Consider the following 115,343-nt stretch of genomic DNA (forward strand, 5'->3'; position numbering starts at 1 on the left):
AGGTCTATTGGCCATTCCATAAGCGGTTAGGTAATACGTACCTAAACTTATAGGAATGGGGCGGTTAAACTCTCTGCTCAGTGGCGTACTTTGCCAAGGAATAAGTGGCGTACTTTCAAGAGGAATCCATGCTTTTACGGGATCTCCAACCTGGAATCCAATACAGAAGGCCTCTCAAAAACCGCAACTTTCATCAGATCGGTGGCGTACTTTGCGCAGGAATAATTGGCGTCATTTCAGAGGAATCGTGGAGTACTTTGGAGAGGAATATCCACTTGGCGACTGAGAACGGCATTGCCACCTCTAAACCAATTGCATCAATAATTGGTTTAAGCGACTCGAGCTGGTTATTGATTTTACCGGATGTAATTTTTTCCGCGGTAGTTCCATTGTCCTTTGTATTAAGCACAAGTCTAACACGGTGCAACTTTGAAGTATCAATAAGATAAGGAGAGTGAGTAGAATATATTATCTGATTCTTATGTGAAAGCTCTTCAAACACTTTAATCATATCTGATTGAGCTTTGGAATGCAAATACATTCCCGGTTCATCAAAAAGTATTATTAGTTTTCTTTCACCTTTATTCTCAGCCTTTAACTGTAAATAAAAGGACAAGAACCACTTAAAACCCTGAGACCTTTTTTCAACTGGCAAATATTCACCCTTTTTCGTTTCTACATAGAATTTCAAATAAGAGGCACCGGATTCGTCTCGGTAGTATTTTACGTGAACCTTTGCACCGGCACCTTCGCCGATTCGTTGTTTCCACTTTTCGTTAAACTCAGCAGTCAACGTTTCATGATAGCTGGTTTGAGTAGTTTCTCTTCGACCATCGGACAGGCTGTCCAACTTAATAAAATCAGCACCCAGGATCGTTTCTACATTTTTAACAGCTTGATAACCCTTTGTTGAAGAACCCCCAGATTTAAATTCGGATAGGAGAATTTTATTTGGTAAAATATCGCAAAAATCATCAAAAAATAAATTGTAAGGTGTCAGGGAGACAAGCACTTTGATGATCTCTTGCAAAGTGTCGTCAACATCAAAAATCTCAATTTCATCTTTGTCAATTTCTCCCTTTTTGACCTTCTCATTCCAAATTTTACTTTCCCCATTAACGTTTTGGATAATTTCCATGATCTTGTCTGCGGCCATAATTTCAATGGACGAGACTAATTTTGTCTTTTCTCCAAGTTTTTTGGTCAGGCGTAACTCACCGAGGTTTAGATAGTAATTCCATATATTAGAGGTTAGATCATCGTTATCCATCGCTCTGAATCTCTTTGTGTCCTCAACTATGTCACAATAAACACAAGTAATGGTTGGTGTGGAGTCGTCTTCACGAACACTATCCAAATCGATTGTTTCATTTTCGAAGTCTCTAATCGCTTGTAAAATTGAGCTTTTACCGGATTCATTCTGCCCAGCCAAAACTGTAATCCCATCGTTCTCTGAAAGGCGGCATTCACCGCTATCTATTATAGATTTGTAATTTTGGATTCGGAAAGATTTTAGTCTCATGTTGATTTCTTTAAATTTATCCCGACTAAGCTTTAATATCGAATTTAGAATACTAAAAAACAATTTTAGCTTTCAAATAACTGATAAAAGCCGAACATGAAACTAACATGAACCTGGCGTCTTCCAAATCCACAGTCTTATCACTTTCCAATAGGGAATGCCTAATTCCTGCCGCATCGCTTGTATACCCATAAATTGCTGAAAATGCCACTTTTAAAGCTTTATGAATGTCATGCTTTTTTTCGATCTCGGCTAATGCTTTGCCTAGTGTAGCCGTATTATCGCCAGTTAAAATAATACAAAATGCCTCAACCGATGATATGGATTCTTTGATTGAATTTCTATAATCTGGCTGTTTGCGATCTGACAATTTAGATAATGCGCTTTTCAAATGAAGGTTTACAGAACTCCATTTATCTGTAATATTTAGTGCGCTTTCTATAGCCTGAATTTCTTCATCCGATGTAATCTGGATAATTTCGGCCTCAATCAATCGATAACCCGCCAATTCGCGTTTAAAGGCTTGATTAGTGCTTTCAGAAAATTTACCCCTTTTGATCCTCAAATCAATAAACGCTAAAAATTCTATCAGATCATAAAGTTCATACCATTCCGCTTCAAAAAACCAATCCCTCAGGAAATGCATAAAACCTTCTGTGGAAACTCTCGTAGAATTATAATAAGTAGCAATTGTATCGACAGGAAATTTGTAGAACTCCTTCCATAAATGCTTACATACATTTCCTAGTTCTGTTTCATCATCTGTGTAAGCAGAATTATTGAATTGCTCCACAAAAACTTCAAGAATAACATTCCATAATCTGTTTCTCAGCGAATCATCTATCGACTCTATTTGCAGAGAATCTCTCACAGATGTTTTGCCAATTTTTTGTGAAAATCGCATACCCTATTTGTTTGAAGCAAAGAAATGTTATCAAGTCTAATCACGATCCTGATTACAAAAATATTGAACACTACTAGCCTATTTAGATGATTTGTTAAGTTCACCATATAGTTCTAATAATTTGATAGCAATGTTAGCTTTTGTTTGATCTTGTAATTGCGCTTCCTCTGGCCTGATGCTGTCAAGAATTTGCACGGACATACCGACAGCATTTATTCTCTCAAGCACAGTCACATAATCTTTTGCCTGCTGCATGGAAGATTTGAAGATTATTAAAAAAGAGCCTCCTAAAAATTCTATGAGCAAACCTGAAATTGCAGCCAATATTGCTGCATTCAGCTGAATATCTCCTAGAAATAATTTAAATATTCCATACCCCACTATCAAAAACCCTACGATCATTACCAAGACCGTCCATATGAAAATCCAACGAACTTGTATCAAATTGCGATTTAGATAGCTTTCCACTTTTATTCTACCCAACTCCCATGCGGCAGTTGTCTCACTATTCTTATCTATGATTCGAGCTTCGACTTCTTTTATTTCGGCCTTTGCAACCGATTCTTCAACGCTGAGTTGGTATCCGTAGATAATCATCACGGCTAATGCTGCGATTGCTCCAATTGTCACTGCTACCGATCGATATATTTCGGCAATGAATGCAGCTTCCACAAGCCCAAAAAGAATAATAGAAATTATTATCAATACTAATGCGAAGTAGGAAAGTTTCCGAACTTCTTTGCTTCCGCTGATAACAGCCTTTGCAACCGCTGAAATAATCCCTGTTGTTGTGAGGTCAATAAAATTCATCATCATAGGAGAGTTCATTTTAAAAGATAAGAATCAATTGAATAATTCCACTGTCTTAAATATGACAATGAATGTCCATTTCGGAAAGAATATGATGTTAATAAACTTGGTCTCTTAAAATTACTTCCTTCTAATAACTGTTCAGACTAAAATGACGCGCAATACTAAGTTCAGCATCCAGCGGCACGAATTCACTTAAAACCATAATTGCACTATTCCGCCAAACACCTTCCCTATCAGAAGAACTTCGCCCATCCTCCCAATTCAAGTAAACTATTGACAACCAATACACGTTAACCAAATTGAAGGCAATAAAACACATTTACAAAACAGTAAATATTCCCCTCATTTCATAACTATTTTAATACCACAGAAAAGCCCCTCACAGAAACACGGGGCATTGAAAACAGAAAGTACCATGATACAAATACAAAAACACACAAAACAGGACAAGTCGAAAAGCCAGTCTCAGGAGTTTACAAAAAACCGTTACTCCGTACTATATACGCTGAAAGGTCAGTACCACCACGTAGGCTGCTCGTCGCAGGAAGAGGCGCAATATGTGCTGGGAACCCAGATGACAGACGGCAACCGCATTCCAATTGGCATCTACGATTCGAAAAACGATACTTTTGAATTCGAAATGATCGGAGAATACTTCCACAGCCAAGACCCAACAAGCGCCCAGCAGGAACGGTTGCATGAGGTTCTGACAGTTTCGCGTTCGCTGAGAAGAAGAGACGGAAGCTGGCACCCTGAGGTGCTGGGAAGAGCGAGTTTTTTTGCTTGAAGTGACCGAGGCCGGATTTCAAACCGTCCTGTAATTTTCCCAATATTCCATTGGGCTGACAATACTGGTGCTCTGATAGGCTGGAAAGGTAAAATCCGTGCTATTTCCGGTAATGATAAAGTTGGCAGAGCATTCTTCTGCCAACTCTAAAACCATATTGTCATCCTTGTCGGAAATGAGCGATTTTGGTGCTTGGAATATACATTTTTCCCTGGGAAGCAATATTCGCAAGCAGCGATTCAGCGCGGACGAAGAAATCAGGAAACCTCGAAAATTTTTGGCGGGCGAGAACTTCGAAATACTCCGCCAACAAGTCATCCGATAGACAAAGCTGGAATTGACCCTCAACGAAAAGATCGTAGATAATTAGGTGAGGATAGCTGCGCTGTATTAGTGCCGAGACAATTACATTGGTATCAATGACGATTTTTTGCATTCCTAACCGCTTTAACCTCGTCTGTTATTTCTTCCATAGACATCGCGGAAATCCCGTATTTCTCTGCCAATGCTACTGATTTATTGAGATTTTGTCGAGTTAGTTCTTTGCTTACTAATTCAAGGAAGTCTGCAAAAGACAAGGATTCTTCTTTGAGCCCAAACTTGCTGTACTCGTTGTCGGATATGGAAATGCTTAATGTGCGCATACTAAGATATTTTGGCTGGTTCTTCTGCTGATAAGGCTCCAAATGTTTTAAAAGACCTATCGTCATGCTCTGCTTTTTCAGCTTTCAACGACTTCGATAGTATTAATCAGTGCCTCGTTACTAGGCAAGCTAGGCACCCTGAAAAAGATCAAAGTTGGTCGCGGTAATATGTTTGTCGACGATGCTCATTCGGTGAATGATTAGATGCAAGTTAGAAAATTCGCTGAAAAAATACCATTAGTAATCCCTTCGCTCGCTTCGGTTAAAACATAGCTCCGGTGTAAAGGCTGGACTGAATCACTTCAATTTTATAACTATATCGCAAGATCATTTGCTCAACCAAATCGCGAAACCAGCCGGGCGCATTGGGTGCTACATAGACGGTGTTGATCAATTCTTGGAGATCAGTCTGTATCTGCAAGCCATGTTTTATTGCTTCGATTGGTTTCTTCCCTCCTTTTTCCATTAGTGCATCAAAATCAACTTCTCCGGGTTCCCATATTACCGCTCTTATTTCTCGCTCGTGCTCAAAGCTCTTCCTCTTATATACAATTGGATGCTGATCAGTGTAGTGACCTTCCGTGATATCATCAGTCTTAAAATCTATGTACTTGACTCGACCCAAATTGATATTCCTGCCGCAATAGTTGAAGCTTTGTTTTAGCTTGGAGAAAGTAGAGCAAATTGCGACCCCTTCTGAGCTTTGCAGATACAACTTCCACATTGCAGCCGATTCGTGTTCATTTTCATGCCAGCAGTTGATAGCATATTGCAGCCGCAAATTCCGATACATATTTGACTCAGCGAGAATCTTTTCACGAGCCTCATCTACATCGAAAAAATTAGTATATAGAGAATTTCTCTTTTGCAGAATGGCATCGGTTGTTGCGCCTTCAAAAGGATCTTCAAAATGATCCGCTCTGGTAAAATATAGTGAGCTTGAATCAAGCATTGATATGAATTTGGTGAAATCCATATATCTCCAAACTTTCACATTTGGATTTTCTGGTTCTGTGAAGGCGGAATGTGCTTGATACATCGCGTGTTGTGTATTCTAAAAATGCAACACCACCAAAGCCACAATCGCCGGCAGCGCCTGCACAAAAAATATCTTCCTACTGGCCGTAGCGGCGCCGTAGAGCCCGGCTACGATCACGCAGGTAAGGAAGAAAATGGCGACGTGAAATGCCCATTGACCTTCGAGAAAGAAGTACCAGATCAGCCCGGCAGCCAGAAAACCGTTGTATAATCCCTGATTGGCAGCAAGCGTTTTGGTGGGTTTAAACATTTCCGGGGCGAGGGAGCCTTTGAAAGTCTTTTTACCAAGGGTTTCCCAGGCAAACATTTCGATATACATAATATAAAGATGCTCAATAGCAACAAGGCCGACCAGAATCTTACCGAGGAGTTCCATAGCAATGATTGAATGACTGAATGATTGAATGATTGAATGTTAAAAGTAAGAAGGGAGAAAGGAGGAATGGAGGAAGGAAAATAGTGTAAACTTCCTCCATCCTCCCTTTCCTCTCTCCTCCAAAAGCTAAAAGCCAAAAGCTAATAGCTAAAACCTACTTAATACCCTTCCCAGTCGCCGCCCAATAAATGCCGCCGTACAAATGATCCAGGAAAGATTGATCTGAATAAACCAGCCCGATGTGACCTAAACCTGTGTAAAATGCCCGGCCGCCGTCGTAGTTATGGTACCACGCCATCGGGTGTTCTGCGCCCATTCCGGTTCCCTGGTTTGTCTTGGGATCGTACGTTTTTTCGTCTATTGTAATCAGGATTTTCAGGTCGTCGGCATTGTAGGGCTTTTTATATTCATACCATTCATCTGTCCAGAGCATGCGTTTCGGGAAACGTTCGAGGCCGGGGAAGTTGCTGTCTTTTACGTCCAGAAAGGCAGTTTGCTGCGCCGGGTGCGTTTTGAAATACATTCCAACCATTTTCCCATACCACGGCCAGTCATATTCCGTATCCGCCGCCGAGTGGATCCCAACCCAGCCTTTTCCACTTTTAATATACTTCTCCAGAGCAGCCTGCTGCGTCTCGTTCAATACATCTCCGGTGGTATTCAGGAAAATGACGACGGCATAGTTAGCCAGATTTTTATCAGTAAAAACATCCGCATTCTCCTGCCAGTCAACCGAAAAGTTGTGCCGCGACGCCAGATTTCTGATCCCAGAAACACCTTCATGAATAGAAACATGATGAAATCCAGCCGTTTTTGTAAACAACAAAGCCTTAAACTGCTGCGCATAAGAAGTACCCGCCGCCAGCACAACAAAAAGCAGGGTTAGTAATTTTTTTGACATCATAAATTGAATTGAAGTTACTATTTCTGAAAAGTGAATTTCTGACTAGTATTAAAACAAAAACGAGGGTTAATATACTTTTGGGTGATGCTTCTGACTATGCTTCCTCACTCCAAAACCTTCCACAAAATACTCGTATCAAAATCCGTATAATGCACGTACTTCTTGTTCTGCATCCAAAGCAGCACGTTTTTGTCGCTTTTCTTTTTGTAGCGAGGGATTACCGGGCGGACGTTATCGAGTGTTGAGTTGCGGGTAACCGGCGTAATTTTCCAGGTTTTCCCAAAATCTTTTGTTTCGCCTTTCGAGATTTCAAAAACGTTGTCGATCTCGTGTGAAAAATAAATAATGGATGGATTCAGCGGGTCAATGGTCAGGCCGCCGGAATAGTTTTCCTCACGCTCTTTTTTATCTTCGGGAGTCTGCGGAAACCATTTTCCAGAGTCGATAATGTGGTGGTCGTTCCATTTTTTGCCGTCAAAAACTGCGTAATAGTATTGGTGTTTTTCGTTCGTAGGGTAGCGGGTATAAGCTACTACTGGCTGACCCTTTTTATTGATCACAATATCAAAAATCCAGGCTTTCCCGGTTTCAGGAGTTGCCTTATAAATAACGCTGGCGTCGGAGGGGTGAAAAGGTAGCTGACTCATTTCGGCTATTTTAGAATCGTCTGCCCGCCAGAATGCACCTTTTTCATAATAGCAATAATAAACCGAATTGAGCGGCTCCGCATTAGGGTGACCGTCGGTGAAAATGAGGTGGATTTTGGATTTTCCATCAGAAAAATACTTCACATAAGGCCGGTTGTTCGTATTCAGTTCTTTTGAAGTAATCACCACCTTCGGATCCGACCATGTTTTTCCATTATCAATAGAAGTAATCACATTTGGCTTAAAACCAACCCAGCGGCCAAAACTGTAAATCTTGTTGCTTTCAGAACTGAGAATGAACGGATTCGCATAAGTATAAGTCTCCCTTTTGAATTTTTCCAGCAGCTCGGGCGTCTGGGGTTTGAACACCAGCGGCTCAGAAAATGAGCTGATATCTCCCGGTGTCGACTTAGTGTGCTGGATCACGCCCATTCCGTTCTTACTGCCGCCGTGCCAGGTATATTGGGTTAAGATCTGCTGATCGGGCAATTCGAGAAAAGCGGGATTGTCGTGGTCGTCTATTTCCAGTTTGCTATACAGCGTTTTTTGCTGGATATCAGCAGTTTTCACATTCAGCGAAGCCGCTACTATATCCCCCGATTTGGTCACCCAGCCGGTCACGATATTTCCGTTTTTGGTATAAATCGCCCGCGGATCGCTGAACCAGCACCACGCTCCGTCGGTCGTTAACGCGGCCGGCTCCTGTGCAAATGCAGGAAAAGAGGTATTAAGAAGAGTTAAAAAGACAAAAAGAATGCGCATAATCGGAGGCTTAGATATTGCGCAAATATACTAGCAGACCGGCTCTTCAACCCTATTCCGCTTCATATCCTTAAAAGCCCACATCGACATCGCCTTAATCACACTATCCAGCTCTTTGCCCGATTCCGTCAGGGTATAGGTAACGTAAGGCGGCACGACTGGCTTGGCTTCGCGCGTGAGCAGGTTATCATTTTCCAATTGTTTCAAATGCTGAATCAGCATTTTTTCGGAGATATGCGGCATGGCCCGTTTGATCTCGGAATACCGCTTGCTGCCCGAAAGGAGGTGATATAAAATGATCGGTTTCCAATGTCCGCCAATCTTATTCATCACATAAGTAACCGGACATTCCTGCAATACGATCTCGCGATTTGCATTATAAGTCGAGCTTTCTTTGATCTTTGTCATGATACATACTTTGGGGTAAGTACTTGTCTAAAAGTAAGTACAAATATAGCTTTGTGCCAACAAAAAACAACTTACAACTATGAAATATATCATCACAGGATCACTTGGACACGTTAGTTTGCCCGTAACAAGGAATTTGGTAAAAGCCGGTAAGGAAGTCACCGTTATCAGCAGCAGCTCAGACAAAAAACATGAAATTGAATCACTCGGCGCACAAGCAGCGATCGGATCCGTCACAGAATCCGACTTCATAAAAAGCACATTCAAAAACGCGGACGCAGCCTATTTGATGATCCCCAGCAGTTTTTCGCTTACAGACTATGAAAAATTTCAGCTTGAAGTGGCAGATATTTATCTGGAAGCATTGAGAGGCAGCAATATCAAACACGTAGTTGTGTTGAGCAGTCTGGGCGCGCAAATGCGTGAAGGTGCGGGACCGATTGACGCGCTGGGTTATTTGGAAGAAAAACTCCTTCAAATCCCCAACCTCAATACTGTTTTCCTCCGCCCGTCGTACTTCTTCTCAAACCTGTTCTCGCTAGGCGGCCTGATCCAAAACGCCGGGATTGCAGGCAATAACTTTGGTGACACGAACGAAAAACTGGTGTTAACTGACACAGACCACATTGCAGAAGTTGCAACTGAACAGTTGCTGAATCTTTCAACCGGAAATTCGGTAGTGAATATCGCGAACGACGAGCGCCACCCTACCGAAATCGCAGCGATCCTTGGGAAAGCTATCGGCAAAGAAAACACGCCGTGGGTCACATTCAGCGATGAAGATGCACGTCAGGGAATGCTGGGCGCAGGTTTAAACGAAAGTTTCGCATCGACTTACGTAGAGATGGGCCAGGCACTCCGCAGCGGCAAAATGCAGGAAGAATACTGGAAAAACCGCCCGGCCAAGCTGGGAAGTTACAAATTGGAAGACTTCGCGAAAGAATTTGCGGGTGCTTTTAAGACGGCTTAGTATTGGTTGAATGCGAAAGATCGACCTGACATTAAATCACCACAATTTGATGTCAGGTCATTTTGTTGATCCGAACTGACCAAAAAATTAAGACAATTATGGTTGACAACCTTAATATTTTTTTTACATTTGTCAACCAACATACTATTTAGAATCATGAGAGAGATATTTGCTGCTCGATTTAAATCAGCTCGCTTACGGACTGGTTTATCATTAAAAAACTTGTCGGACAAGCTTGGCAGCAAAATTTCCCGCCAGGCTCTGCACAAATATGAAAAGGGCGAGGTGATACCAAACAGCGATATGCTCGCGCTGCTAAGTGATATTCTACAAGTTCGCCCCGACTATTTTTTCAGCGATACCAAAATCGCGATAGGCGCGATCGAGTATCGAAAAATGCAGCATTTACCTTCGAGGGAAGAACATAAGGTTGTTGAGCAAACTCGGGAATACCTTTCAAGATATTTGGAACTTGAAGAAATCCTGGGGATATCCAGCGAATTTGAAAATCCTCTTAAAAATCTTGCCGTGGTTTCTGATTTTGAACAGGCAAATGCCGCAGCGGAATTGCTTCGAAAATGGTGGAAACTGGAAGAAGATCCGCTCTATAACATCACCCAGATACTGGAAGATAAGCACATTAAAGTAGTTGAAGTCGATGCGGAGCCAATATTTGATGGAATGCAAACCTGGGTGAATGGTCAGGTACCAGTTCTTGCATTTAACAAGAATCTGTCGGGCAAGGCGGACCGGATTCGATTTACCTTACTTCACGAACTAGGGCACTTACTGTTAGATTTTGGAGATTTGGCGGACAAAGAAAAAGAGAAACGCTGCCATCAATTTGCAGGTGCAATGCTTCTGCCTAGAAATACTTTGATAGATAAACTGGGTTCCAAACGATCCAGGATCTCAGTTTTAGAATTGGGCAATATAAAAAAGCAGTTTGGAATCTCTATTCAAGCCATAATTCGACGGGCTGCGGAGTGTGCTATCATTAGTGAAAATTATGCGAGACAATTTCTACAACGAATAAAGGAGGAAGGATGGAGAACTACCGAGCCGGTTGCTTATGAAGGGATCGAGGCTTCGGACCGGTTCGATCAATTGCTTTTTCGTGCCTTGTCTGAGGAACAAATTTCGCTTAGTAAAGCTGCTGCCTTGAAAAATATGAAGCTGGCCGAGTTCCGAACCCTGGCTTCATTCGGGGAATGAGGTTAGCTGTCACTGACGCGTGCATTTTTATCGACTTATTCGACTTACAGCTAACCCGGCACCTTTTCGATCTGGATTTAGAGATCCATACTTCCTCTGATGTTATCGGAGAACTGTACGACGAACAGGCGGAAGCGCTGCATTTACTTGCTGCAAACGGGAGGTTGCAGATCCACAACATCAATGAAGATGCACGCTTTGCGATTTCGGAAATGAATTTTCCGCGAGCTTTATCTCAAAATGATAAAACTGTACTTCATCTGGCAGATCGTTTTCAAGCGATGGTGCTTAGTTCCGATCAGGTAGTTAGAAATTATGCTGTTAAATGCGGCTTGGAATGTCACGGAATGCTTTGGGTCATGGATACATTGATTGAGAAAGGCATTATCAATCCCAAGCTAGCAGCAAAAAAATTGCAGGCACTCTTGGAAACTAACATCATGTATCGAAATAACATGAAACTGTCAGCTGAAATCCAAAAGCGCCTGCAAATATGGCTTTAACCTATTTCCCCATTCTCAACCGTGTCTGTGCGGCGCCGGCAACATCTTTCAATTCCACCTTCAATCCGCCTTTTGCTGCATTGCGGTCGATCGTAAGTGTTACGGGATGAATACCTGGTGCAAGGTCGGCAGTCAGATTTCCGTCAGCGATTTTCAAAGGCTTACTATCGACCGTCGCGGAAATTCCGTCAGCTGCACTTAATCCCAGCGTAACTGGTCCTTTGGTCAATACTTCAATCTCGAACCGAACGATGCTGTAAGGCTTTCCTGATGCGCCAAGTTCCGGAATTTCACTTAGCGGAAGTTCGCCGGATACTTTGCTGTAAACCGGCTGCCACGCCACTTTCGGAGCATTTTTCCCAGCAGCAGCTTTGGTACCTTTCGGCTCGGTCGCAGTCGTTTCCCAGCGTCTTACAAACCTGGTGTTCGACACGCGGAAGTCTCCCGGCTCACCCATTTTGGTCAGAAATCCAACGAGATTGATAAATTCAGCCTGGTCCAAACCGGCAGTAAGGCCCGGAGGCATCAGGGAGCCCGGTACTTTTTCCATCACTTCCAGCTGACTTTTTGGAACGGAAACTTCCTTACCAGTCACATCGCGGATCACAACATCGTTTGCTCCATCAGAAGCCAGGTAACCCAGCAATTCCGATCCGTCCTTTTTCACAACCCGCTTTAAATCATATCCTTCCTTGATAGATTCACTCGGGTACAGCAGCGATTTGATGATTGTCTCGGCTGGTGAACTCGTTCCCAAACTGCTCAAATCAGGCCCGATCAAACCACCCGCGCCACCAATCGCATGGCACGTTGTACAGCTTGACTCAACCCGGCGGAATATCTGCTCTCCTTTCGCAGGATCGCCTTTTTCGCGAACCAGTTTAGCCAGACCTGCGATTTGCTGATCGTTCAGATCCTGCGGCATTTTCTGGGTAGGCAAAGTTCCGCCAGAAGCTTCGAGTGCATTCACCAGAATTTTCATCTCATCAATGCTTTGCCTTGTCCAGCCCGCACGCTGGCGAACCAGTAACCGACCTTTTTTAGCAGCAGTTTCAGGGATCTTTTTAGCGGCGATCGCTTCTCCCAATGCAGCTGCACCAGGATTTGTCGAGATAAATGCAACAAACAAATCCGTCAGATCGACGTCAGCAGGCAATGTCCGGATCAGGTCGGCAGCCACTGTCGCGGCAGCTTTCGGATCTACATTTGCGAGTTGACCTGCCGCGATTACCCTTACTTCCGCTGCATTCTTCGGGCCGGTCAGGTCAGTCATCATTTTCTGCGCTTTCTCTTTATCAATAGCTGCGAGAGCACCTAATGCGGCTTTTTTCGTTTCCGGATTACCTTTTTGTACCAGTTCAGTCAGTTTTGCATTGAGTGAATTCAACTTCCACAGACCAGCCAGGCGCATTGCGCTCAAACTTATCGCGTCTTCGTCACTATCGATCAGGGTAGCAATGCGATCCGCATTCTGATCGGGCTTCACGTTACGCTGGCGGCCGGCTTCTTCCAATGCACCAAGCTGCGCAACAAGGTTTTTATCTTTATTTTGAAGCGCCAGATCAAGTAGCATACTCAGGTCAGCAGGCTGGCCGGTACGCGCGATCGAGCTCAAAACGTCCTTCTGATATTCGTCAGGTACCTGCCCTTTTTGATACAACTTCACCAATAAAGTGGCCGCATCTGCGCCAGTGGCCGATTTCAATGCGTAAGCAGTTTTCTTCGCGTCACCCAGAAACTCCGGCTGTGACTTCACCTTCGCCAGCCAAACCGGTTCCAGTTCACGGATCGTTTGCCACAATGCAAAATCCAGGAATTCGTCCATTTGCGCATCCAATACCACTAATGCATTCTTCGCAGCTTCGGCAGTTTTGGTTTTTCTCAATGCAATCACCCCTTCCAGCCTCACCTGCGCATGTTCGTCTTTTACGGCTTTGGCCAGTAATGCAGGCTCATTCGCGATCTTGCCAGACCATAATTCAAGCGCGCGCAATGCTGCCGCACGTGCATTATGCGTTTTTGCATTCAGCAAACTCACCAGAACCGGCTCATTTACGGTTTCCAAAGTCTGGTACACCCACAAAGCCTCCAACAAATTGTGCTCGTAGTTGGCGTCGTTTTTGTCCAGCGCGGCTACCCATTTTTGCAATTCTGGGACTACTTCCTTAGCTCCTTTTGCCTTCAAAACCTGCTTGGCCTGCAAACGGGTCCACTCTTCGGGCAGTTTTAAAGATTCCAGTAACTCGGTAATAGTCGCTTTCGCCAATTGCGGTTTTGGTACCAGCGGACGGTTTTTGGCAACAATACGCCAGATCCTTCCGTGCTGCTGGTCGCGGCGCGGATCGTGGAAATCTACTTCTCCGTGCTGGATAATAGGGTTATACCAATCGGCTACATAAATAGCGCCGTCGGGACCGACGTTGATATCCACCGGACGGAATGCGACATTATCCGTCCACATCAGGTCATCGGTCTGCTTGGAAGCGTAACCAGCGCCCTGTTCTTCGAGCTTGAAACTGTTGATCCGGTTCGCGCGAAAATCGTTTGTGATCATTCTTCCCTGCCACTCGTCTGGTAAATGTTTTCCAGAAACCACATCCAAACCGCTGTGTTTCGGCTGTCCCGGATTCAAGCCGCGCATAATGCGTGCAGCTCCCGGCGCTGTCACGAAAGTAGCTCCCGGGAAACCGTAGTTAATACCTTCACCACCAGCTCCATCCGTCAGGAAAGACTGTCCCCAGCGGTCAAATTGCAGGCCCCACGGATTTACCAAACCCTTCAAATACACCTCCATATCGAGGTTGCGCGTATTCAAAGCCCAGGTACCACCACCTTCCAGACGTTTGATCCCGAAAGGAGTTTCGACGTGGCTATAAATGTAAATGGATTGGTTGAAATACATTCTTCCCTCCGGTCCCCAGCGAAATGTGTGGATCAAATGGTGGGTATCCCCGGTTCCAAAACCGTTCAATATCCGGCGTTTCTTATCCGCTTTTCCATCTCCGTCCGTATCCGAAAAATGCAGGATCTCGGTTGAATTGGCTACATAGCAGCCACCGTCTCCCGGTAAAATACCAGTTGGCTGGATCAGTCCTTCCGCGAAAACGGTAGACTTGTCAGCCTTACCATCTCCGTCAGTATCTTCGAGAACGAATATCTTGTCATTCGCCGATTCGCCTGTTTTCAAATGCGGATAAACCGTGCTGCTCACCACCCAAAGGCGGCCTTCTGCGTCCCAATTCATCTGAATAGGCTTCGCGACCATCGGATCGGAGGCGAATAATGTTACTTCAAATCCTTCGGCTACCTTGAACGAGGCGAGCTCCTTTTGCGGATCCGGATCGGGATCTTCCTTTACGTTCTGGTACCGGCTGGAAGAGGTAGTGAGGAGGACCGCCGCAATGAGCGTCGCTCCATATAGTACTCTTGTTGCTTTCATGTTTTAGCTGTCGGCGCTCAGCGATCGCTGTCAAATGCATTGCGCCGTTTGGGTTTAAGGATTTTGTTTTATTAGATTACATCTTGCGCAGTTCATACACTACTTCCTTCGGCTCGCTGTTCAGGATAATCTGCCCTTCCAGCCACTTGATCAGGATATTCTGTTCCTCCAAACCCTGCACGTGGCGACCTTGCTCGTACTTCCGGAATCCGATAATATAAGTCTGGTTCAAAGGGCGGTATTGGAAAAAGTGCAGTTCGTTCTTCTTCACGATCATCGTCCTGATCTCCTCAGATTTCTCAAATTGCGGCCCCTGTTTGATATCCACCCCTTTTTCCCATTCCTGCGCCGAAGCCGCAGCGACCAGGCTGTTTTCGGAGGTCAATGCGTAATAGCCCTTTTTCAAACCTGAGATCCGAACTGTTCTTGCATTGTCCGTAATGTTACTGGCTAATTTTGGCGAAGGGAGCGGCAGGTATTTACTTTCCACTGTAAATTTTGCAAGTGATTTTTCATCGTCACCAGCCAGTATCCGCGCATTCGATGCCTCTGGTTTGCCTTTTGAAATCGTAATTGCGGTAGTCGCTTTCGCTGCGTCGAGACCCAATGCTTTTTCAAGGATTACCGCCAGATGGTAGTAACCCAACTCGTTCAGGTGGACCGTATTTTCAACGATATCCTCCTTTTTGGTGATATTTAAAATAGGGTTATAAATGTCGACAAACTGCTTCCCGCGCTGTGTGGCCACTTCGGAAATGACTTTGGAATACAATTCAAGATCCGCATTCCTGCGCCCGATCTGCTGGGTTGTATCACTCGAAACCACCGGAATAGTCGACAACAGTACCGCCCGCGCCCCAAGCTGATCGATCTTGTCGAGTAACTTATTCAGTCCCTCTTTAAACTTTGCTACGCCGGCTTGTCCGTCCTGCGCTTCCACGCCTCCATAACCCAAAAACACGACAGTAGGCGCCGCTTTCGTGAGGTCGTTCATCAAATGCTCGTAAGGTGTAGGCGGGTTGGTGTAGGTACTGCGACCTTCTCCCCAGACATTATCTCCCGTCCATCCCAGGTTGCGGAAAGTAACGCCTTTGTCAGAAAAACGGGTAGTAAGTGCGAATTCCAGGTAACCGTACTGGAAATCATTTTCGAAGATTGAGCTGCCCAGAAATACGACCCGGTCGCCGTCTTTCAACTCAAATTTGGAGGCATTTGCACTTTTAGCGGCTTCCTGGGCATTGGAAGTCCCGCATAGCAAAGTAAAAAACAATAAAACCACGTGTCCGGCAAGAACCGGCACTTTCAAACTTCTCATGCATTTTGGATTTAGGTATGTAAAAATGTAAAAGAAAAGCATTGCCAGGAATTAACTATCCTGCTGTAACAAGGTCGGGCTGAAAATCGGATCAATGATCGAAAGTCCTGATCTCTGCCGGCTTCGCCAATGCACGTACCGGCCCAGGTATCACGATGATCGTGATCACAGTAGCCAGCACAAGCGCCACGGACATTAACGTGTAGGAAGCATTGAAATTCCCTGTTTCTGTATTTAAATATCCGACAAGATAAGATCCTGCAAATGAGCCCAATGCACCCAAACTGTTGATCAAACCGATCGCGCCGCCGGCTACGTTTTTAGGAAGTAATTCGGCGATAGCAGCGAAAAATGGTCCGTATGGTGTATAAAGCGCCGCTCCCGCAGCTACCAGCAATGCATAAGCAAACCAGAACTGGTCGGGCCCGAGCCACACAGCGCCGTACAAACAGATTGCAGCGATCAGCAAAAAAGGCCAGACGAATATCTTGCGGTTACCACTTTTATCCGAAAAATAAGAAGCTGAAAGCATTCCGATCACAGCAAAAAGATAGGGTACCGAGGCCAGCCAGCCCGTATTGACCATATTCATATTCGGCGCAGCCTTGATAATAGAAGGCAGCCACATCACAAAACCATACACACCGACGCTCCAAAGCAGGTATTGCAGACACAGTAAAATGACTTTTTTCGACTTGAATGCTTCTGCATAATTTTTCACCGGTTTAATGCCAGCTTGCTCGGCTTTCAGCCTTTCCTCTACCTCCATTTTTTCCTCATCGGTGAGCCAGGTAGCAGCCATCGGACGCTCGTCGATCATTCTCCACCAGATAAACGCCCAGACAATTCCCGGCGCTCCCTGCAAAATGAACATCCACCGCCAGCCCATCGAATCAATGAGATAACCCGATAAAACAGACATCCAGAGCACTGTGACCGGGTTTCCGAGGATCAGGAAAGTGTTGGCGCGCGAGCGTTCTTCTTTGGTAAACCACTGGCTTAGCAGGATCAGCATCGCTGGCATTACCGCGCTTTCCACCACACCAAGCATAAACCGGATAATGATCAGCGTCGTAGTATCGTTGACCATCCCGGTCGCTGCGGCCAATCCGCCCCAGAGTATTAATGAAATAAAAATCAGCTTCTTGGCAGTCCGGGTCGCGGCATAATGCGCGCCCGGGATCTGGAAGAAAAAGTAGCCCAGAAAGAAGAGCGAGCTGAGTAAAGTAGAAGTATTGGGGGTGATATTAAGATCGTCGGCCATGCCGCCTGCCACAGCAAATCCGAAATTAGCCCGGTCGAGGTAGGCGAGACTATAAGTAATGAAAACGACCGGTATAATACGGAACCATCTCTTTTGGGCCAGCGGCTTCATGGGTAGAATTTTGGTTTATAGAAAAGCGATATCTACCATTAAAACCTGACGCAGTGCATTTCTACCGTAATTCAGTCTATTCTCAAAAGTCAGGACAGCACAGGATAATGTTGCTAATTAGAAGTGGGATTATTGATTCGTGATAAAAATTATTGGTTTATTAATAATTTAAAACTACTCCACCATTCTCATGCTGCTTCCTAAATCCCGCCTGCTGAGTTCGCTGTTTTTATGTGTTTTTATTTTGATACAAAAAACAGTTGCACAAGCCCCCAATCCAGGTTTCAAGTTCCAAAAGGGTGATCGTATCATCCTGCTGGGCAACACATTCGCAGACCGGATGCGGCACTATGGCTACTTTGAAACGATCCTCCAAAAGAGTTTTCCGGGCCAGAACCTGACGCTGCGGAATATGGGTTGGAGTGCGGATGAAGTTGGATTGCAACCACGCCCGCTGAATTTTCCTGGTTTTGGAGAAAAAACTTCGCGGCTCACGGAAGGACAAAAGGAAGTTACTTTTAAAGGTTTTACGCACGAAGGCGAGCCCATTACAATGCCCGTCGGAATGAATTTCACCGGATTAAATCAGGATTTGTTCGATCAGAAAGCTGACGTAATTTTTCTTTGTTTCGGGATGAACGAGGCTTTTAAAGGTCCCGCTGGTATTCCGCAGTTTGAGAAAGATCTGAATGCATTTATCCAGAATTTACAGAACAATAAATACAATGGAAAAGCGGCACCGAAGCTAGTGCTCGTCTCCCCGATCGCGCACGAAAATCTAGGAACACATTTCCCCGATCCGGCCGAGCACAACAAAAATCTGCAACTGTATACCCAGTCAATGAAGAAGGCGGCAGCGGCAAAAAACCTGTCTTTCATCGACCTCTACACACCTTCACTGGCAAGAATGCAGGCAAAGAATCAGCCGAAGATTACGATTAACGGTATTCACCTGACGAATACAGGTTACCGGCTGGCTGGGGAATGGATGGCGCAGTCGCTTGGTTTTGGGAAAAGTCTTGATCTCAATTCCGAGAATAGCAAAAAGCTGGCTGCTGTGATCAAAATGAAGGACGAGCATTTCTTTTACCGCTGGCGGGCTGTAAATGGCGAGTATATCTATGGCCGGAGACGCGAACCTTTCGGTGTGATCGCATTTCCGCCGGAGCTGCGCAAGCTTAACCAAATGGCCGCGTCACTCGATTCGGTGATCTGGGAATTAGCTAAAAGTAAAGGTTCTGAATCCTACCAAAAAGCTGTGGACATTATCGACCGGCGCGGCAAACCTGTTGACCCAATTTTGCAGACGGAAATCCCGATGACCGGTCGCCAGGGAGAAGCGGCCAAGGCAGCAGCGCATGCGCATCACGAGAAAACGTGGCCGGCGACTACTGAAAAATTCAAGTTGCCCGAGGGTTATGAGATCAATCTCTTCGCTTCGGAAAAGGACTTTCCCATTGAAAAGCCGGTAGCAATGAACTTTGACGCAAAAGGCCGCCTCTGGGTCGCGACAATGCCGACTTACCCACAGTATTTTCCGGGTATTCCGGTGCATGATAAGATCGTGATCCTGGAAGATACCGACGGCGATGGAAAGGCAGACAAGCATACCGTTTTTGCTGATGATCTGTACCTGCCGCTTGGTTTTGAATTCGGCGATGGCGGTGTGTATGTTTCGCAAGAGCCTGATATTCTGTTTCTTAAAGACACAAATGGCGATGATAAAGCTGATACCAGAGAAATTGTACTGACTGGCTTCGGTTCGGAAGATAGTCACCACGCCACGCATGCATTTACGTGGGGGCAGGACGGTGCATTGTATTTTAATGAGGGTACTTTCCTGAATTCGCAGGTGGAAACTCCATATGGGCCGATCAGGTCTTATGCCGGGTCGACTTACCGGTTTGAGCCGCGGACGCACAAGTTGCAGCACTACATTTCCTATCCTTATTTTAATCCATGGGGAAGTGTATTTGATAAATGGGGCACGCATTTGATTGGCGACGCTTCCGACGGATCCAACTACTTTGCCCCGCCGATGACGGGAAAAGTGGACTACCCGGACAAGCACCCGCGCCTGAATATGTTTACAGAAACGCGCGTGCGGCCGACTGCGGGTATTGAAATCGTTTCAAGCAAAAACTTCCCGGATGAAGTGCAGGGAGACTTTTTGGTAAATAATAACATTGGATTTCAGGGTACCAAGCAGCACAAGATCGTGCACGAAGGTTCGGCGATTGTGGGAAAAGAAGCGACGGATCTGCTGCAATCTGCCGACCCCAACTACCGACCGATCGACCTGGAATTTGGTCCGGACGGTGCGTTATATATTGTCGACTGGTACAATCCGCTGATTTCTCACGGCGAAAATCCACCCCGCGACCCGGCCCGCGACAAATCGCACGGGCGAGTTTGGCGGATTAGTTACAAAGGCCGGCCGCTGTCAAAAGTGACGGATATTTCTAAACAAAATATTACTCAATTACTCGAAAACCTGAAAGCGGAGGAAGACAGGTTCCGTTACCGGACGAGGCTGGAAATCCGCGAACGGCCTGCGTCAGAGGTATTGCCGGCTCTCAAAAAGTGGCAGCAAGGTCTTGATAAAAATGATCCGAACTACGAATTGTACCTGGCGGAAGCATTGTGGCTCTACCAAGATTTTGACACAATAGAGGAAAATTTACTTAAAACGCTGCTTGCTGCCAAAGACCCGAAAGCACGCACCGCCGCAACGAAAGTGCTGCGGTTCTGGCACGAGCGGATTCCTGCTTCGCTTGAATTATTAAGGAAAAGCGCAAATGATGAATCGCCGAGAGTGCGGCTGGAAGCTACGGTTGCATTGAGCTTTTTCGAATATGAAAAAGGCGTAGAAGCCGCTATGGATGTTTTGAAATACCCAACCGATTACTACCTCGAATATGCTGTTTCGGAAACATTCAGGCACTTGAAACCGATCTGGCTGGCGGGAATGAAAGCGGGCAAAAACTATCCGGAATATGCGACACGCTACTTGCTGGGACAGGTTAGCAGTCGGGAAATGGCGGAATTGCCAAAAAGCAAACTGATACTGGAAACCGTGCTGACACGCCCGGATATAGCCGAAGGAAACAAACTTACCGCTCTAAACGAATTGGCGGCAATGCAAAAAAAGGGTAAAACCGATGTTTTACTAACTTCCCTGCGGGACCTTAGCAAAACCCAAAACGCCAATACCGCGTCGCAACTCGCACTGACCCGCTTACTACTCATTTCCGAACCTTCGGAGCTCAAAAAGCACGCGGGAGATTTAGAGCAAATGCAATCGGATCCGGATAGTGTGATCAGGTCGATCGGTTACGCAGCGGCGCTGACTTCGGGCGATATTACGCCGGAAACTGATATTGAACCTTCCAAAACATCAGACTATCTCGCGGGAATCAGTCTTGTTGCGGATAAAAACAAGCAGACCGATTTTTACCAAAAAGTAAAAACACTCGCGCCGCAGTCTCCTGAAAAAGCGTACGCGCTACTAATGGATATGACCATTTCGGATGAATCGAAAACCCAGTCGGCGAAAGCGCTGGTTGCTTCACTCGCTACGTTGCCCGAATCCGTGCGTGACTCGGAAGCATTTGGCAAAGCGGTTGTTTTGATGAAAACCAAAGTCGGAAGTCTGCCTGAGGGAAGCCGGAAAGAGGTAATGCAAAGTCTGGAAGAACTGGGAACGATCGAGATCAGCCTCACCGCGATCGAAGCAAAAATGGCTTTTGACAAACAAAAATTGACTATCCCGGCCGGCAGAAAAGTGTCACTGGTATTCAATAATCCCGATTTGATGCCGCACAATGTGGTTATCGTGAAGCCAGGGACAGACGAAAAAGTAGGTGAAGCAGCCGACGCAATGGCCGCGCTGAAAGATGGATTTGAGAAGAATTTCATTCCGGATACAAAAGATGTACTTTTCGCGACGCCGCTGGTCAACTCGGGGAAAAGCTTCCGGATGGAATTCAAAGCGCCGACCGAGCCGGGCAGCTATCCATTCATCTGCTCATTTCCGGGACATTGGCGTGTAATGCGAGGTATTCTTGAAGTTACCGGTGCGAATGCGGCTGCAAAGTCTTCACCGAAAGGAAAGTAGCATTCTATTTGACAAAAAATCCCTGCGTATAATAATGTACGCAGGGATTTTTAATAGGTAAGTTTATTTGCATTAGAAGCTTGCCAGAGAATTGACCAGTTTTTGGAATTTCGGTTTATCGCTGATTCCTCTTGCGACTACCGCAGCAGCCAGTCCGCCGATCAGGTACCACGTTACTGTGAGTATTTGGGTTTGAACCGATTTGTTGACAGGTTCGTCATTCAGGCCGAGCGGTTTTGTGAGCGTAAGTGCCCCTACACCTGCCGCGAGCCCGAAACCTGCGCCTCGCCATAAAATGTTTTCTTCTTTTCCGCTCCCTACCATGCTATAAAACGCTGCATTGCTGAGCAGGTCCGTTGCCAGTGTAATGCCGAAGAGCGTTTTACCGGTTGGCGGGTCTATATTAATACTTTTGAGTGATTTGGAAATAGCCTCTTCTCCCACTCTATCGACTCTGGGAGCTTTTGCGTAAAATTTCTTGGCTCCTTCGTGCAGGAGGTTCAGCACAATCGCACCTGCTAATCCTGCTGCCATATTTTTCGTTGCATTCATAACTTCGGAGTTTTAATGTTTTTCCAGGGTTATGGTAAATATTATGCCAAGCAGCAATTTCTACATAAAAGCAAAAGCGACAGCCAGTTGTTGAACCGGCTGCCGCTTTTTTATATTGAAATTATCTTAAACGCCCAGCGTCCAACCTTCGCGGTAGTTCCGTTTTACATACTGGTTCACCTCGTCGAAGTTGGTTACTTTCATGTTTTGAGCGTCCCAAAGCATCTTCATGTTGCTTCCAGGATAGGTAAAGCCTTTTCCATCTTCACGTGCTTTTGGCATATCAGCTCCGCGGATCGCCAGGTTAGCGCCAAGGATCGCTTCCGTCAACGGACCAGCGAGTTCGAACGGCGAGCTCAGTTCCATTTTACCGAAACCGGCAATGCAACCTTCTACCCACTGCGCATAGTGACCGTCTGCGCTTCCAGGCACACGGGCGAATTTCTGTTTCACCTTCACTTCCTCCATCCGGCTCAGCGGCAAAAGGCGCGGGTTGGCCGCATATTCGCTCGCCATCATTTTTCCTTTTGAACCGACAAACAAAATACCGCTGTTACCGTCTCCAAACAATTCGTTCGGGCCTAGTTCTTCCGGCCTTTCAGGTTTGATACCGCCGTCCATCCAGTGCATCGTAACCGGACCTTTTGTTCTCGGTGTTTTCGGGAAAGTCAAAGTTGCGTGGCTCGATGGCGGACAGCTGTCGGGGAAAATACCTCTTTTACCAAAACCGGTAAAAACACTTCCCACACTCGCCTGCATATCTGTGGCGTATTTCAATCCAAGTACCCGGAAAGGCGCTTCCATCAAATGGCAGCCGAGGTCACCCAGCGCCCCGGTACCATAATCCCACCAGCCGCGCCAGCTACCCGGGATCAGGCCTTCAACATAATCTTTTTGAGGCGCGGTACCAAGCCACAGATCCCAGTTCAGTTCTTTCGGAACAGCCGGCTTGTCGGTCGGCCAGGGAATACCTTGCGGCCAGATCGGACGATTTGTCCAGATGTAAACCTTGTCCACGTCACCGATTACACCAGCATCGTACCATTCGTGCAGTTGACGAACGCCGTCTCCCGAAGAACCTTGGTTTCCCATCTGCGTCACAACTTTGTATTTCGCAGCAGCCTCGGTCAACTTTCTTGCTTCCCAGATATCGTGCGTCATCGGTTTTTGCACATACACGTGCTTACCAAGCTGCATAGCCGCCATAGCTACCACCGCGTGCGTGTGATCTGGTGTCGAAACAGAAACCGCGTCGAAATTTTTGGCTTCTTTTTCAAACATTTCCCGCCAATCCTTGTAGTATTTCGCTTTCGGATAAGTCTTCACCGTTTCTTCTGCCCGCCGATCATCCACATCGCACAAGTACCCGATATTGGCCTTACCGCTTTTGAAAAAACTAGCAATATCAGACCTTCCTTTTCCACCCACACCTACTCCGGCCACGGTAAGCATATCACTCGGAGCACGGTAACCTTTGCCCAGTACGTGGCGCGGCACGATCATAAATCCGGCCGCAGTGGCTGCCGAAGCTTTGATAAAGTCCCTTCTGGTCGAAGCAGCCTTATCTTTTTGTGTATTCGATTGGTCCATATTTTTTAGTGACAATTTGATTCTTGTTAGTAAAAGGCGGAACTGCCTTTATTTAATGTAGTAAATGGAGTTATTCCGAAGAAAAGTCCACTTTCGGAGCTGAAAGTCCTGACAATAACAATACTGACATTCCAAAAAATGAGGCTATGATCGAATTACAACGAGGCGATATTACCAAAATGGAAGTTGACGCGATCGTCAATGCCGCCAACTCTTCCCTGCTCGGCGGCGGCGGAGTCGACGGCGCGATCCACCGGGCAGGAGGAAAAGCGATCCTCGACGAATGCATGGCGATCAGGAACCGGCAAGGCGGCTGCCCTACCGGCGAAGCGGTGATCACTACCGGTGGCAACCTGCCCGCCCGCTACGTAATCCACACAGTAGGACCAGTCTGGAACGGGGGAAACAAAAATGAAGAATCACTTTTAGCTTCCGCCTATCAAAACAGCCTGAAACTAGCTACGGCAAATCAGATCAAAACCATCGCATTCCCAAACATTAGCACCGGCATCTACCATTTTCCAAAACAAAAAGCCGCCGAAATAGCCGTCAAAACGGTCAAAGATTTTCTTGCAGCATCGGATGTGGTTGAGAAGGTAATTTTTGTTTGTTATGATGAGGAGAATTTCAAGATTTATGAACGGGTGATTGGGGGGTAGATGACGGCTAGCTATTAAAAATTCTGGCGTACTTTGATCGGCTATTTGTGTAATTAAGAATTGGATTACCGGGAAACAAATCGTGTGACCACTTTTAATCTTTCCAACAACCTTCCCCAACCAACTCGTCCTGATCAACTTCACGGCCTATCAGAGCCGTCAGATCGAATTCCAATGTATACTCTGTGATCGTCAACGCCATTTTGGCGCCAGTAATCGTATTTTTCTTTACGTCAAAAACTTGACCCGTCGCATTGTTTCTATAATAATGTGTTTCAACTTTTGCTCCATTTTTATTCTAAAATTGTTATTTCATTTAAATATAAATCGTTGCTTGATTAAGTTCTATCCTCGAAATACAGTTCTCACTACTCCTTTTGCCACATTTGTCCCAATGAATAAATACCTCCCCAAGCATCAGCGCCGCTGGCATAAATGAAGTTATTACGGACTACAATTTTAAAATACTTCAATTACCTTTCCCTCACCCAGTGGTTCTTTACTTTCATAAAATTTGAATGATAACCCCACTACGAAATCCCCCCCAAGTATTTTGTATTAAGAAAATAAATCTCTACAACTGCTTCATTTCCAGGCAATAGGAATTCTTGATCTAATAACCGGATCTGACCTGATGTCTTCATACCTTCAAGAAATTGAAATAGAGGTCTATAACCAGTAATGAATGGTGTCTTTCTTTTGTTTTTACCCTTATACAATTTTATTTTGGCTTTAATTATTTTCATGATTACCGGATTAATGGGCTATAATTTATCGGAGTTCCTTTTAGCAAATGCAATGATTTGACGGAATTGAAATGGCATTCATACCATCTGCCCCAAAGGTTATAGAATTTTTGAGTACCCTATTGGGAACCCTGGCTCTAATGATAGTATTTGGAATACCATCTAAACCAAAGTTATACTTACCAAATTGAGTGGCCTCTTGAATTGTTGGAGCAAATAGTTTACCTGATTCATACCCTCCTGCCTTCATTCTAAAACCATTCTGTACTATGTCATCTGCTTCGGCTTGCGAAACGGCCCTATAAATTGTGGCCTCCTTCGGCCCAACCCTCCCCAACCACTGCGCCCAAACCAACTCAACAAGCGGCTTAAATAACCATTCGAATGGCTTCGCAATCGGAATGATTGTGAAGTCAATCGTATGATCACTCTCAATCCCATCAACAACCGGCAGCTACTGCCGCGGCTCCCAGCCGGTCGCCTTCATTCGCGCCAGCAGGCCAGAAGGCTTGTCCGTCTCCGCACGTTTCTTCTCCCTATCCTCCTGCTCGCGCTGCTCCTGGCGGAACATTTCTTCGTCGGTCTTGCCTTCGAAGTGCCTTTGCGTCCTATGTTTATTGATTAGAAATAATCCCGTTGTCTAACAATAGTCTTAACTGATGCCACCAATGACAGGATAATTACTTAAAGTGTTCTGTATATCCTTCAATAGTTCATCAATAGAAGCATTATCAGTTAGCATAATGAAGCTCAAACTGATGCCCCCAGGTTCTGTTTTTGCAAGCACATCCCATTTGATATTACCTGTAGCTTCAAGTTGACCTTTTAAGTATAGCCCTTCCTCCATTGTTTGAAATTCAACCTCCCCTATCAAACTGGTAATCAAATTTTTTATGCCTTCGCTAAACTTGAGAAAGTCGTCAGCTCGAAGATTTGTGCTATAAAAACAGTTAAGTCCGGACGTTTTTATTGTAATTTCTGACCTAAGCCAATTACCATCCCAATAATCTAGACTATTTGGATAGCTTCTTCGAAGTATATCAACTTGCAATAATGCTTCTGCTGATTGTAATCTCATCATATATATGTTTAGTTAGGAATAACGGTAATAATATGACCAGCTTTATTCGTAATAACTTTCAAGTTGTCCTTAATAAATACAGTAGTCCCCTGAGTATTACCTGCTGAGATACTTGTTGGTTTTTTGATGACATCTAACACTGCACTTGGAGAAAGAAATCCCCTCGCTTGCATTTGATCAAGGGCATGACCGGTGAATTTCGTTCCGCTTATTGTTGTGGGTGAATTCTTGGTCAAAATTTCTAGAATATTTCCACTCCGTCCTACAGGTGTCTTGCCCAAACGGCTTGCAGCGGTATCACTTACCTTTCCAACCGCCTTCGCCAACCACTGCGCCCGAACCAATCCAACAAGCGGCTTAACAAGCCATTCTAACGGTTTGGTAATAGGTATGATAGTGAAATCAATCGTATGATCCACCTCAATACCATCCACAACCGGCAGCTGCTGCCCCGGCTCCCAGCCAGTAGCTTTCATCCGAGCCAGCAAACCAAACGGTTTGTCCTTCTCAGCCCGTTTCTTCTCGCGGTCTTCTTGCTCCCGCTGCTCCTGCCGGAACATTTCCTCGGCGGCTTTGCCTTCGAAGTGCCAGCTTCAAGCCCAATCAAAATCGCATCGAGATAAGTTGCAATTTCCACTTTGGATCACGTGCCAAAAACTGTCACATCGAAGCATTTGTTAGGCTCCCTATAATTTTGGGTGACTAATCCCATTAAAGTCAAAATTATTGTCTAAACATAAACTTGCCGTTAATATCAGCAATTGTATTAACCTCCATTATATTGGGCTTTGCTCTTTTAATTTTTCTTTTGTCTCGATTATCTTCTGCTTCAATTTATATGCATTGAAAAAACCTAGTGGAAATTTCAGATGATCATCCTCAAACTCAGAAAATCTATCAGAAACTTTACTTAACTCTGCGAATGCCTCTTTCTCGATCTCAACGAGACTTTCAATATCGACTTCTAAATCATATGAATAATAGAATTCGTCACTAAACGTTTTTGCGCTTATCTCATCATACAAATACATATCCATTAGCTGATATAGCCTTCGTTTATCACTTTTTTCGAACATATTGATATTATTTTATAGCTGGCAAAGAACCTAGCGGCTTCTGAGTGTATTTAAAATGCATTATGGTATTAGTCGCTTTATCATGTAATATTTCAACATTATAATTAGTCCCGTTCTTCCACATTTTTGAGTAATACATTAGTGCTCCTGTTCCTTGTGGATCTTTAACTACGGATATAGGAGCTTTTAAGATATCGTCCATCGTTTGTACGGGAATAGCTCTCGACCTATCAGCCATATGACTTGCAGCTTTACCTGTGAATTTAAACAACTCTTCACCCCCCTCAGCAGCCCCCTTCCCAACAACCCTCCCCAACCAACTTGCCCGGATCAATTTCGCAGCCCATTCAACTGGCTTGCCCAGTGGCATTGCAAACGACTCAATCGTATGATCACTCTCAATCCCATCCACCACCGGCAGCTGCTGCCCAAGCTCCCAGCCCGTCGCTTTCATTCGCGCCAGCAGCCCAAAAGGCTTGTCCTTCTCCGCCCGCTTCTTCTCGCGGTCCTCCTGCTCGCGCTGCTCCTGCCGGAACATTTCTTCGGCCGCCTTTCCTTCGAAATGCCAGCTTTGCATGCCGTCCGGGTCGATGAAGATAAGCGGATTATCGTTGCCGTAAGTGTATGGGCTGAAACGCCTTGCTACCTCGCTCATAGGGTCGGTGGTGCCCCAGCGGCCGACTTCCGGCATATACATTCGTGCCCCGTAGTCCAGGTACCCTGTTCCAACTTGCCGCTCTTTGCCATTGTACAGGTACCGGCTGGCCCAATCCTGCACTTTCGGCACCGCCCCGTCCCTATTAATACTCAGCCCGAAAGGATAGTAATCCGTCCGTTGCAGCGTGCTGCCCTTTTCATCAAAAACCAGCCTGGTACTGCCTAAATGGTCTTTCAATGCATAATGAAAAACGGGTTTACCTGCTACTATTGCTGCTTGCCCAGCCGCAAGCTGCACCCGGTATAAGCTGCTTACATTGCCTGCCTTCCGGTACTCGAAGATCCCGGCGTATTGCAGCGTGATCGTGTCTGCGGTGTATTGCAGCTTCCTTCCCGATGCGTCATAATCGTAACTAAATGTCTTTGCCCCGATCTTGACGGTTTTGGCAAGGTCCAGCTGGTTGTAGGTGATGACCGCGTTGCGGCGGCCGTCGGTGGTCATATTGCCGCTTGCATCGTAGGCGTAGCTGCTTAGACCGGCTTTTATTCCGGTGTTACTAGCTGAGTTGTCGGTCACCGATGTGAGCCTATTGCCTGAGTAGACATATACCAGCTGGTCCTGCGCTGAGCCGGCGCGGGTGAGCGTTTTCAGGTTGCCGTTCGGGTCGTAAGTGATCGACTGCTCGGTGTCAGTATATCCATTAACTCCAACCGATCCGGTGAGCCGGCTTGCGCCGTCGTAGGAGAAGCTTAGTCCTTTTGCGGCCTGTGCTTTGTCCTGCCAGTCCATTTGACTGATGTTGCCATTGGTATAGCTGTTCCCTTTCTGGTAAGCCAGCCCGTAGCCAAAGAATGCAAGCTCGGGGCCATCGTTTTGTTTTTTGTAGACAGTTTTTGCTGAGGTTTGCCAGTTGCGAATGTTTTGGGTATAAGTCGTTTTTCTCAGAAAGTAATTGCCGTCTTTCGAATGCAGCCACTTCGTGTACAGCTGCCCTAGCGGATTGTATCGCTGCGCGGTCGTGTAAGCTTCGTGTGAACCAGTTGGCGCGCTTACCGTTTCATGCGTGCTCAAAAGGCGGTCTGCGTGATCGTAGGTGTAGGTAGCAACGTGCGTGTTGGTATTGTTACCACCTAGAATCTGCTCGGTTTTCTGTGCTGCTACTACCGGCGCCAGATCATACAGATATTGGGTCGATACCCTCTCAATCGCAGCTGCTCCCAATCCGTAAAGCTCTCGGGCTGTCTGCAACGGCCGGTATTCTGCATCGTAGTAATTGACCGTGGTCAGCCAGGCGCCAGTGCCTCCTGCTCCGGGAAGTACCCTGGCGCGGGTGCCGGTTGGGTAGCCTTTTACATTGGCGTTATTTGCAGGGTAGTAGACTGAACTGTAAGCCAGATTGGCTGCTTTGGAAAAAGCGTAATCATCGTAAAAAGTGATATTTAGAAGATTGGCTTCTGTAGCTGTTTTCGGCGCTGTTTTGTCCAGGGTATAGCCGACTATTTGTGCATTATTGCGCTCTTCGTGGTGCACTGTATTTACATCCACCTGGGCCGACCAGTCTGCCCGGCTTAGGTTCGAGGCGATTTCGCCAGTGGCAATTGGCCGGTTTCTTCCATCATATTTGGTAAAACCCCAAACGCCGCGCGCGGCCTGGCCCGCATCACGCGAAAGTGCTGGCCGGTTAAAACGGTCGTAAACCAGCTCGGTCGTACCTGCGCCGGGGATGGATTTGGAAATGTTCCTGCCGCGATCATCGTAACCGTAGCTAAATGCCTGCCCAGAAAGCGAAGGGTTATCCTAATAGCCCGGCTGCAAAACCGCCCGCAATAGCCCCAGGTCGTCGTAAACATAGTAAGTCGAAAGAGTCTGCTGGGCTGAGGCGACGATCTGCTTGCAGACGATTTGGCCCAGCTTATCCGTAAAGGTATTGGTCACATTCCCAGCCTCGTCGGTTTCATTGATCCAGGATAAACTCCCTGCTGCGTAGTGGCCGGCCTGCGATAAAGTATTGTTACTTAGGTCAAAATCATAGCGTTTGACCTGATTGGCTGCATTGACCTTGTGTTTGGTGACCGAAGCCGCGCTTTTGTTCCCGGCAGCCTCCTGGCCGGTAACCCTGCCGAGCGGGGATTTTTCGTAGAAGGTCTGCTGGTAAGGTTTGCCCAGGTCAGCGGCATCCAGCCCAGCCGGTGCCAATTGATAAAATCCTGCCGCCGCATTCGCCGCATTTGGCTGGAAAGCGCCGCTGCCAGCTGCCGGGTAAGGCAAATGCTTTTGAGATAGCCGCCCCAAAACGTCGTAGCTGGAAGCGCCGACCAGATCTGCACCTGACGGGCTCTGGCCCACTTCCACAGTCTGAGCCGGCCTGCCCAGCCCGTCGAAGTACTGGATTTGCGTCGATACTTTGCTCACATCGCCCGCCGCCGCGCCGGTTTGCTTGTAGGTGCGCGTCTGGATGTAGTTTTGGCTGCCGGTGGGCTGGGCGTGGGTATTTTTTACAAATAAAAAGCCCAGCAATAGCAGGTATAATTTTGAATAGTTCATTTTGCGGATGGTTTGGATTGTAAGTGATCGTTGTGGAATGCGCAGTCGATTACTGCTTCACAATTCGGTGGTGACTGACACTTCCATCCGCGTAAATGATTTTTACCAAATACAACCCCGCAGCAATATGCGCTACCGGTATCGTACTTTTCCAGGGAGAAATTAGCACCTGTTTACCGCCCGTATCAATGATCTCAACCTGACGAATATTTGAAGGATCGGAGGTTTGTATACGAAGCTCGGAGCCGAGCGTGAGCGGATTTGGGAATAGTACGATCTCGCCATTTGTATCGAAAAAGACACTTCGGATCCGGCTGAATGCGAACGTGCTGTCCAGATCGACCATGCGCAGGCGGTAGAGATTTTCACCCGTTAATGGATAATTGTCCGTAAATAGATACGACCAGCTGCTATCACTTTCCACCTGCGCCGGAACCGTTCCCAGCTCCTGCCACTGTTTTCCATCCGCACTCCGCTCGATCGCGAAATGCGAGCTGTTTGTCTCACTTGTGGTGGTCCAACTGAGTAATACCGAGCGTTCCTCGGTCGCCGCATCGAAGGTGAGCAAGGTAACCGGCAGGGCTTCCTCACCGATCAATGCAAGCGGCGGCGGTGAGGTAACTCCGGTGACTGGAACCGGCGGACATTCCACGACCTGCCCAGCGAAATTATAGCAGTATGAGACTAGAAGCGGGCCTGCTGCATTATTATTACGGCTTCCTTTTAACCTCAGATACCCATCATACTCGTAAAAAATCGCCTTCGAATTTGGATCCTGAATTTGCTCGACGCCAATCGTCGGTTTGTAATTGTATGCAGTAGTTTGCGCAGAAGATGTCCCCTCGGAAGTAGTACTGCTTTTTACCCAATCCATCTTCCCAAAATCGCCTGCGCCGAAGTATTCCAGCTTCGTGAGCGAACCTGCATTGTCCTGAAACGTCAATAAATTCCCCCGATTGTCGTAGGAAAGAAACTGCATATCCGTCACCGGCGAAGGCGCTGTGCCTAATTTGCTTTGAACCAGCTGGGGAAGGTGAAAAATGCCCTGCGTGAGCGCGTAGGTCGTTTTGGTCCAATGCAAGGGTGTGAAAACCTGCGCATTTCCATTTACAACAGCAAGTCTTTTCGAAGTCTCTACCGGAACGGAAATCATGTTTTTCGCCGTCATTTCCGTGGAAATTCCGTCGGCGAGGTCGAAGGGATATTTGTAAAGCGTTTCAACCTGTCTTGGGTAAACCTGCGACTGGCCAACCTGTACCTTCGAAGTCACGCCTTTACTGTCCGTAGTGACCATTTTGGTCGGCTGCAAATACGTATTGTTATAGGTGTATTCAGAAATCGTTTCAGTGAAATGACTGGGATCGCCGTCTTCGTCGTAGGTAAGCTCCTTCTTCTCCCTGAGCCGGTTCCAGACGCTCTCGATCTGATAACTCAAACCGAATGTAAATCCGTCCGTAGTTTTCACTTTGAAACCTTTCACCAGCTTATCCACCGTGGATTCGTAGGCGAAAGCGACTGATCTGACTGGTTTATTCTGGCTGTTATAAAGCAGTTCTGCCAGGATACTCCCATTCAAATAATGCACCATATTGGGCATTCCCGACTCGGTGACTGACTTATTGAGATTCACCGGCCCGCTGTATGCGCTGCAATTGAAACTACCCACCGACCACAAACTGGGCTGCACCGCGCACACCGGCGCCTGACCACCCTGTCCCCAGGTCATACAGAAAGTAGTATTATCCGTCAGTTCGACCTTATTTTCGTAATTGAAAACCGAGTATCCGTCTTCCAGTCTCGTCGCGCCGTCAAAAGTGGTGACCGTATTGTAACCGACCGGATTCCCCTGCGCACTTGCGCCCATCGGGTGGCGGCAGGCCGACGAATAGAGCACGCCGCCATCAACCCACTCCATAAAAGTGAGCGGCGCCATTAACTTGCCGGTCTTCTGAGAAGTACCCGGATCCTGATATTCAAACTGGCTCTGTTTCTGCACATTACCATTTGCTTCCTTATGCTCAATCTTCTTGATCCGCGTCCCGCCGCCAATAATTTCGGGGTTACCAATGAAATTCTGCACCGCCAGCACGGGCGCGATGACGTTTTGAATATGTGCATTGGTAAATGTGTTCGCCTCCCAGGCGTAAGTCGTTTTTCCGCCTGTCGGGTAGGTGACGTCCGTGAGCAAATTGGCCGTCACAACAGCTGCGTTCGCACTTCGGGTGGCGCCGGTGAGCAGTGCAGCCGGCAATTTGAATTGCGCGCCTGCTACCACCTGATCCGAGGGTAGCATCGTATTTCTGGTATCGTTCACCGTCGCCCCATTGAAATAACCCCAGTAATCCTGCTGATACGAATTTTTATCGGGCAGGTTGGTGGTTGTATTGTAGGTAAACTGATAACCGGGCAGCAGATTCGCGCCGCTTTTTTCACGAACATTCAGGAGCTTCAACCTTTTCCTGACAATGTCAGGTGCATTGGAATTACTATTGAAATATTCGTAGGCAAAGGCGAGCGTTTTGATCACCGCGCCGCCCGGAGTCTGGACTTCGATCCTGTCCAGTTTCAGACTTCCTGCGGGCCGATCTTCGCGGGCGCTCCGAAAAAATTTAACCTTACCATTTTTGAAGGTGATCTCGTCTGGCAAAATTTCCTGACTTAACACTTCCGAAACCCGCCAGCGAAAACTTGCATCGCTGTCCGCACCGTTATTAGTGCTGTAAAATGTCTCGGTGCCAGTTGGCAGCTGACCAATATAGCCTCCCGTAAAATAGGAAATGCTGATCACGTCACTTGCTGCCCGATTGGGAGATCTGACTTTTGTGAGGTACCACGCGTTCACATGTTCCACCGCCGCCGATGTGTACAGCAACCCGCCATACTCGACCGCATTCTGATATTTAATGGTTTTCTTGATACCCGGGTCAATGACCTTTTGAATTTCCTTTTGGTCAAAAGTATACTCCGTTCCGTCGGGAAGTGTGAGCAGGAAATTCCATTGCGCGGGCACAGCGCCGGTGATCGCTATTTTCACCGCATCTTTTGTCAAACTTCGTGCTGCAAACTGGCCCGCGGCGATCGGCTCGATCACGAACTTTCCGCTGTATCCAGCCACGTCGTAAGAAAACAGGTCCAGTTCTGTATCAAGAGAAGGTTCAAAATTCGAGATAACCGACATATTGGACAAAATACCGGCCAGCTCAATGCCCGCGGGGGTAGCAGTACCTCCGATACTATTTGCCGTAAAAATCCTGTAATTCCCTTGCGACAGGTTGATACACAGCCCCAAACCCGCGTTGGAAGAAAGTTCAACCAACCGCCGCCAAGCATTTCCGTCGCTTTTCAGATCATCCCGCCCACGGATCTGCCTCCGGATCACGCCGCCTGCCTGCAATGCCCAGCCAAGCCCGACCTGCGATGCTTCTTCCTCTACCCGAAGGCCGGATCCGTGGTAGAAAAGTGAGAGCGGCAGTTCCAGATCCGCATTTTTGACCACGTACAACGGAACCGCAATGGAAGGTGTGCCGGTGTAGTAACTTACGGGAATATCCATGTATTTGCCAAATGAAGCCACATTCGGCGACGACGGGATGACGGCGGAAAAAGCACTTTGCGCCTGGATTACATTCGGAACTTCGGGTTTACTAATGGTCGTGTCCCCGGGCGCGTCAGGATCTTTGGGTATCTGCGCCCAGATCGGAGAAAAGCATATTAAACAGAAAAAAAGAAAAGAAAGTAATGTGTGTTTCATTTGTTAAATGGATTGGTGATTGAATGTCACTCAACCTCTCCGGATTGGCCGAAAGCCGGACAGATTTCCATTTAGACGTAACACTATTCATTAGGTCACATAATTCGGAAGGAATTTTCTTAAATATTTTTTGTTGCCTTAAAAGCAGTTCGGCAAACGCTGAACAAACCGGCTTCCTATTCTTTATATGTCTGCACAAAACGTTACTATTCCTGCCTCGGCGCTGCATTTTTTAAATACATTGAAAGAAAATAATAACCGCGACTGGTTTAATGCAAATAAGGATCTGTACCTCGAACAGCTCTTACATATTGAAGCTTTTGCAGATGCATTGTTGGGTGAAATGAATGCGCACGATGTGATTGAAACCGTTTCGGGGAAGAAAAGTCTGCATCGCATTTACCGGGATACCCGCTTTTCACTGGACAAAACACCTTACAAAACGAATTGGAGCGGCGGCTTTACGCGTGCGACTGCGCTGAGAAGAGGAGGATATTACTTCAACATACAACCCGGCAATAGCTTTATAGCTGGCGGGTTCTGGGCGCCTGAACCGAGGGACATGAAGCTGATCCGCGATGATATCAGCTTCGATCCGGCGCCGCTCAAAAAGATTATTTCAGACAAAACTTTCACTCAAACTTTCGGCTCGCTCCTCGGAGAACAGCTTAAAACGACGCCAAAAGGTTTTGATCCAAACAACGAGGCTATTGATTTGCTGCGTTACAAACAGTTTCTGCTGCAACGAAATTTTACTGATAAAGAAGTGACAGGAGCGGATTTTCTAAAAAATGCCAATCAGACCTTTATCCTGATGCGCCCGTTTTTCGATTATATGAGCGAGGTTTTGACCAGTAATCCGGACGGTGATTCGGTGGTTTAGTTTCAGGACTTCATAGCCCGAACTTTTAGATCATCTTCGCCATTTCGTTCAATATTGCCGCTTTTTGCTTTTCAATACTATTGAGTTGTTTGACCAGCTCAGGCTCGGTATTGTATTGGCCGATCACTTCCTGCAACTGCGCGGAAGCAGCGTGAAGATTTTCAAACTCTGCGCTAAGTTGCTTGTATTCACCGGTATTACAAACCGGAGTTTCTGTTTCACAATAGGCTTTTAACTTTTCGTACTGCACGTCAGTATCGAGTACATCATGTGCCTGCAAACGCTGATCGATCTCGATTTGTGAGTAAAAAACGGCAGGCTGCCTGTTGACACGCCAGATCCAGATCCCAATAAAACCAGCCAGCAAAACGGCCGCGGCGTACGGCCAGTGGAATATCCGCTTCCGGCCCGGCGCTTTCCGCTCGATCAGTTCCCATAGCTTTTCGTCGGGCTCGTGCCCGGGCAGCTGCGTGATTGCGTGCTGCAAAGGAGCTTCTTCGAGCCGCTCGCAAATCGCCAGCCACGCTACCGGCGGCGGCGTATAACCAGGCAGTTTGGCGAGTGCTTTTTTTAAAGTATCGTGATTTGTTTCTTCCATCATAGTCAGGAAAGCATGCCGCGCAGCTTCTTTTTGGCGTAAAACAATTGCGACTTGGAAGTTCCTTCCGAAATATTGAGCATCACCGCTATCTCCCGGTGCGTGTAACCTTCCACTTCCGCCAGTACAAAAATGGTTCGGAAACCGTCTGGCAATGAGAGGATTGCCGTTTCCAAATGGGACGCATTGATTTCATCTTCACCCCAATTTACCCCCATAACCGGCGCGTCATCGATATTATCCCAGATAACGATCCGCTTCTTCTTGGTCGAACGTCGGACCACAATCTTTTTGATCCACGCGCCAAGTGTCGACTCGCCGCGAAACTGGTCGATATGGCGGAACACGTCCAGGAAAGAATCCTGTAAAACGTCGTTTGCATCGTCAAAATCCCCCGTGATGCGGTACGCCAGCGTGTACATGGCATTTTTATAGCGATCGTATAGCTGACGCTGCGCAATCCTGTCATGTAAAAGGCAACCTGAAATCAACTCCGCCTCCGGGTTCATAAAATATCCGATTTACATCAAAGAGGCCGCAGGGTTACCGAATGGTTGTATTGATTAAAAAGTTAATGCATTTTTTTCGGAAAACTATTGCGCGGCTACAAGCACTTTGTGGCGCACCTGGCGCGAACCATAAGTCGCAGTGAGGATGTACAATCCGGGACTAAGCTTGGAGCCTGCCTTGACAGCCAGTCTGTTAGGTGCATTTTTTTCAGTAATTACCCGCACATCCCTGCCACTCAGGTCCGTCAGATTGATCACCGGCTCCTGCCCTGCAAATTGCACGTGAATTACGCCGGCAGTGACTGGATTAGGATAAAGTACCAGCTCTTCTGCACCTTCCATTTTCACCGAAACGATCTTGGAATACGCAAAAGTGCTGTCCGCATCTACCATTTTCAGCCTGTAAAGATTATCGCCCGCGAATGCTTTTTCGTCCGCAAATGTATAATTCTGCGTGATTTTGCTATTGACAGCCGCATTAACCCGACCGATATTCAGCCAGATTTTTCCATCCGGACTGTGCTGAACTGCGAAGTGATCGCTGTTCGATTCTTCGGAAGTCTGCCAGTTGAGCTGAACACTATTTTCGCTCTTTTCAGCGGTGAAATTGACAAGCGTAACCGGTAGCGGCGCGGCTTTGTCGGCCGTGATATAATAGGATGAAAGGTTGTTTGCATTGAAAGTGATTTTCCACAAAGCCAATACGCTATCCCAGCGAATGTTCTGGTCTGCCGGATCGATCGTATTTTCCGCAGTCCTCAGGTTACTGCCTTCCTCCCGCTGCCAGATACGGAGCTTGGATTTGTTGGAAGCATCGCCTGAATTTTGGGGTAAGTTTTGCGAGCTCACTGCATTGAATGCATTGAATTCATCCTGACTCACGTATAAAGTAACGGTTGCATTGACATCGTTTGAACCAGGTGTGAACTTCCAGTGACGCTGAATATAAGGCTGACCATCATGGCTTTTCACCTGATTATCAACGGTCACGGACGCCCTCAAAGGTTCGTTCCCCGAGGATAGGCCGCTACCTTTTACAGTACTGATGACCCGGCAATCGTCGCCGGTAAGGTGGTAATCGACATTGTTGGGAACTACACTAGCCACTTGCTCCCCGTTGCGGGAAAGTTTCAGGTCTTTATAAAAACAACCTTTGGTCGTAACATCATCATTCACGAGTATATTAACCGGCTTGTTTCCCGAGTTCCCGTACGCATTCCGCCAGTTCTTATACGCATCGCAATCGCCTGAATAGTCGTCGCGGTTTGTGTAGCAGCCGTCTCTGCGGATCATATCGGACAAGGTAAAACTATCGGAATTGGAAGGGGAAGGTTTGCTCACCGATTTGCCTTTTACCCAGTTGTTGGTCAGATTTTTGATCGCAGCAACTGCTTCCTCCGACTTCATCGCATTTTCGAGGTAAAACAGGGTTACTACCTGCGCTCCGTGCGTGTAACTTTCTTCCGCCAGTCTCACAATAGACTCTACCCCAGTTACATAAGCTGCCTCATTTACGTAAATCCTGTTCGGTAGATTAGAGCGCAGCAAGTCCAGCGCAAAACGGTGATCATAGTGAATATCATCATTGATCTTAATCCCGTCCAGGTCTTCTCCAATATCTTTAAAGGGTAAAGTACCTCTCGCACGGGAGAGTTTATCGTACACCGAACCGTGGTGCGTAATCACCTTAATATTGGAATTAACCCCCTTAACGGCGTCCTTGAAAATCCGGTTGGTTTCCTTCAATGTATAGGTGCGGAACAAAAACCAGTCAGTCCCGTCGGGTTGTTCGAAAGTACTGTTCGACGGTTTTTTTGGATTTACTTCGTTAAATGAAGAGTGGTTGCTTCCCCACGCAGAGTTCAATGCAGAGATATCGCCATATTTTCCTCTCAACCAAACCCGGTACGCAGCTACCATCGGCTGGGAATAATCTGTCAGTGCATTTGCCAGGTCCATCGGGTTTTCATAATGGTAATTGGTTGATCCCATTTCAAACTCACCTTCTCCCTGACGGGTATATACGAGGTTCACATACAGCAGGTTGTTATTTTCCTGCAAATATTTGTAACGCTCCATCACTTCCCTTGAAAAGTTGGTGATCCGGTCTTTGGTAGACTGCGAGGCAAGCGATGTCATCACAAATTGCAGACTGATATTCGGCCTGATCGGGCCGCCCCATTTCTGGAAAACGGCTTCTTCTCCATGGTAATTGGCCACTACCATCCGCTCTTCCTTCTTCCAACCATCACCGGTATCGACGCCGAAACGGTCTGACGCACTGTTGGTTACGTCATCCCCGGTACTCACGGCGATATTAAGCGCGATCTTCATATTGAGTTGCAGCGCACGTTTGATCTGGTCGTCGTACTGCTTCCAGACGTTGTATCCGTTACCGTTTTCCTGTTTGAGGATCCTGGAAATTTTCCCGTGAACAGCACCCCACTGAACCGTCAGAGCGACGGCATTACAACCGAGGCTTTTGGCATCATCGATCACATCGAGCGCGGGTTTGTCATTCTCGTTCACCAGCGAAACCGCGAAGTAACGTTGCTGGGCCGACACGCTGAAAGCGTAAAAAGTAAGGGATAAAATACAAGAAATCCTTAAAATACTTCTGTTTAAAAGTATTGGTTTTTTCATACTAAACTTTTAATAAATGTAAAGACGCGAATATAAAACGAGGATTCGTTGCGGGGAATAGATATTTCTCTGTCGTAATCAATCTAACACAAACCAATCTTACTTGTAGGAATTTTACACTAAATGTAAATTAAATTCTACCAAAAGATAATTATGACAAGTACAAAAAAGGTAACATTCTTCAAAAGTTTATTTTTGAGAATGGGAAAAGTGCAATTGCACAACCAGAAATTGTAGAGAAAGCGGGCTTAGTTTTGCATTAAACCAAACTCGGTGGCGAGCCGGATCACGGTCGCGGTATTGGGAGCTTCAAACTTTTCCATCAGGTTTTTCCGGTGACTCTCGACCGTGTGCGTGCTGATGAAAAGATCGGCTGCAATTTGCTGGGTAGTATAGCCGCGCCCGATGAGTTCGAGGATCTCTTTTTCGCGGCGGGTAAGTCTCGGTACTTCTTTCAAATCGCTGCCTGTACCGCTGTTGAGCGCTTTTTGCGTACCTGCACACAGGAATGTCTGGCCTTGCATAGCAGCGTGGAGTGCGGAAATAATATCGTCGCCCAATGCATTCTTCAACACATAGGCACTCGCGCCGCTTTGCAGGATCCCCATAATCACGGTCCTCTCATTGTGAACGCTTAATGCAACCACCTTCACCGCAGGATAACGCTGCTTTATCTTTTGGCAAAGGATAATGCCGCTCGTATCGGGCAGGTTTACATCGAGCAGGATCACGTCCGGCAACGACGTGGCGAGCGCCAGCAATGCGGGCTCTCCCTGGTCGAAAATGCCGGTAACTTCTATACCTTCACGCGCTTCCAGCAGGTTTTTCAGTCCCTGCAAAACAATAGGATGGTCGTCGACAATGAATACTTTCATAATTAAATTTCACATTCAACAGTCACCGAAGTACCGTTTCCAGGCTTCGACTGCATTTCGAACTTTGCATTTAAAAAATCTGCCCTGGCCTTCACATTAGATAGCCCGGCGCCTGCCTTTCCATTGATTTTTTCAGGATCAAATCCCTTGCCGTCGTCTTCCACGGTCACAAATAACCGCTCGCCGCTCTGCTGAATGATCACCAGGATCTGCGAAGCGGCCGCGTGTTTCAATGCATTATTTACCAGCTCCTGGATAATCCGGTACAGAACGATCTGCTTTTCCTTCGGCATGGAATCTTTGTAATTAAAAACCTGACAGACGAGATTGATACCCGTTTCATTCAGGTTTTTGCAAAATTCCTTGGTCGCTTCCGCCAGTCCGTAGTTCATCAAAATCTCCGGCATCAAGCTTCGCGCGATCCTCCGCAGTTCATTCACAGCGTCGTCCAGATGCGATAGTGTGCGGCCCAGACTTGTTTTCAACTTTTCATCCTGCCCCACAGGTGCCTGCGAAAGTTCGATCTTGATACTGCTCAGCAAGCCACCCAGCCCGTCGTGCAGGTCACGTGCCAGCCGCGTCCGCTCCTGCTCCTGCCCTTCCAGCATCGCCGACAGCATTGAAATGCGGTAATCCTGTTTGATCTTCTGCATTTCCAGCTCGTGCAGCTGCTTTTCTTGTGTCCACAGTCTCTTATTATTTCGGTAAAAAAGCAGCACAAGCACTGTTACCGCCATCAGGAACAGACAAACTACCGCAAGCAGCCAGTTGAGCAAACGGTTGTTTTTAATGGTCAAAGCGGCCTTTTCATTTTTTGATTGGAGTTGGTAGATCTTTTTCTCTTTCTCAGAAGACTGGTACCTGGCTTCCAGCGCCGCGATTTCGGTTTTGGAATTTTCCATAAAAGAACTGTCGGCGAGCTCGGCATATTGGTTCAGCCACTTGTAAGCATTCGCCATATCTCCCGTTTTGGCCGTGGTTTGCGCCAGCTCGTAGAAGTAGAGTATCCTGTTCTTGTTTCTTGGAAAAATATTCTCCTGAAAAGCGAGCTCTTTGATGATCTTCAATGCCCGCGGATAATCCTCCATAGCTTTGTAGGTAAAATACTTTTGCAGCATAATACCCTGGTACTCATAATTACGATTAAGTTTCGTCGCCTGGGCGAGACCTTTGTCAAAGCTTCGCAACGCAGCCTGAAACTGTCGCAAACGCGAATAATACATACCTTCAACCTGGTAGTAATCGCAGTAGTGCGGCAGGTCCGGATTTCGTGCAATAATAACCTTCGCACTATCAAGCATCGGCCGGATAGGCGGGTATTCTTTGAGGTATATGTAATTTTTTGCCCCGAAAATATAGGCATCGGCCAGCTCCAGTGACCGCGAATCGAGCCTTTGGAGTGTCGCGATCGCCAGATTGATATATTCCTCGGCTTTTTTGTAATCCAGCTGATTTGAAAAAATGATACCCAGATTCCGGTAGTTACTTATCACCCGCGCACTGTCGCCGGCTTGTTTGGCCAGCGGGATGGCGTGCTCGATAAGGATTTCCGCGTACCGCTTCTCATTGTCCAGCCTTTGCTCAATCGCTCCGAAATTATGCCACGCCCGCGACCTGAAAATCAATGCTTCCTTACCTTTGAACTTCCTGAAAAGCTGCTCAGCGCGCATGTAAGCCGCTTTGCTTTTGTCAAAATCTGTGTCGAAATAGGCTCCTGCCCTGTAAAATTCCGTCATTGCTTCTTCGTACGAACCGGGCCTGGCGAGCTGCGCAGCTTGCCGCACATATTGCAGCGAAACCGCCGTATCCTTGTCGCTGAAATGGTCGGAGAGCAATAGTAATGTTCTCACCCTTGCAGCCTCAGGCAGCTTTTGTTTCAGGACATTTTTCAGACTATCAGGATAACTTCCAGCCCCGCCTTGTGACCGGGCAGGGCTGAAAATCAAGACCATAAGCATTAATAAAAGATATTTTCTCATTGAATTTCAAAGTCAGGGCAGGTTGCGCAACATGATTCCGTCGAGTGCGGCCGGGGTATCTTTCAGCGGCGACGGACTTGCGCTCTCCATTCGTTTCACAGCGCCGATCCTTGCATTCGGGCCGGCTGATACACCCATATCCTGTAATGCGGCATTCAGCAAGGTTTCGTTTTCATCACCAAAAGGCAAAAACGGCATGGACGAATCTTCTACTTTCCGAGTAGGCGTAATCCCATCAACCGTCCCGTAATCCGACTCCCCATCTGCATTCGTCGTTTGTCCCAGCATCATATAGATACCATATTTCCAGCGCTTTTTTTCGTCCCCGATCAAACTGCCGAAGAGATTCTTCCCCGCAGTATTCGCACCGATCGTAACTACCTGCATATAAGGCTTCAACCCGTTGATAATTAGCTCGCTTGCAGAGGCGGTGCCCCGGGAAGTAAGTACATACACGCGGTCGAGGCGGTTTCCAATGTTACTACTTTCCTGCGAAAATTTGTAATTCAATGCATCCTGGCCATTTTTTTCTTTCCAGTATTTAATATACTTGTCGTTCCATTGTTCTTTGTAAAAGATATCAGCCGCGCCTGCATTGCTGACGATCAGTGAGCCTAATGTAACCGCAGAAGTCATATATCCGCCCCCGTTCAGCCGCAGATCAAGCACCAGCTCATTCACCCCCGCCGATTTGAACTGACCAAAAATAGAACGAAGTTCATTATCATATTTCTGCTTGTCTGCATCCGTTCCCGGCACGAACTGTGTGTAAACCAGGTAGCCGATCTTTTTGCCACCCTTTGAAATCACACTTGAAAAAGCCACAGGATTGGCCGCAAGTGCCGCTTTGGTAATGCTCACCGTTGATTTATCCAAATGCAAAGTGTTATTTTCAATAGCGCCTAGCGTCATTTTCGCAGATTCTTTGGAGCTCATCAGCGAGTTATAGTTGTCTTTCGTAAGCTGGCTGCCATCGATTTTGGTGATAATATCCCCCCGCGTCAATCCAACCTTGTCCGCCGGACTATCTTTCGCGACGTGGCTTACAAACAAGGCGACATTTTGTTTTCCCTCATCAATAAACGCAGGCACATAGCTCACACCGAATGCTGTAACGAGCCCATTAAATTGCTGCTGCAAAGCGTCAATATCGGCCGTGAGCATTGAGAACCGATCGTAAGTTTGCGGTTGATAAACGAGTTTGCTGAAATATTCCTCCGGACTGGCGGAGCTATCAAGTTGCTTTTGATCAGGCAGTTCGTCGTACCAGAAGTAGGCGTCGGCCATCATACTGTAAACCCATTCGTTGACAGAACCCTTATCTCCCAGCTTCCCGGTGAGTGTGTCAATGCTTTCCGGCTGGCAGGCGCAGCAAAAGCTGACCAGGGCGGTGAATAGTATTGCGCTTCTTTTTCTCAATTTTTTCATGATTACCAGTTTTGATGTGGACGAAATGCAGGTTTATTGAGGGTGGTAAATGCGGCTGATCAGATTATCGATGATGTAGGATTTTGATCTCGAATAAAAAGTATCGAGCTCTTCGAGGTAGCGGTGGTAAAAATAGCTGAGCACCAGCCCGAGAAATAATGCGATAAAAGTGGTGTCAAAAGATACGTTCAGACTCTGGGTAATGAGCGGCATGCCTTCCTCGGTTTTCGCAAGGTGAAAAAGCCCGATGGAGCCCGCCAGGTGGAGAATTGTACCGATAAAACCCAGCGACGCGATTGCATTGATCAGAAACCGCGCCATTTCCAGCCGCCCTTCCATCTCCGTTTTACTATTATCAATCTGCGCCGTAAGTACGTGCAAAGTATCCCCGATAGACTGGTTATTGCGGTACTGCGTGCAGGCCCGCTTCACAAAATCGGTCAGCAGAAAGCTGAAACCGTGTTTTTCCAGGTCAATTACATTAAGCTTAATGCGCGCAACTTCGTCGGGCGACAGGATAAGTTGGTCCTGAACCGGCAACAGGTTAAGTTTAAAACCTTCATTCTGTTTCTTCAAAAACCGCTGGTATTCCAATATTTCCAGCACCCCGAATATGAACGCCATATAAATGATAGCGTGAACAAAACCTCCGAAAGAACCACCGAAAGCCTCAAAAAAGCGTTTTAGCCCCGGCCCCGAAGTAATCGACGCGAGCAATATCAGGGCAAACCAAAGCATGACCGCTGCCACCAGACTGATCCCGAGATGATATAATCTTTTGTTGTTCATAACAAATAAAATGAGCCGCCTAAAAACGGAGTGAGTGGATAATTTTTAATTTTTTGTCAGATTGAATTCGCCGTTTTCCTGCATGGAAACCGTCGCCACGAGCACTCGGGGCGCGCTGAGCTGTAAAGTGGCCGAAAACGGTTCGCCTTTTTCTTCCCCTTCCGGGCTCTTCGAATACACTAGTCCGCGGACGTAAACGGAGGTATTGTTTTTGGTACTCTCCTTAAAAACCGCGTATATCTGGTATTCTCCGGGAAGTATTTTGTCAAATTGCCGCACGGCCTCCTGGGTTGTGCGCAGGTCGCTGCCGAAAAATTTTGTTTTGGACTTCCCACTGTCCCACTGGCCGATATCCTTTATTTCCCGGGCACCGCCAGAGACGCATTTGTTGTTTTTGCAAACGAGCAAATCCACATTATCACCCAGATCTGCCCAGCTGATCTCGAACGAAACCTTGCAAGGCACGCCCGGTGGATCGCCCTGGTATTTGCTTTTTTTGAAATCGTCCGGCTTGGTTTCAGACGCTATTGACGGTTTTGCTACCGAATCTTTGGTTGATTCGGCCTTCGGAACAGGCGCAGGCGATTTGTAAGTGCTTACGTCGGCAACTGTCTTTTGTTCAGGGCAATCGGTGCATTCGGGGCATTCGGTAAATCCAGGCATTGGTTTGTAATCAGTCAAAACCACCAGCAAAGTATCACCCGGCCGTTTTGTCTTTAAACTGTCGCTGATCGTCGCAAAAAATTGGTTGTGCACCGTATCGTACGACATACTTACCTGCTGCTTCTTTCCGGGCGACGAGCCGCCTTTGGGAACGGCAATGAACAGAAAGATCACCGCTCCAAGCGCCCCGCAAATCACATCCAGAAATGATATATTGAAAATCTGAGGTTCCCGGTTTCTTGCCATATTTGAAATCGTTTAGCTTAATATCTCATCCCGCTTTCAGGCTGCCGAGCACATAGGTTTTGTCCATTACAAAGCCTCCTGCCTGCTTTACATTTGCCGCTTCCCGCACCGGAAAGCGGCATTCCGGGCATTTGGGTAAGTGAGCGCCGATCAGCGTTCCGCAATTCTGGCATTGTTTCTCCGGCATCTCGTCCACAGTTGCTTCCGGATCCGGAGCCTGCGAAAACCGGCCGTTGATCCGGCAGTGCGCGCATGTGGTCGCGTCGCTATTGTTGATCGTGCCGCAATTGTTGCAAACCAGCATAATCGAAGTCGTTTAGCGGTTAATACTTGTCTCCGAAATTGAAGTGGTGTGTATAGCTTACGCTCAGGATCGTAGACACATTGCCGACTTTTCCATCGGCACCGATCGCCGTACTGCTCCTGTTGTTGAGCGCATTGAATCCCAGATCCCAGATGATATTCACTGCCAGCTTGCCCTTTTCACCCATTGGCACCAGCATTCCGGGACTCAGGATGAATCCCGGCTGAAAGCGGCGATACGTATCATTGATCCCGCTCCCGAAACGCACTGTCGAAGACTCGCTCCGGGACCCCACGCCCGCTACTTCCAGTTCCAGCCGCTGATTTCCGGCTAGTCCTATATTCAAGGAAGGTCCGGCGGAGGCGGTTAATCCGAATTTTTCACTCAGAAAACGGTACCTGAAAAGAATGGGTACGTGGATGAAAGAAGTGTTCTCTCGCCGCTTCACGAAGCCCACATAGTCGCCCTCAATCCTGTAATTGTCAGTCTCCGACTTGGTACCTTTCTGGATAAAGTTGACACCCGAAACGATCGCCATCTTATTCATTTCCACTCCAAAAACAACGCCGCCGTTCAACCCTGGCTTAGGCTTCGAACTCGTCCAAAGATCTGCGTAATCGGATGTGTATGAATACATTGACAAGTTAGCTCCGCCCGTTCCTCCAATAAAAAAAGAACTGCCTTGCGCATTCGCAGCGAAGTTGGCGGACAATAAAAACGCGATCACTAGCAATAATGGCTTTCTCATGTTTTTGATGTTTTTAGTGTAGCTTAAAACGCACCAGCAATTCCACCGGCAGAGGTGATTTTCTGGTCTTGCAAATTTCAGCCAAACGGAAAAAGCAAACCATCCCTGTTTTCAGCCATTTTTGAGTATCTCCCCCTGGCCCCCTCAAGGAGTTCAGAACAAATAGCCCCCTTGAGGGGGTTGGGGGAATTGAGGGGGCAGGGGGAGAATTTTTACCAACCAACATTAACAAACATCACCGCCGCCCTTTTACAAAAAACGAACTCCTGAACCTCATGAAAACAGCATTACTAGCTCTTACTTTTTCACTAGTTCAACTCTCACTAACCACCTCGGCGCAGGTTGCTGATACCAGTTATCTGGCCGAGGTTAAAAAGGAGCTAAATACAGCGTGGCCGAAGAACCGGCGCGTTAATCTGGTTTTTCACGGGCATTCTGTTCCAGCGGGCTATTGGGAAACCCCCGAAGTGCGAACCCTGGAATCTTACCCAAATCTGATTTTGAAAGCGTTGAAAGCGAAATACCCTTACGCGGTGATCAATGTGATCGTGACTGCGATTGGCGGAGAAAATTCGTTGAAAGGCGCGGCGCGTTTTGAGAATGAAGTGCTGGTGCATCAACCCGACGTACTTTTCATCGATTACGCACTAAATGACCGCTTTTCGCCTCTTGAAAAAACCAAGGAAGCATTGGAAAAGATGATCCGGGCAGCGCAGGAACGGAACATTAAGGTGATACTGGTCACCCCTTCCCCCGACCAGCGAATCGATATTTCGGATCATAAAAATCCACTCGACCCCTATGCAGCGCAGATCAAAGAGCTGGCGGTTCAATACAAAACAGGATTTGCAGACCCATATATTAAATTTCAAAAAATAGTAAAGGATGGTAAATTGAAAGAAGTAATGTCGTCGGTGAACCACCCGAACGAGGCGGGGCATACTGTTATTGCAAATGAGATCCTGCCCTATTTTTGAATGAACAAAGAGGCGCTGCCCTGATCGACAAACTGCGATTTTATTTGGACTTGTTTTAAATAACAGACTATATTTGCAGCTTTCCATGAAGCTCCTTGCGAATGAATCAGGATTTAGCAGATAGTATTCCAATGCGCATCGATGAGGTGACTTTCCGACAGATTTATCTGCTGCATTGGGAGAAAGTTTTTGCTGTTTGCTACAACAACATCCGCGAATCGGAGCCTGCCAAGGGAATGGTCCAGGACATTTTTAAATCCTTGTGGGAACGGAAAGACGAGCTTGAAATCACGGTTTCAGTTGAAAGATACTTGCTCAGGGCTGCCAAATTAAAGGTTTTTGAATATTTAAGAAATACCAGGTCCCGCGCCGAACACATAGAATCTGCTTTTCAGAATTACTGCCACTCTACCAATTGCACCGAAAACGAGGTACTTTATAATAACCTGAAATCGCAGGTGGAATGCCTGGTAGATACACTTCCCTGCCAATGCCGCAATGTATTCAGAATGAGCCGGGAAGAAGGATTGACTAATCGCGAAATTGCCTCGCGCCTGCTTATTTCCGAAAGGGCTGTCGAGTACCACATTACCCGGGCTCTTTCCACACTGAAAGCAAATCTCACAGAATACCTCCCTTAGTTTTCACCGCCTGCCTTACGGTAAAAGTTAAATTGTGCTACTTTTACCAAAAGTAAAATGCGTAATAAAGTCAGCTCCTACATGCGGGTCAGTAAAGAACTTATCGAGCGATATCACGCGGGCCTGTGTACGCAGGAGGAACAATTGGCTGTTGAAGAGTGGCTCCTGAGCGACGATTCCGACGAGGTATTTCTGCTGCCGGAGGGGAAAGAGAAACGGGCACTTCGCGCTGAAATGTGGGAAGAAATAGCAGATGTTTATCCTGAAAAAAAGAGTTATCAGCACATATTCTTTCACAGCTTCTGGCGTCAGGCCGCAGCGGTTGTTTTACTGGGAATAACTGGCGTATTACTTTACAGCATTAATAATAAGCAGGTTACAGCTGAAATTATCGTCATTAACAACGAGTCCACTTCAATCAATAAAGATTTACAAGCGGGCAACTTTCACGTATCCCTCGCACCGAAAAGCAACATTGAAATTGACAGCAATACCGAGCGGATTGATTTTTGCGGTGCCATGATGATCAACCCGAAAATGGATGTTGAATATACCATCCAGGGCACCTGTCCCGACCAAAAGGAACAAAGCGGCAAGATGAAGCTCAAAAAAGGACTGAACTATATTGCCCTCAATTACGCCGGGCCAGGTCAGAATACAGAACTGCTGGTACTCGAAGAAAAATCATTAATGGGGCTGCCGCCGCTCATGAAAAGGCAGCTTATGCACCAGTTTGACATTTGAAATCTACTTCATTAATGATCAAAAATCCCCGGCAAATTTTCTGGTATCTGCTATCAGCGATGATTGCTTTTACAGTTGGATGCGCTGAAAGAGAATCGGGACAAAGCGACACTTTGCAAAAGAAATACAGTATCTACACAATGGCGGAGGATGGTCAGGAATTTTTGATGACTGCCGACTCGCTGTCCGGCGGGCGCCTCGAACCGGAGAAATCAGGTGTAAAGGTAGATCCTCAGCGAATTTTTTACGAACTCATCGTACATAAGGGATACTACTACCGGCTGGATGCAAAAACGCAGGAATTCTTAAAGATTGGTATTGAAAATAAGAAGTTTACTACCAAATCCAGATTAAAACTCGAAGGCTTTTCGGCGATCGATAACTATAACTGGATCACGCCCGATTCGCTCCTGATCATCGGCTACGATGATAAAAGTGCAGAGGTGAAATATGCCAAAATTCATCTCGACAATATGACCGCGGTACAAGGTAAACTTCCCTTGCCCGCTCCTTCGGGAGGTTTTAACTGGACATCGGTCGGCTTTTCGCATTTCATGAATGGGCAACTGCTGGTCGGCTACACCTATCATGCCGCCCACGATCTGTTGGGCTATACCACAAGTGACACGATGTACGTGGCGACGCTGAGCTATCCTGCACTGAAAAATTTAAAGAACTATAAAGACCACCGTACCACGTATCCCGGCGGGGTCAATACGCGGCAATCACATTTTTTTACGGATGAAAATGGCGATTTCTACTTTATCACCTGCCCGGGCATTGCTTTGGGCAATAATCCCGCGAAGCCCACTGCGATCATGCGGATCAGGAAGTCGGACGGCAGCATTGACCCGGATTACTTTTTCAATATTTCTGCTTCTCCTATTCAAAATAACGGATATGGTTTCTGGTATCTTGGGAAAGGAAAAGCAATTGTACGGACAGAGCGGAAAGCACTTTTTACAGGAATGGGTGATCACTACAAAGTGCCCCATTTTGATTTTTACGAAGTTGATCTTGAAACGCAAACCACGACCCGCCTTAATCTTCCGTTGGATAAAGGCACAGCCAGGCAATGTGTGATTGTAGAGAATGGGATCGCCTATATTGCTGTGAATTCAGATTCTGCAGGAAACTATATCTGGATCTATAATCCCGAAAATCACGGCCTCAAAAAAGGATTGCAACTTCTCGGCCAGACGGACTATATTCTGCGAATTGAGCGGCTCAACTAATTAAAGCATCGCAAGTTGGCTTTCGGACAAGCCGGTAACCTCCATGATCAGTTCGTCAGAAAGACCTTTTTCCTTCATTTTTTTGGCGGTTTCCCGCTTGCTAGCCATAACTCCATCGTTCCAGGCAGTTTCTTTCGTTGCGTACAAATCTCTTGCTTGCTTCACACTTGCGTCGTATGCCATTTTATCTTGCTTGTTTAAGTTGCTGACTTCTGCTATATCAAACAGTTTTTTAAAAATAGGTCTTCTCAAAAACAATGGTAATTTATCAATATTATTCATGTGTTTCAATAAAAACAGCCAGTTGTCAAGTTCAGAATTCAGCTCTTCCTCGCGTTTCTTAAACTTTGGGATTTCAACGTAGATAAAAGTGAGCTTGTCGTAAAACGCTTTTCCCTTATCATCTTTTAGCATCACCTTGGAAATAAAATGACGATCTGTTTCATCAAAACAGAAATCCATGATGCCGATCAGATACACAGGTTTCAGGCGGTAATTCCAACTTTTCGTACTAATCGGTACCTGATCCCTGATCAGCGATGCGACATAATACAAGCAGCGGTCCTTGAAAAATTCCTGCCGGATCCGCTGCATTTCAATGATAAACTGCTCTCCGTCGGCGCCTGTACAAAGCAGATCAAAGATTACTTTTCTGTCTGCCGATAGCGGACCGTTCTGTTCAGTCTTGTCGTAAGTCAGGTCAATAATGTACTTCTCGCCTGCGAAAAGCTGATTTAGAAAATCGATGAGCAAATCCTTGTTAGGCTCCGATCCGAAAATCCTTTTGAAACCAAAATCCGTAAAGGGATCGATAAAGCGGCCCGGCTTTGCTAAATGCATGGATAGTATGTGTTTTGATCTCTGCGAAAATCCAAAAAATTTTCATCAAACACCTTCGGGAAACTGCGAATTGCGCTACTGGTTATCAGGCGGTATAAATGGACATTAACCCTCCGCCCGAAAAACCAGCTTTTCTTCTATTTCAAAATGCGTGTCAGCAAATTATTCCGTTGCGGGATTTCGATGATCCTCTGCACTTTGCCGCTCCTGGTAAATGCGCAAACTTCTTCCATTTCAGGCAAAATCACGTCGCAAGACCGTTCGACGCTTCCGGGAGTTTCAGTTTTACTTAAAAAAACATCCCACGGGACTACTACTGACGCCGACGGTTTATACAAACTAACCGACGTCAAACCTGGGAATTATACAATTGAGGTCACCGGCGTTGGATTCAGTACTATTTCCCAAACGGTTTCTGTAAAAAGCGGCAAACATGTCACCCTCGATTTTACAATGCTGGAAAGTCAGACGGATTTGAATGAAGTCCAGGTGGTGGGCAAAACGCAAACCCAGGAGATCAAAGAGCTGGCATTTTCTGTAAATGCGATTGAAACCAAACAATTTGCAAATACCACGGCCGACTTAAACCAGGTATTGAACCGGAGTACCGGCGTGCGGATACGCGAACAAGGCGGGCTGGGTTCCAATTTTGTTTTCTCGATCAACGGACTTTCAGGAAAAGCTGTCAAGTACTTTATTGACGGCGTGCCGATGGAAATTCTCGGTAGCGCCATGTCACTCAACAATATCCCCGTCAACCTTGCTGAGCGCATTGAGGTGTATAAAGGAGTAGTACCGGTTCAGCTGGGTTCCGATGCGATGGGCGGCGCGGTGAATGTGATCACCAGCCAGAAGCAGACCAACTATCTCGATCTCAGCCACAGCTACGGGTCGTTTAACACCCACCGTTCCGCGTTGACCGGCCAATATGTGCACAAGCCGACGGGCATTACGCTGAAAGCAACGGGCTTTTTCAATTATTCCGACAACAATTACAAAATGAAGGGCGTCGAGATTCTCGAAGGCGGCAAGCGAAACGGCGACCAGATCACCGACCTTTCAGGAGCAAACTTTGTAATGACCGACACGCGCCGTTTCCACGATCAGTACCGCTCGTCGATGGGACAGCTGGAAGCGGGTATTACCAATAAAAGTTGGGCGGACGTACTCTATGTAGGTTTTGGTTACACAGCAGGAAAACAGGATCTGCAAACCGGATTTGAGCAAACGATTGTATACGGAAATGTGACCCGGGACAGTAAGGCATTTACCGGAACTTTGCGTTACAAAAAGGCAAATTTGTTTATCAAAGGACTGGATCTGAGCCTGTTCGCTTCGCAGTCGCGCGATGCTTATGTAACTACCGACACCTTGCTCCGGCAATATTACTGGGACGGTTCGTGGACTACGAAAGGCGCTACTGAAATGGGCGGAGTCAAGACAATCGGGCACATAATACGACCGAGAACTTTCGCCCGGGCCAACCTGAGCTATACGCTGAACGAGCGCCATTCTTTCAATATCAACTATACGGCCGATCGCCTCAAAAACGAGAGTTACAACGAACTGATCAGCGATAGTGACGATATGCCCGGGATTATGAACAAGCAGATCATTGGTGTCGCTTATCAACAGGAGCTGCTCGACAAAAAATGGGTGAATACATTTTTTGCCAAATACTATGGACTGGGATTGGAAAGGAAGAAATATATCGATCAGTCGTACCAGGTAGTAGACAGCACTTTCAGGAATTACGGTTACGGGGTTGCGTCGCGCTACAAGATCCTGCCGGACCTGGGTATTAAAATTTCGCTTGAACATGCGTACCGTTTGCAGGAGGTTGAAGAGGTTTTTGGGGATGGTTTGAATGTCCAGCCTAACCCCGATCTGAAACCGGAAAGCAGCGACAACGTCAATCTGGGTGGTTATTACGGAGTTCGATTCAATAAGCACCGGTTCTTTGTGGAGGCTTCTGGATTTTACAGGAATGCAGTCGACTTCATTTATCCGGTGCCCGACCAGCGTTCCAAAGCATTGAAAAACGAGAATAAGGCGAGTGTCCGGGTGACAGGTTTTGAGGGGGAGTTAAGATACGATTACGGCGATCTACTTTCCTTCAATATCAATGCTACTTATCAGAATGCAGTGAATACCACCAAGTTTGGCAATACGTCAAGTAACAATTACGAGGCGACTTATCTGAACAAAATCCCCAACCAGCCCTGGCTTTTCGGGAATGCAAACCTGGCGATCGGAAAGAGTAATGTGTTTGGGAAAGATACCCGGCTGCAATTTTCCTGGTACACCCAGTATGTGCATTGGTTTTACCTTACCTGGGAAGCTTTTGGTAATGTAAATGGCAAATCCACTATTCCTAACCAGCTGATCCACAACGCATCTTTAAATTATTCCCTGCAAAATGGCAGGTATAATATCTCCGCCGAATGCCGAAACCTGACGGACGATCTGGCGTACGACAATTTCAGGTTACAGAAACCGGGACGCGCTTTTTCCCTGAAACTCAGATATTTCATCAAATAACCCGAAACACAATTATCCATTTTTATAACATATACATCAAATGAAAATAATGAATAACCTCCCATTCAAAGTGCTGGCTATCAGTGCGCTGGCATTGGTTTTAAATGGTTGCAGCGACGAACTGAGCGAGTCTTCCAAGCCGGTTGAAGACGGAAAATACTCGGCAGTTGTGTGCGTGGGCAGCTGGCCGAATACGGCGTATTATATTGCTGACGTACCTTCCTTAAAAGAAGGACAAATCAGTTTGAAGGGCAGCGGAGCGGAAATGACGGGCAAAGTGTACGCCCAGGATGTGATCCAGAAAGACGGATTTTACTACCACGCCAACTTCGGCAGCGGACGTTTTGGCAAATACCACGTGCAAAACGGCGCGTTGATCGTCGATAAGGAAGTGCCTTTTACGTTCCTCAATTGGAGCTCGTACGTTTGGGCCGATGACCAGACGCTCGTGATTTTCGGAACGGCCGAAGGTGAAGCGCGTTATGCGATCGTGAAAGTGGCTGATATGACTTTGACCACCGGCAAGCTTAACCTGGAAGCTTATCCGAAAGGATTTGATGAATATGCGATCGGATTTGCAGAATTTCGTGACAGCAAACTTTTCATCGGATTTAGTTTTACAACTTCTACATACAGCGCTAATATGCCTGTTTATCAAAAGTTTGGTGTTGCTGTTGTGAATTACCCGGGCATGAATACGGAAAGCATTATTTCCGATACCCGCACCACTACACCCGGTGGTCCGGTTGTGTACGCACCGGCTTCTTTTCAAGATGAAAACGGAGATATCTACTTTATCAGTGACCCGGTTTACAACTACGATTACAAATCCCCATCCTCCATTTACCGGATAAAAAAGGGCACTACGCAACTGGATAATACCTATTACTTCGATTTCTCTTCCAAAGTAGAGAACGGAATGGGACCTGCGATGTGGTACCTCGGCAACGGAAAGGCGATTGTGCGGACCAGGGTAAAAGGTATCAATATTGATGCCGAGCACTCTTTTTCTGTGATTGACATTAGAAATGGTGCATTTATCAAAAAGCTTGACCTGCCCGCCGACAAAGGCGAGCGGATGGTGAAAGCGGTGATCGTGGAAGATGGTAAAGCCTATATAGCTGTAAATGCAGCAGATAAAGACTATATCTGGGAATACGATCCGGCGACAGAAGCATTAAAACCAGGTGCGGAATTCGTGGGCGGAATCGACTATATCCTTCGTTTGGAAAAAGTTAAATAATGTCACGCTTCGGCTGCGCTCAGCGGGACAGTTTGGTGTGGCGGTCACGCTTCGGCTGCGCTCAGCGTGACAATTCGGTGTGGCGGTCACGCTTCGGCTGCGCTCAGCGTGACAGTTTGTGGTGAGCGCATTCCTATGTCAAGCTGAGCGAAGTCGAAGCCGATACTTGTTCGCGCAATGTGAACACTAATATTAATCAAATGCTTAAAAAAATAAATGCCTGGCTGCACCTGTGGCTGGGGCTGGCTTCCGGGATTGTCGTTTTGATCGTGGCTGTTACGGGCTGCATTCTTGTTTTCGAGCAGGAATTGAAATCACTTACCCAGCCCTGGACGCACGCCGAGCGGCCGGACAATGCAGCTTACCTCCCTCCGTCGGTAATTCACGAACGCGTCTCCAAACGATTCCCGGGTAAAGAAATCCATGGTATATGGTACTATGGACATGGAAAAGCCGCGAAAATGAATATGCATTCGGATTCTGTCATATTCGTTAATCCCTATACTGCGGCAGTGACAGGAATCGCCGACCCCGAAGATTTTTTTCACTTTATCCTCGACGGACACGTGGGTCTGTGGATCGAGGGAGAAGTTGGCCAGGCGATCGTTTCCTATGCGACGCTCGTATTTTTTATTTTGCTGATCACCGGAATGGTATTGTGGTGGCCAAAAAAATGGAACAGATCGGGGCGCGATAAAAGCTTCAAAGTCAAATGGAAAGCGAAGTTCAAGCGGGTGAATTATGATCTGCACAATGTACTCGGCTTCTATTCGCTTAGTATAGCGCTTATTCTCGCGATAACCGGTCTGGTTATGGGTTTCAGGTGGTTTAATGAGGGATTTTACTGGCTAAATTCCGGCGGAAAGACGCAGCCTGCATACGTAACTTCATTCTCGGATACGACCCGCATTTACCAGAATGCCGGTTTTAACAATGTTGATCTAGCCTTTCAGAAAGGTATTACGGAGATCGGTACTTATAATAAAGACGCGATCATCATTTCTTTTCCTGAAAAACCTTCCGACCCGATCGACCTTTGCGTGGATATGTACAACGGATCATGGCGCTACGTGTATTTGGACCAGAATACATTGGCTGAACTACCCTCTACCCAGGTGCATATTGATGACCTGAAATGGGCCGACTGGCTCCGGCGGACAAACTATGCGCTGCATGTGGGGGCGATCGGAGGAATGCCGACCAAGATCCTTTTCTTCCTTGCAAGTCTCATTTGCGCGAGCCTGCCGATCACCGGCTTTTACATTTGGTGGGGGAAACGCAAACCTGCAAAAACCAGGGCAAAACGTTTCGCAAATCTCAAACCCGCCTGAAATAATCTGTATTTTTACCCGCCGCCAATTTTATTTTACATGAAATACCAGTACCCGCGACAGCTGCATAAGCTGCTGTTCTTCATCAACTTGCTCTTCATTTCCAACGTCTCGCTGTCTCAAACTCCTGCCCCATTCCAGGTAAGCGGAATTGTGACTGATTCAACTTCCCGAAAAGCGATAGAGTTTGCCACCATCAGTATTTTGGACAATGAGAAAAAAGTGATCGCACTGACTTACACCGACGAAAGCGGGGTATTTAAATCAAGCGACATTACTACCGGATCTTTTTTCCTCAACTTATCCTTTGTCGGCTACCGCCAGAAAGTGATTCCTTTTACCATTAAACCCAATACACCAGGCTTCGAATTCGGTACAATTTTACTGAGTTCGGAAGTAAATCAGTTGAACGCAGTAACTGTTACTGGCTCACGGCAACTGGTTGAACAGCAACCGGGTATGCTCATTTACAATGCTGAAAAAGATATCAGTAACCAGGGCGGAACGGCTGCGGATGTGCTTCGCAAAGCGCCAATCCTGAATGTGGATGCTTCGGGAAAAGTGACGATGCGCGGGAATTCGAACCTGCGTATTCTTATTAATGGAAAATATTCTGGACAAATGGCGCGGAGCCCGGGAGATGCATTGAATATGATGCCTGCCGGCTCTATTAAATCTGTTGAAGTGATCACCAGTCCGTCTGCCCGCTACGACGCGGAAGGGGCTGCCGGGGTTATTAATATCATTACAAAAAAGGGAAACCAAAGCACCAGCGGCACGATTGAGATCGTGGGTGGGAATCTGGAACAGGCTATCAACCTGCGCATTGCCGTTAACCGCGATAAATGGAATATCACTTCCACACTGCATTTGCACCGTTTCCGCGAACGTGAAATAGCAGATCTCGACCGCGTTACCTATGATAATGGCGCAGCTTCGGGCAGGATTTTGCAAAATGTGGTCAAAGACAATGCGAAGCCGCACAGTTCGGGGGATTTTCAGCTTGAATACACACCGGATTCCGCCAGTATTTTCAATTTTTCTGTAAATGGCTGGCTGGGGAGCTGGCCGCAGAACAGCGAACAATTCAATCAGAGCTTTAATGTAAACGGAACTTTACTCAACAAATATACCCAAAGCGTAACCACGAAAGCGCCGAACCGCGGCATTGATCTCAATCTGGGTTATACCAGAAAATTCCGGAAACCGGGCGAGGAACTGTATATCATGGCGCAGCATAACAGTGCGAGCGAAGATTATAACTACAATGCATTCCGGCGAGACGAAGAATTACTGACCTACCGGGAAAGAAACTACAACCGCACCAAAAACCGCGAATGGACCTTCCAGACGGACTATATTATGCCTTTGTCCTATTCATCCAAACATGCTTTGGAACTGGGTGCAAAGGCTATTCTGCGGAATGTGAGCAGTATTTACGACGTGGCGGCCAGCAGCGGATATCAACCCGAATTACTCGAACCGATCAGTGAACGCTCCGATATTTTCGACTACCGCCAGGACGTGACCGCCGCCTATACCCAGCTCAAATTCAAATGGAGCAGCGGCTGGGCAATACATGTCGGCGCGCGTGTGGAAGGCACTTTTCTGGAAGGAAACCAGATCAGGCTGGGGACGAATTTTACGAATACATTCTGGAATTTCGTGCCGAGCGCGACTATTTTTAAAAGGCTTAATCCAAACAATAACCTGACATTGAGTTACACCAAACGCATTTCGCGCCCGTCGATCTGGGACCTGAACCCGAACCGTGACAGCCAGGACCCACAGAACATTTTCATAGGTAACCCCGACCTCCGCCCCGAAGAAGTGAACCAGGTGGAGTTTACTTATGCATTGCAAACCGACGCCGAGTTCTTTTTCAATACATCGCTATTCGCGCGCCGTACCAACAATTCAATCGAAAGCATTGTGACCATAGATAACGCCGGCGCGGCTACGACCACCAAGCAAAACCTGGCTTCGAATGAACAATACGGCATCAATTTTTCAACCGCAATACCCTTATTACCAGGCTGGAAGATCAATAGCAATGCGAATGTCCGGCACGCGCGGTTTTCGAGCGGCGCATTGAATATTAGCAATAATGGAATGGCATGGGGCGTGAATGTGAACAGCAGCTGGAAGCTCGCCAATAATTATAGTGTGCAGTTTTACGGCGATTACGACGCCAGGGAAGTGACATTGCAAGGTTACCAGAGCGAGTGGTTCTATTATAGTTTTTCGGCAAAAAAAGAGATTCCGTCAAAGAAGCTATCGATCACGTTGACTACTGTAAGCCCTTTCAGCAGCTATATTTCGCAGCAGGAAGTGGTACGTTCAGCTGATTTTACTTCTACATTCAGAAACCAATATCTGCAACGCTCCGTCCGCCTGTCGCTCAACTGGGAGTTTGGCAATATGCTGGGCGGCGGCAAAAGCAGGAAGATCAATAACGACGACCTCAAAAACGCTAAACCGAACGGTTAAATGATATTTTTTGAACATCCTATTCGCTAAGTGACGCAATTTACCCGCACGTTTGTCATGATCAGCACCGGTTTAATTCGTCCACATCTGCCAACTTTGTAACATACTAATTCACCAAAAACAAAGCAGAAAAATGGAAGCGTCAGCTCAAAAAATCACCGTAGCAACAACAGTTAATGCGCCCGTCGCAAAGGTTTGGGAACAATTTAATGCACCCGAACATATTACCCAATGGTGCGCCGCGTCGGAAGATTGGCACGCGCCATTTGCAGAAAACGACCTGCGACCAGGCGGCAAATTCACTACCACGATGGCGGCGAAAGACGGCAGTTTTAGCTTCGATTTCGGAGGTATTTATTCCAATATTGTTGCTGAAAAAGCGATTGCATATGATATGGCCGACGGAAGATCCGTGCAGATAACTTTCGAGGATCACGGCGGAAATACCACAGTAATCGAAGTTTTTGATGCCGAGCAAAGTAATCCGGTGGAAATGCAGCGCGACGGCTGGCAGGCGATTCTGGACAACTTCAAAAAGCACGTCGAGAACAATTGATTATATACAAAAAGCCCTTTTTCGTTGTGAAAAAGGGCTTTTTGATTTAGTAAGGTGACAATTCTTAGTTCGTAACCCTGATCTGCAACTTTTCGTAAAAAGCTTCCGTAACACTTCCTACATAAAAATAAGGTATCGTTAAGCGGTTGAATTTCAGAGTAGTAACATCGTTGTCGACAAAAAAGGAAGTGTAGGAAAAGAGCATTTCAGGCACTACCCCACTCGGTCCTGCATTGACGAGCGTGTAAGGAATTCCAAGCTCCACAATCACATCGCGCGTCTCGCCTACCGCCATATCCAGTGCAACCGGCGCGCCCAGCTTCGTTCTTTCTCCATAAGTATCCCCTGCGAAAGCGGGCGTGTGCAGGATCGCTTTACCCGCAGAATTATGCGTAAACCCGATCAGGTATCCTGCATTCACAGGAAATGAAGGCGTAGCTACGCGTTTCAAAGTGATCCTGAAATCAAATGTCGCGTAGCCGGGAGATCCCACTACGTAACCATTGTTGCTATTAGCTTTCGCAGCAAATCGGGAAACCACGGCCGATTGCATCGAACCTGTTACCGAACCAAGTTCCGTACCGCCGGCACCGAGCAGGGTTATTTTTTCTATTACAAATTCACAGGGATAAAGTCTGTCCGACCCGTCGGTAGCCTTACATTTCGACTCAGGTAAATTCTCGACTGGCACCTCGTGATCGGTACAGGAAAGCGCCATCACGAGCAGACCATAAACAAGTGAAAGGAAAATTGCGGAGCAGTTGAGCTTTTTCATAATAATGGTGTAAAACAGGTGAATGTAAAATACAAATACACTGAAAATCTGATTATTACCTTGAAATTAGCAATTGTCCGGAAACGGTAATTTTAAATTTATTCAACGGATAATCCAGATATAACAGCACGGATTTCGCATGCTTCAAACACAGTAAAATCTTTTTTACAAAAATATCCGGATAGCATTTGTTTATTCCGAAACTATAAATTTACTTTGTCTATCAGTTTAATAGACTATGGCGATTGAACCACCCGAAAGCCATTTAACACAGCCAGAACATTCGCCAATGAAAGCGATTATTTTACTTAATCCGTGCCTGGAAACGCAGGCCCGCAAGGTGGTATACTTAACAGACTGCTTGCTTAACAGCAGTTGTTGTAAGAGCTCCGACTCAATCTCGTCTTAATATCATGTCCGGAAATATCCCGATTGGCGGCTGACCGTCGGGAGAAGGTTTTCGGTGGTTGGGAATTTTCCACCCTACGATCGTGCTGCCGCGGGATATTTCCGGATATCCTTTATAATCCATATTCAAATTTCAGCGTCCATGACACAGGCTGACATATTCCTTTTGGTCAGGAAAATTGCTGTTGGCATACTCCTGACGATCGTGCCTTTCCTGCTCATCGCAGGCGGAATCTGGCTTGCGTATACGCTGCTCAGTTAGCACTACATCCTTTACAATAAATCGTTACGACATGAAAGCAGATAAGGAAATTACGCAAAAAATTGCGCGTGACGCCGGTATCAGTGTGTTGCTCTACCTGGCCCCCATTGTTCTGATGTTCGCCGCCTTCTACTTCACGGGCTACAAGCCGTGGGCAGGCAGCAGCGCATTGCCATTTAAGGTACCCGGTTTTCTGGAAGATGTTTTCAAGAACCTCAGCTCCTGGGGCTTACCTGTAATCGTACTTGTGATCGGCGTGGTTGAATTCCTTGCCGGTATGTATGAAAATAAATGGACTAAAAACGAAAGTACACTGGATATTATCTGCTTTATCGTCCCCAAAATCGTGGTGAGGCCGGTTGTGACCTATTATAGCTTACAACTTTTGCCGCAGATCCTGCCCGAAGGAAAAGGTATATTCACCTGGGTACCGTTCTGGTGGGCGTTTGTAATCATCGCAGTAGCTGACGATCTGACCCAATACTGGTACCACCGTATTCACCACCAGCTACCCTGGTTGTGGCGTTTTCACCGTACCCACCATAGCGCGCCTTACATGGGAATGGCGATGGCGAGCCGCCAGAATATCATTTACACCATATTCTTTTCACAAACATACCTGACTGCCGCACTGACGTTTGTAGGGTTGGGTTATGCGGCCCTTTTTGTAAAAGTGATCAAGTCGCTGATCGTGACGGGCGCGCATTCGAGCATTCCCTGGGACAAACCATTTTATACGATCAAATGGCTTAATCCGATCGGCTGGGTATTGGAAAGGCTGATATCCACCCCTGCCACGCACCAGGCCCACCATGCCGATACGACCGACGATGGCGTCGGTTATTACAAAGGCAATTTCGGTAATATGTTCTTTGTGTGGGATTTGATATTCGGGACGGGCATTATTACCAGGAAGTATCCTGCGTCTTTCGGGATCAAGCACTATAAGGAAGAAGAATGGTACGCACAGTTCCTGTGGCCTATTTTCAAGTCTAAAAAAGAAGGCAGCGAGCTAGCCGCCGACGGCCCGATGGTAGGTGACGAGGTCCGCGAAACGATCATCGAACCTATTCAACTGGAAGCCCGCGCGGCAAGCTGAAAAGCCTCCCTGATGCCGCATTTATTATTAACTAAAATTCTGATGGATAAGAAAAAAATCTACCCTTTATGGTTATTGGGTGCACTCCTGTTAATTTTTTCACAAGCAAAAGCCCAGGACGTCATTACCGGCGTCGTCAAGGATGATTCCGGCCAGGGGCTGCCGGGTGTGACTGTTGTTGAAAAAGGCAGTTCCAAATATGCTTTGACGGATGTGGACGGCAAGTTTAGTATTGCCGCCGCCAAAGAATTCCCGTTCACACTGCAACTCAATATGACCGGTTTCCAGACGCAGGAAATCGAGATCTACGAATTGACCGCTGAGGCTGTGGAAGTGACACTGAAAACGGCCAACCTGCTCGACGAAGTGGTGGTAGTGGGTTATGGTGAACAAAAACGAAAAGACATCACCGGTTCCGTCTCCTCAGTCCCTACTGAGATCAAAAGTCAGCCGGTGGCCTCGGTGGAACGTTTGCTGCAAGGTTCTGTAGCCGGCGCGGTCGTAACGCAAACCTCCGGCCAACCGGGCGGCGGGGTGAGTGTCCAGATCCGAGGTAACAACTCCATCACTGCAGGCAGCGACCCGCTTTACGTGATCGACGGTTTTCCGATCAACAATGATTATTCACTCAACGATGCCGGCGTGACGAACGGGTCGAAGATCAACCCGCTTTCGTCGCTCAATACCGCTGATATCGAGAACATTGATGTTTTGAAAGATGCGTCTGCGACTGCGATTTACGGTTCGCGCGGTGCGAATGGAGTTGTAATTATCACTACAAAAACGGGCTCAAAAAACAAGTCATCGATCAACTATGACGCATTTTACGGTACCCAGGAAGTGATCCGCACGCTGCCGCTTTTGAATGCGGGTGAATGGTGGGCGCTACGTAAAGATGCGGCTGCGAATTCCGGAAAAACAGCTACTATACCCTCAGTACAGGGCTATTCGCTGGATACGACCGGCGCGGGTACTGACTGGCAGGCGGCGGCATTCCGCAAAGCTTCCCAGCAAAGTCACAACCTGTCGATCCTTTCGGGCTCAGACAAAACGCGGCTGGCAGTTTCGGGTAATTATTTCAAACAAAATGGTATTCTACAAAATACGGATTTCAGAAGGTATTCGGCGCGGGTGAATGTGGACCATCAATATAACGACCGGTTCAGGATACTGGCCAATCTGAATGCGAGCAATATCAAATCCAATGTAGCCCCGACAAATATTGTCACCAACCTTTTGCAAACCCCTCCTGCCCTGCCCGTTTATCAAAACGACGGTTCCTTCGTGATCAACAGCCCATTTGAATCTGCATTGCAAAACCCGATCAACTCCCTGTACAACCAGCTGAACGAAACGATTACCAACCGTTTTCTAGGTAATATTTCGGGTGAATGCACGATCATCGACGGATTGAAAGCGAAGATTTTAGTCGGCGCGGATGTGGTGGGCAACAAGCAAAACCGCTACCTCCCAAGCAGTACCGCAGAAGGCCAGGCTCTAAGCGGCAATGCGATTGTGGGTACCGTTTCTACTACCAGCTGGCTGAATGAGAACACTTTAAGCTACGATAAGGATATTGACGATAAAAACCGCGTGAATGCAGTAGTAGGTTTTACCGCGCAAACTTCCGAGTCCAAAGCCACGATTGCAGAGGCGGCGGGATTCGCTACGGATGCATTTAGTTACAACAACCTGGCAACCGGGATCACCAGCATTGCGCCCCGCTCAGCGGCAAACGACTGGTCACTTGCCTCCTACCTCGGCCGGATCAACTACGCATTCGACGACCGCTACCTGGTCACTTTTACACTTCGCGCCGACGGTTCTTCCCGTTTTGGAGAGGGTAACAAATGGGGCTATTTCCCTTCTGCGGCTTTTGGCTGGAACCTGAACAATGAAAAGTTTTTTCAGCAGTTCAAAAAGATCAGTCTGCTTAAACTGCGTGTGAGTGCGGGTACTACCGGAAACCAGAGCATTCCGCCTTACCAGTCTTTGTCGCAACTTGCCTATTTCCGATACAATTTTTCCAACACAACTGTATCCGGTTACGCTCCGAACACCGTACCAAACCCCGATCTTGGCTGGGAGAAAACTTTCCAGGTGGATGCAGGATTTGATCTCGGACTTTTCAAGAACAGGCTTAATATCATTTTTGACTACTACTACAAAAGAACCTCCGACCTGCTGCTAACCAGAACCGTCGCGGGCTCATCAGGACTTTCTGACTTTTACAACGGCCAGGCTTCCACGATTTACCAGAATATTGGCGAGGTAAGTAACCAGGGTATTGAGTTGTATGTAAATTCTCAGAACACAACCGGCGCTCTGAAATGGAATACGGTCTTCATTTTTGCGCGCAATACGAATAAGATCCTGAGTCTCGGCGGCGGCGTGAACCAGATTATCCCAAACATCAATATGCCGTCGATCGCGAAAGTAGGTTACCCGCTCGGGTCGTTCATTACCTACCAGGCCGACGGTGTTATTCAGCAAGGCGAAACGCCGCTGACTCCCCAGCAAAACAAGAGTCCGGGCGGACAGAAATACAAGGACGTGAACGGTGACGGGATCATTACCCAAACAGGCGACCGCGTGATCGTTTCCAACCAGCCAGGTTTTACAACCGGTTTAACCAACTCTTTCAGCTACAAAGGGTTTGACCTGATGATCTTTTTCCAGGCTTCGATCGGCGGGAAGTTGTATAACCAAAACCGCGCAAACCTGGAACTGGGAACGGGTTACGTAAACGGATCAGACGTACTGCTCAACCGCTGGACACCGACGAATACGAATACAGACGTGAAAGCCGCATTCCAGGATCCGGCGATCACCATTTCTGACCGGTTTATCGAAGACGCTACTTATTACAGACTTAAAAACCTGTCACTCGGTTACAACATTCCGAAAGCATTGTTATCGAAAATCAAGATCGAAACGCTGCGGGTTTATGTATCTGCCCAAAACCCGGTTACCTGGACGAAATACACGGGTTACGATCCGGAAGTAAGCTTGAACGGACAGTCACTGATTAATAAAGGTGTCGATTCAGGTGTGTATCCTAATAATAAGTCGTATCAGGTTGGCTTATCGCTGTCGTTTTAATCGCCCCGGTAGTCAACAAGAAATCAATATTCAAATGAAAAATATCAAATATATATTGCTCCTTCCTCTTGCGCTCGCATTGACTTCCTGCGAGGAATTTCTGAAAGAGGAACCCGAGTCTTTCCTTTCGGAAGATCAATATTACAAAACACAGAACGACGCGATCAATGCTGTCAACTCGGTTTATTTCTTCCTGAATTCGGGAGGTAACAATGTCCAGACTCCTTATAATACGCTGTTCAATACGGGTATGAATATGGCGGGCGACGATGAAGATCCGGGTCCGGGCGCGACCAATGCGGATGTTCGCTCGCTTTCCGTGCTCGCGCATTCGTCGGGTAACCTGCGTATTTACGAGATTTGGCAGCAGCATTATGCAGCTATCAAAAAGGCGAATGTTGCATTGGAAAAAATCCCGGCTATCGAGTTTGACAATACACTGAAATCGAGGCTGATAGGCGAGTCAAAATTTTTGCGGGCGCTGTATTACTTCAATTTGGTAAGACTTTACGGCGACGTGCCGCTGATCACGGAGTACCAGAAGTTTGTAGATGCAGCCGGATATGAAGTTGCCAAATCGCCCTCATCAGAGGTGTATGCGCAGATTGAAAAAGACCTGACAGAGGCCGCATTGGCACTTCCCGCTACTTATGCATCTCCCGATGCCGGCCGCGCCACTGCCGGAGCTGCAAAAGCATTGCTCGCAAAAGTATATCTGACCAAGGCTTCCTACCCGCTCAATATAGCCGCACACTACAAGGATGCAGTCGCCAGGGCAGAGGAAGCACTTTCAGCAACGGACGGCGGTACGGGGACTTACAATTACGACCTGGTGACCAATTATGCCGAAGTATTTTTACCCGCATTTAAAAACAACAGGGAGCACATCTTCTCGGCGCAGTTCAAATCGAATTCGCTGAACCAGGGAAACAATGAATATTCACGCGCTATACTTTCGGGAGTGCCGGGGTTGAATGGAAACTACGCGCACATGGTGCGGTTTTATACGGTGGGTTCCGATAAGTTTTTCAGCATTTACAAACTTTTCAAACCGACTGACAAGCGGCGCGACGTTACTTTTGTGCGCAGCTTTACGAGTCCTGCGAATGGGAGAAAATATGCGTTGCCTATTGCTAATGCGACCGTACCCGGCGATTCTACGCCATTTTGGAATAAATGGGTTGATCCTGCTTCCTCCACGGTAACTAACCAAGCGGCTACCAATGTACCGATATTAAGATATGCAGAACTGCTCCTCATCCACGCCGAGGCAGAAAACGAAGCGAACGGACCTACTGCAAAAGCTTACAAATCGCTAAATCGCGTGAGAAACCGGGCAGGTTTGCCAAATCTGACGACCGGTTTGTCGAAAGAACAATTCCGCGACTCGGTATATCTGGACCGCCGCCTCGAACTCACTTACGAATACCAGCGCTGGTTTGACCTGATCCGGCAGAAGGATGCAAACGGAAAGCCGAGTTTCGTGGCGAACCTGCACAAGGTTGGGAAAACCAATGCAGCCGACAAGCACAGACTTTATCCGATCCCGCAATCCGAAATAGACAACAACAAGCTACTCGTACAAAACCCTGGTTTCGAATAAGTCCGTTCACTTTACACGATCACCGGTCTTTAAAGCTGTTTTTTAATATGATCGATAGTCCGACCTGGTAAGGCTTAACCTGGAAAGCTCCTTCCCTACTCAGCAATTTGGTAAACCCGTATTCGAAGTAAGGACCGACCTGCAATGTTCCACTTTTACCAACCACTACCTGACGGCCGATACCCGCATTCAGCCACGCCATAGTGCCGCCTTGCGTCAGTTCCGTACTTAACTCGGTGCCAATTGAAGCATAAAAATCGCGGAACGCCGGCGCCCGCGGAACGAATTGTTTTCGTACTCCCAATCCGACCAACCGCAATGTACGATCAGAATTCACGGCGGTAAACTTCCGCCTTACCTGTGCATCATTTGTTCCGCCGGGCAATATCTCAAACTCATCGCCAGCCTGCTCGTAGCGTACAGATTGGCGGTAATGTGAATAACTGATCAGGAATTCAAAACCATTTTTCCCGATTCCTGCATTCAGCTTATATCCCAAAGTTTCAAGCGAAGCGGACCTGGGAAACTGGAAATTCCGATAGATAAAACCGGGATTTGAAATGACATTCAGAACCTGGAACGTCTTAACAGGCGTAACCCCGGCCAGGATCGTCCAGCCGTGGTTCGCGGTCTTTGGTTTTACGAAGTAGCTCGAATCGGGTAAAACGGGCTCGGGTACCTGCATTAGCGGGCTGGCAAAATGCGCGGGCAAGTTGTCAAGAAGTGCCAGGTTCTCTTCGACTTTGCTACCTGGATCCTCGTTAATTAGTTCTTTGTCAACCGCTTCACGAGCATTACTATTTTCGCGACCAGGCAGATCCGGGATTGGATCAATAGTCCGCTCAGACGGAACTGCCACATTTCTGTTAGTTTCTAAATTGTGTTGAACTTCAACAGACGCGACCGGGCCGGTTTGCTTTACAATACTACTTTTTTCAACCAACCCGACGGACTTCGCCGCAACCCTGTTTTCAGCAATATGCTTTGTCTCAATCGCTGCCGCTGCAAGCGCCGGTTTTTCCGCTTCGGGTAACCTGTTCGTATTGACTTTCGCCGAATGCGGCATTTCTTTCACAACCGGATTTCGGCTTGACCGATGAAATAATGTTCCCGTAAACAGGATTGCCAGGGTTAGGAAAACGATCCAGTTTCTTTGAAAATTCTTGTCTTTCTGCCATACCCGCAATGCTGCAAAAATATTCTTCTTCAACATCGGGTCCGGCTTCATTTCGAAGTCGTCGAACCTCCGTTTCAGGGCGTCGCGCAATCCGTCATCTGTATGGTTCTCAGGAGATTTCATATTGCGTAATTCCTTTTTGTTCTAATTTCTTAATTAATAAATTTCTCCCTTTGAAAAACTGGGAGCGCGAAGTACTCTCCGTAATGTGCAGAAACTCTCCTATTTCTTTGTGCGAAAATCCGTCGATCAGGTATAAGTTAACCACCATCCTGTAACCGTCGGGCAGGCTGTTGATCACATTCAGCAGCACTTCCATATCCATTTGGTCAATGATCCGCTCGTGTTCCTCTGATTTCAATTCGGCGGTAATATCGTCTACGCATGAATTGAGCTGCTCTTGCTTCGTGGTGCGGTTGTAGTAATTAATGGCAGTCCGGATCACGATCGATTTTACCCAGCTGGCCACCACATTGATATCCTTTAGTTCTCCCAGATTCTTGAAAACCTTGATCAGCGCCTCCTGAAATATGTCTTCCGCCTCGGCACCGGTTTTGGCGTAACGGAAACAAATACCCAGCAATTTCGATTTGTAGAGGTCATAAAAAGCAGTCTGCGCACTGGGGTCCTGCCTCTGACAGGCTTTGACCAGTTCTTCCAGCGAGCTGTATTTTTTGCTTTTAAAAAGCCTCATCGAATGATCTTACGCGTTAATTCCTGGGAAGTTGAATGGGTAATCAATTCACATATTTCGTGTGAAATCTTTCTAATTCTTTGGCATTCTCGTCTAATATTAATTCCAGCGATTCGCGGTTACTGTTGCTCAGGTAAAACCAATATCCGTTGGTAATGCGCATTTGGTACCCCATTTGAAACGTGAATCCGTACTGTACATTCAGCTGGTCAAGGTACTTTCTGACATTTTCCGGCGCTTCCTCTACGCTCGAAAATGTTTTGGCCGGTTTGTAACTCACCGAGATCAGGTTTCCGTTGTTATCAAACACATAATCTCCGCCCGGCAAACCGTCTCCATTCGAAGCACTGACCTGATACCGCTTTTCATTTTTCTCGTCAATGAAAACCAGCCCGCCGTGGTATAAAAGTGGCTCCGAATCCAATACAGCGCGGATATTTGCAGGCAGGTCGGCTTTTGAATTAATGGGGTATTCAAACTTATAAAAAGGCTCGCTGCGCAGCATATAGCTCCGGCTCCCGGGAACCCAGCCCATCAGATATTCTTTGTCCTGAAACCTATACCTGGCAGTGAACATGTCGTAGTTCCTGTAAAATGACTCAACCTCTTCCTGGTAATTTGAAATCATAATTCCAGTAGATGGCGCCGCATTCACATATCCGAGGATCGAATCCGGAATCGATCCTTCTATCAGTCTTGAACGTTTGAGTATTCTGGTCGAATCCATTCCGGCATAAAAGCGCTGACTATCTACCTTATAGTTGGCCTCCCAAAGCCGGTCTTTCTCCACTATTCTAATTGTCGTTTCAGTAGCATTCGGGAAACGGGCACTAAACATTTTCACAACTTTATCAGGTATTTCTGACAGTACAGGCGGATCTGTCGGTTCGACCACAGTGTTACATCCGGCCAGTAGTAACATACAAAATAGCGTAACTGGCAAAATACATGTAAAGTAGCGTGTATATAAAAATCCGCGTAAAGGTCTGCTGATCATGCCGTCTGTTGTCAAAAAATCAATACGTCACTTTGTGAAATGCCTGCCTGCCTCCCGGCGTAGTCTCCCTTATCCATGCTCCTCGTAACGAGAGGGTATATTTCACTCGTCCCAACAGCGAATTCTCTTCATGCAAAACCACATTGACGCGTTCCGGCGACGCCCCATGCAAAGCTTCACTCAAAGTTGTGTATAGCAAAGGCTGAACGCTTTCCATATGTGCTTCACGCGGTATAAATCTTTCCCTGGCCGCTGCCCGAATAATCGAACTTATACTGCCTGGAACAATCATGGTGACTGTCTGTTTCTGCTCATTCCAGCCGCAGGTACCGTCCTTAACATTTCCCATAATCGTCGACCACATGGTCCGGTTATTCGGGTACTCCACATCTCCGTAAGGGCCTGAACTAATAATTTCGCGTACCGAACCGCCTGAAAAGCGCAGGCTTATATTATGAATAGGTCCGTCTAGCACTTCCCAGGGAATCGCTGTGATGCGGGTATCCTGAAAGTCAATGGTTGAGCTTGAATCCCGGTACTGAATTTTTAAAGTTTCAAATCGCCAGAACCGCCCTTCTGCTGACAAACCGGAGAGAAAATTATCCTTATTACTTATCGGTTTTTCAATGACTTCTTCGAGTTTGCCGGGATCATCACTTCGACAACCTGAAAATGAGACAATTAGTAAAAATAAAAATGGCAATAATCTGATCATTGGAACGTAAACTGGGTCTGTAAATAATAAGACACAAGTTAATGAACTAGCGCTGCCTTTGCTTGGAAATATTGGGGAAGGCTGTTGGCTGTTAGCTGTTAGCCATTAGCTGTCAGCTATTGATATAGGGCTAATAGCTAATAGCTAACAGCTAAAACCTAACAGCTAAAACCTAACAGCTACAACCGCCTCAACTTGATATTCCGGTACCAAACCGTGCTGCCCCAATCCTGTAACCCGATCCTGCCCTTGTAAATCCCTTTGCCGATCGGAGCGGCTTTTAGTCCGCTGTTGGCTACTCGTTGTTTCCAGTCCGCGCCGTTAAGATCGTGCTCCTGTACGATAAACTCGTTCTGATATACGGTAAGCTTGCCGTTTTTAACGATAAAATGAACTTTATTCCACTCTCCCTGCGGATTACCTTCACGCAGCCGCGCATTAGCGATCCCGAAAAAATCACTCGCCCGGTGGGTGTTTTCTTTGGCGCCTTCATAGATCTTATCATCAATAACCTGCAATTCCAGCCCGGTAGTGTGCATATTCTTGTTAGTCAGATTTTCGTCCACAAAAAAGAAAATCCCGCTATTCGCATATTTGCTCACTTTCCATTCCGCTTTGAATTCAAAATCGCCGTTTACCATTTCGTCGGTGACGATATCCCCTCCGTTTTTCGCCTTGTTGCCCGCTCTTTCCGGCACATTCAATTTCACAGCACCATCCTCGATGATCCAGGCGGAGCCGGGTGTTTTGGCATTGTAGGCATGCCAGCCTTTTAATGTTTTTCCGTCGAATAACAGTTTCCAGCCGTCCTTTTTCTCTCCGGCCGAAAGTGTATTGAGCGACTGCGCCTGTATTCCTATATATAATATTGCGAATGCGCACGTGAGGGATATTCGTAACATGGTTTTGCCTGGTTTGGGTGATCACATTGACAAGCGGCGAGGCTGTTTAAAATACTGATCTTACTTCTAAATTTTAGAATACGACTTGCGCAGAGCGAAAGCTGAACCGTTAACTAACCCGCCCCGCCTGCCGGCTAAATAACGCTTGTGATTTAGAGCAAATTACGAACTTTGGAAAAACCAGCCGCTAATCAGGTTTCCACCGGGTCACACTATGCGCCTTTCCGCTCTTTTCACATTTATGTTTTCATTCAGTTCCTACTGGGCTGTTGCACAGCATGCAGCGGCATTTCCATCCCTCAATCAATATGTTGAGTTTTTAAATAAATCAGCAAATGTCGTAACCGACCGTTTCGAAATGCTGCGGAAATATCAGTCAGAAGTGGAAGCGTACCAGCAAAAACCAGGATTCTCGTTACGCCTGCCTTCGTCGGGGCCTTTGGAGGAATACTATTACAAAAAGTGCCTGGAAGGAACCGGCCTGCAACCTGCTGAAAAATTAAAATTGAACGCGGGAGCCGAAAAAGTCTGGCAGATATTGAATAGGCTTGACGAAACCGCGAAAACGCTCGAAACGCACGTCAGGCTGAATGCTTACCAGAACGATAATCTAAAACAATCCAGCGCGCTTGTATCCGAAATGGAAGGTGTTTTCATTGAGTTTAGAAATGAGAAAACTGCTTTTTATAAACAAATACAGCAGCTCTACCGAAAATACCAGCCTTACGATCCAACTGATCCTTTTTTGAGCACGGAGCGGGAAATGGAGCAGATTTTAGCCAGCCAGCAGCAGCTGCTCGACTCACTACCTTATTATTTGCGTAAGGCTACCAAATCCGCCTGGCCGGTTGAGCGCGTGCAGAAGAGTATGCTTCTCGATGAAAAATGGCTGGCCGCGTACGGAAAAGCGGTCACACAACTACCCTACCCTGCGTCCAGCGCTGCGGGTGATTTCAAGAGGGCCATCGCGTCGATGCAGGATATCAAACGGCGCGCATTGGACGATCATAATTTCGCAGCACAACAGTCTGCCGAGCATGGAAATAGCGTTTATATCTCACTGTTAAGGCAGTTTAACCAGGATATGCTCGCGATGCAAATATCATTTGTCAATTACAGTAAATCGGGGAAACGGCTGTTATTTTATCCTGCATTCAGTCCGGTCACTGCGCTGCAACCCGCAGATCCGGATATTACCAAAAGCGGAAAAACGCCCGCTTTCGAAGATATTCCAACGCCTTCATTTAAACTAAAAAAAGCAACTGCACCCGCCACGCCGGCGACCATTAGTACCTTCAATGGCTATATTGATTTCATCAACGAATCGCTACGGCAAATGCATTTGTTGCAGTTACTGACCCGCAATTACCAGTCTTCCGCCGAATACTACCGCGACCTGGCAACCGCTGCAAAACGTGCCGATCTCACCTATTCCCACGCCGACTTCAAAGTTCCGCTATCGGATTATCAGTTGCTTATCAATTCGGCTACCGCTATTCCCCAGCCTTATAGGAAGATTATCGCCACGCAGGCAGAAGTGTTGCTGAATATATTGAAGGAAATGGATGGACTGAGCATTGAACTCGTCAATTACACGGTTCAGAAACAGTATTTAAAAGATCAGCTGAAACGCTCGGACGAGATACTTGACAGGTATGCTGTGCTTTTCGGGATTTTTGATCAAAAAAAGGAACAGTTGTACGAAGATATCCGACGTATTCACGAAAGCTTTCCAAATGCAGATCCCGCCAGCTCGTGGTACGTTTCCGGGAATGCTTTGCTGCAAACGCTAGACGCGGATAAGGAAAATCTGTTTGCGGTACGGGCTTTTTTAGAAGGCAAATCAGATAAACTTCCTGAAACTGCGCAGGTTGAAAACAGCGCCAAGCAACTGATCGCCGACGAATACAAGAATATGAAAGGCTTGCAGCGATACGGCCGAAGCAACGGACTTTGCCCGTATACGCCCTATGAAGACCTGGCTGGCAATTCACTGCGGTTTTCGGAGAAAGTGCAGAAGCTTAAACCGGCGCAAAACAGCTATTCCAATCCCTACGAATCGTTTTACTACTTCTATAACGGGGAGCTGGTTTACCTGTACAACAAGTTTGTTGAGCTAGCCAATGCGGGTTTGTTAAAAACTGTCAACCAGCCCGACCTGTTTGCTTTTCGACGGTTAACAGCTTCAAAATCAATCGAAACACCAGCCGCGCAAGCCGGCGCACCCAAATCCGTCGAGCCCCAACAACTGCAAGAGCAACCCGCAAAAAAGCAGACCGAAGTGGCATCTGAAAAAACGGTCCAAACTTTTCGCGACACCGTTTATGTGGAGCGCGTGCGGGTTGATACCGTGTATTTAGATAGAAACACACAGCAAAATGTGGAGCGTTCGCTGGAAGGTTTCGCGGCCAACAATATGATCCTGCTGCTCGATGTTTCCTCATCGATGAATTCTCCTTTCAAAATGCCCCTTTTGAAACGTTCCATCAAGTCGCTGCTTACGCTGCTGCGTCCCGAAGACCAGATCACGATCGTATTGTATTCCGGGAAAGCACGCGTAGTGCTAAAACCAACGTCTGGTTCCAAAGCTTCTGAAATTGCAAGAATGATAGATTTGCTGCAATCTGACGGGGATACCGATGGAAATGAAGGAATTAAACTAGCCTACAAAACAGCAAACAAAAGCTACATCCGCGGAGGCAACAACCGGATCGTGCTGGCAACCGACGGCGAATTTCCGGTTAGCGACGAAGTGCTGGAAATGATCAAACAAAATGCCAGCCAGGACCTGTATCTTACTGTTTTTACTTTTGGAAGAAATGCAAACACCGGTCAGAAGCTCAAAAAATTAAGTCAGCTCGGCCAGGGAACTTATGCGCATGTGACGGAAGGAAGTGCTGACCTGCAACTGATCATCGAAGCGCAGGCCAGGAAAAAAGCGGCCAGATAAGTGCCCGAAGTATTTTGTAAATCAACCGATAGCCTCATTCAAAGAAGGCATTCCAAACCGGCGGAGACTCGACACGTGCGATTTTAATGCAATCGCAAAGGATTCGTTTTCCATATAGGGCAGATCGAATTCCGCCGCAGTCTGCTTAACGATCGCCGCGATTTGCGGATAATGCACGTGGCAGATCTTTGGAAAAAGGTGATGCTCGATCTGAAAATTCAAACCACCCAAAAACCAGGTAAGAAAGCGATTCCTGGGCGCGAAATTAACCGTCGTTTCCAGCTGATGGATCGCCCAGTCTTTTTCCAGATTCCCCTGCTCATTGGCTACCGGATAGCTCGTTCCCTCCACTGAATGCGCGAGCTGGAATACGATCGTCAGCACAAGTCCGGAAGTAATGTGCATGACACAAAATCCTGCAAGTACGTGCATAAACGGGATACCGGCCACGAAAATCGGCAGCCCGAACAATACCAGAAAATAAGCCAGTTTCAGCGCGATCAATCCGAACAGGAGGCCATTATTTTCCTTCCTGGTCTGCCGGTTAACACCGGATTTTATAAATTCCTTATACTGAAGAAAGTCTTTGAAAGTAACCCAATACAGGGTAAGAATGCCATAAAAACCAAATGCATACAGCCACTGAAATCCGTGGACTTTTCCGGTAGTACAGTGCGGCGACAGTTTCACTACGCCCCGGTCGCGGATATCCTCGTCGAGCGCGGCAATATTGGTGTAAGTGTGGTGAAGCACATTGTGTTGCAGCTTCCAGTTCGTAACGCCGGCACCTGCGAGATAGATCGTATAGCCCAGCCACTTATTAACCCAGGCTTTCGAGGAATACGCGCCGTGATTGGCGTCGTGCATAATACTCATTCCAATGCCAGAAACGCCCATTCCCATCAAAAACCAGCCGATCAAACTCAACCAGAACGGCGGATTGAACACCACAATTGCAATAAAAGGAAGGATGTAAAGCGACAGCAAAGAGATCGTTTTGATCACCATCGTGCTGTTCGCGTGGCGGGAAATCTGGTTGGTTACAAAGTACGCTTCAATCCGGTTCTTTAATGTCGGGAAAAACTGGCTTTTTACTTTGGGAGTGAATTTAATTCTGTCTTTGGCTAGCATTAGATCGATTCAGGGTGGCTCCGCACAGGAAGCCTTGGATGTAAATAACGCAGATTTCCTTCATACTGTATGGATCGGACACATTGTTTTTTTATTATCATTCCAAATAACATTCTGAAATATGCCAATCTATACTAAGAATAAATCCAAATTTTAACCAAGCGCGATCAAAATCCCGATCTGCTGAAATATCATCTGGGAACCTGCGTATTTTTGATATCAGTCAGAAATTAGCCATAATATGCGGAAAGTGTTGCGTAAAAGTATTCGATTAAATGACCAGCAGATCAGGAAACTGGGTGATCTGAGTGCCTTCGACGGCTCCGATCCGCTCGAACACGTGACCCGCGCTATTGACGAATACCTGAAAAAGCAAAAGACCGACGTCAGTATTCCCGCGGAGAAAGAGATCCATGCCGAGATCACCGGAAAAGTTGGCGATGCGACCAACCGGGGCGCATTCTGGATATCGGGGATTGTTGACCGCTACGAATTTTCGGCGCTGATATTGAAAGAACCTTCGCGTTCCGGTATTGACAAAGGACGTATTTCCAAACTGTCTATCCTGGATCCGACCATTCGCGAAAGTACCAACAGCTTCATAGATTGCTGCATTGTGAATTACGACCGCGGCTGGGATATCAAGCCCAGCAAGCTGGCTGAACCCTATTACAACAAAGTAATGGCGCTCCTGGAAAAGGTAGCGCAATAGTGATTCAAGAATAAGAAAGGGGGACAAAATCGATTTTGTCCCCCTTTCATTTTATCAGTAATTAGGATTCTGCTTCATATTCGGATTAGCCAGCAGCTCGTTCTGCGGGATCGGCCACAAATAGTCGCGCGCCGGATTATAGGAACGTTCCTCCACGCGCACAGCCACGCCGGTTTCCGGATTGGTAGCCCCGAAAACCTGTCCGTTCATCACCTCGTTTACAATTCCCCACCTGCGGATATCGTAGTAGCGCTGTCCTTCAAATGCAAGTTCCGCCTGCCGCTCGCGACGGATCAGCTCCCGCAGTTTTGCCTGTGAATTGTAAACTTTCACATCCACATTCGGCATTTTAGATCGGCTGCGTACCATATTAATGTTTTTCAAAACCTCCGGGTTACTAAATTCCCCCAACTCGATCAGCGCTTCTGCGTAATTGAGCAGTACTTCCGCGTAGCGAATAATCATGAAATCGAGCGTGCCTCCCCTGGGCTGGCGGTCGCGTGGATCCAGGTACTTTTTGATCCAGTAGCCGGTCGCCGTGGATTTTTCCAGCCCAATCCGATCAGGATTGCTCGGCGATGCATTGAACGGATCGACGGTGTAAGTATCATCAACGAATTTTTCCCCCGAAAACAAAACAGAGGCGACCAGTCGCGGATCACGGTTATTGCGGTGATTCGGGTTTTTCCGGTAAGCGGCAACAGAATCTGCGCCCAGCTCGAAGATCGTTTTCCCCTGCTTCGTTTCCCAATTGTCAACCACAGTGCTCGTGGGTGAAGTGTAGGTTTCTCCGCCAATCCCGAACGGGGCAAACCGTGTCCAGGCGACAGCCGCGCCACTCGGACGGATCATAATGCGCTCATTATTAAGCATTCCCGAATAGGTAAACAATTCTGCGAGGCTATTCGCGCCCGCCGTTTTGCTGGTATACAACTCATAAATATTCTTGTCGATCACCTTTTTGGAAGCGTCGCGGGCGAGGGTGAAATCTTTTTTATAAAGCGCAAGCCGGGCGATCAGTGTCCAGCAGGCCGAACTGTTTACCCGCCAAAATTCATCGTTGGTGTACGTATCAGGCAGGTTCTGTGCGCATTCCGTGAGCTCGGAAATGATGAAATTATAAACCTCTTCTTCGGAATTTCTAGTCAGATTATTCTCATTGGGCGTCAGCGATTTGGTCACAATCGGTATCCCTCCAAAAAACTGAAACAATTCCATGTGATAATAGGCGCGCAATGCACGGGCCTCATATTTCATGCGGGTTTTGAGCGCTTCGTCCATAAAGCATTTGTCGACGTGTTCGAGAAAGCGGCTTGCCCGGCGCGTGCCCGAAAAGTCGGAACTCCAGAACCAAAGCGATGTACTCCAGTTGCTGTTGTGCACGCCGCGGGTAAATTCCTCGTAAGCGCCAATGTAATCAGCCCGGTGCACCGCCTCGTCGCTGAGACCGGAAATGATCATGATATTGCTGGTATTCAAGGGCATGTCCCGTCCATTGGTACCACCGGGCAGCGCGTCGTACACAATCCGCAAAGCGTCGCGGGCGTGGGTTTCGGTTTCCCAGAATTTGTCGTCCGTAATCCCGGTCGGATGGTTTTGGGTTAAAAAATCTTCACAGCCCGTGAAAACCGTCAGCATCGACACGGTAAGTAGTATTTGAAATAACTTTTTCATCGTTGCAGCCACTAAAATTTGACATTAATACCAACTGTGTACACTTTCATGATCCCGTAAGTCCACTGGTTCCCAAGACTTTCAGGGTCCATTAGTTTCATCGGGGTAAATACAAAAGGATTCTGCGCATTCACATACAGCCTGGCTCCCATTGCGCCCACTTTTCTGACCGCCTTAACAGGCAGGTTATAACCCAGCTGAATGTATTTCACCCTGCAATAGGCCCCATTCTGGATCCAGAAATCGGACGAAAGTTTGTTGTTTGCAGGTGTATTGGAAAGCCTTGGAAACCGTGCATCGGTACGTTCTGGTGTCCAGTAACGATCTGCGTAATAGGTAGTTGGCACGCCTCCGTCGGCTGTCTGATCGAGTGGGTAAGCCAGCATTCCTGTCAGTCGCTGGTCGCTTTTGCCCGTTCCCTGTATCAGCATTTCAATATCAAACTTCTTATGCGCCAGGCGAACATTGGTGAAATAGTTGACCATCGGCACAGGGTTACCGATTGCCTCCTGGTCCTGCGCGTCGATCTGTCCGTTTCCATTCAGATCAAGGTAGCGGATATCGCCTGGCTTGGCACCAACCACGGCCGGAACCTGAGGCGCGCCGCTTTCATTAAAATCGCCTTGCTGCAATAGTCCGCCCGTGCGGTAACCGTAAATACTGCTGATCGGTCTGCCCTCCTGATTGATCGTGGTACTCGTGAGGTATGGTCCGTTTTGCAGTTCCAGGATCCGGTTCTGGTTGTACGACACACCCGGCTTCACCGACAAATTCCAGTTTTTACTTAATTCCTTAAAATAATTGAGAGACAACTCCCATCCCCGGTTTCTCACCTTTCCTGCATTGATAGGCACATTTCCCATTCCACCTACAAAGGAAACCTGTGGTTGCAGGATGATGTCTTTGGTCACTTTATCGTAGTAGTCAAATATCAGTTCAAGGCTATTGTTAAAAAGCCCTACATCAATCCCCACATCAAAAAGGCCGACGGTTTCCCAGGTAATATCCGGGTTACCCCAAATGTTCTCGTACCCGTTCGTACCCTGCACAAGCGTCTGAAAACGGTAAAGTCCGATATTCTCATTTCCCAGCAAACCATAGGAAGCGCGGAGTTTCAGGTTATTAATACCGCGAACATTTTTCAGAAATTCTTCCTGGTGCATATTCCAGCCGATTGCCGCCGAAGGAAAAAAGCCCCATTGATGCCCCGGCCCGAACTTCGAAGAACCGTCCATTCTCGCTGTCGCTTCCAGCAAATATTTGTCCTTGAAAGAGTAGTTCAGTTTAGTATAACCAGACACCATCGTATTCACATCCCAGTAACCCGAACTATTCTTTTCCGTTGAAAAACCACCGAATGCGTAAAGCCGGTGATCATTTTTGGTGAAGGTGTAATCGGCATTCGCGGCCATATACATATAGGTACCGCGCGCGAAACTGGCGCCACGCTGCACTCCCCAGCTCTGCACCAGCTGGTTAGTTCCGTAATCGAAGAAATTGTAGGCGTCTGCAATGGTACGGTCCTGGTCGCTGTTCAGGCGGAAGCTGAACTGACCTTTCACATTGAAATCTGGAAAAACCTCCCATTTCGGCTGGATATTGATCAATGCCTGCCCACTTTCAAAATCTCTGTACCCGCCTCTCTCCGCGTAAGCGAGCGGGTTCACGATATCCGCGTACCTGCCGTACATTGTGCGGCCATTCTTTTCAGGGTATTTGGGTAAAATGGTTGGAGGCACCCGGTACACATCTTCGAGCATCCGGTTACCCTGATTGGCATCCGGGCGGGTATTGTTCCGCGTATTTCTTTTTATGGCTAATAGATCGACGTCGAAAACGAATCTCTTATTGACGGTAATGGAGGTATTCGCGCGGATATTGAAACGATCCATTTTACTGAGCGGGATCATTCCGTCCTGGTACATATAGTTGGCAGTTACCGCAAACCTGGCGAGGTTATTACCGCCGTCAAGTGAAATGGAGTGGCTGGTGATCGGCGAGTTTTCACGCACGATCAGGTCCACCCAATCGGTATTCGGGTACATGATCGGGTCCGATCCGTCCGCGGTTTTCTGGATTACTTCGTCAGTGTAAAAAGGCTGGTTACCCGAGTTGACGCGCGCTTCGTTGTACATCCGCATGTACTGCGGCGCGTCAACCAGCTTCTGCAAATAGGTAGGCGATTGCGAACCGACGTAACCATCATAGGTCACCGAAATTTTACCCGGCGTACCGCGTCTTGTCGTGACCAGAATTACACCATTTGCCGCCCGGGCACCATACATGGCAGACGCAGCCGCATCTTTCAAAACCGTCACACTTTCTACGGTCACAGGATCTATGTGGTTCATATCCATCGGGATACCGTCAACTAATATGAGGGGATCGGAGTTACCGAGCGTACTTATACCACGTATCTTGATCGCCGCCGCGTCGCCGCCCGGCATGCCCGAGCTTTGCTGCACCTGTAAGCCGGTTACCCCGCCTTGCAGCGATTGCGAGAGCGTTGTAATGGGCTTTCCGCTGATCTGCGAGGCGACATTCACGGTTGCGATCGAACCGGCAATATGCTTTTTCTTCTGCTCGGTCTGCCCCACTACTATTGCTTCGTCCAGGCTCGCGATTTCTTCCTGCAATGCGATGATGAGGTTGGAATTCGCTGATTTCGCAACATATTCCACACTCTTGTGGCCCACCATCGTGAATACCAGCACTGCGTCGCGCGGTACATCCAGCGCAAAATAGCCATTCTCGTCCGTCGAAGCGCCTTCGTTGGTTCCTTTTATCGCGATCGTCACGCCGGGAAGTTCGCGCGGCGGCTCGTGCGTATCGAACACTTTTCCTTTGATCGTAATCTCGTTTGGCGCAATGCGGGTTGGTGACAGGTGCTCTTTACCTGCCTCTGCTCCGGAAGGAATAGTCGGTAAATCCTGTTTATGTGCTTCCGGCTGGCCGGGAACGAGCGGCTCGGGCTTCATGAATTCGCGGGTCCGTTTTTGTTCCAGCAATACATAAGTGCCCTTTTTTACTTTTCTAAACTGAATACCCGTGGTTCCGAGCAAGGTTTTCAGGTTTGTTTCAAATGACGCACCCGACCGTATTGCATTGCCCGGCACGAGTACCTCGGGCAGGATCTTTTCTTCAAATAAAAGGTCAACCTGATATTTCGCTTTCAGCAAAAGCAACATTTCTTTGAGCTTCATCGCACGTTGCGGCTCAGCACGTTGCTGAACGGGCTGACTTTTCAGCTTTGCCAGCAGCTGGCCGGAAACGAGCGTGGGTAAAGCACTGATTGCAAGCAATAGGAATAGCCGTCGGACTGATAATAGTCGTTTCTGCATAATCAGTTGGTTAGGTTAGGACGTAAAAGAAAAAATTAAGGGATAGGATTAATCTGAAATTGCTTTTTGGTCTTGACGATCTCGAAACCGTACATGACAGACATATTGGTCAATAATTCTTCCGCACTTTCGGCAGGGAAAGAACCTGTGGCGGTTCTGACGGCGAGGGCTTTATCTGCGATATGAACTTCCACGCCAAATACTTCACGGATCTTCTCGGCGACGGCGCTCAGCGGGGTGTTGTCAAAAACAAACCGATGTTCTTTCCACGCCATTTCTGCGGCCAGCTCTTTTTCTGAAAGCATTTCAACTTTGATCGCGCCGCTTTTTACGATGGTCGCGCGCTCACCCGGCTGCATGGTATGCGGCTCCTCGGCAGCGGCCGACGACAATCTTACTTTTCCTTTATTTAAAACCACATTAGTAAGCTGCTCGCGGGTGTAAACGGTAAACTCCGTTCCAAGTACTGTAATTAGTGAATTGTCCATCGTATGGACCTGAAACAACTGATGATCAGGCAAATGTGTAATCGCGAATTCCGCTTCGCCTTCCAGATACACATTCCGGTCGGAAGCGCCGAAAGTCCAGCGCGGTACCCTTAGTACAGAATTGGCATTGAGGGTAACCCGGCTGCCATCCGAAAGCGTTATTTCCTTCATTTTCCCAAAATCAGAAGTGTAACGCTGGTACAACAAATGGTCTTTAAACATGAAACCCGCGAATGAAACCAGTAGCAGGAAAACAGCGGCAGCTGCGTAACGGTACCAGGTAAACGTTTTGTTGATTGCAAGGTTATTTCCGGAGGTATCGGCAAGCATTTTTTCAGGCTCCTGCATATATTGTTTGAAACGCGCCAGCGGCTCGCCCAGCTCAGGATCGTACACCGGAAAGGTCGCCTCCCACTCGGCCAGCCAGGCATAAAACTGCTCCCGGTTTGCCTCCGTTTGCAGCCACTCCCCGATCAGCTTCTTTTGAAGCACGGAAGTACGGCCGGAGAAATGTTCAAATAGTAATAGTTTGCTGATCGATGACATGGTCGGCTTTAATAGCTTATTTGAGATTTTGACAGAAAGGAATAATAAACAGCAACACCGACTCCACCCAATAATGCCGCAACCCGTTTCGGATCACGTTCAGCGCTTTTGAAATATGCGCTTCCACGGTGCGGGTAGACAAATTCAGCTCCGAGGCGATCTCTTTGCCACCTTTTCCTTCAAAACGATTCATTACAAATACTTTCTGACATTGCGGCGGAAGTCCCTGCACGAGCGCATTCACCTGCTGGTAAAGCTCCTCGTACTGCATCATTTTTTCGGGTAAATGCGAGTTCTCCGGATCGTTTTCAATAGCTGCGTCAATGGGGAAAGTCTTATTCTGCTCCTTTTGTAAATAATTGAAACAACGGTTTCTAACCGATCGGAAAAGGTAGGCGCCGTAGGAAATATTGACTGAACGGTATATTTGAGCATCCCAGAAGTTGCAGAAAATGTCGGACACGATATCTTCTGCAATATCCTTTGAATACACAAACCTCACTGCGTGGCTGCACATAGGCTTGTAGTAACGCTGGAAAAGCAGCTCACAACCTTTCTGCACGTCGGTTTCAAAGGTTTTCCGAATAAAAAACTCCGTATCCGCCAACCCATCCAGCCCGGTTCCCGAAGGATCTCCTCCTGCTGCCCTCATTGCGCGCTCCTCTCCCCCGTTTTCAGAAGAATCAAGACTGGCGAATCCGATCATAAGTAACCTGTTTTGCTTTCTTAAAGTAGGACAGATGAGACGTAATAATTACCTAATGGTTTTGAAAAAAAATTTTGCCACTATACAAAAATGCAGTAAATGTTGCTGGTCTTACATCCGAAAGCATTATTTCATTCTGAAAAAACCGCTAAATAAGTTTTCCTTGAACTAGTTCTCACAGGTTTACTTACAGTCACAAATTATTTCGAATTTCATGCCTACGCTACCTAACCTCCGCAGACCATGCATCAAAATGCCTACTACCGCCAGGAATATATCAACCTCCTCCGGACACACGCTCACGAAATAAGCACCAGATCAGCCAGCCTCCACGAACAGCGAAAAGCACTCAAAGTACTTCAAAATCAAGAGATCAATGCCGCCAGCAGCGGGCTGGGAATGCTGAAACGCATATTCCTGAAAATGAAACATATCCGGGAAATGCGGGCGCTCAACGATTCCATGGAGGCAAGCCTGTCCGCACTTCGTTCGGCGCAACAGGAAGAGATCTACAATCTCAAAATGAGCTGGCAACTCAGGCATAGTCTGAACGAAGCAGGCTGAACCTCCCAATTTTTCCATTTATCCTTTCTCTCGTCCATTCCGAGCTCGACTTTCGTCGAGGCCGAACCGGATTGCGCGCCCCGCTCATCATTTCTGCCAGGTGATTAAGTAAATCACACTTAAAAAAAGCTTAATATTTGCTTAACGGGTCTGGTATCTGCCCGATTTCAGATTTATTTGAATACCAATTCACTTCATCCAGCAAACCCGAATCACTTTTACGCCACGCATGTGTTTCCGCGCCCTCATTTTATCATTTTTCCTGACGTTCCTTTCCGGATTGCCAAACGAGCTTTCTGCGCAGGCTTACGGGCTGGGGTTTGAAAGTTTTGAGGCTGTTCAGGACAAACGTACCGGCCTCGACCTCAGTCCCGAGGGTACATTATGCTTTAATGAAGACTTTGAGCTTTCCTTTGAGCTTTCATTTTTGCCGGATAAAAGAAACTATTTCGGCTACATCGTGCGGCTGATCGAAGACGATAACCGCAATATTGATATCCTTTACGACAATTCTGACCTCGTAACCCACCATTTCAAAGTTGTTACCGGCGACCGTTTTTCTACGATCGCATTCAATATCCCCGCTCAGGACCTTTTTCAGAAATGGAACCGCATTCGCCTGATATTCAACAAAAAACAAAAAACGATCACACTGATTTCCGGTACGCAAAGCTTTCGCCACCCTTTTGAAACAAGCGGAAAAAGCTGCTATAAAGTGCTTTTCGGCGCTACCCGCTACAAGAATTTCAATACAACGGATGTGCCGGCGATGAAGATCCGGAATGTGCAGGCGTTTGACAAAGGTGTTCTGAAATACCATTGGCCGCTCGACGAAATGCTCGGCAACAAAGCGACGGAACTGCAAAACCACCGCGACGGACTGGCAACGAATCCATTGTGGATCAAAAAAATGCACCACGATTGGCAGGCTTTAAAAACCTTTACGCTGGAAGGCCCGGCTCGTGTGGCCTGTGATCAGGAATCGGGTTCGGTGTTTATAGTCGGCCAGGATTCGCTGATCAATTACCGTGTCGCCACCAATACCGTACGCTATTTCAGCTACCCTGCCCAGTCGCTTTTTATGGATAATCAGGTGCTGTATGACAAGTCGCAGGACAAGATCTTCAACATTTTTATCAACGAAAAACAGGTAACTTCTTTCGACCTGAAAACGGGTACCTGGAATAGAAATGTGCCCGATTCGTCGCAGAAATCGCATTTTCTCCACGCTAATAAGTTCTTTTCACCAACGGAATCTTCTATTTACATACTTGGCGGATACGGACATCTGGAGTATAAAGGGAATGTTCAAAAATATGATCTTCGAAACAATAGCTGGACTGATCTCGCAAGAAATGATACCGTTTTCAACCCGAGATATCTCGCTGCATTGGGGCGCACAAAAACGGGCGCTTACCTGATAGGAGGTTATGGAAGTACCACGGGCAAGCAGATCCTGAATCCGAGAAACTGGTATGATCTGCTTTACTTTAATGCGCTTGATGGTTCTTTCAAAAGGTTATATCAGCTAAAATCTCCGGCGGAGGATTTTGTATTTGCCAACTCAATGGTAATCAATGAGAAAGAATCCAGCTACTACGCATTGATCTTCCCGAAAGATAAGTTTCAAAGCGAAATGCAGCTGATCCGCGGCTCGCTCAAATCTCCCGATTACGTGGCTGTCGGTTCGAAAATACCTTTCCAATTCCTGGACACAGGCTCATTTGCCGACCTGTTCTACGACCTGCATACCCGCCGCTTTGTAGCTGTTACCCTGCATAAAAACAACAATAACCAGACAGTCGCGTCGATCTATTCGCTTTACTCGCCTCCATTGCCGAGCGCCGCGCCAACCGTGGCCCAGGCCGGTGAGCGTAACTACGGACTTTGGGCAGTGATTGCAGGTGGTGTAATAGTAACTGCGTTGTTGATCTATTTTTACAACAAAAAGAAACCAACATATCCGCCCGTCAGTGAGCCGGTTCGCGCCAGCGTACCAAAGTCGGCACCAGAAGAAATATTTTCGGCAGCTACCGATGGATTCAGCCCTATTCCACTTCAAAACAGTATTTTACTTTTTGGAAACCTGCAAATATTCGACGAAAACGGGCGAGAGATCACCAAGTCTTTTACGCCACTGCTGAAAGAGTTATTCCTTGTCCTGCTGCTTTACTCCACCCGCCGGGAAGGGATCAGTTCTGAAAAGTTGAAAGAGTTATTGTGGTCTGACAAATCGGCGGAAAGCGCGCGGAACAACCGTTCGGTCAATATCGCGAAGCTGAAAGCCGTGCTCGACCAGCTGAAACATTGCGTGGTTTCGAAAGAGACCGGTTACTGGAAACTGAATGTGGACTACGATTTTCTGCGCGTCGACTACGCCGAATATCTGTCGCTGGTAAATGGAAAACGCACGTTGACCAAACAGGAAGTGACCCGGCTGGCCAATATTACCAAGCGCGGAAGCTTTCTTTCCAACCAGGAATACGAGTGGCTGGACAGTTTCAAATCCGAAGTTTCGAATGAAATTGTGGACGCGTACCTCCGCTACGCCGCCTCTGTGAATATGGCCGAAGATCCTGAATTCCTGATCCGCCTGGCGAATTACATCTTCTATTTTGATCCCGTGAACGAAGAGGCGATGATCATCAAATGCAAGGCGCTGGCGCATTTAGGCAAACATTCCCTCGCGAAAGCGACACTGGAAAACTTCGCCCGCGAGTACAGCCGCATTTATGGCGAAGAGTTCAGCAAGGACATGCCGGAGGTATTGCATTCATGATCAGTCGTATTTCATGCGGATTGCATTGATCTCACTTTTGCCGCCACCTTTCCCCGAAACGCTCACACCTACGCGGGGCGCACGGTCCCAGCGCGGCAGCCAGGGCGCCTCCATTTTGACGCTATTTGAGAGAGAATCAATCTTTTGGCCTTTCACCTCCCAGCTAAATTCGTAAAACCGGCCAAAGCGACTGTCAATTTTCAGGTTCATCAAATTAAATTTTTCAGGCACTTCCTGCGATCTGATCACTTCTCTTTTACCGTCTTTAATTTGCCAAACCTCGATTAGCTCTTCTCGGACACCGAGCCCGAGCGCATTATCAGCATCGCCGTATAATACAATATTTTGCATCAGCTCATTCAATTTCATTTCGGCTGAAAAAGTGTAGTTACCCTTTTTCAATACCAGTCCAATGAAGCTGCCCACCGGCTGCTCGCTCGTCTTCTCAATGCGCAATGCACCCTTTTCGATCGCATAGGAAGGCTTTGGAAAACGCACGTCATATACCCATGGAGCCTGCAAGGTATCGCGGGTGTAGTCGAGTGAAAAGCTTGGATTAGTGAGTACAGTGGCGGTGGAAGGCGCTTCTGCCTGGGCTGGCGTCGTTTTTCCGTACCTAAAAGCGGGCCATTTTGAAGCTTCGTCCCAAATCAATTCGCTTAGTACTCCCTGACGACCTGTAAAAGTAAACTCCGTTCCATTGTAAGCATGGTGCAGGTAAAAGTAACGTTTGTCAGGAGTGACAACTACTGTTCCGTGACCCGGACATTTCCAAGTCTCATCTCCAAAAAGTACAGGATTGCCCGAATATTTCGTCCACGGCCCTTGCAGATTTTCGGCCCGCGCAAAGCCGACCTGGTAATCGCATTGCTCTCCGCAGCACGCGTTGCCGGAATAGAGCATATACCAAAAATTACCTCGCTTGAATATAGCCTGACCTTCCGCGCCGCCATTTTCCCAACCTGCCGGATCGGCCTTGATCATTGTAAATTCCTTACCGGTCATTTTCAGTCCGTCGGCCGAAAGTTCGGCACCCAATATCTCGATACCTTTGTCTTTATCCAGCCCGTAAGCCTTCCAGGTGATGAATAGCTTGTCTTTGTCTTCCACAATAAACGCGTCGATCGCTTCATTGGTCCATTCGACAATCACCCCGTGATCCTTAAAACCTTTGGTCAAATCCTTGGTGCTCGCCACGCCGATGAAAGATTTCTGATCCGATTTCCGGCGGGCAGTATAGTATACGAAAAACGTCCCATTGCGAAAAAACAGTTCTGGCGCCCAGTAGCTGCCCATTGTCCACTTCGGCAGCTCATCAAATACCGGTCCCACATATTCCCAGTCGACCAGATTTTTGGAAGAATAGATCGGATAAGCCGGCCCCCATTCCGAAGAAGTGCCCGCTGCATAATAGGTATCCCCCACCCGGATAACCGACGGATCGGCAAAATCACCGGCAATAACCGGGTTGCGATACGTGACTACCCGGGTAGGGGGCGCTTTTTGGGCAAAAAGATTGGTATTGAAGAGCAACAATAATGCGAACGCGAGTAACCTGATTTTCATCTTTTTCATAGATTGGATAAGCTAAGAAAAAGAATAATTTTAGAAATCAGAAGTTAACCCACGGATACTATTGCGCGCGATCGGGCTTTTGCGCGCCGTAGCCTGTGGCCCCATGGAACCATTTGGCACCCTGGCCGGTGAGCCAGAGGTAGTAATCGGCAGGTAAGTCTGCTTCAATGCCGACAAATTTACCGTCCCCGTTCAGCGGTGTTTCGCCCTCTTTTTTGGTTTTAAAAATGGCGGTACCCTCGTCCACTTCGTCGAACATCGCTACATACAGCGCCTCCGCGCCCGACATTTTTGCCCCGGCGATCTGCTTCCAGAGGAACTCGCCTTTTCCGCGTGGGATCTGGTTGTAAAGTGATTTATCATTTTTAAGATTTCCCCAACTGAAACCAGGAAATACCAGCGGCGCGTAATCGATATTGTTCGTTTTGCACCAGGCAATATCGCCCGGCAAATGCGTGCCTGCTACGGAGGTATAGGAAGACGAATTATACCTGCCCACCGCCCAGGGCATCACCACATCCACATTTTTGATCACGGTATGCAGCAGTGGCGAGTTCTCCGTATCGTTTCCGAACGTGCGCCAGTAGTAAGGTACCCCAAGCAGGATAGAGGCTTTTTTGGTCGGACCTTTGATCTTTTCAACGAGTTTTTGAATATCAGAAACCGTGTATTTGCGGCCATCGTTGAACCCTACACCCCATATTGCCACCAGCGGGCGACCGTTGTGGCGCAGGTAGGTCGGGTTTTGTTTGTTGTCAAAAAGGGCAAACAGCTTTTGCAGTTCCTCCCAATCTTTAACTATAAAATCCATATCCGCCGACACCGAACCGCTGAGATCGTACATGATACTGATCGCGCGTCCGTATTTTTTAGAAGCTTTTAATGCGTTTGCGAGCACTTTGTTAAAATGCTTTTTGCCACTCTCGCCCTTCACCTCGCTCACAAACCGCTGCATATAAACGCCGTCGATATCATGCTCTTTCATCCATTTGAAATGCAGATCCACGCTCTCCTCGTCGTAGGGACTGTACACTTTTGCAGTCTCGCCATTCGCGTATTTGAATGCGGTGTTATAGGTTTTGGGATAGTCGGTCACGTCGGGCCAGAAGTCGATGGAAGATGAGCCCGGCTCGAACTTGCCCCCTTTCTGGTAATGATGCCAGCCCCGGCCAGCCCCGTCGCCCTCGGCCGTGAACCAGCCCTGGTACCCGGCCATCACGAGTCCTTTGTAACTTTTAAACAGCACGCCGGTAGTATCGTATTTTACTTCTTCAACTGGTTTAGGATCAACAGGTTTTGCATTATCATCAGCCGCCTTGCAGCTTAAAGAAAGAAAAGGTAAGAGTAAAAGGAAGTTTAGTATTTTCATGATTTATGTTTTATAAAGCCAGCCTTACCGCCTTCGCGTAGTTAAATTTCGATTCCGGCGCGTCAATGATCGCCCCGACGCGGAAGAAATACTGGCTTCCGGTTTTCAGCACATTGCTGTTCGCAGCCTGATCCAGTTCGATCTGATACGTTTTGTTCGGGTCGCTCGCAGCGTTGATTTCCTGCTCGGCCAGCGCAGTCCGCATCGGTTCGCCCACGGTCGGTTCGGGGTGCGCATACAAGCCGATCTTGCGGACATTATTGATAACAGTTTGCTGCAATTTGAAGCTGGCGACCACTTTTGTCCCCACTTTTTCGATCTTTACATCTTTCACCCGAATGTAAGGCTGCACCTTGAAATCCAGCTGGGTGGCACCATTGACCTGCACATCCTGCGGGGTAACCGGCACAAAATTCCCCCGCACCGGCGCAATGCTGTACGTATTGGAGAATACCAGATTGTTCCGGTAAGAACCGTCATTTTTGAAAATCATCAGCTGCTTCGTCTGCGACTCATAACCATGCTCAATATACTCGATCGCGCTGCCCCGGATAATATCCTGCTCGACCGGCTCATTGGTCTCCGCATCCAGAATCGTCCCAAACAACTGCGCATCCGGCGCCGGATAATTATCAATGCTGCATCCGGTAAGAAGGAGGAGCAGGAAGAAGAGATGTAGTTTTAGTGTTTTCATATGTTGGTTGTTTTTAAGGTTGGGAAGAAAGGGAGGAAAGGGAGGATGGAGGAATGGAGGAAGGAGGAACGGAGGAAGGAGGAAAGGGAGGATGGAGGAACGGAGGAAGGAAGAAGAAAAGGGGAGATATAAACATAGTAATGCGTTAAAACGTTGTATTATCTTAATACACTAAATCATAAAGTTCTTCTCCTTCCCCCCTTTCCTCCATCCTCCCTTCCTCCCTTCCTCCCTTCCTCCCTAATTTCAATACTGCGGATTCTGTATCAAACCATTCGCTCCTATTCCCGGAATATACCGGTAGTATTGCTTGTAGTCGAAGGTGGAAGGGTTGCTTCGGGCTACGTTGGTGCGGATGAAAATGTATTTGGCGGGTGTTACGCGCAGGTCCAGCACGGGCAGGATCGAGTGCCGCATCGTGTTGTTGAAAGTAGTGTGGTACTCGCGCCTTCTGATCAGGTCCCAGAAACGTTTGTTCTCGAAAGCCAGCTCTACCCTTCTTTCCCGGATCACATTGTCGATCGTAAGTGGAATGTCGGTTTTATGTCCGGCCCGGTGGCGGATATCGTTGAGCGCTTTTGCTCCCTTCACTTTATCACCCGTACCGCTTTCCACGATCGCTTCGGCATAGTTCAGCAGGATTTCGGCGTAACGGAAATCAGCGAAGTCGGTGATCGACTGGTTCCAGCCCGGCGCTACATTCACGCCTTCATTCAAAAATTTCTTGAAGCTCACTCCCGTACGGGTATTGTTCCCGCCCCACGTATCGAAACCCGAGTATTGCGTCCGGTCAGCTGCTCCGTACGTATAATAGGTTTTCCCGTTGACAGTAAAAGGCTCGCCGCCCATGATCTGGGCATTGCCGTCGGGTCTGATAAAACCGGCTTGAATGACAATTTTCTGTCCTTTCCAGTTGGTACCCGGCAATATCATTGTCGCCCACATCCGTGCGTCTTTGCCTTTAAATATATCATTCGGCCCCTCGTACCGCTTGTATTGTTTCGACGCATTGAATCCGTTGTAATCGTTCATATCATTTCCGGCTTCCGTCGTGACGATCGGCGCGCTGGCTCCGGGCTTGTCGTAGCTTTCGTAAGCGTCCATCAGTTCCAGCGTCGGGTTCATGCGGCCCGGGTGCGGCCAGCCGTTTGCAGTCTGGTTGGGCTGAAACCAGATCCCGTAGTTGTGACCCGTTCCTGAGCCTGGCCTTGCATAACCTTTGATAAAAATTACTTCTTCGGGCGCATTGTTAGGATCTTCAAAAAGCAGCCGATAGTTGTTCGCTGCTTCTTCCGGATTGGCCGGATTTGCCCGAAACAATGCAAATTTCCCCGAACTCATAATCGCCTCCGAAGCATCGGCGGCAGCCTTGTAGTATTCGGCAGCAGCGGATTTATCCAAACCTACCAGCTTCTGATCAACAGCAGTACCGGATATCGGCGAGCGATCCCCATACTTTGCCAAAGAGGCCGCATGCAGCGCAGCGCGCGATTTTAATGCATAAGCTACCCATTTTGTCGCACGTCTTTCGCCGCCCGGCCACGATTCCGCCAGGTTAGCGATAGCCAGATCACATTCTTTTAGTACAAAATCCCACGTCTCCTTCTCGGTACTTCTCGGCACTTTCAAAGCCTCTACATCTCCGTCATATTTCTGAACAGAAGTGATCAGGGGAACACCGCCATATCTTTTTACCAAAGCAAAATAGGTGTAAGCGCGGATGAATGAACTTTCGCCGATCAGCGCCTTTCTTTCATCGTCAGTCACATCCAGCGTGGGGATAATATCGATCAGGATATTCGTGTCCCGGATCAGCTTGTAACCCTGGTCCCACCACTGGAAATCGTCATTCCCGATAAAATCACCAAACTCGGTATGAACCGCCTCGTCGGTAACCATCGCCGGCGCAAAACCGCCATTGTTGGGGTCGCCCGTATTCCAGTTGAAACCCTGCCTGAAAAACGTAAAATCTTCGATCGGCAGCTGGTAGTAAAGGTTCGCCATATATAATTTGACACCCTCGGGATTCGAGAACAGGTTTTCGCCCTGCAACTTGTCGAGCGGCTGCTTGTCGAGCACATTTCCGCAACCTAATGCGAAAAGGAAAACGAGCAGTAACGCTGTATTTTTAATCATTTTCATTGTTACAGCTGTTAAAATTTAACGTTAATACCAAAGTTGTAGCTCCTCGTCACCGGGTAAGTGAGCCCCGCGCCAAACAGTCCCTCGATTTTTTCAGGGTCAAAAGGCTTCACGAACGGATCGGCCCAGGTGAAGATATTGTGCGCATTTCCATACACGCGAACATCCTGAATACCAATCTTTTTCAGCCAGGGGATATTGAAGGTGTAGCCCAGCTGCGCACTTTTGAAACGCAGGTAAGAAGCATCTTTCCGCCAGGCCGAGCTCTCCGCATACATGGCGCCCACATTGTAATTAAAACGCGAAGCAGGCCACGTGCCCGGAATCCATTGGTTATCTTCCGATAAATGCCAGCGGTCGTAGAAATACTCCGGTGTATTGCCGCGGAAGGCAAAAACCTCTGCATAAACCTCCCGGAACCGCACGCTGTATTTACCCGAACCCTGGAACAATGCCGTGAAATCAAAGCCTTTCCATTCCGCATTCAAGGTCACGCCGTAGTACATTTTCGGGTCGCCGCCGAAAAAGAGCGGCATTGCGTCGTTGCCGTCGATCACGCCGTTTCCGTCCACATCCTTATACCGGAAATCTCCCGGAAGCTCGCGTGTATTGCCCAGGTCGCCGTTTTGGATCGGCGCGTAAATCACTTCATCCGCATTCTGAAACTGACCTTCGAGCTGGTAAGCCCACACCACGTCGTTCCAGCGGTTGGCTGCCCCGCCGCGCCATTTGTCCATACTGCTCAGAAAGTCGCCACGCTCCACGTACCGGTTCATCGTCCGGGCGTAGTTGAAATTCCCTGAAATACCATATTTGAAATCGCGGATCTGGCCGCTGTAACCTGCCGAAAGCTCGATCCCGCGAACTCGGTCGCTATTCAGGTTTTCTTCGGGTAAAGTTCCGCCGAAAGTATTGGGTAAAGACACGTTTCTCCGCGCCAGCAAGCCTTTTCTGTCTCTTTGGTAAATGTCAAAAGTGAAGTCTACCTTGTTGTCAAAAAGGCCCACATCGATCCCGATATCCTGGATATTGGATTTAAACCAAGTCAGTTTTTCGTTTACGATCGCCGGAGAAGCGGCTCCCGTAGTATAATTTCCATTGTTAAATTCATAACCGCCGCCGCCGGTGAGCGAGAAGCCGGGCACATATTGGAACGGCGCGCCTGCATCTGCTCCCACCAATCCGTAAGATCCTCTCAGTTTCAGCATCGAGATCAACGGAATGCGTTTCATGAATTCCTCCTCGGAAATCCGCCAGCCAGCCGAAACCACCGGGAAAAGTCCCCAGCGACGATCTGGGTGATAGCGGTAAGAACCATCGTAGCGCGCCGCAACTTCCAGCAGATATTTTTCCTTGAAATCGTAATTCAAACGCCCCACCAAAGACTGGCTCGCATATTCACTTTCAGAACCATTTGTAGTCTGATTATTCAACCCCGCCTGATCGATCTGATCATTCGTGTAAAATGCATATTCGCGTCCCAGCCCCGCCCAGCGGTTTTTGGATTCCTGCTGTTCGTAAACAAGCGTCGCGCCGAGGTTATGGTTTTTGGCAATTACCGTATTGTAAAATAGCTGCCCCTGGAAAGTGACGCGGTTATTATCGGAAAAATTATTGCCGATACGCGAAGGGTTCCGCTGCTGATGTGCCGTGTATTTATCCAGCGTAGCATCGTAAGTATACAGGTTATAGCTCTTCGAAACCGACTTGTTGCGGTAGTTATTGCTATCATAAGCGACCAACCCTTTCACCCGCAAACCTGGCACGAATGGAACTGTATAGGTCAATGCGAAAGTGGATTGAAAAAATTTGTTCACATCTTCGCTGTACCCGGTCAGGTCGCCGTTTGCAAGCGCTACCGGATTATAGCCGCCGCTCAATAGTGCCGGATATCTCGGATTATCGTTTGCAAAAGGCCGCTCGGTAGCAAGTGCAATGCGGGTACCTTTGTAAATGTTGAAAAAGTTATCTCCCGGCTGGTCCCGCTTATCAAACAACCCTGACAGGATAATATCGGTTTTCAGGTTTTTGGTCAGATCAATACCGATATTGGTCCGGAAAGTGTATTTCTGATACCCCATATCCTTGCTTTTCAGCAGGCCGCCTTCGTTCTGGTAACCAAAACTCGCGAAATAGGTCGCCGCACCTTCACCGCCCGAAGCTGAAATAAAATGCTGCTGCTGCGCCGATGATTTGTTGAGTACTTGCTTGTACCAGTCAGTACTTTCATAACCCGGCGCGCCAGCCCTGAACTTCTCGATCTCTTCGGGCGAATACACCGGATTTTCGCCCAGGTTTTTCGCCGCATCATTCCGCATTTCAGCCCATTGCAATGCATTCGTCATGGTCGGAACATCCGTCGGACTTTGTCTTCCGTAAACTGCATTGTAACTAAACTGTGGCTTTCCTTTCTTCCCTTTTTTCGTAGTCACGATCACAACCCCGTTTCCTGCGCGAATACCGAAAATAGCAGCCGACGCATCTTTCAGTACCGAAATGCTCTCAATATCGTCCGGATTGATCTTTTGAAATTCATACCCGCCGTCACGCGCCACGCCGTCTACCACATACAGAGGTTCACCGAAACCGCGGATATTGATATTGGTACTGAAAGAGCCTGGTTCACCCGAATTCTGGCGGATCTGGACACCGGCGATCTTTCCCTGCAAGCTCTGCGCAAGGCTGGTGTGGGTTGTAGTTTTGATCTGCTCGGTGACAATATTCGAAATCGCGCCGGTCAAAGTTTGCTTTCGCTGGGTACCATAACCCACCACTACTACCTCGTTCAGTTCGTCGGTACTGAGCTCCATTTTAATATCGAAAACGGTTTGGCTGCCCACCGTAATCTCCTGGCGCCGGTAACCCAGAAAGCTCACGATCAATACCGATCCCGAACGAGGGACAGACAGCGAAAATTTACCGTCCGCGTCGCTTGTGGTACCTTTCGCAGTGCCTTGCAAAACGATGCTCGCACCTGGGATGCTCAGGTTCTTTTCATCCCTCACCTCCCCTGAAATCGTCACCTCGCCACTTGCATTTTGCGCCAGCGAGCGACTATTCATCGTTAAAATCAGACAGCAGCAAATACCTGCGTACCTGAGTAATTTTTGGAAATTCTTTAAAACTTCCCGTTTTAATAAAAGTTGATTTTCCATATTATCCGTTTAAATCCAGTTTCATTATTGCCTGATCCATAGGTGAGCACGTGGTTTCTGATCTGTACTTTGGTTGGCCGAACCATGGGTCCAAATAAAGGCGGGCACTATTAAGAAATCGTTAATAAAAAATTAACAGCGCCTGAAAACGCATTAATTTTTTAATTATCTGGATAAAAAATAGAGAAATTGGAAGAATATGGGCGAAAGAGAGGCTTACCGTCAAATTTGAGCACAAGCAAAAACTCCCGCAGCCCCAACTAAAATCTCGGACTGCGGGAGCTGAAAAAGTATAATAAAACCTAGCGGATCACCATTCCGCGGCGCTGCCGTCTTCGTGTTTCCAAAGCGGGTTTTTCCAGTTATGACCTACCTGGGCCATTTTGCGTACCTGGTCTTCATCCACCTCAATGCCGAGTCCCGGCCCCGAAGGAATTTTGACAAAACCGGCTTCATAAGAAAACACCGATTTGTCCGTCAGGTAGTCCATCAGATCACTCCCCTGGTTGTAGTGAATACCCAGACTTTGCTCCTGGATAAATGCATTGTGACAGGTAGCATCCACCTGCAAACAGGCGGCCAGTGCGATAGGGCCGAGCGGACAATGCGGCGCGGCAGCCACGTCAAAAGCCTCGGCCATAGAAAGGATCTTCTTGCATTCAGTAATTCCGCCCGCGTGCGACAAATCGGGCTGGATAATATCCGCATAACCCTGCGTCAGCAGATTTTTGAAATCCCAGCGGCTGAACATCCGCTCACCTGTCGCGATGGGAATGCAGGTATGGTTCGCAATTTCGCGCAGCGCCTCGTTGTTTTCGGGTAAAACGGGTTCCTCGATAAACATCGGACGGAATTGTTCCAGCTCCTTCGCCAGCACTTTCGCCATCGGCTTATGCAGCCTGCCGTGAAAATCGACGCCGATATCGAGCCCATAACCTACCGCCTCCCTTATCGAGGCAACGCGCAGGAGAACCAGATCAATCTTTTCGTAGGAATCGACGTACTGCATTTCGTCCGTCGCATTCATTTTGATCGCACGAAAACCGCTGTCGAGCGCCAGCTTGGCCGCATTCGCCACGTCAGCCGGGCGGTCGCCGCCGATCCAGGAATATACCTTGATCTTGTCACGGCATTTACCGCCAAGCAGCTCATATACAGGCGCATTGTAAAATTTACCCTTAATATCCCAGAGCGCCTGGTCGATACCAGCGATCGCGCTCATCAGGATCGGGCCGCCACGGTAAAATCCGCCCCGGTACATCGTATTCCAGTGGCCTTCAATATCCATCGGATCCTTGCCGATCAGCGTGTCCATTAATTCGATCACGGCCGCTTTCACCGTCGCAGCCTTGCCTTCGATCACCGGCTCGCCCCAGCCTATAATACCTTCGTCGGTTTCGATTTTAAGGAATAGCCACCTCGGCGGCACCTGGAATAACTCGTAGCTCCTGATTTTCATTTCAATAAATTATTTTAAAGTAATTAAAAGACAGTCAATCACTTAACTGCCTCTATAAATGCATTTTTAATGCGGCGGATCTTTCCGTAGGGTTTCGTCATCACATACATTTCCTTCGTTACCAGGTCATATTCGATCCGGACATCCACCCTTTTCGACCCGGTCAGCTCAACCAGATTACTGTCTTTTCCATTTTCTGAAATCACCAGTTCGTGAATCGTCGGGTCGCTCAGTTTTTTATCCATATTGATATAGAAGAGCTTTCCCGTGGCAATATCCCCGAAAACGTATTTGTTTTTTAGCGCAGCAATATCCCCTTCATACACATGCCCGCCGCTGATCGCCGTACCATCGTAATGGTCGTACAATGCAAAAGGGAGTATAAATTGCAGTGAATCCGCGCCGGTAATCTTGAACACATTTTTGAGGTCTTTGCTTGAAATACCGTAGTTGCCTTCCCGGACGTTCCACCCGTAATCTCCCCCTTTTACAACCAGATTAATCTCTTCGAAATTTGATTCGCTTACTTCCGAGCTGAACAGTTTTCCTTCATACCACGTCATTCTGTGCGGATTCCGGAAACCGTAAGCGTAAATTTCTTTATAAATATCCTTGTCCTTTCTGGCTGAAAACGGATTGTCTTTGGGGATACCATAATTTCCGTTACGGCTGTTTTTCCCAAGTGGATCAATGCGGAGAATGGTACCGAGGGGCGATTTCAAGGTGTGACAAAGCTCGGGATAGCCGCTGATCGTGGAAGAGCCGTCGCCAATCCCGATGTACAGTAGCCCGTAATCTTTGTTTTTCTTACTTATTCCAGGTTGAAATGCGATTTCCTGAACGCCATGCACTGCTCCCGGTACATTTACCCGCAGCAACTCTCGCCGGAAACCCTCAAAAACAGGACTTTTCACATCCTTCATTTTCCATTCCGAAACCACCCATTGCATGGCGACTTTGATGCTGTCGTGTAATTCGTAATCAGCAGACTTACCCTTATAAGCTTCGGTATGTGTAATGTAAATCAAACCGTTGCGCTGGTAATCGGGATGAAATGCAAAGCTGCCCAGACCTGTACCCAAGCCGGGTTCGTTGATAAAATCGGCGACGAGATCACGAATATCGAGAAAGGTTTCAACCTGCCTGTTTTGAACTTTATAAATAAGCCCACGCTGGTCGCTTACAAAGAGGGAGCTGTCGCCCGCTGGTCCCGGCCGGGTAAATGCAATGCGTGTCCGCGGCATTTTTTTGCTTGAAAAAGGAATCGTGACAAAATCTTCCAGCTCAATCTTCAAGCCCGATTTCGTAATGGGCGCAGCAAGCCTGGCAGGTTTCGCGCCTGTGCCGATCGTGTCCACGACGAGCGGTTTCAGGTCGAGCGATTTGGTCTCGGCATCGAGGTAAGAGATAATGGATTTGATCTCCTCGTCTTTCAGGAAATCAAAAGGCGGCATCACCATTTTGAAGCGTCGCGCAAGTGCTACCGCGCGCTTGTCGCCCTTTTCAATGACCGCATTCGGGTTTTTAATAAAACTGATCAGTTCTGTATTCGAGAAAATGCGGGTAACGCCGCCTAGGCGCGGCCCCATTTCTTCGGCCTCCAAAGCATGGCAGGAAGCGCAGTAGGTAGTGAAGAGTTCCTTGCCGGCCGTCGCAGAAACGGAGGTCGCCAGGCTGACCTGACTGAAAGAGGAACTGGTGAAAATTGTAGCGAGAACGAAGGCAACAAGGTACTTCTGAATCTTCATATTGATCGAAAACGGGCCTTAGGAATTTGGTGCCGCTATATTAGCTAATATTTTCGATCCTGTCCCTTAAAAATCAGGTCCGCCGGCACTACGGCGGACCTGACTGAATGCTTAATTTTTGGCTGGCGCCACGTATTCGAGTCTTTGCTTGTCCTTCAAAAGCTGTCCGCGCAGATCAGCGTAACTTACATCTTGCACGGCGATATTCTTGTCGATCGCCAATATCGCTGCAGAAGCCGCGCTCTGGCCCAAAATCATAAATACCGGCTCCATTCGAATGGATCCGTAAGCAATATGCGAGCTGGAAACGCACACAGGTACCAGCAGATTCTGGCATTCCTCCTTCTTCGGAACCAGCGAACCATAAGAAATCGCGTAAGGCGTTTTAGGATGCACACCAATATCCCCCTCATTCTGAACAAACCCGTCTTCCGTCACGTACCGTTGCGCATTATGCGAATCCAGCGAATAGGAGCCCATTCCTACGGATTCATTCACAGCTTTTTTACCCAAAGTTTCATTTTCCGTCATCACTTCCTTCCCGATCATGCGGCGCGCCTCGCGGATATAAAGCTGATGCGGCCAGCCGCCATTGTCCTTGAATTCATCTTTCGGCAATCCCCATTTCGCCATTTCTGTGCGCACATCCTGGGGCACATTCGAATCATTGCTGAGATAGTACATCAAACCTTTTTGATACATTTCGTGCGCTTTGATGATTTCCTTTCTGCGCTCGTAAGTTGCCTCCGGGTAGTCGTAATTTTGCCCGATAAAATCGGTGCTGAACGGCCCGTGGTTGTTGGTATCCGTTTTTTTGTTAGGAATAGGGTCGTATTTGTCAAAAGTTTCCGTCCAGCCGGCTTTGTACACGCGGGCCAGCAGTTCGTATTTAGCAGGATCATAACCCGCCGGCTTCGCAAAGGGAATGCGGTTGTCGGGGTTCATTGAAAGGCACATCCGGAAGCAGTAAGCCTGGATTTTGTTGTCGCCTTCTCCGTTTTTGCCAATTTTTTCTGCTGATACATAAGGCAGCAGGCCACTCTTCGGATCACCTTCGATCTTGTACGGACTGATATTCTTTTTGAAATAATGTCCGTGCTGAAAAACGCCCGCCTGAATACCGTTCCATTCTTCATTATAAACACTGTTAGCTTCCCTTCCCACGTGATATTTGACACCCGCGGCTGCCATTAAATCGCCCTCATAGGTAGCGTCAATGAACATTTTACCTGTAAACGTCTTTCCGCTCAGCGTTTTGATAGATACAATTTTACCATCTTTTTTAACCAAGCCTTTCTTACGGTCGAGCCACTCGTCGCGGTATATTTTCACATTGTTTTCTTTCACAAAATCCTCAAAAACCTTCTCTGCCACTTTGGGTTCGAAGATCCACATCGTCCGGTCGGCGCCGTCCATGGCGGGGGTACCCTGACCTTTATTGCCATATTCTTCTTTCTTCTGCCATTCCCACGCTTCGGGCTTTTCGTAATGCATATACAGGCGGTGGTAAAATTCACGCGCGAGGCCGCCGATCACCGACTTGTTGCCGGTATCTGTAAAGCCCAATCCTCCCGAACTAAGTCCGCCCAGGTGCTTATCCGGTGAGACGACGAGTACCGTTTTACCTTGTTTCACAACCTGCACAGCCGCCGTCACCGCGCCGGAAGTGCCTCCGTATACGATCACATCAGCAGAGTAAGTGGCCGATTTCTGAGCATTTGACTGGTAGCTGACCAAAAACCCGACCAGCAGAAGCGAAAAGAATTGTTTCATTGGTATTGAGGATAAAAGAAAAAACTATTTTGAAACAGGAACAAGTAAAATGGCATCTGCCAAAACCAGCCCGTCTGCATCTTTATTTGAGACTTCCACAAATGCCGATTTCCCCGCAGGCAGATCGAAAGTACCCAGGGAAACCCACTCACCGGAAGTTTGCCCAACCACTTCAATATCAGCAGTTTTAAGGGTAACATCCTTGCTCTTCTTGCCGTCAGAAACGATGATCGGGTAATGCGACGACAGGCCGGCTAACTTAGGAAAGTAGTAATAGGCCGCGTATTTACCGCTTTTGGGCACGTCGGGCGTAAATCTTACGGTTTGCAGCGCCTTGTTCTGTGGGTTGGAGGATAGCAATGAAGGACCGTAACTGCCTCGTTTTCCGCTCTTCCATTCGCCCATTACTTTCACGGCATTTTCATTTTCATTATCCACCAATACCTGCTGCACCGAACCATTTGCCAGCGGATCTGCGGCCAGTTTTTTAATCAGCTTTTGCGCGTCCACTTGTTGCACGCTCACCTTCGCGTCGATCGCCATTGCCGCTGCAACTGCGGATGATTGCGCCAATACCATAAATACCGGCTCCATCCGGATAGATCCATAGGCAATATGCGTCGCCGACAGACAGACTGGCACGAGCAGATTCTTGCATTCACTTTCCTTCGGGATAATAGCACGGTAAGAAACCGGGTACGGACCAAAGCCGCCCACTTCTACATTACCCTCGTTTTTCGTATTCCCATCCACAACCAGGCGCTGGATATTGTGCGAATCCATCGTGTAAGCGGCCATTCCTACCCCATCGTTCACTTTTTCCTTTCCTTCGCAATTCGCCTGCGTCATTACATAGCTGCCGACCATTCTCCGTGCTTCCCGAATGTAAAGCTGCGGCGACCAGTTGCCGTTTTCTGTGTATTCATCTTTGGGATAACCCCATTTCAACATTGACTTGCGCAGCTCTTCGGGCACGCGCGGATCGTGGCCCACGAAGTAGAGAAGGCCTTTTGTGTAGGTTTCATGGTCTTTGACAATGCGTTCCCGCACCTGGTAGCTACCATTGGGATAGTCGTAATTCATCCCGATCATATCGGTTGAAAACCCGTTGCGGTTGTTGATGTCCGTTTTTTTGTTCGGCATCGGGCTCCATATAAAGTAATCGTTCAGTGCTTTTTTGGTCGGATTCTTTTGCATTAACCTCACCAGCAACTCATAATGCGTGGAATCGTATCCTGCCGGCCGGGTAATAGGTACCTGATTCGCCGGGTCAGAAGTAAGGCAGATCCGGTAATTGTAAGCCTGCACTTTCTTGTCGCCGCTGCCTGTCGGAGCAAGCTTTTCATTTGAAATACCCCATAACAACCCGCTTTCCGGCTTGCCGGGCGTTTTGTAAGGATCAATACCATTTGGAAGCTGGTGGCCGTCCATTAACTGTACACCATTAATTGTCTCATTGTATTCGGAATTTGCCTCGCGACCAACTGCATAGGAAACGCCAGCTTTTGCCATTAAATCACCTTCATAAGAACAGTCGATAAACATTTTCGCTTCGACGTTCAGGTTCGTTGCGGCTTCGGGTTTCAGGCTGTTTTCAAGAATGATGGATTGAATAGTACCCTTATTTTTATTTGCCGAAACAATTCTGTGCTGGTACGTTACCTTAATTCCAGCCTCGTCGAGGTATTGCTGCAAGTACTTTTTAGCCACGCTGGGTTCGAATATCCATTGTTCAAACTTCCCGTAATGCTTGCCCAGTCTTCGGTAAAAATCAAGGGAGAGACCTGAAATGGCATACTTGTTACCGATATCCGTTTGCCCGAGCCCGCCGGAAGTCATTCCCCCTAAATGCGCGGTCGGTTCGATCAATATCACCGACTTACCCATCTTTTTGGCAGTATAAGCAGCGATCACGCCGGCAGCAGTTCCGCCGTAAATACAGATATCAACGGTTTGCTTAGCCTCCCGGACCGGCGGTCTTTGCGCGGGCAAAACAGTGAGCATTGCCAATGCAAGTGGCAGAATAAGGGTTTTACGGAGTTTGAGTTTTGACATTTCTTTTAATTTAAATGAGAATAAATGCAAAAGCACAGACAGGGTTCACGCTGCCTGTGCTTTTTGGTTAATAGTTGGGATTCTGCGTTAAAGTCGGATTCACCTCTCTTTCAAGCCTCGGGATCGGCCACAGATTGTCACGTTCGTTGCTATACGACCGGGTTTCGATCACGCGCATTTGCGATGCATTGGCCACGTTCTCGTAATGTGGCGTTCCATTCTCATCGATCCTAGGCGCGCTCGACAGAAATGCATTGCGGATCCGGCCTCTCAGCGGGCCTTTCATCACATCCTCCCCAATATTCCAGCGACGGATGTCAAACAATCGCAGCCCCTCGCCTGCAAATTCCGACTTCCGCTCAATGCGGATGATCGATCGCAGTTCTGCCTGCGTTTTGCCAGCCGTGACCGCCGTCATATTTACGCCCGGACGCTGCCTCACAGCGTTAATCGCTTCATATACAGACGCATCCAGCTGGTTCAACTCGATTTTTGCTTCTGCATAATTGAGCAAAACTTCGGCATACCTGAACAGGATCACGCCCAGCTCGCTGTTGTCGATATCCGGAAAATCAGCCACGTCGGTGTATTTGCGCCACAAATAGCCCGAGAAGGTTGCGTAGGCATGCGTCGCTTCCACATTTTGCACGCGGCGTGCCGGAGTGGTCGAATAATCCAACGTCATCAAACTATCGGGATGTGTTTCAAACAGGTAATTAATAAAACGCGTTTGCGGCAGAACGACGGTTTGGGTAAGTCGCGGATCGCGGTTTGCAAATGGTTTTTTGGGATCAAAAAGGGGCGATTTATCAATCGGAAGTCCGTCAATGCAAGCATAGGAATCGACCAGCGCCTGCACCGGGATCTTGTTCGAATGCCCCAATGCAATGCGGGAAAAGAAGAACCTTGGCAAGCTGTGCACTTTCGTGCCTTTTAAATATTGAACCGAAAAAATGATCTCTTTGGAACCCTGGCCCGCATACTGAAACAGCTGGGTAAAGTCGCCGTGCAGGCTATAAGTGCCCAATTTCATCAGTTCCGAAGCCGCTTGTGCCGCTGCTTCATAGCGTTTGTTGAAAAGCGCAATGCGCGATTTCAATGCAAGCGCAGCACCCTTGTTCGCGCGACCTTTGTTCACCGTACCGGTTTCGGCGAGCAGCGCGGGCGCAATCGCATCGAGCTCGGCGATAATAAAATCGGTGACCTCATCCTTTGTATTACGCGGAAGCTGCGATTCGTTGAGCAGTACAGGTTTGGTCAGCAGAGGCACGCCGCCGTAAAGCTCATTGATGATAGAATAAAAATACGCCCTCAAAAATCTCACCTCCGCCATTAAACGGTTGTATTTGGCTTCCGGCACGATCGCGGCGAGCGGCTCGGCTTTGGAAAGAATGTAGTTGCAGCGACCGATACCGCGGTAAAAACCGCTCCAATAGCTGGAAATCATCGCATTATCCGCATTCGCATTCCCCATCCCGAGATTCTGAAGGGAACTGGTATTCCGCTCCCAGCCAATATCCGTAGCAGCGTCGAGCATCTGGAAAAACGGCCCGTTCACATCCCCAGCCCCGCCAAACCAAAGGGTATTGTAAACCCCAGTCACGGCCAGGTCGAGCTCGGCTTCGGTGCGTAGGAAAGTTTCGTCCGAGGGATTGTCGAGCGGAAATCTTTCGAGGTAATCGTCGCAGGAAGTGACGGCAATGCAGCAAAAAATGAGCAGTATATATTTTGTGAATTTCATCGTATCAAAAATTTAAATACTAAAACCTTACATCTAATCCCACGGTATACACTTTCATCTGCGGGTACCAGCCTGCATTGCCCACCGGAGCCTCCACGTCGAATCCCGGCCAGAACTTGTCGAACGTGAACATATTCTGTCCGCTCGCGTAGATCCGAAGCTTTTGCACCTTGTTTTTTAGGAGCGATTGCGGAATGGTGTAGGCGAGCTGAATGTTTTTTATCCGCAGATAAGCGGCATTTCTCAGCCAGTAAGAAGAGTTCTGAATGTTGTTGGTTTCGTTAAAAGCAAGTCTCGGAAACTCGGCGTCGGTATTATCCGGCCGCCAGCTGTCGCGCTGCGATTCCTGAATGGTACTTCCCTCAAAAAACGGCATAATTCCGTGGCCGCTCAGGTAACCGTCCACTTTACCTACCCCTTGGAGGAACACCGAAAGGTCGATGCCTTTGTAGCCGAAATCGAAGTTTGCGCTGTAATTGTACCGAGGGATATTGCTGCCGATTACCTGCTGATCGAGGTTATTGATAATACCATCGTCATTCAGATCACGGTATCTGATATCGCCCGGCGCTACATTGCCAAACTGTTTCGCGTGCTCTTTCACTTCGGTTTCGGTCTGGAAAAAACCGTCGGCTACATATCCGTAAAACGAGCCGATCGGGTAGCCTTCGTTGCTCACCTGCAGGCCGCTCCGCTGCACGCCGCGCATATCAACGACCTTATTTTTTACATCGGAAAAGTTGACGGAAACATTGTAGGTAAAGTCTTCAATCCGGTCGCGGTAACCCAGCGAAACGTCCCAGCCTTTGTTACGCACCACGCCCGCATTCTGGTAAGGCGCAGTGAGGCCGATCATCGTCGGAATGTCCAGCCGGAGCAGAATATCGTCGGTGCGGCGCATGTAATATTCAGCAGTCACATTCAGTTTTGACCATAAAGTCAGGTCAAGACCAAAGTTCGTCGCGGTAGTCGATTCCCAGCGGATCGCAGGGTTTGCCATTTCATTCAGCGAGGCACCGGTAATGTTTTTTCCGTCAAAAATGTAGTTACTGCTGCCAATACCGATAAATGCGGCGAAAGGATAGAGCCCGATGTTCTGGTTACCCAGCTTTCCCCACGAAGCTCTCAGTTTCATGTCTGTCACAACATTTGACAAACCACTCATGAAAGACTCTTCGATAATTCTCCAACCCGCAGAGAATGAAGGAAATACCGCATATTTATTTCCCGTCGCAAACCGTGAAGAACCGTCGTAACGCGCATTCGCCTCAAACAGATATTTCTCTTTGTAATTGTAATTCAACCGGCCAAAATAGGATTGCAAAGCCCAGTGCTCCGCAGAACCACCGGTACGCTCGTTTTCCCGGTTACCAGCGTTGATCTCCTGATAATCAGGCAACAAAAACACTTCGCGATAAACTGAGATCCACGCATTGCGCTGGTCTTCGCGCTGAAAACCGCCTAATACAGTCAGGTGGTGATCGCCGAATGTTTTGTCGAACGTGACCAATGCGCGCAGGTTATTGTACCACTCCCGGCTTGAACTCTGCGAAAGCGAATTTCTCGCAGGTACCGCATAACTCGGCGATCCGTCCCAGCGGTAGGTCTGGACCGTATTATTGAATGTTTTGTTAAAAGGAAGGTTGAACTTCGGCGCGTAGATCAGATTGGCAGTCAGCCAGGAAGTAGGCTTGTAAGTAAGGTTTAAGTTAAGGATCGAGCTCAGCGAAGATTCCTGCGTCAACCCTCCGTCCTTCGCTCTGGCAAGCGGGTGATCTCCGTTCCAGCCTTCTCCATATTTACCCGAAGAAAGGATCCCGGCCTGGTTTGCAGGAATGCGGCGCATCCAGTGAAATACGTATCCAGCACCCGAAGAAGGCTCGGTAAGGTCGGTGCGACGGAGGAAAATGTCCATCGACGTACTCAGCTTCTTCCCGATCTTGGCGTCGGTATTAATCCGCAAATTATAGCGTTTGAAGTTCGTATTCGGGATAATTCCATCCTGATCCAGGTAGCTGAATGAACCCAGTACCTTCACCTTGTCATTCCCCCCATTGACCCCGATGTAGTGACTTTGCATAAACCCGCTGTTTTTCAAAGTCATTTTCTGCCAGTCTGTATCCGGAAACTGGTCGCGATCGGTAGGTCCCTTTGTGAGGTAATCCTGAATATACTGCTCGGTATATAACGGGCTTCTGCCGGTGTTTGTGTAAGCTTCGTTGATGAGGTTAATATGGTCTATCCCGTTCACTTTGTCGGGCGTGTCGGTCGGGGTTTGCCAGCCAGCGTACATATTATAATTCACACTCATTCCTTTTTCACTGCCGCGCTTGGTGGTGATCAGGATCACGCCATTTGCAGCCCGCGAACCGTAAATGGCAGCGGAAGAAGCATCTTTCAGGATAGATATATTCTCAATTTCGTTTGGGTCAATGTTGTTGATAGCCGATTCAACGCCGTCCACAATCACGAGCGGGTCCGAATTTCCGGTCGTACCCACTCCCCTGATCCGCAGTCCGGCACCGTCGCGGCCCGGCTGTCCCGAACGCTGGGTTACGGTAAGACCTGGCACGACGCCCTGCAAGGCAGCCGAAGTCTGCCCAACCGGCCTCCTGGTCAGTTCTTCTGAGGTTACCACGGACACTGAGCCTGTGAGATTAACCTTTTTCTGCGTTCCGTAACCAACTACCACCACTTCCGACAGACTTTTATCCTCAGGTACCAGGCTCACGGTAAATGCAGCCTGCCCATTGATCGCCAACTCCTGGCTGGTGTAACCCACAAAGCTGAATACCAGCATTGCATCCGAAGGCGTATTGTCTGGGATATTTAACTGAAAAAACCCTTCCGAATCCGTTGTCGCGCCAATTTGCGAGCCTTTTAAAACCACACTTACGCCCGGAAGTCCGCGCTGGGCTTCATCTAAAACTTTTCCAGAAACGTTCTTTTTTGGTGCGCCGTCCGGAGCTTTTTCATCGGGAAAATTTCCTAGTCGTTTTAAAATGATAATTTTACCTGAAACCTCGTATTGCAGGTTCAGCGGCGTAAGAACATTGTCAAGTACTTCATACAAAGGCTTTTGCTTTATATCGATCGACACTTTCCGGGCGGATTTGATCAGCTTTGAACTAAATACAAACCTTACTTCCGCCTGCTTTTCGATCTGGCTTAGTACCTTTTTTACTTCACTGCCGGTCGCGCTCACAGATATCTTCTGCCCCAGTAGCGACTGGGCACTTCCCTCCCGCGCATAGCCGGTCCCTATAAACATCAGGGCAAAAATGAGTTGGGTAGCTGTTATTCTCATCGTCCACAACAGTACCTTTCGGTACATAAAGGTTTTTTTCATAGATTTGATTGTTTTGTTATGATAGAAATTAGGCAAAACAGACCCCTGCCTCCATTGCGGAGGATATGACGCCAAATCATTCAGGGGAGTATCGGAGCCGGTGATGCGGGAACATTGCCGGCTCTTTCTTTTTGGGGATTTAGTTAAATTTCCTGTCTCGTATACGCGCTTTGTTTTAGGTTGGATAAATGGAAACTAAATATCGGTTTTGCATCCTTTACTATTGATAATGATCTGACCGTCAACGATCTCGTAAGTAGCTTCAATGGCTTTACAAATGATCGTCAGCTTGTCGTGCAGCGGCTGGTTGTCCAGCGTCGCGGTGATCGGGCACCCGCTCAGGAGTTCTTCGTCAAACAGAATCGCAATTCCGTACGCTTTCGCGATCGCGCCAAAAGCCTCGCTCACCGGCGTATCTTCAAATTGGAACTGGGGAATATTGGCTTTCGAAACAATGATCGCGGGCCGCTCTACCAGCGTCTTGACCATTCTGATCTCATTCCGCTCAAAAATCACTTTCTGGTTCGGCGACAAGATCACACCTTCCGTCTCCCGGCGTGTAGCAGCATTCAGCCGGTCGGTTCGCGTTGATACTGAAACGCGGCCGGTTTTCACTTCCACCGTCACTTCGCGGCTCGTCGGGTAAGCTTTGATCAGGAAACTTGTTCCTAATACTTTGGTAACCAACTCGTTGGCATAGACGATAAACGGTCTTTCAGGATCTTTGGAAATATCAAAAAACGCCTCACCGGTCAGGTAAACTTCTCTTTGTGACGCTTCAAAGGTGGACGGATAACGCAGACTGCTGCCCTTTTTTAGTGTGATCTTACTCTTGTCAGAAAGCCTGATCGTAATCGGCGCAGAGCCCGTATTGACCTTTTCGAGCATCGCTACCACCGGTTCCATCGGTTTGACGGTATCAGGAACCACTTCTGTCACAGCCAATTGGGGCGCGGGAGTACGATAAATCCGGATCGTCCAGCCTATTGCGAGCAGAAGAATCACCGAAGCCGCAATGCGGAACCACCAGGATTGATAAAAACGGTTGGGTAAAGTATATTCCTCTTCCTGCGCGGGTTTTGCAATGCGGCCCATTGCCGCCGCAATTGTGTCACTGACTTCACGCTCGGGTAGATTGGTTTCATTCACACGGAGCGCCAGAACCAGCTGCCTGGCCTGCGCGACTGTCGCTTCACAGTCGGGATTGGCGGCCAGCCAGTTGTTCCATTCCGTATTCGATTCCCTGGTGGGTGTCAAAATCCATTGCCTGAAAAAAGGGTCCCAGACAAAATCATCCACCCCAAAATTTTTGTATTGTTCCATATCAGTACTTGCGTCCGAATGGCTATAGACAAGAACAGGCGCGGGATACCAAAACTTTTTTAAATTTTTTCTGAGAAAAATATAAAAAGCTGAGAATCAATATAATAAAGAAGCGATTTTATATAAGGATATGCATTAAAAAGAAGATAGGAAGCGTGACGCCCCAGTAATTTTTGAGTTGCTTGATTGCAATTTGAAGTAAGTTGGAAACGGTTTGGGGGGAAATATCCATGATCTCGGAGATCTGCGTCCGGTCCATTTCCTGGAAAAATTTGAGGTAGATAACCTCCTTCTGGCGAGTTGGGAGCTGGTCGAGCAGATGTTTCAGTTTATTGGCCAGGACAATGGTGGATTCGTGTTCAATATAATCCTGTTCTACCGAAAAAGCGATCTCGAAGTTTGCCTCCTGGTTATCCTTCGAAATATCCAGAATCGGAAACCGCGATTGCTGGCTTCGGTGCATGAGCCGGCGAAGCGACGCCATTAGATAAGGTCTCACAACGACCTCGTGACTCAGTTTCCGCCTCTTTTCCCAAAGTATCAGAAACAGATCCTGAATCGCATCTTTCACAAATTCCTTATCCCTCGAAAACTTGCTGCCGTAATGGAACAATCCCTGAAAATGCATGGACATCAGCTGCTCGAATGCATCAACATCCCCCGCAATAAATCGCTGCCAGGTGCTGTTGTCGTCAGGTGCATCAGTGCGGTGGAAAGGCAATTTCATTGGAATTCCTGAGTTAGGTACTCAAAATAAGCACATCGTACCTGTAAATCACAATATTTTTTATTAAATCATTTCAATAAAAGCCAACTCCCGCGCTTTTCGAATGCAGCACGTTTGTTGGTTGACGAATGAGTTAGTCGGCGTGGTCGGGATATTCCTGCCGAATGAATTAACTTGCCATTGGAAACAGGACTATTGCCCAACGATTCCATCGTTTAACCCATTAATTTAGAAACCGGAGATTATGAAAAATAGAAAAAACCTGCAATTTATTCTCGTGGCCTTTGGGATTTGCTGCGCCAGCTTCATAGCAATTCACGAAGAGCCCTGGAACGTGTTCCAGCTGATGGAACCAAAGGCGCTGGTGGATATCATTACAGATCCAACTCAAAAACAACCATTAGTAATCAGTATAGGGCCGGCTGGATTGATCAAAGGTGCCGTAGAGGCCAATCCTGCAAAGGATAAGGAAAACCTGACCCAGCTCCGCGAGCGACTGTCAAAAGAGCCGAAAGACAAGCAAATCGTGTTGTACTGCGGCTGCTGCCCATTTAAAGACTGCCCTAATATCCGCCCTGCTTTCAGTTTATTAAATGATATGGGTTTCAAAAATCACAAGTTGCTGAATCTGCCCACAAACCTGAAAGTGAACTGGATAGACAAAGGTTACCCGATGAACTGATAGCGGCATGATCAGGAACATCACTTTTGACGAATTCATAAAACTCGATATTCCGGTACCACTCGCCGATGTACGTACCCCGGCAGAATTTGCACACGGACATATTCCCGGTGCATTTAACCTGCCGCTTTTCAGCAACGAAGAGAGGGTGGTTGTGGGCACTACCTACAAGCAGGTCGGACGCGAGGCGGCGATCATGCTGGGTTTTGACCTCACCGGGCCAAAATGGTCGGGCTATATTAAAAAAGCGCTGGAAGTGGTACCTGAAAAACGGGTTGGTGTGCATTGCTGGCGCGGCGGGATGCGGAGCGTGGCGATGGCCTGGGCGCTTGACCTGTACGGATTTGAAGTCTATCTGATCGAGGGCGGCTATAAAAGTTACCGCAGATGGGCCCTGAATTTGTTCGAGAAACAATACCAGGCGCTCCTGCTCGGCGGAATGACCGGCTCGGGAAAAACCCGGATTCTGAATGAACTCGCTGGGCGCGGCGAACAAATGATCGACCTGGAAGACCTTGCCCGGCACCAGGGATCTGCATTTGGATCCATGAACAAAATGGTGCAGCCAACGCAGGAACAATTTGAGAATGAGCTGGCTTTCCGGCTGAAAGACATCGACGCTCAGCAGACCGTTTGGCTCGAAGACGAAAGCCGTAATATTGGTAAGCTGACCATTCCTGCACCGCTATGGCAACAAATGAGCTCAGCGCCTGTGATTGACCTGGAAGTAGATTTGAAAACACGCATTGCCTCGCTGGTCGACGAATATGGACAACTCGACAAAGATTTCCTGATCAACTGCACCGAACGTATTCACAAGCGCCTCGGCCCCGTGCAGACCAAAGATGCGATCTCGGCGATCCGTGAAAACCGGATGGACGAATTTATGCGGCTAGTGCTGGTATACTACGACAAGACCTACCGGAACAGTCTTGCAAGAAAAGCACAAGACCGGCTTTTCCACCTCAACGTCAGGGATGCGGACGCGGCGCACCTGACCGAACTCATTCTTGCTATTTCAAAAACAATCTCGTTTTCGAAGATATAGATAAATGGAAGACATTAAACTCACGCAATATTCGCACGGAGCCGGCTGCGGCTGCAAGATCAGCCCCGCTATTCTGGACAAAATCTTACATAGTCCCGTTACCTTTCAGCCCGATGCGCGACTGCTGGTCGGTAATGACAAGCGCGACGACGCGGCGGTGCTGGACCTGGGCAACGGAACTGCGCTGATCTCTACCACGGATTTTTTTATGCCTATTGTTGACGATGCCTTTGATTTTGGCCGCATTGCCTCTGCCAATGCAATCAGCGATGTGTATGCAATGGGCGGGAAGCCAGTGCTGGCGATCGCAATCCTCGGCTGGCCGATTGACAAGCTGGCCCCCGAAGTGGCACAGAAAGTACTGGAAGGCTCGCGGGCTGTGTGTGCGGAAGCAGGTATTACCCTGGCAGGCGGACATAGTATCGATTGCCCGGAACCCGTTTTTGGGCTGGCAGTCAATGGAATAGTCAATATTCCGCAATTGAAACAAAACTCCACTGCGACGGCGGGGTGTCGACTGTACCTCACCAAGCCACTTGGCGTAGGTATCCTGTCTACTGCTCAAAAGCGCGGATTGCTTACGCCGGAAGATGCGGCAGTTGCATTGAAAAGCATGGTAATGCTCAACAAGCTAGGTGAAAATTTTGGCCAGATGGAAAGCGTGCACGCAATGACCGACGTGACCGGTTTCGGCTTGCTGGGCCACCTTTCGGAAATGTGTGAAGGCAGCAACTTGTCGGCTGTGATTGAATTTCAAAATGTTCCTGTGATTGGAGGCTTAGCAAAATACCTGGATCAGCAATGCTATCCCGGCGGCACGCAGCGCAACTGGGCAAGCTACGGGCACAAGATCGGGCCGGTAACGGACGAACAGAAATATATTTTGGCCGACCCACAAACCAGTGGCGGCTTGCTGGTGGCTGTTTCGGAAGAAGGAGCAGCTGATTTTGAAGCAAACACAGCAAGACTGGGCCACCAGTTTACTTCTTTCGGCTGGCTGGAAGCGAAGAGCAGCGGCAATCCATTGATCCGCTTGTCGTAATCCTTACTAATGCGACAGAATTAGAATCAGGCGATAAGTGCCTGTACTACCTTGCCGTGCACGTCGGTAAGCCGGTATCGGCGGCCCTGGTGTTTGAATACCAGCTTCTCATGATTGAGCCCGAAAAGGTGCAAAAGTGTCGCCTGGAAATCGTGCACGTGAACACCGTTTTTGACCACATTATAACTAAACTCGTCTGTCTCGCCATACACCTGGCCCGTTTTCACGCCGCCGCCCGCCATCCACATGGTGAAGCAGCCGGGATGGTGGTCGCGGCCATAATTATCGGCTGTCAGTTTGCCCTGAGAAAAGCTCGTCCGGCCAAATTCTCCTCCCCAAACAACCAGGGTATCGTCTAATAAACCGCGCTGTTTCAAATCTTTCACCAATGCGGCCGAAGCCTGATCCACGTCTTTGGCCTGTTTCGCAATGTTTTTGGGCAAATCGCCGTGCTGGTCCCAGCCCATGTGGTAGAGCTGGATAAATTTCACATCCTTTTCCGCCATGCGGCGCGCGAGCAGACAGTTGGCCGCAAATGTACCCGGCTTGCGAGCGTCTTCTCCGTACATTTCGTAGATATAGTCCGGCTCTTTCGTCACATCCACCGCCTCGGGAACCGAAGTCTGCATTTTGTAAGCCATTTCATACTGACTAATCTTGGACTGGATTTCGGGATCGCCCCAGAGGGTATATTGATGCTCATTCAGCTCCTTAATATGGTCCAACGCACGCCGGCGGTCGTTTTGATGCACGCCGTAGGGATTTTGCAAATACAGAACGGGGTCTTTTCCCGCCCGCAACTGCACGCCCTGGTGGTGCGAAGCCAGAAATCCATTTGCCCAGGCCGCAGTACTCAGCGGCTGGTCACTCACTCCTTTTGAGATCAATACCATATAATGCGGCAGGTTCTCATTATCGGAACCGAGCCCGTAACTAAGCCACGATCCGATCGACGGGCGGCCACTTTGCTGCGAGCCCGTTTGCACGAACATTACAGCCGGCTCGTGGTTAATCGCCTCTGTATAAACCGATTTGACAATACAAAGCTCATCCACAATCTTGGCGGTGTGCGGCAAAAGCTCACTCACCCACGCACCGGACTGACCATATTGCTTGAAATCAAAGATTGATTTAACAAGTGGAAATGTCGATTGCCCCGCCACCATGCCCGAATTCCGCTGGGTACCGCGTATGGAATCGGGTATTTCCTGCCCGTGCCACTTCGCCAGTGCAGGTTTGTAGTCAAATGTTTCCAGCTGCGACGGGCCGCCGCTCTGGAAAAGGTAAATAATGCGTTTGGCCTTCGGCGCGAAATGGGAGCCTTTGATGAAATTTGTGGGATCAATACCTTCATCGGCCATTTCCCGGCGCTTTTCACCAGCTGGCATTCCTGCTTGCAGAATGCTTGAAAGTGCAAAAGATCCGAAACCGAGACCGGCTTTTGTCAGAAAATCCCGGCGGTTCAATTGCGTCAATACCTTTTTTATATCCTCCATAATGCCGTTATTTTCTCGTAAAACCTTCGTCTGTATTCATGATCGAATTGGAAACCGTGGCCAGCGCGGCAATCTCTGCCGGTTTCAATTTCTTGTCCCAATCCAGTTCTCCCGTACTCAGGTAAGCCAGCGCGTCGGCTGGTTTTGCATGGAAACGTTGCAGTTCTTCGGTATAAAATCTTGCTAATATCCGCTTTTCAGTAACATCCGGTTTACGGCCCGTAATCAGCCTGAAAACTTTATCGACGGGCTCAGCGTGGTCGGTTTCTTTTTCACGTAACACTTTCTGTGCCAATACCCTGGCCGATTCAATATGCTGCGGATCATTGAGTAAAACCAATGCTTGCAGAGGCGTACTCGTCGAGCGGCGTTTTACTACGCATTCACCGCGTTCGGGCGCATCGAAGATCAGCATGGACGGCGGTGGAGAAGTCCTTTTCCAGATCGTATACAAGCTTCTGCGGTACAGTCCTTCACCGGGTTCCTGCAAATATTTGTAACGCCAGGACTTATCACTCAGCTCATCCCAGATTCCAGCCGGCTGGTACGGATATACACTTTTCCCACCTAATTTATTTACCAGTAAACCACTGATCGCAAGCGAATTATCCCGGATCATTTCTGCGGTAAAGCGGAACCGCGCGCCTCTTGCCAGCAAAGTATTTTCCGGATCATGCGCGATGAGTTTCGGATTGGTTTTGGAAGTTTGCCGGTAAGTCGCCGAAAGCATGATCTGCTTGTGCAGCCGCTTGATATTCCAGCCGGAATCCATAAAATCGATTGCAAGCCAGTCGAGCAGCTGCGGGTGTGAAGGCAGGTTACCCTGGTTACCAAAGTCCGCCGCCGATTTCACGATCCCGTTCCCGAAATGCATTTGCCAGATCCTGTTCACAAAAACCCTGGCAGTAAGTGGGTTGTTTTTGTCAAAAAGCCACTGCGCGAGTCCGAGTCTGTTCTCCGGAAATTTTCCTTTAAATGGTAAAACACTTTCCAGGGCTCCCGGTGTGACCTGTTTTCCAGGCGCATTATAAACGCCCCTGTTCAGCAGGTAAGTTGGCCGCGGATTCGGCAGGTCGCCCATTACCATCAGTTCTGGCACTGTATTGATCAATGCATTCTGCTGTTCCAATATCGTTTTCAAACTATCTCTTAAAATCCTGTTTTTTGTATTGAAATTGGCAAGATAGAATGCTTTCACCAGCTCTTTGTCTGACTGACTTTTAGGCTCTTGAACGGATTTTACAGCCTCTTCCGGGTTGCTGCCGTACAATACTTCCAGCGCGGTCAGCTCTTTGTTATAGATCTTCAATTCATCCAGTCCACCATCTTTAAAAGGGATCAGCAGGTTGCGTTGACCGACCATAAACCCGTGAAACCCATAGGTATGTGCATCTTTTTCGTACAAAATACCTTTGTACAGATTGTCGTAATCCGTGATAAAATCGGCCCTTTTACCATCGACATAAATCTTCGCCCCCGAAGCTCTGCTGGTTCCATCGTACGTAACTGTAACCCGCGTCCATTTTTTCATTGGAACGGCGGCGACGGTACTCACCTGGATCGCGTTCTGCGGGTAGGAATGCGCGATGATAAATTGCAGCTTGTTATTGGCCAGTCGCAGCGAATATCCCTTGTAACCCAGGCGAATATCTTCACAATGGTAAAAAATGCCTGCGTCGGGATAAACTGTATTTGGATTGATCCACAGATCGACTGAAAAAGGCTCTGTGCGCTCATGCCAGCCTATCTTATGTCCGAGTTTGATGGAATTATAGTCCGTCACGAAATATGCATTTCCCTTTAACCCCGGCTTAAAAACCGCTTCAATGCATTGAGCCGGCTGGTTACTGTTCACCGCATTCGGTGTGGTCACCGTTTTGCCGGAGGTAGTGGTCTTATCAAAAGGATAGTAGGCTACCAGGCCTGCATTCAGCTCTTTTTCGATGTTCCTGGCAGTCAGCTTGTTTACTTGCAGCCAGTTATCAAAATCATTCTCGACTGAAACAGCATTCGCCGAAATCCTGGAATGGATATTATCTGTCTGCTTTGCGATGAATTTCAGCAGCTTTTCATTTTCGTTATTAGTCAATAAAAGCGCCGGGCCGGGTGTCTGATCCGGACCGTATTGCGGGCTGCCTATTTCGTTGGTACTATTAAAAAGGCCGAACATTTTATAGTAAGCTTCCTGACTGATCGGATCATATTTATGATCATGGCACCGCGCACATTGAACCGAAAGTCCCAAAATCCCCTGACTCACCGTCTGCACGCGATCCGCATTGTATTCGACGCGGTATTCCTCAAAAACGATCCCAGCTTCCGAGCTTTTCTTATGAAGCCGGTTAAATGCGGTGGCAAGAATACTTTCCTTGGTTTTGCCCGGAATCAAATCGCCGGCTAACTGCATGGTTACGAATCTGTTGTAAGGTATATTTCGGTTAAATGCGCCAATCACCCAGTCGCGCCAGGGAGAAAAATCCCGGTGTTTATCGTCGAGGTAACCGTCGCTGTCGGCATAACGGGAAACGTCCATCCATTCACTGGCCATTCTCTCTCCGTAAGCCGGCGATTGGAGCAGGCGGTCCAGCAACTTTGCGTAAGCATCAGGGGATTTATCCGAAACAAACCGGTCGATCTCTTCGAGTGTCGGCGGCAGGCCGGTTAGGTCAAAACTGGCGCGG

Annotated in this window: 88 protein-coding genes (1 of these 88 running past the window's edge); 26 read left to right on the forward strand and 62 right to left on the reverse strand. The window is 47.8% G+C overall.

What is annotated here, in order from left to right; genetic code table 11:
• Nucleotides 1–193 precede the first annotated feature (193 nt).
• The 3 genes from KOD92_RS00005 to KOD92_RS00015 all read right to left on the reverse strand — a co-directional run bounded on the left by KOD92_RS00005 (nt 194) and on the right by KOD92_RS00015 (nt 3,242).
• The gene (locus tag KOD92_RS00005; protein ID WP_215231474.1) at nt 194–1,522 is read right to left on the reverse strand and encodes an ATP-dependent nuclease; all 1,329 of its coding nucleotides are present in this window, start codon (nt 1,520–1,522) and stop codon (nt 194–196) included.
• A gap of 52 nt (nt 1,523–1,574) precedes the next feature.
• Nucleotides 1,575–2,426 (reverse strand): AbiJ-NTD4 domain-containing protein, encoded by an 852-nt coding sequence (locus KOD92_RS00010; RefSeq protein WP_215231475.1) that lies wholly within the window; start codon nt 2,424–2,426, stop codon nt 1,575–1,577.
• Nucleotides 2,427–2,504: 78 nt separating this feature from the next.
• Nucleotides 2,505–3,242 carry a TRADD-N-associated membrane domain-containing protein gene (locus tag KOD92_RS00015; RefSeq protein WP_215231476.1) on the reverse strand — a complete coding sequence of 246 codons (738 nt, stop codon included), beginning with the start codon at nt 3,240–3,242 and terminating at the stop codon, nt 2,505–2,507.
• 412 nt (nt 3,243–3,654) lie between these two features.
• Between KOD92_RS00015 and KOD92_RS00020 the strand changes: the two genes are divergently transcribed.
• Nucleotides 3,655–4,026, forward strand: coding sequence for a hypothetical protein (locus KOD92_RS00020; protein WP_215231477.1), 372 nt, complete (start codon nt 3,655–3,657; stop codon nt 4,024–4,026).
• 18 nt (nt 4,027–4,044) lie between these two features.
• Here KOD92_RS00020 and KOD92_RS27620 read toward each other — a convergent pair whose 3' ends face one another.
• The 8 genes from KOD92_RS27620 to KOD92_RS00055 all read right to left on the reverse strand — a co-directional run bounded on the left by KOD92_RS27620 (nt 4,045) and on the right by KOD92_RS00055 (nt 8,805).
• Nucleotides 4,045–4,182 (reverse strand): hypothetical protein, encoded by a 138-nt coding sequence (locus KOD92_RS27620; RefSeq protein ID WP_406566148.1) that lies wholly within the window; start codon nt 4,180–4,182, stop codon nt 4,045–4,047.
• Nucleotides 4,183–4,186: 4 nt separating this feature from the next.
• Nucleotides 4,187–4,462 (reverse strand): putative toxin-antitoxin system toxin component, PIN family, encoded by a 276-nt coding sequence (locus KOD92_RS00025; RefSeq protein WP_215231478.1) that lies wholly within the window; start codon nt 4,460–4,462, stop codon nt 4,187–4,189.
• Nucleotides 4,443–4,670, reverse strand: coding sequence for a hypothetical protein (locus KOD92_RS00030; protein ID WP_215231479.1), 228 nt, complete (start codon nt 4,668–4,670; stop codon nt 4,443–4,445). The genes KOD92_RS00025 and KOD92_RS00030 overlap by 20 nt, the downstream gene beginning before the upstream one ends.
• A 262-nt stretch (nt 4,671–4,932) precedes the next feature.
• On the reverse strand, nt 4,933–5,709 hold the full coding sequence (locus tag KOD92_RS00035) for a DUF2971 domain-containing protein (protein ID WP_215231480.1): 777 nt from the start codon (nt 5,707–5,709) through the stop codon (nt 4,933–4,935).
• Nucleotides 5,710–5,724: 15 nt separating this feature from the next.
• The gene (locus KOD92_RS00040; protein WP_215231481.1) at nt 5,725–6,084 is read right to left on the reverse strand and encodes a DUF1304 domain-containing protein; all 360 of its coding nucleotides are present in this window, start codon (nt 6,082–6,084) and stop codon (nt 5,725–5,727) included.
• A gap of 154 nt (nt 6,085–6,238) precedes the next feature.
• The gene (locus KOD92_RS00045; RefSeq protein WP_215232592.1) at nt 6,239–6,985 is read right to left on the reverse strand and encodes a ThuA domain-containing protein; all 747 of its coding nucleotides are present in this window, start codon (nt 6,983–6,985) and stop codon (nt 6,239–6,241) included.
• Nucleotides 6,986–7,092: 107 nt separating this feature from the next.
• Nucleotides 7,093–8,397 carry a BNR-4 repeat-containing protein gene (locus KOD92_RS00050; RefSeq protein ID WP_215231482.1) on the reverse strand — a complete coding sequence of 435 codons (1,305 nt, stop codon included), beginning with the start codon at nt 8,395–8,397 and terminating at the stop codon, nt 7,093–7,095.
• Between the two features lie 30 nt (nt 8,398–8,427).
• Nucleotides 8,428–8,805 carry a winged helix-turn-helix transcriptional regulator gene (locus KOD92_RS00055; protein WP_215231483.1) on the reverse strand — a complete coding sequence of 126 codons (378 nt, stop codon included), beginning with the start codon at nt 8,803–8,805 and terminating at the stop codon, nt 8,428–8,430.
• A gap of 79 nt (nt 8,806–8,884) precedes the next feature.
• Between KOD92_RS00055 and KOD92_RS00060 the strand changes: the two genes are divergently transcribed.
• The 3 genes from KOD92_RS00060 to KOD92_RS00070 all read left to right on the forward strand — a co-directional run bounded on the left by KOD92_RS00060 (nt 8,885) and on the right by KOD92_RS00070 (nt 11,493).
• Nucleotides 8,885–9,775, forward strand: coding sequence for an NAD(P)H-binding protein (locus KOD92_RS00060; protein WP_215231484.1), 891 nt, complete (start codon nt 8,885–8,887; stop codon nt 9,773–9,775).
• Between the two features lie 156 nt (nt 9,776–9,931).
• On the forward strand, nt 9,932–10,990 hold the full coding sequence (locus KOD92_RS00065) for a helix-turn-helix domain-containing protein (RefSeq protein ID WP_215231485.1): 1,059 nt from the start codon (nt 9,932–9,934) through the stop codon (nt 10,988–10,990).
• Nucleotides 10,987–11,493 (forward strand): PIN domain-containing protein, encoded by a 507-nt coding sequence (locus KOD92_RS00070; RefSeq protein ID WP_215231486.1) that lies wholly within the window; start codon nt 10,987–10,989, stop codon nt 11,491–11,493. Before KOD92_RS00065 ends, KOD92_RS00070 begins: the two co-directional genes overlap by 4 nt.
• 1 nt (nt 11,494) lies before the next feature.
• Here KOD92_RS00070 and KOD92_RS00075 read toward each other — a convergent pair whose 3' ends face one another.
• From KOD92_RS00075 to KOD92_RS00085, 3 genes are all read right to left on the reverse strand, one after another.
• Entirely contained in the window at nt 11,495–14,932 is a 3,438-nt protein-coding gene (locus KOD92_RS00075) for a PVC-type heme-binding CxxCH protein (protein ID WP_215231487.1), read from the reverse strand.
• A gap of 76 nt (nt 14,933–15,008) precedes the next feature.
• Nucleotides 15,009–16,247: a GDSL-type esterase/lipase family protein gene (locus tag KOD92_RS00080; RefSeq protein WP_215231488.1), complete on the reverse strand. Its 1,239-nt coding sequence runs from the start codon at nt 16,245–16,247 to the stop codon at nt 15,009–15,011.
• Nucleotides 16,248–16,338: 91 nt separating this feature from the next.
• On the reverse strand, nt 16,339–17,622 hold the full coding sequence (locus KOD92_RS00085; RefSeq protein ID WP_215231489.1) for an MFS transporter: 1,284 nt from the start codon (nt 17,620–17,622) through the stop codon (nt 16,339–16,341).
• A gap of 190 nt (nt 17,623–17,812) precedes the next feature.
• Between KOD92_RS00085 and KOD92_RS00090 the strand changes: the two genes are divergently transcribed.
• On the forward strand, nt 17,813–21,739 hold the full coding sequence (locus KOD92_RS00090; protein WP_215231490.1) for a PVC-type heme-binding CxxCH protein: 3,927 nt from the start codon (nt 17,813–17,815) through the stop codon (nt 21,737–21,739).
• Nucleotides 21,740–21,811: 72 nt separating this feature from the next.
• Here KOD92_RS00090 and KOD92_RS00095 read toward each other — a convergent pair whose 3' ends face one another.
• Together KOD92_RS00095 and KOD92_RS00100 are read right to left on the reverse strand one after the other, a co-directional pair.
• Nucleotides 21,812–22,291, reverse strand: a complete 480-nt coding sequence (locus KOD92_RS00095; protein ID WP_215231491.1) for a hypothetical protein — start codon at nt 22,289–22,291, stop codon at nt 21,812–21,814.
• Between the two features lie 126 nt (nt 22,292–22,417).
• Nucleotides 22,418–23,881 (reverse strand): Gfo/Idh/MocA family protein, encoded by a 1,464-nt coding sequence (locus KOD92_RS00100; protein ID WP_215231492.1) that lies wholly within the window; start codon nt 23,879–23,881, stop codon nt 22,418–22,420.
• Nucleotides 23,882–24,027: 146 nt separating this feature from the next.
• Between KOD92_RS00100 and KOD92_RS00105 the strand changes: the two genes are divergently transcribed.
• The gene (locus tag KOD92_RS00105; protein WP_215231493.1) at nt 24,028–24,540 is read left to right on the forward strand and encodes an O-acetyl-ADP-ribose deacetylase; all 513 of its coding nucleotides are present in this window, start codon (nt 24,028–24,030) and stop codon (nt 24,538–24,540) included.
• Nucleotides 24,541–25,070: 530 nt separating this feature from the next.
• Here the strand turns inward: KOD92_RS00105 and KOD92_RS00110 are convergent.
• The 8 genes from KOD92_RS00110 to KOD92_RS00145 form a co-directional block, all read right to left on the reverse strand.
• Nucleotides 25,071–25,286 carry a hypothetical protein gene (locus tag KOD92_RS00110; RefSeq protein WP_215231494.1) on the reverse strand — a complete coding sequence of 72 codons (216 nt, stop codon included), beginning with the start codon at nt 25,284–25,286 and terminating at the stop codon, nt 25,071–25,073.
• A gap of 652 nt (nt 25,287–25,938) precedes the next feature.
• On the reverse strand, nt 25,939–26,367 hold the full coding sequence (locus KOD92_RS00115; RefSeq protein WP_215231495.1) for a WapI family immunity protein: 429 nt from the start codon (nt 26,365–26,367) through the stop codon (nt 25,939–25,941).
• An 8-nt stretch (nt 26,368–26,375) separates the two neighbouring features.
• Nucleotides 26,376–26,927 (reverse strand): hypothetical protein, encoded by a 552-nt coding sequence (locus KOD92_RS00120; RefSeq protein WP_215231496.1) that lies wholly within the window; start codon nt 26,925–26,927, stop codon nt 26,376–26,378.
• Between the two features lie 216 nt (nt 26,928–27,143).
• Entirely contained in the window at nt 27,144–27,443 is a 300-nt protein-coding gene (locus KOD92_RS00125) for a hypothetical protein (RefSeq protein WP_215231497.1), read from the reverse strand.
• 7 nt (nt 27,444–27,450) lie between these two features.
• On the reverse strand, nt 27,451–29,646 hold the full coding sequence (locus KOD92_RS00130; RefSeq protein ID WP_215231498.1) for an RHS repeat domain-containing protein: 2,196 nt from the start codon (nt 29,644–29,646) through the stop codon (nt 27,451–27,453).
• Between the two features lie 23 nt (nt 29,647–29,669).
• Nucleotides 29,670–29,951: a hypothetical protein gene (locus KOD92_RS00135; RefSeq protein ID WP_215231499.1), complete on the reverse strand. Its 282-nt coding sequence runs from the start codon at nt 29,949–29,951 to the stop codon at nt 29,670–29,672.
• On the reverse strand, nt 29,899–30,645 hold the full coding sequence (locus KOD92_RS00140; RefSeq protein ID WP_215231500.1) for a DUF6443 domain-containing protein: 747 nt from the start codon (nt 30,643–30,645) through the stop codon (nt 29,899–29,901). Before KOD92_RS00140 ends, KOD92_RS00135 begins: the two co-directional genes overlap by 53 nt.
• Before the next feature lie 49 nt (nt 30,646–30,694).
• Nucleotides 30,695–34,396 carry a T9SS type A sorting domain-containing protein gene (locus KOD92_RS00145; protein ID WP_215231501.1) on the reverse strand — a complete coding sequence of 1,234 codons (3,702 nt, stop codon included), beginning with the start codon at nt 34,394–34,396 and terminating at the stop codon, nt 30,695–30,697.
• Between the two features lie 187 nt (nt 34,397–34,583).
• On the opposite strand from KOD92_RS00145, the gene KOD92_RS00150 reads away from it, so the two are divergent.
• A complete protein-coding gene (locus KOD92_RS00150) occupies nt 34,584–35,279 on the forward strand; it encodes a DUF2461 domain-containing protein (RefSeq protein WP_215231502.1) in 696 nt (231 codons plus the stop codon).
• 25 nt (nt 35,280–35,304) lie between these two features.
• On the opposite strand, the gene KOD92_RS00155 is transcribed toward KOD92_RS00150, so the two are convergent.
• The 10 genes from KOD92_RS00155 to KOD92_RS00200 form a co-directional block, all read right to left on the reverse strand.
• Nucleotides 35,305–35,880 carry a hypothetical protein gene (locus tag KOD92_RS00155; protein ID WP_229254460.1) on the reverse strand — a complete coding sequence of 192 codons (576 nt, stop codon included), beginning with the start codon at nt 35,878–35,880 and terminating at the stop codon, nt 35,305–35,307.
• Nucleotides 35,881–35,882: 2 nt separating this feature from the next.
• The gene (locus tag KOD92_RS00160; RefSeq protein ID WP_215231503.1) at nt 35,883–36,386 is read right to left on the reverse strand and encodes an RNA polymerase sigma factor; all 504 of its coding nucleotides are present in this window, start codon (nt 36,384–36,386) and stop codon (nt 35,883–35,885) included.
• An 84-nt stretch (nt 36,387–36,470) separates the two neighbouring features.
• A complete protein-coding gene (locus KOD92_RS00165; RefSeq protein WP_215231504.1) occupies nt 36,471–39,029 on the reverse strand; it encodes a beta-galactosidase in 2,559 nt (852 codons plus the stop codon).
• 248 nt (nt 39,030–39,277) lie between these two features.
• Nucleotides 39,278–39,904 (reverse strand): response regulator, encoded by a 627-nt coding sequence (locus KOD92_RS00170; RefSeq protein ID WP_215231505.1) that lies wholly within the window; start codon nt 39,902–39,904, stop codon nt 39,278–39,280.
• 2 nt (nt 39,905–39,906) lie between these two features.
• The gene (locus KOD92_RS00175) at nt 39,907–41,883 is read right to left on the reverse strand and encodes an ATP-binding protein (RefSeq protein ID WP_215231506.1); all 1,977 of its coding nucleotides are present in this window, start codon (nt 41,881–41,883) and stop codon (nt 39,907–39,909) included.
• Nucleotides 41,884–41,895: 12 nt separating this feature from the next.
• The gene (locus KOD92_RS00180; RefSeq protein WP_215231507.1) at nt 41,896–43,311 is read right to left on the reverse strand and encodes a S41 family peptidase; all 1,416 of its coding nucleotides are present in this window, start codon (nt 43,309–43,311) and stop codon (nt 41,896–41,898) included.
• Between the two features lie 33 nt (nt 43,312–43,344).
• On the reverse strand, nt 43,345–44,100 hold the full coding sequence (locus KOD92_RS00185; RefSeq protein WP_215231508.1) for a MotA/TolQ/ExbB proton channel family protein: 756 nt from the start codon (nt 44,098–44,100) through the stop codon (nt 43,345–43,347).
• Nucleotides 44,101–44,145: 45 nt separating this feature from the next.
• A complete protein-coding gene (locus KOD92_RS00190; RefSeq protein ID WP_215231509.1) occupies nt 44,146–45,009 on the reverse strand; it encodes a hypothetical protein in 864 nt (287 codons plus the stop codon).
• A 25-nt stretch (nt 45,010–45,034) separates the two neighbouring features.
• Nucleotides 45,035–45,313: a hypothetical protein gene (locus tag KOD92_RS00195; RefSeq protein ID WP_215231510.1), complete on the reverse strand. Its 279-nt coding sequence runs from the start codon at nt 45,311–45,313 to the stop codon at nt 45,035–45,037.
• Between the two features lie 19 nt (nt 45,314–45,332).
• Nucleotides 45,333–46,061, reverse strand: a complete 729-nt coding sequence (locus KOD92_RS00200; protein ID WP_215231511.1) for a porin family protein — start codon at nt 46,059–46,061, stop codon at nt 45,333–45,335.
• A 275-nt stretch (nt 46,062–46,336) separates the two neighbouring features.
• Between KOD92_RS00200 and KOD92_RS00205 the strand changes: the two genes are divergently transcribed.
• From KOD92_RS00205 to KOD92_RS00220, 4 genes are all read left to right on the forward strand, one after another.
• A complete protein-coding gene (locus KOD92_RS00205) occupies nt 46,337–47,038 on the forward strand; it encodes an SGNH/GDSL hydrolase family protein (protein ID WP_215231512.1) in 702 nt (233 codons plus the stop codon).
• A 101-nt stretch (nt 47,039–47,139) separates the two neighbouring features.
• Nucleotides 47,140–47,679: an RNA polymerase sigma-70 factor gene (locus KOD92_RS00210; RefSeq protein WP_215231513.1), complete on the forward strand. Its 540-nt coding sequence runs from the start codon at nt 47,140–47,142 to the stop codon at nt 47,677–47,679.
• 57 nt (nt 47,680–47,736) lie between these two features.
• Nucleotides 47,737–48,423, forward strand: coding sequence for a hypothetical protein (locus tag KOD92_RS00215; protein ID WP_215231514.1), 687 nt, complete (start codon nt 47,737–47,739; stop codon nt 48,421–48,423).
• A 14-nt stretch (nt 48,424–48,437) separates the two neighbouring features.
• A complete protein-coding gene (locus tag KOD92_RS00220) occupies nt 48,438–49,658 on the forward strand; it encodes a DUF4374 domain-containing protein (RefSeq protein WP_215231515.1) in 1,221 nt (406 codons plus the stop codon).
• On the opposite strand, the gene KOD92_RS00225 is transcribed toward KOD92_RS00220, so the two are convergent.
• The gene (locus KOD92_RS00225; RefSeq protein ID WP_215231516.1) at nt 49,659–50,498 is read right to left on the reverse strand and encodes an Rpn family recombination-promoting nuclease/putative transposase; all 840 of its coding nucleotides are present in this window, start codon (nt 50,496–50,498) and stop codon (nt 49,659–49,661) included. It lies immediately after the preceding gene.
• A 147-nt stretch (nt 50,499–50,645) separates the two neighbouring features.
• Between KOD92_RS00225 and KOD92_RS00230 the strand changes: the two genes are divergently transcribed.
• The 5 genes from KOD92_RS00230 (at nt 50,646) to KOD92_RS00250 (ending at nt 58,659) form a co-directional block, all read left to right on the forward strand.
• Entirely contained in the window at nt 50,646–53,039 is a 2,394-nt protein-coding gene (locus tag KOD92_RS00230; protein WP_215231517.1) for a TonB-dependent receptor, read from the forward strand.
• A gap of 40 nt (nt 53,040–53,079) precedes the next feature.
• Nucleotides 53,080–54,282 (forward strand): DUF4374 domain-containing protein, encoded by a 1,203-nt coding sequence (locus tag KOD92_RS00235; protein ID WP_229254461.1) that lies wholly within the window; start codon nt 53,080–53,082, stop codon nt 54,280–54,282.
• Between the two features lie 200 nt (nt 54,283–54,482).
• The gene (locus KOD92_RS00240) at nt 54,483–55,613 is read left to right on the forward strand and encodes a PepSY-associated TM helix domain-containing protein (protein WP_215231518.1); all 1,131 of its coding nucleotides are present in this window, start codon (nt 54,483–54,485) and stop codon (nt 55,611–55,613) included.
• 39 nt (nt 55,614–55,652) lie between these two features.
• The gene (locus tag KOD92_RS00245) at nt 55,653–58,103 is read left to right on the forward strand and encodes an outer membrane beta-barrel family protein (protein WP_215231519.1); all 2,451 of its coding nucleotides are present in this window, start codon (nt 55,653–55,655) and stop codon (nt 58,101–58,103) included.
• 133 nt (nt 58,104–58,236) lie between these two features.
• Complete coding sequence (locus KOD92_RS00250; RefSeq protein ID WP_215231520.1) at nt 58,237–58,659, forward strand: SRPBCC family protein; 423 nt, start codon at nt 58,237–58,239, stop codon at nt 58,657–58,659.
• A gap of 64 nt (nt 58,660–58,723) precedes the next feature.
• On the opposite strand, the gene KOD92_RS00255 is transcribed toward KOD92_RS00250, so the two are convergent.
• Both KOD92_RS00255 and KOD92_RS00260 read right to left on the reverse strand, forming a co-directional pair.
• On the reverse strand, nt 58,724–59,434 hold the full coding sequence (locus tag KOD92_RS00255) for a hypothetical protein (protein ID WP_215231521.1): 711 nt from the start codon (nt 59,432–59,434) through the stop codon (nt 58,724–58,726).
• Between the two features lie 394 nt (nt 59,435–59,828).
• Complete coding sequence (locus tag KOD92_RS00260) at nt 59,829–59,966, reverse strand: hypothetical protein (protein WP_215231522.1); 138 nt, start codon at nt 59,964–59,966, stop codon at nt 59,829–59,831.
• Between the two features lie 169 nt (nt 59,967–60,135).
• On the opposite strand from KOD92_RS00260, the gene KOD92_RS00265 reads away from it, so the two are divergent.
• The 3 genes from KOD92_RS00265 to KOD92_RS00275 are packed head-to-tail and all read left to right on the forward strand — an operon-like array spanning nt 60,136 to nt 65,908.
• Nucleotides 60,136–61,203: a sterol desaturase family protein gene (locus KOD92_RS00265; protein ID WP_215231523.1), complete on the forward strand. Its 1,068-nt coding sequence runs from the start codon at nt 60,136–60,138 to the stop codon at nt 61,201–61,203.
• A gap of 42 nt (nt 61,204–61,245) precedes the next feature.
• Complete coding sequence (locus KOD92_RS00270; protein ID WP_215231524.1) at nt 61,246–64,305, forward strand: SusC/RagA family TonB-linked outer membrane protein; 3,060 nt, start codon at nt 61,246–61,248, stop codon at nt 64,303–64,305.
• A gap of 34 nt (nt 64,306–64,339) precedes the next feature.
• Nucleotides 64,340–65,908, forward strand: a complete 1,569-nt coding sequence (locus KOD92_RS00275; protein WP_215231525.1) for a RagB/SusD family nutrient uptake outer membrane protein — start codon at nt 64,340–64,342, stop codon at nt 65,906–65,908.
• 19 nt (nt 65,909–65,927) lie between these two features.
• On the opposite strand, the gene KOD92_RS00280 is transcribed toward KOD92_RS00275, so the two are convergent.
• The 5 genes from KOD92_RS00280 to KOD92_RS00300 form a co-directional block, all read right to left on the reverse strand.
• Nucleotides 65,928–67,208, reverse strand: a complete 1,281-nt coding sequence (locus KOD92_RS00280; RefSeq protein WP_215231526.1) for a hypothetical protein — start codon at nt 67,206–67,208, stop codon at nt 65,928–65,930.
• A complete protein-coding gene (locus KOD92_RS00285; RefSeq protein ID WP_215231527.1) occupies nt 67,195–67,779 on the reverse strand; it encodes an RNA polymerase sigma factor in 585 nt (194 codons plus the stop codon). Before KOD92_RS00285 ends, KOD92_RS00280 begins: the two co-directional genes overlap by 14 nt.
• Nucleotides 67,780–67,822: 43 nt before the next feature.
• A complete protein-coding gene (locus KOD92_RS00290) occupies nt 67,823–68,701 on the reverse strand; it encodes a hypothetical protein (RefSeq protein ID WP_215231528.1) in 879 nt (292 codons plus the stop codon).
• 94 nt (nt 68,702–68,795) lie between these two features.
• Nucleotides 68,796–69,491: a hypothetical protein gene (locus tag KOD92_RS00295; RefSeq protein ID WP_215231529.1), complete on the reverse strand. Its 696-nt coding sequence runs from the start codon at nt 69,489–69,491 to the stop codon at nt 68,796–68,798.
• A 179-nt stretch (nt 69,492–69,670) separates the two neighbouring features.
• The gene (locus KOD92_RS00300) at nt 69,671–70,393 is read right to left on the reverse strand and encodes a 3-keto-disaccharide hydrolase (RefSeq protein WP_215231530.1); all 723 of its coding nucleotides are present in this window, start codon (nt 70,391–70,393) and stop codon (nt 69,671–69,673) included.
• Nucleotides 70,394–70,607: 214 nt separating this feature from the next.
• On the opposite strand from KOD92_RS00300, the gene KOD92_RS00305 reads away from it, so the two are divergent.
• Nucleotides 70,608–73,343 (forward strand): vWA domain-containing protein, encoded by a 2,736-nt coding sequence (locus tag KOD92_RS00305; RefSeq protein ID WP_215231531.1) that lies wholly within the window; start codon nt 70,608–70,610, stop codon nt 73,341–73,343.
• A gap of 21 nt (nt 73,344–73,364) precedes the next feature.
• Here the strand turns inward: KOD92_RS00305 and KOD92_RS00310 are convergent, their stop codons facing one another.
• Entirely contained in the window at nt 73,365–74,474 is a 1,110-nt protein-coding gene (locus KOD92_RS00310) for a fatty acid desaturase family protein (RefSeq protein WP_215231532.1), read from the reverse strand.
• A gap of 241 nt (nt 74,475–74,715) precedes the next feature.
• Between KOD92_RS00310 and KOD92_RS00315 the strand changes: the two genes are divergently transcribed.
• On the forward strand, nt 74,716–75,186 hold the full coding sequence (locus tag KOD92_RS00315; protein WP_215231533.1) for a DUF7678 domain-containing protein: 471 nt from the start codon (nt 74,716–74,718) through the stop codon (nt 75,184–75,186).
• 54 nt (nt 75,187–75,240) lie between these two features.
• On the opposite strand, the gene KOD92_RS00320 is transcribed toward KOD92_RS00315, so the two are convergent.
• From KOD92_RS00320 to KOD92_RS00335, 4 genes are read right to left on the reverse strand one after another with little or no spacing between them, the layout of a single operon-like run.
• On the reverse strand, nt 75,241–76,860 hold the full coding sequence (locus KOD92_RS00320; RefSeq protein ID WP_215231534.1) for a RagB/SusD family nutrient uptake outer membrane protein: 1,620 nt from the start codon (nt 76,858–76,860) through the stop codon (nt 75,241–75,243).
• 11 nt (nt 76,861–76,871) lie between these two features.
• Entirely contained in the window at nt 76,872–80,201 is a 3,330-nt protein-coding gene (locus tag KOD92_RS00325; RefSeq protein WP_215231535.1) for a SusC/RagA family TonB-linked outer membrane protein, read from the reverse strand.
• A 35-nt stretch (nt 80,202–80,236) separates the two neighbouring features.
• Nucleotides 80,237–81,235, reverse strand: coding sequence for a FecR family protein (locus KOD92_RS00330; RefSeq protein WP_215231536.1), 999 nt, complete (start codon nt 81,233–81,235; stop codon nt 80,237–80,239).
• 16 nt (nt 81,236–81,251) lie between these two features.
• Nucleotides 81,252–81,941 (reverse strand): RNA polymerase sigma-70 factor, encoded by a 690-nt coding sequence (locus tag KOD92_RS00335; RefSeq protein WP_229254462.1) that lies wholly within the window; start codon nt 81,939–81,941, stop codon nt 81,252–81,254.
• Between the two features lie 243 nt (nt 81,942–82,184).
• Here KOD92_RS00335 and KOD92_RS00340 point away from each other — a divergent pair, with 243 nt between their 5' ends.
• Nucleotides 82,185–82,505, forward strand: a complete 321-nt coding sequence (locus KOD92_RS00340; protein WP_215231537.1) for a hypothetical protein — start codon at nt 82,185–82,187, stop codon at nt 82,503–82,505.
• A gap of 229 nt (nt 82,506–82,734) precedes the next feature.
• Nucleotides 82,735–85,284: a galactose oxidase gene (locus tag KOD92_RS00345; RefSeq protein WP_215231538.1), complete on the forward strand. Its 2,550-nt coding sequence runs from the start codon at nt 82,735–82,737 to the stop codon at nt 85,282–85,284.
• On the opposite strand, the gene KOD92_RS00350 is transcribed toward KOD92_RS00345, so the two are convergent.
• The 13 genes from KOD92_RS00350 to KOD92_RS00410 all read right to left on the reverse strand — a co-directional run bounded on the left by KOD92_RS00350 (nt 85,285) and on the right by KOD92_RS00410 (nt 108,394).
• Nucleotides 85,285–86,859, reverse strand: coding sequence for a glycoside hydrolase family 43 protein (locus KOD92_RS00350; RefSeq protein ID WP_229254463.1), 1,575 nt, complete (start codon nt 86,857–86,859; stop codon nt 85,285–85,287).
• A 58-nt stretch (nt 86,860–86,917) separates the two neighbouring features.
• A complete protein-coding gene (locus tag KOD92_RS00355; RefSeq protein ID WP_215231539.1) occupies nt 86,918–88,228 on the reverse strand; it encodes a glycoside hydrolase family 71/99-like protein in 1,311 nt (436 codons plus the stop codon).
• Nucleotides 88,229–88,238: 10 nt separating this feature from the next.
• Nucleotides 88,239–88,922, reverse strand: coding sequence for a DUF3823 domain-containing protein (locus KOD92_RS00360; RefSeq protein ID WP_215231540.1), 684 nt, complete (start codon nt 88,920–88,922; stop codon nt 88,239–88,241).
• Between the two features lie 246 nt (nt 88,923–89,168).
• Nucleotides 89,169–91,064, reverse strand: coding sequence for a RagB/SusD family nutrient uptake outer membrane protein (locus KOD92_RS00365; protein WP_215231541.1), 1,896 nt, complete (start codon nt 91,062–91,064; stop codon nt 89,169–89,171).
• A gap of 11 nt (nt 91,065–91,075) precedes the next feature.
• Nucleotides 91,076–94,219, reverse strand: coding sequence for a SusC/RagA family TonB-linked outer membrane protein (locus tag KOD92_RS00370; protein WP_215231542.1), 3,144 nt, complete (start codon nt 94,217–94,219; stop codon nt 91,076–91,078).
• Between the two features lie 310 nt (nt 94,220–94,529).
• Nucleotides 94,530–95,678 carry a galactonate dehydratase gene (dgoD, locus tag KOD92_RS00375; protein WP_215231543.1) on the reverse strand — a complete coding sequence of 383 codons (1,149 nt, stop codon included), beginning with the start codon at nt 95,676–95,678 and terminating at the stop codon, nt 94,530–94,532.
• Nucleotides 95,679–95,716: 38 nt separating this feature from the next.
• Nucleotides 95,717–97,426, reverse strand: a complete 1,710-nt coding sequence (locus KOD92_RS00380; protein ID WP_215231544.1) for a PQQ-dependent sugar dehydrogenase — start codon at nt 97,424–97,426, stop codon at nt 95,717–95,719.
• A 111-nt stretch (nt 97,427–97,537) separates the two neighbouring features.
• Entirely contained in the window at nt 97,538–99,199 is a 1,662-nt protein-coding gene (locus KOD92_RS00385; RefSeq protein WP_215231545.1) for an FAD-dependent oxidoreductase, read from the reverse strand.
• A 24-nt stretch (nt 99,200–99,223) separates the two neighbouring features.
• A complete protein-coding gene (locus KOD92_RS00390) occupies nt 99,224–101,254 on the reverse strand; it encodes an FAD-dependent oxidoreductase (protein WP_215231546.1) in 2,031 nt (676 codons plus the stop codon).
• 67 nt (nt 101,255–101,321) lie between these two features.
• Nucleotides 101,322–102,995 carry a RagB/SusD family nutrient uptake outer membrane protein gene (locus tag KOD92_RS00395; protein WP_215231547.1) on the reverse strand — a complete coding sequence of 558 codons (1,674 nt, stop codon included), beginning with the start codon at nt 102,993–102,995 and terminating at the stop codon, nt 101,322–101,324.
• Nucleotides 102,996–103,014: 19 nt separating this feature from the next.
• Nucleotides 103,015–106,344, reverse strand: coding sequence for a TonB-dependent receptor (locus KOD92_RS00400; RefSeq protein WP_215231548.1), 3,330 nt, complete (start codon nt 106,342–106,344; stop codon nt 103,015–103,017).
• Nucleotides 106,345–106,539: 195 nt separating this feature from the next.
• Nucleotides 106,540–107,667: a FecR family protein gene (locus tag KOD92_RS00405; protein WP_215231549.1), complete on the reverse strand. Its 1,128-nt coding sequence runs from the start codon at nt 107,665–107,667 to the stop codon at nt 106,540–106,542.
• Between the two features lie 118 nt (nt 107,668–107,785).
• Complete coding sequence (locus KOD92_RS00410; RefSeq protein WP_215231550.1) at nt 107,786–108,394, reverse strand: RNA polymerase sigma factor; 609 nt, start codon at nt 108,392–108,394, stop codon at nt 107,786–107,788.
• 244 nt (nt 108,395–108,638) lie between these two features.
• On the opposite strand from KOD92_RS00410, the gene KOD92_RS00415 reads away from it, so the two are divergent.
• Genes KOD92_RS00415 through selD form a run of 3 tightly spaced genes read left to right on the forward strand, consistent with a single transcriptional unit; the run spans nt 108,639 to nt 111,166 of the window.
• Nucleotides 108,639–109,076 carry a rhodanese-like domain-containing protein gene (locus tag KOD92_RS00415; RefSeq protein ID WP_215231551.1) on the forward strand — a complete coding sequence of 146 codons (438 nt, stop codon included), beginning with the start codon at nt 108,639–108,641 and terminating at the stop codon, nt 109,074–109,076.
• Nucleotides 109,077–109,083: 7 nt separating this feature from the next.
• Nucleotides 109,084–110,124 carry a tRNA 2-selenouridine(34) synthase MnmH gene (mnmH, locus tag KOD92_RS00420; protein WP_215231552.1) on the forward strand — a complete coding sequence of 347 codons (1,041 nt, stop codon included), beginning with the start codon at nt 109,084–109,086 and terminating at the stop codon, nt 110,122–110,124.
• Nucleotides 110,125–110,128: 4 nt separating this feature from the next.
• Nucleotides 110,129–111,166 (forward strand): selenide, water dikinase SelD, encoded by a 1,038-nt coding sequence (selD, locus tag KOD92_RS00425; protein ID WP_215231553.1) that lies wholly within the window; start codon nt 110,129–110,131, stop codon nt 111,164–111,166.
• Nucleotides 111,167–111,192: 26 nt separating this feature from the next.
• Here selD and KOD92_RS00430 read toward each other — a convergent pair whose 3' ends face one another.
• Nucleotides 111,193–112,662, reverse strand: a complete 1,470-nt coding sequence (locus KOD92_RS00430) for a DUF1501 domain-containing protein (RefSeq protein WP_215231554.1) — start codon at nt 112,660–112,662, stop codon at nt 111,193–111,195.
• A gap of 7 nt (nt 112,663–112,669) precedes the next feature.
• Nucleotides 112,670–115,343: the 3' portion of a DUF1553 domain-containing protein gene (locus KOD92_RS00435; RefSeq protein WP_215231555.1), read on the reverse strand. 605 nt of this gene lie beyond the right edge of the window; 2,674 of the gene's 3,279 nt are visible here — the last part of the coding sequence; the start codon falls outside the window, past its right edge; it ends in the stop codon at nt 112,670–112,672.

The sequence above is a fragment of the Dyadobacter linearis genome (assembly GCF_907165045.1).
Lineage (GTDB): Bacteria > Bacteroidota > Bacteroidia > Cytophagales > Spirosomataceae > Dyadobacter > Dyadobacter linearis.

What these genes read in the sequence shown, in the direction of transcription:
- KOD92_RS00005 (WP_215231474.1), bottom strand. Translation starts at nt 1,522, where the DNA reads ATGAGACTAAAATCTTTCCGAATCCAAAATTACAAATCTATAATAGAT.
- KOD92_RS00010 (WP_215231475.1), bottom strand. Translation starts at nt 2,426, where the DNA reads ATGCGATTTTCACAAAAAATTGGCAAAACATCTGTGAGAGATTCTCTG.
- KOD92_RS00015 (WP_215231476.1), bottom strand. Translation starts at nt 3,242, where the DNA reads ATGATGATGAATTTTATTGACCTCACAACAACAGGGATTATTTCAGCG.
- KOD92_RS00020 (WP_215231477.1), top strand. Translation starts at nt 3,655, where the DNA reads ATGATACAAATACAAAAACACACAAAACAGGACAAGTCGAAAAGCCAG.
- KOD92_RS27620 (WP_406566148.1), bottom strand. Translation starts at nt 4,182, where the DNA reads ATGGTTTTAGAGTTGGCAGAAGAATGCTCTGCCAACTTTATCATTACC.
- KOD92_RS00025 (WP_215231478.1), bottom strand. Translation starts at nt 4,462, where the DNA reads ATGCAAAAAATCGTCATTGATACCAATGTAATTGTCTCGGCACTAATA.
- KOD92_RS00030 (WP_215231479.1), bottom strand. Translation starts at nt 4,670, where the DNA reads ATGCGCACATTAAGCATTTCCATATCCGACAACGAGTACAGCAAGTTT.
- KOD92_RS00035 (WP_215231480.1), bottom strand. Translation starts at nt 5,709, where the DNA reads ATGTATCAAGCACATTCCGCCTTCACAGAACCAGAAAATCCAAATGTG.
- KOD92_RS00040 (WP_215231481.1), bottom strand. Translation starts at nt 6,084, where the DNA reads ATGGAACTCCTCGGTAAGATTCTGGTCGGCCTTGTTGCTATTGAGCAT.
- KOD92_RS00045 (WP_215232592.1), bottom strand. Translation starts at nt 6,985, where the DNA reads ATGTCAAAAAAATTACTAACCCTGCTTTTTGTTGTGCTGGCGGCGGGT.
- KOD92_RS00050 (WP_215231482.1), bottom strand. Translation starts at nt 8,397, where the DNA reads ATGCGCATTCTTTTTGTCTTTTTAACTCTTCTTAATACCTCTTTTCCT.
- KOD92_RS00055 (WP_215231483.1), bottom strand. Translation starts at nt 8,805, where the DNA reads ATGACAAAGATCAAAGAAAGCTCGACTTATAATGCAAATCGCGAGATC.
- KOD92_RS00060 (WP_215231484.1), top strand. Translation starts at nt 8,885, where the DNA reads ATGAAATATATCATCACAGGATCACTTGGACACGTTAGTTTGCCCGTA.
- KOD92_RS00065 (WP_215231485.1), top strand. Translation starts at nt 9,932, where the DNA reads ATGAGAGAGATATTTGCTGCTCGATTTAAATCAGCTCGCTTACGGACT.
- KOD92_RS00070 (WP_215231486.1), top strand. Translation starts at nt 10,987, where the DNA reads ATGAGGTTAGCTGTCACTGACGCGTGCATTTTTATCGACTTATTCGAC.
- KOD92_RS00075 (WP_215231487.1), bottom strand. Translation starts at nt 14,932, where the DNA reads ATGAAAGCAACAAGAGTACTATATGGAGCGACGCTCATTGCGGCGGTC.
- KOD92_RS00080 (WP_215231488.1), bottom strand. Translation starts at nt 16,247, where the DNA reads ATGAGAAGTTTGAAAGTGCCGGTTCTTGCCGGACACGTGGTTTTATTG.
- KOD92_RS00085 (WP_215231489.1), bottom strand. Translation starts at nt 17,622, where the DNA reads ATGAAGCCGCTGGCCCAAAAGAGATGGTTCCGTATTATACCGGTCGTT.
- KOD92_RS00090 (WP_215231490.1), top strand. Translation starts at nt 17,813, where the DNA reads ATGCTGCTTCCTAAATCCCGCCTGCTGAGTTCGCTGTTTTTATGTGTT.
- KOD92_RS00095 (WP_215231491.1), bottom strand. Translation starts at nt 22,291, where the DNA reads ATGAATGCAACGAAAAATATGGCAGCAGGATTAGCAGGTGCGATTGTG.
- KOD92_RS00100 (WP_215231492.1), bottom strand. Translation starts at nt 23,881, where the DNA reads ATGGACCAATCGAATACACAAAAAGATAAGGCTGCTTCGACCAGAAGG.
- KOD92_RS00105 (WP_215231493.1), top strand. Translation starts at nt 24,028, where the DNA reads ATGATCGAATTACAACGAGGCGATATTACCAAAATGGAAGTTGACGCG.
- KOD92_RS00110 (WP_215231494.1), bottom strand. Translation starts at nt 25,286, where the DNA reads ATGAAAATAATTAAAGCCAAAATAAAATTGTATAAGGGTAAAAACAAA.
- KOD92_RS00115 (WP_215231495.1), bottom strand. Translation starts at nt 26,367, where the DNA reads ATGATGAGATTACAATCAGCAGAAGCATTATTGCAAGTTGATATACTT.
- KOD92_RS00120 (WP_215231496.1), bottom strand. Translation starts at nt 26,927, where the DNA reads ATGTTCCGGCAGGAGCAGCGGGAGCAAGAAGACCGCGAGAAGAAACGG.
- KOD92_RS00125 (WP_215231497.1), bottom strand. Translation starts at nt 27,443, where the DNA reads ATGTTCGAAAAAAGTGATAAACGAAGGCTATATCAGCTAATGGATATG.
- KOD92_RS00135 (WP_215231499.1), bottom strand. Translation starts at nt 29,951, where the DNA reads ATGTTTACGACGACCTGGGGCTATTGCGGGCGGTTTTGCAGCCGGGCT.
- KOD92_RS00140 (WP_215231500.1), bottom strand. Translation starts at nt 30,645, where the DNA reads ATGAACTATTCAAAATTATACCTGCTATTGCTGGGCTTTTTATTTGTA.
- KOD92_RS00145 (WP_215231501.1), bottom strand. Translation starts at nt 34,396, where the DNA reads ATGAAACACACATTACTTTCTTTTCTTTTTTTCTGTTTAATATGCTTT.
- KOD92_RS00150 (WP_215231502.1), top strand. Translation starts at nt 34,584, where the DNA reads ATGTCTGCACAAAACGTTACTATTCCTGCCTCGGCGCTGCATTTTTTA.
- KOD92_RS00155 (WP_229254460.1), bottom strand. Translation starts at nt 35,880, where the DNA reads ATGATGGAAGAAACAAATCACGATACTTTAAAAAAAGCACTCGCCAAA.
- KOD92_RS00160 (WP_215231503.1), bottom strand. Translation starts at nt 36,386, where the DNA reads ATGAACCCGGAGGCGGAGTTGATTTCAGGTTGCCTTTTACATGACAGG.
- KOD92_RS00165 (WP_215231504.1), bottom strand. Translation starts at nt 39,029, where the DNA reads ATGAAAAAACCAATACTTTTAAACAGAAGTATTTTAAGGATTTCTTGT.
- KOD92_RS00170 (WP_215231505.1), bottom strand. Translation starts at nt 39,904, where the DNA reads ATGAAAGTATTCATTGTCGACGACCATCCTATTGTTTTGCAGGGACTG.
- KOD92_RS00175 (WP_215231506.1), bottom strand. Translation starts at nt 41,883, where the DNA reads ATGAGAAAATATCTTTTATTAATGCTTATGGTCTTGATTTTCAGCCCT.
- KOD92_RS00180 (WP_215231507.1), bottom strand. Translation starts at nt 43,311, where the DNA reads ATGAAAAAATTGAGAAAAAGAAGCGCAATACTATTCACCGCCCTGGTC.
- KOD92_RS00185 (WP_215231508.1), bottom strand. Translation starts at nt 44,100, where the DNA reads ATGAACAACAAAAGATTATATCATCTCGGGATCAGTCTGGTGGCAGCG.
- KOD92_RS00190 (WP_215231509.1), bottom strand. Translation starts at nt 45,009, where the DNA reads ATGGCAAGAAACCGGGAACCTCAGATTTTCAATATATCATTTCTGGAT.
- KOD92_RS00195 (WP_215231510.1), bottom strand. Translation starts at nt 45,313, where the DNA reads ATGCTGGTTTGCAACAATTGCGGCACGATCAACAATAGCGACGCGACC.
- KOD92_RS00200 (WP_215231511.1), bottom strand. Translation starts at nt 46,061, where the DNA reads ATGAGAAAGCCATTATTGCTAGTGATCGCGTTTTTATTGTCCGCCAAC.
- KOD92_RS00205 (WP_215231512.1), top strand. Translation starts at nt 46,337, where the DNA reads ATGAAAACAGCATTACTAGCTCTTACTTTTTCACTAGTTCAACTCTCA.
- KOD92_RS00210 (WP_215231513.1), top strand. Translation starts at nt 47,140, where the DNA reads ATGAATCAGGATTTAGCAGATAGTATTCCAATGCGCATCGATGAGGTG.
- KOD92_RS00215 (WP_215231514.1), top strand. Translation starts at nt 47,737, where the DNA reads ATGCGTAATAAAGTCAGCTCCTACATGCGGGTCAGTAAAGAACTTATC.
- KOD92_RS00220 (WP_215231515.1), top strand. Translation starts at nt 48,438, where the DNA reads ATGATCAAAAATCCCCGGCAAATTTTCTGGTATCTGCTATCAGCGATG.
- KOD92_RS00225 (WP_215231516.1), bottom strand. Translation starts at nt 50,498, where the DNA reads ATGCATTTAGCAAAGCCGGGCCGCTTTATCGATCCCTTTACGGATTTT.
- KOD92_RS00230 (WP_215231517.1), top strand. Translation starts at nt 50,646, where the DNA reads ATGCGTGTCAGCAAATTATTCCGTTGCGGGATTTCGATGATCCTCTGC.
- KOD92_RS00235 (WP_229254461.1), top strand. Translation starts at nt 53,080, where the DNA reads ATGAAAATAATGAATAACCTCCCATTCAAAGTGCTGGCTATCAGTGCG.
- KOD92_RS00240 (WP_215231518.1), top strand. Translation starts at nt 54,483, where the DNA reads ATGCTTAAAAAAATAAATGCCTGGCTGCACCTGTGGCTGGGGCTGGCT.
- KOD92_RS00245 (WP_215231519.1), top strand. Translation starts at nt 55,653, where the DNA reads ATGAAATACCAGTACCCGCGACAGCTGCATAAGCTGCTGTTCTTCATC.
- KOD92_RS00250 (WP_215231520.1), top strand. Translation starts at nt 58,237, where the DNA reads ATGGAAGCGTCAGCTCAAAAAATCACCGTAGCAACAACAGTTAATGCG.
- KOD92_RS00255 (WP_215231521.1), bottom strand. Translation starts at nt 59,434, where the DNA reads ATGAAAAAGCTCAACTGCTCCGCAATTTTCCTTTCACTTGTTTATGGT.
- KOD92_RS00260 (WP_215231522.1), bottom strand. Translation starts at nt 59,966, where the DNA reads ATGGATTATAAAGGATATCCGGAAATATCCCGCGGCAGCACGATCGTA.
- KOD92_RS00265 (WP_215231523.1), top strand. Translation starts at nt 60,136, where the DNA reads ATGAAAGCAGATAAGGAAATTACGCAAAAAATTGCGCGTGACGCCGGT.
- KOD92_RS00270 (WP_215231524.1), top strand. Translation starts at nt 61,246, where the DNA reads ATGGATAAGAAAAAAATCTACCCTTTATGGTTATTGGGTGCACTCCTG.
- KOD92_RS00275 (WP_215231525.1), top strand. Translation starts at nt 64,340, where the DNA reads ATGAAAAATATCAAATATATATTGCTCCTTCCTCTTGCGCTCGCATTG.
- KOD92_RS00280 (WP_215231526.1), bottom strand. Translation starts at nt 67,208, where the DNA reads ATGAAATCTCCTGAGAACCATACAGATGACGGATTGCGCGACGCCCTG.
- KOD92_RS00285 (WP_215231527.1), bottom strand. Translation starts at nt 67,779, where the DNA reads ATGAGGCTTTTTAAAAGCAAAAAATACAGCTCGCTGGAAGAACTGGTC.
- KOD92_RS00290 (WP_215231528.1), bottom strand. Translation starts at nt 68,701, where the DNA reads ATGTTACTACTGGCCGGATGTAACACTGTGGTCGAACCGACAGATCCG.
- KOD92_RS00295 (WP_215231529.1), bottom strand. Translation starts at nt 69,491, where the DNA reads ATGATCAGATTATTGCCATTTTTATTTTTACTAATTGTCTCATTTTCA.
- KOD92_RS00300 (WP_215231530.1), bottom strand. Translation starts at nt 70,393, where the DNA reads ATGTTACGAATATCCCTCACGTGCGCATTCGCAATATTATATATAGGA.
- KOD92_RS00305 (WP_215231531.1), top strand. Translation starts at nt 70,608, where the DNA reads ATGCGCCTTTCCGCTCTTTTCACATTTATGTTTTCATTCAGTTCCTAC.
- KOD92_RS00310 (WP_215231532.1), bottom strand. Translation starts at nt 74,474, where the DNA reads ATGCTAGCCAAAGACAGAATTAAATTCACTCCCAAAGTAAAAAGCCAG.
- KOD92_RS00315 (WP_215231533.1), top strand. Translation starts at nt 74,716, where the DNA reads ATGCGGAAAGTGTTGCGTAAAAGTATTCGATTAAATGACCAGCAGATC.
- KOD92_RS00320 (WP_215231534.1), bottom strand. Translation starts at nt 76,860, where the DNA reads ATGAAAAAGTTATTTCAAATACTACTTACCGTGTCGATGCTGACGGTT.
- KOD92_RS00325 (WP_215231535.1), bottom strand. Translation starts at nt 80,201, where the DNA reads ATGCAGAAACGACTATTATCAGTCCGACGGCTATTCCTATTGCTTGCA.
- KOD92_RS00330 (WP_215231536.1), bottom strand. Translation starts at nt 81,235, where the DNA reads ATGTCATCGATCAGCAAACTATTACTATTTGAACATTTCTCCGGCCGT.
- KOD92_RS00335 (WP_229254462.1), bottom strand. Translation starts at nt 81,941, where the DNA reads ATGATCGGATTCGCCAGTCTTGATTCTTCTGAAAACGGGGGAGAGGAG.
- KOD92_RS00340 (WP_215231537.1), top strand. Translation starts at nt 82,185, where the DNA reads ATGCATCAAAATGCCTACTACCGCCAGGAATATATCAACCTCCTCCGG.
- KOD92_RS00345 (WP_215231538.1), top strand. Translation starts at nt 82,735, where the DNA reads ATGTGTTTCCGCGCCCTCATTTTATCATTTTTCCTGACGTTCCTTTCC.
- KOD92_RS00350 (WP_229254463.1), bottom strand. Translation starts at nt 86,859, where the DNA reads ATGAAAAAGATGAAAATCAGGTTACTCGCGTTCGCATTATTGTTGCTC.
- KOD92_RS00355 (WP_215231539.1), bottom strand. Translation starts at nt 88,228, where the DNA reads ATGAAAATACTAAACTTCCTTTTACTCTTACCTTTTCTTTCTTTAAGC.
- KOD92_RS00360 (WP_215231540.1), bottom strand. Translation starts at nt 88,922, where the DNA reads ATGAAAACACTAAAACTACATCTCTTCTTCCTGCTCCTCCTTCTTACC.
- KOD92_RS00365 (WP_215231541.1), bottom strand. Translation starts at nt 91,064, where the DNA reads ATGAAAATGATTAAAAATACAGCGTTACTGCTCGTTTTCCTTTTCGCA.
- KOD92_RS00370 (WP_215231542.1), bottom strand. Translation starts at nt 94,219, where the DNA reads ATGGAAAATCAACTTTTATTAAAACGGGAAGTTTTAAAGAATTTCCAA.
- dgoD (WP_215231543.1), bottom strand. Translation starts at nt 95,678, where the DNA reads ATGAAAATCAGGAGCTACGAGTTATTCCAGGTGCCGCCGAGGTGGCTA.
- KOD92_RS00380 (WP_215231544.1), bottom strand. Translation starts at nt 97,426, where the DNA reads ATGAAGATTCAGAAGTACCTTGTTGCCTTCGTTCTCGCTACAATTTTC.
- KOD92_RS00385 (WP_215231545.1), bottom strand. Translation starts at nt 99,199, where the DNA reads ATGAAACAATTCTTTTCGCTTCTGCTGGTCGGGTTTTTGGTCAGCTAC.
- KOD92_RS00390 (WP_215231546.1), bottom strand. Translation starts at nt 101,254, where the DNA reads ATGTCAAAACTCAAACTCCGTAAAACCCTTATTCTGCCACTTGCATTG.
- KOD92_RS00395 (WP_215231547.1), bottom strand. Translation starts at nt 102,995, where the DNA reads ATGAAATTCACAAAATATATACTGCTCATTTTTTGCTGCATTGCCGTC.
- KOD92_RS00400 (WP_215231548.1), bottom strand. Translation starts at nt 106,344, where the DNA reads ATGAAAAAAACCTTTATGTACCGAAAGGTACTGTTGTGGACGATGAGA.
- KOD92_RS00405 (WP_215231549.1), bottom strand. Translation starts at nt 107,667, where the DNA reads ATGGAACAATACAAAAATTTTGGGGTGGATGATTTTGTCTGGGACCCT.
- KOD92_RS00410 (WP_215231550.1), bottom strand. Translation starts at nt 108,394, where the DNA reads ATGAAATTGCCTTTCCACCGCACTGATGCACCTGACGACAACAGCACC.
- KOD92_RS00415 (WP_215231551.1), top strand. Translation starts at nt 108,639, where the DNA reads ATGAAAAATAGAAAAAACCTGCAATTTATTCTCGTGGCCTTTGGGATT.
- mnmH (WP_215231552.1), top strand. Translation starts at nt 109,084, where the DNA reads ATGATCAGGAACATCACTTTTGACGAATTCATAAAACTCGATATTCCG.
- selD (WP_215231553.1), top strand. Translation starts at nt 110,129, where the DNA reads ATGGAAGACATTAAACTCACGCAATATTCGCACGGAGCCGGCTGCGGC.
- KOD92_RS00430 (WP_215231554.1), bottom strand. Translation starts at nt 112,662, where the DNA reads ATGGAGGATATAAAAAAGGTATTGACGCAATTGAACCGCCGGGATTTT.